At 70.0% G+C, this 109,955-nt stretch carries 115 protein-coding genes (2 of these 115 only partly in view); 63 read left to right on the top strand and 52 right to left on the bottom strand.

Annotation, left to right across the window (positions count from 1 at the left end):
- Together ACFWN2_RS24805 and ACFWN2_RS24800 are read left to right on the top strand one after the other, a co-directional pair.
- Positions 1-709, top strand: partial view of an SDR family NAD(P)-dependent oxidoreductase gene (locus tag ACFWN2_RS24805; protein WP_382431082.1) — the 3' portion only. Its footprint begins 68 nt before the window's first position; 709 of the gene's 777 nt are visible here — the last part of the coding sequence; its start codon lies beyond the left edge, outside the window; its stop codon occupies positions 707-709.
- Entirely contained in the window at positions 709-1,875 is a 1,167-nt protein-coding gene (locus tag ACFWN2_RS24800) for an NAD(P)/FAD-dependent oxidoreductase (RefSeq protein WP_382431080.1), read from the top strand. Before ACFWN2_RS24805 ends, ACFWN2_RS24800 begins: the two co-directional genes overlap by 1 nt.
- A gap of 50 nt (positions 1,876-1,925) precedes the next feature.
- Here ACFWN2_RS24800 and ACFWN2_RS24795 read toward each other — a convergent pair whose 3' ends face one another.
- Entirely contained in the window at positions 1,926-3,041 is a 1,116-nt protein-coding gene (locus ACFWN2_RS24795) for an epoxide hydrolase family protein (RefSeq protein WP_382431078.1), read from the bottom strand.
- Positions 3,042-3,159: 118 nt separating this feature from the next.
- Here ACFWN2_RS24795 and ACFWN2_RS24790 point away from each other — a divergent pair, with 118 nt between their 5' ends.
- Positions 3,160-4,371 (top strand): cytochrome P450, encoded by a 1,212-nt coding sequence (locus ACFWN2_RS24790; RefSeq protein ID WP_382431076.1) that lies wholly within the window; start codon positions 3,160-3,162, stop codon positions 4,369-4,371.
- Between the two features lie 65 nt (positions 4,372-4,436).
- Here ACFWN2_RS24790 and ACFWN2_RS24785 read toward each other — a convergent pair whose 3' ends face one another.
- On the bottom strand, positions 4,437-5,612 hold the full coding sequence (locus ACFWN2_RS24785) for an acyltransferase family protein (RefSeq protein WP_382431074.1): 1,176 nt from the start codon (positions 5,610-5,612) through the stop codon (positions 4,437-4,439).
- 171 nt (positions 5,613-5,783) lie between these two features.
- Here ACFWN2_RS24785 and ACFWN2_RS24780 point away from each other — a divergent pair, with 171 nt between their 5' ends.
- The 6 genes from ACFWN2_RS24780 to ACFWN2_RS24755 all read left to right on the top strand — a co-directional run bounded on the left by ACFWN2_RS24780 (position 5,784) and on the right by ACFWN2_RS24755 (position 12,608).
- On the top strand, positions 5,784-7,193 hold the full coding sequence (locus ACFWN2_RS24780) for an NDP-hexose 2,3-dehydratase family protein (RefSeq protein WP_382431072.1): 1,410 nt from the start codon (positions 5,784-5,786) through the stop codon (positions 7,191-7,193).
- Between the two features lie 110 nt (positions 7,194-7,303).
- Positions 7,304-8,491 carry a nucleotide disphospho-sugar-binding domain-containing protein gene (locus ACFWN2_RS24775; RefSeq protein ID WP_382431070.1) on the top strand — a complete coding sequence of 396 codons (1,188 nt, stop codon included), beginning with the start codon at positions 7,304-7,306 and terminating at the stop codon, positions 8,489-8,491.
- Positions 8,492-8,497: 6 nt separating this feature from the next.
- Entirely contained in the window at positions 8,498-10,090 is a 1,593-nt protein-coding gene (locus tag ACFWN2_RS24770; RefSeq protein ID WP_382431068.1) for an MFS transporter, read from the top strand.
- A gap of 99 nt (positions 10,091-10,189) precedes the next feature.
- Complete coding sequence (locus tag ACFWN2_RS24765; protein WP_382431066.1) at positions 10,190-10,639, top strand: ester cyclase; 450 nt, start codon at positions 10,190-10,192, stop codon at positions 10,637-10,639.
- A 9-nt stretch (positions 10,640-10,648) separates the two neighbouring features.
- Positions 10,649-11,422 (top strand): NAD-dependent epimerase/dehydratase family protein, encoded by a 774-nt coding sequence (locus tag ACFWN2_RS24760; protein ID WP_382431064.1) that lies wholly within the window; start codon positions 10,649-10,651, stop codon positions 11,420-11,422.
- Between the two features lie 13 nt (positions 11,423-11,435).
- The gene (locus ACFWN2_RS24755; protein ID WP_382431062.1) at positions 11,436-12,608 is read left to right on the top strand and encodes a nucleotide disphospho-sugar-binding domain-containing protein; all 1,173 of its coding nucleotides are present in this window, start codon (positions 11,436-11,438) and stop codon (positions 12,606-12,608) included.
- Positions 12,609-12,663: 55 nt separating this feature from the next.
- On the opposite strand, the gene ACFWN2_RS24750 is transcribed toward ACFWN2_RS24755, so the two are convergent.
- Positions 12,664-13,692 carry a zinc-binding dehydrogenase gene (locus ACFWN2_RS24750; protein WP_382431060.1) on the bottom strand — a complete coding sequence of 343 codons (1,029 nt, stop codon included), beginning with the start codon at positions 13,690-13,692 and terminating at the stop codon, positions 12,664-12,666.
- A 134-nt stretch (positions 13,693-13,826) separates the two neighbouring features.
- On the opposite strand from ACFWN2_RS24750, the gene ACFWN2_RS24745 reads away from it, so the two are divergent.
- Together ACFWN2_RS24745 and ACFWN2_RS24740 are read left to right on the top strand one after the other, a co-directional pair.
- A complete protein-coding gene (locus ACFWN2_RS24745; protein WP_382431058.1) occupies positions 13,827-15,191 on the top strand; it encodes a GMC family oxidoreductase in 1,365 nt (454 codons plus the stop codon).
- Positions 15,181-15,771: a malonic semialdehyde reductase gene (locus tag ACFWN2_RS24740; RefSeq protein ID WP_382431056.1), complete on the top strand. Its 591-nt coding sequence runs from the start codon at positions 15,181-15,183 to the stop codon at positions 15,769-15,771. The genes ACFWN2_RS24745 and ACFWN2_RS24740 overlap by 11 nt, the downstream gene beginning before the upstream one ends.
- 143 nt (positions 15,772-15,914) lie before the next feature.
- On the opposite strand, the gene ACFWN2_RS24735 is transcribed toward ACFWN2_RS24740, so the two are convergent.
- From ACFWN2_RS24735 to wrbA, 6 genes are all read right to left on the bottom strand, one after another.
- Positions 15,915-16,751: an SMP-30/gluconolactonase/LRE family protein gene (locus ACFWN2_RS24735; RefSeq protein ID WP_382431054.1), complete on the bottom strand. Its 837-nt coding sequence runs from the start codon at positions 16,749-16,751 to the stop codon at positions 15,915-15,917.
- A 31-nt stretch (positions 16,752-16,782) separates the two neighbouring features.
- Complete coding sequence (locus tag ACFWN2_RS24730) at positions 16,783-17,838, bottom strand: winged helix DNA-binding domain-containing protein (protein ID WP_382431052.1); 1,056 nt, start codon at positions 17,836-17,838, stop codon at positions 16,783-16,785.
- Entirely contained in the window at positions 17,835-18,908 is a 1,074-nt protein-coding gene (locus ACFWN2_RS24725) for a winged helix DNA-binding domain-containing protein (RefSeq protein ID WP_382431050.1), read from the bottom strand. Before ACFWN2_RS24725 ends, ACFWN2_RS24730 begins: the two co-directional genes overlap by 4 nt.
- 85 nt (positions 18,909-18,993) lie before the next feature.
- Positions 18,994-19,812, bottom strand: coding sequence for an SDR family NAD(P)-dependent oxidoreductase (locus ACFWN2_RS24720; RefSeq protein WP_382431048.1), 819 nt, complete (start codon positions 19,810-19,812; stop codon positions 18,994-18,996).
- A gap of 78 nt (positions 19,813-19,890) precedes the next feature.
- Entirely contained in the window at positions 19,891-20,913 is a 1,023-nt protein-coding gene (locus ACFWN2_RS24715) for a ketoacyl-ACP synthase III family protein (protein ID WP_382431046.1), read from the bottom strand.
- Positions 20,914-21,501 carry an NAD(P)H:quinone oxidoreductase gene (gene wrbA, locus ACFWN2_RS24710; RefSeq protein WP_382431044.1) on the bottom strand — a complete coding sequence of 196 codons (588 nt, stop codon included), beginning with the start codon at positions 21,499-21,501 and terminating at the stop codon, positions 20,914-20,916.
- 110 nt (positions 21,502-21,611) lie between these two features.
- Between wrbA and ACFWN2_RS24705 the strand changes: the two genes are divergently transcribed.
- Positions 21,612-22,217: a DNA-binding response regulator gene (locus ACFWN2_RS24705; protein ID WP_382431042.1), complete on the top strand. Its 606-nt coding sequence runs from the start codon at positions 21,612-21,614 to the stop codon at positions 22,215-22,217.
- The gene (locus ACFWN2_RS24700) at positions 22,217-22,516 is read left to right on the top strand and encodes a hypothetical protein (RefSeq protein WP_382431040.1); all 300 of its coding nucleotides are present in this window, start codon (positions 22,217-22,219) and stop codon (positions 22,514-22,516) included. Before ACFWN2_RS24705 ends, ACFWN2_RS24700 begins: the two co-directional genes overlap by 1 nt.
- 24 nt (positions 22,517-22,540) lie before the next feature.
- Here the strand turns inward: ACFWN2_RS24700 and ACFWN2_RS24695 are convergent, their stop codons facing one another.
- The 4 genes from ACFWN2_RS24695 to ACFWN2_RS24680 all read right to left on the bottom strand — a co-directional run bounded on the left by ACFWN2_RS24695 (position 22,541) and on the right by ACFWN2_RS24680 (position 28,019).
- Entirely contained in the window at positions 22,541-24,772 is a 2,232-nt protein-coding gene (locus ACFWN2_RS24695) for a sensor histidine kinase (RefSeq protein ID WP_382431038.1), read from the bottom strand.
- 129 nt (positions 24,773-24,901) lie between these two features.
- Positions 24,902-25,543, bottom strand: coding sequence for a hypothetical protein (locus tag ACFWN2_RS24690; RefSeq protein WP_382431036.1), 642 nt, complete (start codon positions 25,541-25,543; stop codon positions 24,902-24,904).
- A 29-nt stretch (positions 25,544-25,572) separates the two neighbouring features.
- Positions 25,573-27,834, bottom strand: a complete 2,262-nt coding sequence (locus tag ACFWN2_RS24685) for a TOMM precursor leader peptide-binding protein (protein ID WP_382431034.1) — start codon at positions 27,832-27,834, stop codon at positions 25,573-25,575.
- Positions 27,831-28,019: a hypothetical protein gene (locus tag ACFWN2_RS24680; RefSeq protein WP_382431032.1), complete on the bottom strand. Its 189-nt coding sequence runs from the start codon at positions 28,017-28,019 to the stop codon at positions 27,831-27,833. Before ACFWN2_RS24680 ends, ACFWN2_RS24685 begins: the two co-directional genes overlap by 4 nt.
- Before the next feature lie 209 nt (positions 28,020-28,228).
- Between ACFWN2_RS24680 and ACFWN2_RS24675 the strand changes: the two genes are divergently transcribed.
- The 8 genes from ACFWN2_RS24675 to ACFWN2_RS24640 all read left to right on the top strand — a co-directional run bounded on the left by ACFWN2_RS24675 (position 28,229) and on the right by ACFWN2_RS24640 (position 34,822).
- A complete protein-coding gene (locus ACFWN2_RS24675; RefSeq protein ID WP_382431030.1) occupies positions 28,229-29,038 on the top strand; it encodes a BTAD domain-containing putative transcriptional regulator in 810 nt (269 codons plus the stop codon).
- Positions 29,039-29,195: 157 nt separating this feature from the next.
- Entirely contained in the window at positions 29,196-29,447 is a 252-nt protein-coding gene (locus ACFWN2_RS24670; RefSeq protein WP_382431028.1) for an acyl carrier protein, read from the top strand.
- A gap of 34 nt (positions 29,448-29,481) precedes the next feature.
- A complete protein-coding gene (locus ACFWN2_RS24665; RefSeq protein WP_382431026.1) occupies positions 29,482-30,417 on the top strand; it encodes an aromatase/cyclase in 936 nt (311 codons plus the stop codon).
- Positions 30,418-30,462: 45 nt separating this feature from the next.
- The gene (locus ACFWN2_RS24660; protein WP_382431024.1) at positions 30,463-30,648 is read left to right on the top strand and encodes a hypothetical protein; all 186 of its coding nucleotides are present in this window, start codon (positions 30,463-30,465) and stop codon (positions 30,646-30,648) included.
- A gap of 2 nt (positions 30,649-30,650) precedes the next feature.
- Positions 30,651-31,364 carry a hypothetical protein gene (locus ACFWN2_RS24655; RefSeq protein ID WP_382431022.1) on the top strand — a complete coding sequence of 238 codons (714 nt, stop codon included), beginning with the start codon at positions 30,651-30,653 and terminating at the stop codon, positions 31,362-31,364.
- Positions 31,361-32,629 (top strand): beta-ketoacyl synthase, encoded by a 1,269-nt coding sequence (locus tag ACFWN2_RS24650; protein ID WP_089922472.1) that lies wholly within the window; start codon positions 31,361-31,363, stop codon positions 32,627-32,629. Before ACFWN2_RS24655 ends, ACFWN2_RS24650 begins: the two co-directional genes overlap by 4 nt.
- Positions 32,626-33,840, top strand: a complete 1,215-nt coding sequence (locus tag ACFWN2_RS24645; RefSeq protein WP_382431020.1) for a ketosynthase chain-length factor — start codon at positions 32,626-32,628, stop codon at positions 33,838-33,840. Before ACFWN2_RS24650 ends, ACFWN2_RS24645 begins: the two co-directional genes overlap by 4 nt.
- 64 nt (positions 33,841-33,904) lie before the next feature.
- On the top strand, positions 33,905-34,822 hold the full coding sequence (locus ACFWN2_RS24640) for an acyltransferase domain-containing protein (protein ID WP_382431018.1): 918 nt from the start codon (positions 33,905-33,907) through the stop codon (positions 34,820-34,822).
- A 204-nt stretch (positions 34,823-35,026) separates the two neighbouring features.
- Here the strand turns inward: ACFWN2_RS24640 and ACFWN2_RS24635 are convergent, their stop codons facing one another.
- Positions 35,027-35,803, bottom strand: a complete 777-nt coding sequence (locus ACFWN2_RS24635) for a cyclase family protein (protein ID WP_191303149.1) — start codon at positions 35,801-35,803, stop codon at positions 35,027-35,029.
- A gap of 95 nt (positions 35,804-35,898) precedes the next feature.
- Here ACFWN2_RS24635 and ACFWN2_RS24630 point away from each other — a divergent pair, with 95 nt between their 5' ends.
- From ACFWN2_RS24630 to ACFWN2_RS24620, 3 genes are read left to right on the top strand one after another with little or no spacing between them, the layout of a single operon-like run.
- Positions 35,899-36,201, top strand: a complete 303-nt coding sequence (locus ACFWN2_RS24630; RefSeq protein ID WP_382431016.1) for an antibiotic biosynthesis monooxygenase family protein — start codon at positions 35,899-35,901, stop codon at positions 36,199-36,201.
- Positions 36,198-37,196, top strand: a complete 999-nt coding sequence (locus ACFWN2_RS24625) for a CaiB/BaiF CoA transferase family protein (RefSeq protein ID WP_382431194.1) — start codon at positions 36,198-36,200, stop codon at positions 37,194-37,196. The genes ACFWN2_RS24630 and ACFWN2_RS24625 overlap by 4 nt, the downstream gene beginning before the upstream one ends.
- A gap of 11 nt (positions 37,197-37,207) precedes the next feature.
- Positions 37,208-38,137, top strand: a complete 930-nt coding sequence (locus ACFWN2_RS24620; RefSeq protein ID WP_382431014.1) for an LLM class F420-dependent oxidoreductase — start codon at positions 37,208-37,210, stop codon at positions 38,135-38,137.
- 25 nt (positions 38,138-38,162) lie between these two features.
- On the opposite strand, the gene ACFWN2_RS24615 is transcribed toward ACFWN2_RS24620, so the two are convergent.
- From ACFWN2_RS24615 to lpdA, 6 genes are all read right to left on the bottom strand, one after another.
- Positions 38,163-38,669 carry a hypothetical protein gene (locus ACFWN2_RS24615; RefSeq protein WP_382431012.1) on the bottom strand — a complete coding sequence of 169 codons (507 nt, stop codon included), beginning with the start codon at positions 38,667-38,669 and terminating at the stop codon, positions 38,163-38,165.
- A 42-nt stretch (positions 38,670-38,711) separates the two neighbouring features.
- Positions 38,712-39,440 carry a lipoyl(octanoyl) transferase LipB gene (gene lipB, locus ACFWN2_RS24610; protein WP_382431010.1) on the bottom strand — a complete coding sequence of 243 codons (729 nt, stop codon included), beginning with the start codon at positions 39,438-39,440 and terminating at the stop codon, positions 38,712-38,714.
- On the bottom strand, positions 39,397-39,975 hold the full coding sequence (locus ACFWN2_RS24605) for a phosphatase PAP2 family protein (RefSeq protein ID WP_382431008.1): 579 nt from the start codon (positions 39,973-39,975) through the stop codon (positions 39,397-39,399). The genes lipB and ACFWN2_RS24605 overlap by 44 nt, the downstream gene beginning before the upstream one ends.
- Positions 39,972-40,862, bottom strand: coding sequence for a TIGR01777 family oxidoreductase (locus tag ACFWN2_RS24600; RefSeq protein ID WP_382431006.1), 891 nt, complete (start codon positions 40,860-40,862; stop codon positions 39,972-39,974). The genes ACFWN2_RS24605 and ACFWN2_RS24600 overlap by 4 nt, the downstream gene beginning before the upstream one ends.
- 157 nt (positions 40,863-41,019) lie before the next feature.
- Positions 41,020-42,759: a 2-oxoglutarate dehydrogenase, E2 component, dihydrolipoamide succinyltransferase gene (gene sucB, locus ACFWN2_RS24595; protein ID WP_382431004.1), complete on the bottom strand. Its 1,740-nt coding sequence runs from the start codon at positions 42,757-42,759 to the stop codon at positions 41,020-41,022.
- A gap of 51 nt (positions 42,760-42,810) precedes the next feature.
- Positions 42,811-44,199, bottom strand: a complete 1,389-nt coding sequence (gene lpdA / locus ACFWN2_RS24590; RefSeq protein ID WP_382431002.1) for a dihydrolipoyl dehydrogenase — start codon at positions 44,197-44,199, stop codon at positions 42,811-42,813.
- Positions 44,200-44,381: 182 nt separating this feature from the next.
- Here lpdA and ACFWN2_RS24585 point away from each other — a divergent pair, with 182 nt between their 5' ends.
- Positions 44,382-44,708: an oxidoreductase gene (locus tag ACFWN2_RS24585; RefSeq protein WP_382431000.1), complete on the top strand. Its 327-nt coding sequence runs from the start codon at positions 44,382-44,384 to the stop codon at positions 44,706-44,708.
- Here ACFWN2_RS24585 and ACFWN2_RS24580 read toward each other — a convergent pair.
- Positions 44,705-45,673 (bottom strand): MerR family transcriptional regulator, encoded by a 969-nt coding sequence (locus ACFWN2_RS24580; protein WP_382430998.1) that lies wholly within the window; start codon positions 45,671-45,673, stop codon positions 44,705-44,707. The genes ACFWN2_RS24585 and ACFWN2_RS24580 overlap by 4 nt on opposite strands.
- A 45-nt stretch (positions 45,674-45,718) precedes the next feature.
- A complete protein-coding gene (locus tag ACFWN2_RS24575; RefSeq protein WP_382430996.1) occupies positions 45,719-46,180 on the bottom strand; it encodes an OsmC family protein in 462 nt (153 codons plus the stop codon).
- Between the two features lie 182 nt (positions 46,181-46,362).
- Here ACFWN2_RS24575 and ACFWN2_RS24570 point away from each other — a divergent pair, with 182 nt between their 5' ends.
- Positions 46,363-46,959, top strand: coding sequence for a nucleotidyltransferase family protein (locus tag ACFWN2_RS24570; protein ID WP_382430994.1), 597 nt, complete (start codon positions 46,363-46,365; stop codon positions 46,957-46,959).
- 53 nt (positions 46,960-47,012) lie between these two features.
- On the opposite strand, the gene ACFWN2_RS24565 is transcribed toward ACFWN2_RS24570, so the two are convergent.
- On the bottom strand, positions 47,013-48,485 hold the full coding sequence (locus tag ACFWN2_RS24565) for a leucyl aminopeptidase (RefSeq protein ID WP_382430992.1): 1,473 nt from the start codon (positions 48,483-48,485) through the stop codon (positions 47,013-47,015).
- A gap of 199 nt (positions 48,486-48,684) precedes the next feature.
- Between ACFWN2_RS24565 and ACFWN2_RS24560 the strand changes: the two genes are divergently transcribed.
- The gene (locus ACFWN2_RS24560; protein WP_382430990.1) at positions 48,685-49,932 is read left to right on the top strand and encodes an APC family permease; all 1,248 of its coding nucleotides are present in this window, start codon (positions 48,685-48,687) and stop codon (positions 49,930-49,932) included.
- Here ACFWN2_RS24560 and ACFWN2_RS24555 read toward each other — a convergent pair.
- Complete coding sequence (locus tag ACFWN2_RS24555; RefSeq protein WP_382430988.1) at positions 49,871-50,140, bottom strand: hypothetical protein; 270 nt, start codon at positions 50,138-50,140, stop codon at positions 49,871-49,873. The two genes, ACFWN2_RS24560 and ACFWN2_RS24555, sit on opposite strands and share 62 nt — an antisense overlap.
- Positions 50,141-50,232: 92 nt before the next feature.
- Here ACFWN2_RS24555 and ACFWN2_RS24550 point away from each other — a divergent pair, with 92 nt between their 5' ends.
- Positions 50,233-51,324, top strand: a complete 1,092-nt coding sequence (locus tag ACFWN2_RS24550) for a branched-chain amino acid aminotransferase (RefSeq protein WP_382430986.1) — start codon at positions 50,233-50,235, stop codon at positions 51,322-51,324.
- A gap of 11 nt (positions 51,325-51,335) precedes the next feature.
- Here ACFWN2_RS24550 and ACFWN2_RS24545 read toward each other — a convergent pair whose 3' ends face one another.
- The 3 genes from ACFWN2_RS24545 to cobU are packed head-to-tail and all read right to left on the bottom strand — an operon-like array spanning position 51,336 to position 53,808.
- On the bottom strand, positions 51,336-52,049 hold the full coding sequence (locus ACFWN2_RS24545) for an adenosylcobinamide-GDP ribazoletransferase (RefSeq protein WP_382430984.1): 714 nt from the start codon (positions 52,047-52,049) through the stop codon (positions 51,336-51,338).
- Complete coding sequence (gene cobT / locus ACFWN2_RS24540; RefSeq protein WP_382430982.1) at positions 52,046-53,242, bottom strand: nicotinate-nucleotide--dimethylbenzimidazole phosphoribosyltransferase; 1,197 nt, start codon at positions 53,240-53,242, stop codon at positions 52,046-52,048. Before cobT ends, ACFWN2_RS24545 begins: the two co-directional genes overlap by 4 nt.
- Before the next feature lie 26 nt (positions 53,243-53,268).
- Positions 53,269-53,808 (bottom strand): bifunctional adenosylcobinamide kinase/adenosylcobinamide-phosphate guanylyltransferase, encoded by a 540-nt coding sequence (cobU, locus tag ACFWN2_RS24535; RefSeq protein WP_382430980.1) that lies wholly within the window; start codon positions 53,806-53,808, stop codon positions 53,269-53,271.
- A 16-nt stretch (positions 53,809-53,824) separates the two neighbouring features.
- Here cobU and ACFWN2_RS24530 point away from each other — a divergent pair, with 16 nt between their 5' ends.
- On the top strand, positions 53,825-54,025 hold the full coding sequence (locus ACFWN2_RS24530) for a hypothetical protein (protein ID WP_382430978.1): 201 nt from the start codon (positions 53,825-53,827) through the stop codon (positions 54,023-54,025).
- A 1-nt stretch (position 54,026) separates the two neighbouring features.
- On the opposite strand, the gene ACFWN2_RS24525 is transcribed toward ACFWN2_RS24530, so the two are convergent.
- The 3 genes from ACFWN2_RS24525 to ACFWN2_RS24515 are packed head-to-tail and all read right to left on the bottom strand — an operon-like array spanning position 54,027 to position 56,310.
- A complete protein-coding gene (locus ACFWN2_RS24525) occupies positions 54,027-55,013 on the bottom strand; it encodes an aldo/keto reductase family protein (RefSeq protein ID WP_382430976.1) in 987 nt (328 codons plus the stop codon).
- Between the two features lie 31 nt (positions 55,014-55,044).
- Complete coding sequence (locus ACFWN2_RS24520; RefSeq protein ID WP_382430974.1) at positions 55,045-55,677, bottom strand: class I SAM-dependent methyltransferase; 633 nt, start codon at positions 55,675-55,677, stop codon at positions 55,045-55,047.
- A gap of 6 nt (positions 55,678-55,683) precedes the next feature.
- On the bottom strand, positions 55,684-56,310 hold the full coding sequence (locus ACFWN2_RS24515) for a DUF3043 domain-containing protein (RefSeq protein WP_382430972.1): 627 nt from the start codon (positions 56,308-56,310) through the stop codon (positions 55,684-55,686).
- 42 nt (positions 56,311-56,352) lie between these two features.
- Here ACFWN2_RS24515 and ACFWN2_RS24510 point away from each other — a divergent pair, with 42 nt between their 5' ends.
- Complete coding sequence (locus ACFWN2_RS24510) at positions 56,353-57,492, top strand: glycerate kinase (RefSeq protein ID WP_382430970.1); 1,140 nt, start codon at positions 56,353-56,355, stop codon at positions 57,490-57,492.
- 170 nt (positions 57,493-57,662) lie between these two features.
- A complete protein-coding gene (locus ACFWN2_RS24505; protein WP_089922497.1) occupies positions 57,663-58,034 on the top strand; it encodes an iron-sulfur cluster assembly accessory protein in 372 nt (123 codons plus the stop codon).
- A 218-nt stretch (positions 58,035-58,252) separates the two neighbouring features.
- On the opposite strand, the gene ACFWN2_RS24500 is transcribed toward ACFWN2_RS24505, so the two are convergent.
- Positions 58,253-58,426, bottom strand: coding sequence for a hypothetical protein (locus tag ACFWN2_RS24500; protein ID WP_382430968.1), 174 nt, complete (start codon positions 58,424-58,426; stop codon positions 58,253-58,255).
- Between the two features lie 157 nt (positions 58,427-58,583).
- Here ACFWN2_RS24500 and ACFWN2_RS24495 point away from each other — a divergent pair, with 157 nt between their 5' ends.
- Positions 58,584-59,516 (top strand): carbohydrate kinase family protein, encoded by a 933-nt coding sequence (locus ACFWN2_RS24495; RefSeq protein WP_382431192.1) that lies wholly within the window; start codon positions 58,584-58,586, stop codon positions 59,514-59,516.
- A 7-nt stretch (positions 59,517-59,523) separates the two neighbouring features.
- Positions 59,524-60,288, top strand: coding sequence for a class I SAM-dependent methyltransferase (locus ACFWN2_RS24490; protein ID WP_382430966.1), 765 nt, complete (start codon positions 59,524-59,526; stop codon positions 60,286-60,288).
- A 71-nt stretch (positions 60,289-60,359) separates the two neighbouring features.
- On the opposite strand, the gene asnB is transcribed toward ACFWN2_RS24490, so the two are convergent.
- Positions 60,360-62,288 carry an asparagine synthase (glutamine-hydrolyzing) gene (gene asnB / locus ACFWN2_RS24485; RefSeq protein ID WP_382430964.1) on the bottom strand — a complete coding sequence of 643 codons (1,929 nt, stop codon included), beginning with the start codon at positions 62,286-62,288 and terminating at the stop codon, positions 60,360-60,362.
- Between the two features lie 193 nt (positions 62,289-62,481).
- On the opposite strand from asnB, the gene coxB reads away from it, so the two are divergent.
- Both coxB and ACFWN2_RS24475 read left to right on the top strand, forming a co-directional pair.
- Positions 62,482-63,414 (top strand): cytochrome c oxidase subunit II, encoded by a 933-nt coding sequence (coxB, locus tag ACFWN2_RS24480; protein WP_382430962.1) that lies wholly within the window; start codon positions 62,482-62,484, stop codon positions 63,412-63,414.
- Positions 63,415-63,428: 14 nt separating this feature from the next.
- Positions 63,429-63,845, top strand: coding sequence for a cytochrome c oxidase subunit 4 (locus ACFWN2_RS24475; protein WP_382430960.1), 417 nt, complete (start codon positions 63,429-63,431; stop codon positions 63,843-63,845).
- A gap of 164 nt (positions 63,846-64,009) precedes the next feature.
- On the opposite strand, the gene ACFWN2_RS24470 is transcribed toward ACFWN2_RS24475, so the two are convergent.
- The 4 genes from ACFWN2_RS24470 to ACFWN2_RS24455 form a co-directional block, all read right to left on the bottom strand.
- Positions 64,010-64,690 (bottom strand): lysophospholipid acyltransferase family protein, encoded by a 681-nt coding sequence (locus ACFWN2_RS24470; RefSeq protein WP_382430958.1) that lies wholly within the window; start codon positions 64,688-64,690, stop codon positions 64,010-64,012.
- 296 nt (positions 64,691-64,986) lie between these two features.
- Entirely contained in the window at positions 64,987-66,027 is a 1,041-nt protein-coding gene (gene trpD / locus ACFWN2_RS24465) for an anthranilate phosphoribosyltransferase (protein ID WP_382430956.1), read from the bottom strand.
- A 7-nt stretch (positions 66,028-66,034) separates the two neighbouring features.
- Positions 66,035-66,445: a hypothetical protein gene (locus ACFWN2_RS24460; RefSeq protein WP_382430954.1), complete on the bottom strand. Its 411-nt coding sequence runs from the start codon at positions 66,443-66,445 to the stop codon at positions 66,035-66,037.
- Positions 66,446-66,510: 65 nt separating this feature from the next.
- The gene (locus tag ACFWN2_RS24455; protein ID WP_382430952.1) at positions 66,511-66,924 is read right to left on the bottom strand and encodes a hypothetical protein; all 414 of its coding nucleotides are present in this window, start codon (positions 66,922-66,924) and stop codon (positions 66,511-66,513) included.
- Between the two features lie 93 nt (positions 66,925-67,017).
- Here ACFWN2_RS24455 and ACFWN2_RS24450 point away from each other — a divergent pair, with 93 nt between their 5' ends.
- From ACFWN2_RS24450 to ACFWN2_RS24435, 4 genes are all read left to right on the top strand, one after another.
- Positions 67,018-67,626, top strand: coding sequence for a heme-copper oxidase subunit III (locus ACFWN2_RS24450; protein WP_382430951.1), 609 nt, complete (start codon positions 67,018-67,020; stop codon positions 67,624-67,626).
- Positions 67,627-67,687: 61 nt separating this feature from the next.
- Positions 67,688-68,500 carry a c-type cytochrome gene (locus ACFWN2_RS24445; RefSeq protein ID WP_382430949.1) on the top strand — a complete coding sequence of 271 codons (813 nt, stop codon included), beginning with the start codon at positions 67,688-67,690 and terminating at the stop codon, positions 68,498-68,500.
- A complete protein-coding gene (locus ACFWN2_RS24440) occupies positions 68,497-69,627 on the top strand; it encodes a ubiquinol-cytochrome c reductase iron-sulfur subunit (protein WP_382430947.1) in 1,131 nt (376 codons plus the stop codon). Before ACFWN2_RS24445 ends, ACFWN2_RS24440 begins: the two co-directional genes overlap by 4 nt.
- On the top strand, positions 69,624-71,288 hold the full coding sequence (locus tag ACFWN2_RS24435) for a cytochrome bc complex cytochrome b subunit (protein WP_382430945.1): 1,665 nt from the start codon (positions 69,624-69,626) through the stop codon (positions 71,286-71,288). Before ACFWN2_RS24440 ends, ACFWN2_RS24435 begins: the two co-directional genes overlap by 4 nt.
- A gap of 65 nt (positions 71,289-71,353) precedes the next feature.
- Here ACFWN2_RS24435 and ACFWN2_RS24430 read toward each other — a convergent pair whose 3' ends face one another.
- Positions 71,354-71,641 carry an Lrp/AsnC family transcriptional regulator gene (locus tag ACFWN2_RS24430; RefSeq protein WP_030465012.1) on the bottom strand — a complete coding sequence of 96 codons (288 nt, stop codon included), beginning with the start codon at positions 71,639-71,641 and terminating at the stop codon, positions 71,354-71,356.
- Positions 71,642-71,776: 135 nt separating this feature from the next.
- Between ACFWN2_RS24430 and ACFWN2_RS24425 the strand changes: the two genes are divergently transcribed.
- Positions 71,777-72,652 (top strand): hypothetical protein, encoded by an 876-nt coding sequence (locus ACFWN2_RS24425; RefSeq protein WP_382430943.1) that lies wholly within the window; start codon positions 71,777-71,779, stop codon positions 72,650-72,652.
- 4 nt (positions 72,653-72,656) lie between these two features.
- On the opposite strand, the gene ACFWN2_RS24420 is transcribed toward ACFWN2_RS24425, so the two are convergent.
- Entirely contained in the window at positions 72,657-74,357 is a 1,701-nt protein-coding gene (locus ACFWN2_RS24420; RefSeq protein WP_382430941.1) for a DEDD exonuclease domain-containing protein, read from the bottom strand.
- A 164-nt stretch (positions 74,358-74,521) separates the two neighbouring features.
- On the opposite strand from ACFWN2_RS24420, the gene ACFWN2_RS24415 reads away from it, so the two are divergent.
- The 4 genes from ACFWN2_RS24415 to ACFWN2_RS24400 all read left to right on the top strand — a co-directional run bounded on the left by ACFWN2_RS24415 (position 74,522) and on the right by ACFWN2_RS24400 (position 78,856).
- On the top strand, positions 74,522-75,895 hold the full coding sequence (locus ACFWN2_RS24415) for an NYN domain-containing protein (RefSeq protein WP_382430939.1): 1,374 nt from the start codon (positions 74,522-74,524) through the stop codon (positions 75,893-75,895).
- Between the two features lie 65 nt (positions 75,896-75,960).
- Positions 75,961-76,965, top strand: coding sequence for an NlpC/P60 family protein (locus ACFWN2_RS24410; RefSeq protein ID WP_382430937.1), 1,005 nt, complete (start codon positions 75,961-75,963; stop codon positions 76,963-76,965).
- Positions 76,966-76,975: 10 nt separating this feature from the next.
- Positions 76,976-77,743 (top strand): hypothetical protein, encoded by a 768-nt coding sequence (locus ACFWN2_RS24405; protein ID WP_382430935.1) that lies wholly within the window; start codon positions 76,976-76,978, stop codon positions 77,741-77,743.
- Between the two features lie 9 nt (positions 77,744-77,752).
- Positions 77,753-78,856, top strand: a complete 1,104-nt coding sequence (locus ACFWN2_RS24400; protein ID WP_382430933.1) for a glycosyltransferase family 4 protein — start codon at positions 77,753-77,755, stop codon at positions 78,854-78,856.
- A gap of 209 nt (positions 78,857-79,065) precedes the next feature.
- On the opposite strand, the gene ACFWN2_RS24395 is transcribed toward ACFWN2_RS24400, so the two are convergent.
- Both ACFWN2_RS24395 and ACFWN2_RS24390 read right to left on the bottom strand, forming a co-directional pair.
- The gene (locus tag ACFWN2_RS24395; RefSeq protein ID WP_382430931.1) at positions 79,066-81,921 is read right to left on the bottom strand and encodes a BTAD domain-containing putative transcriptional regulator; all 2,856 of its coding nucleotides are present in this window, start codon (positions 81,919-81,921) and stop codon (positions 79,066-79,068) included.
- Between the two features lie 250 nt (positions 81,922-82,171).
- A complete protein-coding gene (locus tag ACFWN2_RS24390; RefSeq protein ID WP_382430929.1) occupies positions 82,172-83,968 on the bottom strand; it encodes an AMP-dependent synthetase/ligase in 1,797 nt (598 codons plus the stop codon).
- Between the two features lie 98 nt (positions 83,969-84,066).
- Here ACFWN2_RS24390 and ACFWN2_RS24385 point away from each other — a divergent pair, with 98 nt between their 5' ends.
- Genes ACFWN2_RS24385 through ACFWN2_RS24360 form a run of 6 tightly spaced genes read left to right on the top strand, consistent with a single transcriptional unit; the run spans position 84,067 to position 88,327 of the window.
- On the top strand, positions 84,067-84,447 hold the full coding sequence (locus ACFWN2_RS24385) for a polyketide cyclase / dehydrase and lipid transport (RefSeq protein ID WP_382430927.1): 381 nt from the start codon (positions 84,067-84,069) through the stop codon (positions 84,445-84,447).
- Between the two features lie 58 nt (positions 84,448-84,505).
- Positions 84,506-85,294 carry a metallophosphoesterase gene (locus ACFWN2_RS24380; protein WP_382430925.1) on the top strand — a complete coding sequence of 263 codons (789 nt, stop codon included), beginning with the start codon at positions 84,506-84,508 and terminating at the stop codon, positions 85,292-85,294.
- A gap of 23 nt (positions 85,295-85,317) precedes the next feature.
- Positions 85,318-85,758: an SRPBCC family protein gene (locus ACFWN2_RS24375; protein WP_382430923.1), complete on the top strand. Its 441-nt coding sequence runs from the start codon at positions 85,318-85,320 to the stop codon at positions 85,756-85,758.
- The gene (locus tag ACFWN2_RS24370; protein ID WP_382430921.1) at positions 85,755-86,963 is read left to right on the top strand and encodes an ArsA family ATPase; all 1,209 of its coding nucleotides are present in this window, start codon (positions 85,755-85,757) and stop codon (positions 86,961-86,963) included. The genes ACFWN2_RS24375 and ACFWN2_RS24370 overlap by 4 nt, the downstream gene beginning before the upstream one ends.
- 24 nt (positions 86,964-86,987) lie before the next feature.
- Positions 86,988-87,341, top strand: a complete 354-nt coding sequence (locus ACFWN2_RS24365; protein WP_382430919.1) for a hypothetical protein — start codon at positions 86,988-86,990, stop codon at positions 87,339-87,341.
- Positions 87,341-88,327, top strand: coding sequence for an ROK family glucokinase (locus ACFWN2_RS24360; RefSeq protein WP_382430917.1), 987 nt, complete (start codon positions 87,341-87,343; stop codon positions 88,325-88,327). Before ACFWN2_RS24365 ends, ACFWN2_RS24360 begins: the two co-directional genes overlap by 1 nt.
- 1 nt (position 88,328) lies before the next feature.
- Here the strand turns inward: ACFWN2_RS24360 and ACFWN2_RS24355 are convergent, their stop codons facing one another.
- A complete protein-coding gene (locus tag ACFWN2_RS24355; protein ID WP_382430915.1) occupies positions 88,329-88,658 on the bottom strand; it encodes a DUF3140 domain-containing protein in 330 nt (109 codons plus the stop codon).
- Positions 88,659-88,708: 50 nt separating this feature from the next.
- On the opposite strand from ACFWN2_RS24355, the gene ACFWN2_RS24350 reads away from it, so the two are divergent.
- Complete coding sequence (locus ACFWN2_RS24350; RefSeq protein ID WP_382430913.1) at positions 88,709-88,924, top strand: DUF2945 domain-containing protein; 216 nt, start codon at positions 88,709-88,711, stop codon at positions 88,922-88,924.
- A 246-nt stretch (positions 88,925-89,170) separates the two neighbouring features.
- On the opposite strand, the gene ACFWN2_RS24345 is transcribed toward ACFWN2_RS24350, so the two are convergent.
- Positions 89,171-89,656, bottom strand: a complete 486-nt coding sequence (locus ACFWN2_RS24345) for a hypothetical protein (protein ID WP_382430911.1) — start codon at positions 89,654-89,656, stop codon at positions 89,171-89,173.
- A gap of 175 nt (positions 89,657-89,831) precedes the next feature.
- On the opposite strand from ACFWN2_RS24345, the gene ACFWN2_RS24340 reads away from it, so the two are divergent.
- The 5 genes from ACFWN2_RS24340 (at position 89,832) to ACFWN2_RS24320 (ending at position 94,612) form a co-directional block, all read left to right on the top strand.
- Positions 89,832-90,566, top strand: coding sequence for a lysophospholipid acyltransferase family protein (locus ACFWN2_RS24340; RefSeq protein WP_382431190.1), 735 nt, complete (start codon positions 89,832-89,834; stop codon positions 90,564-90,566).
- A gap of 21 nt (positions 90,567-90,587) precedes the next feature.
- Positions 90,588-91,100, top strand: a complete 513-nt coding sequence (locus ACFWN2_RS24335; RefSeq protein ID WP_382430909.1) for a polyadenylate-specific 3'-exoribonuclease AS — start codon at positions 90,588-90,590, stop codon at positions 91,098-91,100.
- 76 nt (positions 91,101-91,176) lie between these two features.
- Complete coding sequence (locus ACFWN2_RS24330) at positions 91,177-92,205, top strand: 6-phosphofructokinase (RefSeq protein WP_382431188.1); 1,029 nt, start codon at positions 91,177-91,179, stop codon at positions 92,203-92,205.
- Positions 92,206-92,456: 251 nt separating this feature from the next.
- A complete protein-coding gene (locus ACFWN2_RS24325; RefSeq protein ID WP_382430907.1) occupies positions 92,457-92,813 on the top strand; it encodes a putative quinol monooxygenase in 357 nt (118 codons plus the stop codon).
- Positions 92,814-92,815: 2 nt separating this feature from the next.
- Positions 92,816-94,612 (top strand): FAD-dependent monooxygenase, encoded by a 1,797-nt coding sequence (locus ACFWN2_RS24320; protein ID WP_382430905.1) that lies wholly within the window; start codon positions 92,816-92,818, stop codon positions 94,610-94,612.
- A gap of 31 nt (positions 94,613-94,643) precedes the next feature.
- On the opposite strand, the gene ACFWN2_RS24315 is transcribed toward ACFWN2_RS24320, so the two are convergent.
- The 4 genes from ACFWN2_RS24315 to ACFWN2_RS24300 form a co-directional block, all read right to left on the bottom strand.
- Positions 94,644-95,018, bottom strand: a complete 375-nt coding sequence (locus ACFWN2_RS24315) for a nuclear transport factor 2 family protein (protein WP_382430903.1) — start codon at positions 95,016-95,018, stop codon at positions 94,644-94,646.
- Positions 95,015-95,464 (bottom strand): cupin domain-containing protein, encoded by a 450-nt coding sequence (locus ACFWN2_RS24310; RefSeq protein ID WP_382430901.1) that lies wholly within the window; start codon positions 95,462-95,464, stop codon positions 95,015-95,017. The genes ACFWN2_RS24315 and ACFWN2_RS24310 overlap by 4 nt, the downstream gene beginning before the upstream one ends.
- Entirely contained in the window at positions 95,433-96,941 is a 1,509-nt protein-coding gene (locus ACFWN2_RS24305; RefSeq protein ID WP_382430899.1) for a flavin-containing monooxygenase, read from the bottom strand. Before ACFWN2_RS24305 ends, ACFWN2_RS24310 begins: the two co-directional genes overlap by 32 nt.
- A 77-nt stretch (positions 96,942-97,018) precedes the next feature.
- Positions 97,019-97,801, bottom strand: a complete 783-nt coding sequence (locus ACFWN2_RS24300; RefSeq protein ID WP_382430897.1) for an IclR family transcriptional regulator — start codon at positions 97,799-97,801, stop codon at positions 97,019-97,021.
- 39 nt (positions 97,802-97,840) lie between these two features.
- On the opposite strand from ACFWN2_RS24300, the gene ACFWN2_RS24295 reads away from it, so the two are divergent.
- Genes ACFWN2_RS24295 through ACFWN2_RS24280 form a run of 4 tightly spaced genes read left to right on the top strand, consistent with a single transcriptional unit; the run spans position 97,841 to position 100,981 of the window.
- Positions 97,841-98,611, top strand: coding sequence for an SDR family oxidoreductase (locus tag ACFWN2_RS24295; RefSeq protein WP_382430895.1), 771 nt, complete (start codon positions 97,841-97,843; stop codon positions 98,609-98,611).
- A gap of 14 nt (positions 98,612-98,625) precedes the next feature.
- Positions 98,626-99,171, top strand: coding sequence for a cupin domain-containing protein (locus ACFWN2_RS24290; RefSeq protein WP_382430893.1), 546 nt, complete (start codon positions 98,626-98,628; stop codon positions 99,169-99,171).
- A complete protein-coding gene (locus ACFWN2_RS24285; protein ID WP_382430891.1) occupies positions 99,168-100,052 on the top strand; it encodes an alpha/beta fold hydrolase in 885 nt (294 codons plus the stop codon). The genes ACFWN2_RS24290 and ACFWN2_RS24285 overlap by 4 nt, the downstream gene beginning before the upstream one ends.
- On the top strand, positions 100,052-100,981 hold the full coding sequence (locus tag ACFWN2_RS24280) for a 2,3-dihydroxyphenylpropionate 1,2-dioxygenase (protein WP_382430889.1): 930 nt from the start codon (positions 100,052-100,054) through the stop codon (positions 100,979-100,981). The genes ACFWN2_RS24285 and ACFWN2_RS24280 overlap by 1 nt, the downstream gene beginning before the upstream one ends.
- Before the next feature lie 6 nt (positions 100,982-100,987).
- Here the strand turns inward: ACFWN2_RS24280 and dmpG are convergent, their stop codons facing one another.
- From dmpG to ACFWN2_RS24265, 3 genes are read right to left on the bottom strand one after another with little or no spacing between them, the layout of a single operon-like run.
- The gene (gene dmpG / locus ACFWN2_RS24275) at positions 100,988-101,986 is read right to left on the bottom strand and encodes a 4-hydroxy-2-oxovalerate aldolase (protein WP_382430887.1); all 999 of its coding nucleotides are present in this window, start codon (positions 101,984-101,986) and stop codon (positions 100,988-100,990) included.
- Positions 101,983-102,900, bottom strand: coding sequence for an acetaldehyde dehydrogenase (acetylating) (locus tag ACFWN2_RS24270; protein WP_382430885.1), 918 nt, complete (start codon positions 102,898-102,900; stop codon positions 101,983-101,985). The genes dmpG and ACFWN2_RS24270 overlap by 4 nt, the downstream gene beginning before the upstream one ends.
- Positions 102,900-103,676 (bottom strand): 2-keto-4-pentenoate hydratase, encoded by a 777-nt coding sequence (locus tag ACFWN2_RS24265; RefSeq protein ID WP_382430883.1) that lies wholly within the window; start codon positions 103,674-103,676, stop codon positions 102,900-102,902. Before ACFWN2_RS24265 ends, ACFWN2_RS24270 begins: the two co-directional genes overlap by 1 nt.
- Before the next feature lie 79 nt (positions 103,677-103,755).
- On the opposite strand from ACFWN2_RS24265, the gene ACFWN2_RS24260 reads away from it, so the two are divergent.
- Complete coding sequence (locus tag ACFWN2_RS24260; RefSeq protein ID WP_382430881.1) at positions 103,756-104,520, top strand: IclR family transcriptional regulator; 765 nt, start codon at positions 103,756-103,758, stop codon at positions 104,518-104,520.
- Positions 104,521-104,572: 52 nt separating this feature from the next.
- Here ACFWN2_RS24260 and ACFWN2_RS24255 read toward each other — a convergent pair whose 3' ends face one another.
- Positions 104,573-105,580, bottom strand: coding sequence for a DUF2891 domain-containing protein (locus ACFWN2_RS24255; RefSeq protein ID WP_382430879.1), 1,008 nt, complete (start codon positions 105,578-105,580; stop codon positions 104,573-104,575).
- Between the two features lie 176 nt (positions 105,581-105,756).
- On the opposite strand from ACFWN2_RS24255, the gene ACFWN2_RS24250 reads away from it, so the two are divergent.
- Positions 105,757-107,145, top strand: coding sequence for a class II 3-deoxy-7-phosphoheptulonate synthase (locus tag ACFWN2_RS24250; protein ID WP_382430877.1), 1,389 nt, complete (start codon positions 105,757-105,759; stop codon positions 107,143-107,145).
- A gap of 70 nt (positions 107,146-107,215) precedes the next feature.
- On the opposite strand, the gene pknB is transcribed toward ACFWN2_RS24250, so the two are convergent.
- The gene (gene pknB, locus ACFWN2_RS24245) at positions 107,216-109,243 is read right to left on the bottom strand and encodes a Stk1 family PASTA domain-containing Ser/Thr kinase (RefSeq protein ID WP_382430875.1); all 2,028 of its coding nucleotides are present in this window, start codon (positions 109,241-109,243) and stop codon (positions 107,216-107,218) included.
- 77 nt (positions 109,244-109,320) lie between these two features.
- Between pknB and ACFWN2_RS24240 the strand changes: the two genes are divergently transcribed.
- Positions 109,321-109,686, top strand: coding sequence for an Rv2175c family DNA-binding protein (locus tag ACFWN2_RS24240; RefSeq protein ID WP_245786571.1), 366 nt, complete (start codon positions 109,321-109,323; stop codon positions 109,684-109,686).
- 137 nt (positions 109,687-109,823) lie between these two features.
- On the opposite strand, the gene ACFWN2_RS24235 is transcribed toward ACFWN2_RS24240, so the two are convergent.
- Positions 109,824-109,955, bottom strand: the 3' end of a protein-coding gene (locus tag ACFWN2_RS24235; RefSeq protein ID WP_382430873.1) for a phytoene/squalene synthase family protein. 804 nt of this gene lie beyond the right edge of the window; the window shows 132 of its 936 coding nt (coding positions 805-936); its start codon lies off the right edge, out of view; its stop codon occupies positions 109,824-109,826.

The raw sequence follows: 109,955 nt of genomic DNA, 5'->3' as shown, positions 1-109,955 counted from the left end.
CGGCGCGGCGGGCCACGCGGTGTTCGTCGTCGCCCGTGACGCGGAGAACGTCGCGTCCACGGTCAAGCAGTTGCGCGAGGACGGGTACGAGGCCGACGGCACGACCTGCGACGTGAAGTCCACTGAGGACATCCGCAGGGCCGTCGCCAAGGCCGTGGAGACGTTCGGCCGCATCGAGATCCTCGTCAACAACGCCGGTCGCGGCGGTGGCGGCGAGATCGCCACGCTGGACGAGAACATCTGGACCGAGGTCATCGACACCAACCTGAACAGCGTCTTCCGAGTCACCAAGGAAGTCCTGTCCACCGGCGAGATGAACCAGGGCGACTGGGGCCGCGTCATCAACATCGCGTCCACCGGCGGCAAGCAGGGCGTCATCTACGCCTCCCCGTACAGCGCGTCGAAGCACGGTGTCGTCGGCTTCACCAAGGCCGTCGGCCTGGAGCTCGCGAAGACCGGCATCACCGTCAACGCCGTCTGCCCCGGCTACGTCGAGACGCCGATGGCCGGCAAGGTGCGCCAGGGCTACGCCAACCACTGGGGCATCACCGAGGACGACGTCCTGGAGAAGTTCAACGCCAAGATCCCGCTCGGCCGCTACTCCACGCCCGAGGAGGTCGCCGGCCTGGTCACCTACCTGACCACGGAGACCGCGAACTCCATCACCGCGCAGGCGCTCAACGTCTGCGGTGGCCTGGGGAACTACTGATGACCGACGGTGCGATCGTCATCGTCGGTGCGGGCCAGGCGGGATGCCAGGCCGCGGTGTCCCTGCGGGAACGGGGACACCGCGGCGCCATCACGCTGATCGGCGACGAGGGCGTGCTGCCCTACCAGCGCCCTCCGCTCACGAAGGCCTACCTGCAGGGGGACATCGGGTTCGGCGACCTGGTGTTCCGCCCGGAGACCTACTACTCCGAGCACGACATCACGCTCGTGCTCGACGACCCGGTGGTCTCCGTGGACCGCGCGGCACGAAGCGTCACCTTGCACTCGGGCCGCGCGGTCGGCTACGAGAACCTCGTGCTCGCAACGGGTTCACGACCGCGGCCGATCCCCGGCGCGCACACGATCCGCACCGTCGCAGACGCCGACCTCGCCCGTCCCAAGGGACACGTGGTCGCGATCGGCGCCGGGTTCATCGGGCTCGAGTACGCCGCCGTGGCGAGCGAGGCCGGATGCGACGTCACGGTCATCGAGGCGCAACCCCGTGCGCTGGCAAGGGTTCTGTCCGAGGAGACGGCCGGGCACGTCGTGCAGGTGCATCGGCGGAGGGGCGTGAAGTTCCTCTTCAACGCCACCGTGTCCGAGGTGCGCGAAGGCGAGGTCGTGCTCGCGGACGGCACGGTGCTGCCCGCCGACGTCGTGGTCGCGGGCATCGGCGTGGTGCCGAACGTCGAACTGGCGCGGGAGGCCGGGCTGACCGTGGACGACGGGATCGTGGTCGACCCGTGGTTGCGCACCTCCGACCCGGCGGTGTTCGCGATCGGTGACTGCGCGCGGTTCCACCACGGGGCCGAGCAGGTCCGGCTGGAGTGCGTGCAGAACGCGGTGGACCAGGGCAGCACGGTCGCCGCGGTCATCACGGGATCCGCGGAGCCGCACGCCCAGGTGCCGTGGTTCTGGAGCGACCAGTACGCGATGAAGGTGCAGATCGCCGGCGTCACCGACGGCCACGACAAGGTCGTCGTCACCGGCGATGCGATGTCCGGCGCGTTCTCGGTGTTCTGCTTCAAGGGAGACAGGCTGCTCGGCGTCGAGTCGGTCAACAAGCCCGTCGACCACGTCCTCGCGCGGCGGCTGCTCGCGGCGAACTGCCCGATCCGGCCCGAGATGGTCGCGGTCCCCGGCTTCGACCTGCGCACCGCGGCCTGAGGAACGCGAAAGCCCCTTCCCGACGACCGGGAAGGGGCTTCTTCGTGCGTTCAGCGCACGTGCCGGAAGAAGGTGCGGAGCTCCTGGACGAGGACGTCCGGGCGTTCGATGCCGGGGAAGTGCCCGCCGACCTCGGCGTCGTTCCAGTAGCGCAGGTCGGTGAACCTGGCCTCGATCCACGCCTTCGGCATGCGCGCGTCCTTGGGGAAGATCGTCACGCCGGTCGGCACGGACACCTGGTGCATCGGGACCTTGTTGTGCGACTCCCAGTACAGCCGCGCGGCCGACGTCGCCGTGCCGGTGAACCAGTAGATCGACACCGCGTCGAGCAGCTTGTCGACGGGCACGACCTCCTCGAACGCGCGGTCGTGGTCGGTCCACGAGTAGTACTTCTCCGCGATCCACGCCAGCAGTGCCACGGGCGAGTCCTGCAGGCCGTAGCCGATCGTCTGCGGCTTGGACATCTGGATGGCCGAGTAACCGGCCTCGCGAGCCTGGAACTCCTTCAGGGCCGCCAGTCCGGCGTAGTCGCGCTGGGTCAGCTCCACCTGCGCCTCGGGCGGCCCGGCGAACACCATCGTCAGGTGGATGCCGATCAGCCTGGACGCGTCGACGTGGCCCAGCTCCGCGGTGACGAACGAACCCCAGTCGCCGCCGTGCGCGGCATAGCGCTCGTAGCCCAGGCCGGTCATCAACGACGACCAGGCGCGCGCGATCCTCTCGACGCCCCACCCGGTCTCGGCCGGCCTGTCGGAGAACCCGTAGCCCGGCAGCGAGGGCACGACGACGTGGAACGCGTCCGCGGGGTCGGCAGGGTTCGTCAGGGGCTCGATCACCTCCAGGAACTCCAGCACCGAACCGGGCCAGCCGTGCGTGAGCAGCAACGGCGTGGCGTCCTCGTGCGGCGAGCGGACGTGCAGGAAGTGGATGCCCAGCCCGTCGATCTCGGCGCGGAACTGGGGCAGCGCGTTGAGCTTCGCCTCGACGGCACGCCAGTCGTACTTGTGCTCCCAGTGCTCCGCGAGCGAGCGGACGAAGGACAGCGGCGCGCCCTGCGACCAGTCGGGCACCGTCTCCGCGTCGGGCCAGCGGGTCAGCGACAGACGGGTGCGCAGATCGTCCACAGAGGACTCAGGGACGGTGACCTCGAACTCGGTGACGTTCATGCGTGGGCACGTTACGGACGGCACCTCGAAGTGCCCTCGAAGCCGGTCCAGCGGACATCCAGGGCATCTCCACGCGCGGCTGGCACGGTCAAGCGCGGCTGACGAGAAGGGAACCGCCATGACCAACGCCGAGACAGAGCTGACGCCTTTCCCCTGGCACCGCAAGTGCCCGTACCAGCCCCCGGAGGAATACGCGCAGCTCCGGCCGGAAACCCCCATCGCGAAGGTCGGGCTCCGCACCGGTCGCGAGGCGTACGTCGTCACGAGCTACGAGCACGTGCGCAAGCTCCTCACCGAGCCCAACGCGAGCTCCGACCGCGGCCACGAGGGTTTCCCGTACTACATCGACATCCCGCCGCAGTTCCGCACCGAGGGCTCGTTCATCGGCTGGGACCCGCCCAAGCACACGGTCTACCGCCGGATGGCCGCGGTCTCCGGTGAGTTCACCAAGCAGCGCGTCCGCGCGATGCTGCCCCGCATCGAGCAGATCGTCGACGAGCGGATCGACGCCATGCTGGAGCAGGGCGGGCCGGTCGACCTCGTCACCGCGCTCGCGCTGCCGGTGCCGCTGACGATCGTCTGCGAGATCCTCGGCATCCCGCACCAGGACCACGACTACCTGCACGACCGCACCGACAAGCTGTTCGGTGGCAAGTCCTCCGCCGAGGTGCGGATGGCCGCCATCACCGAGCTGAACGGCTACCTGGCCGGCCTGCTCGAGAAGAAGCTCAAGGAGCCGGGCGAGGACCTGATCAGCCGCATCGTCGTCCGCTTCCACGAGGCCGGTCTCTACGACAGCCGCGAGCTCGTCAACCTGGTCCGCCTGCTGCTCAACGGCGGCCACGAGACCAGCGCCGCGATGATCGCGATCGGCGCCATGACCCTGCTGGAGCACCCCGACCAGCTGGAGAAGCTGAAGAACGACTGGAGTCTCGCGCCCAACGCGGTCGAGGAGCTGCTGCGCTACCTGACTCCTGGCGACCTCGCGTCCTCCCGGGTGGCACTGGCCGACATCGACGCCGGCCCCGTCACCATCAAGGAGGGCGAGGGCATGATCATCTGCGGTGGCGCCGCCAACCGCGACCCCGAGACCTTCCCCGAGCCCGACAAGTTCGACATCACCCGCCCGAACGCCCGCAACCACGTCGCGTTCGGCTACGGCGTGCACCACTGCATCGGCGCCGAGATCGCCCGTGTCGAGCTCACCGTCGTGCTCACCAAGCTGTTCCAGCGGATCCCGACCCTCAAGCTCGCCAAGCCGTGGAACGAGCTGCAGTACAAGGACGGCGCGGTCATGTACGGCGTCTACGAGATGCCCGTCACCTGGTAACACCAAGCGCCACAACGAGAAGGGCCCGCCGGTTGCTCCCGGCGGGCCCTTCTCGTGTGAGGCGACTAGCGAACCGCGGCAACAACGTCCTCCTGGGGAGAGGTCTGCAGCGGCTTCACGGGCGTGCGGCCGAAGCGTCGCATGAACGGGGTCTCCACCCACGCGAACAGCGCCCAGGAGAGCAGCAGGGACACCGCGAAGGCCGCCACCAGGAACGCCAGGGCGACCGGCGAGGACCACGCCTTGCCACCGAAGCCGCCGAACGCGTTGATCTCCGTGCCGAACGCCCAGTGCCCGTACGTCAGCACCAGCCGGTGCACGAGGTAGAACGCGAACGACACCTCACCCAGCCAGACCATGCTCGGCCGCGCGAAGAACGTCCTGCGCCCCTTGACGTCCGCGACGGCAGCCGCCGGGATCAGCAGCGCCAGCGGGATGACGGTGGCGCCGGTGAACGCCCACAGGAACGGCACGAACAGCGAGGCGACGTACCCGACGACCGCGAGCGCGACGCCCCACTTGACGCCCAGGCCGATCCACCGCCCGGTCATGACGATCCGCGCCAGGATCATGCCGAGCGCGAACTCGAACAGGCGCGAGACCGGGAAGTTGTAGACGAACCAGATCTGCGTGTAGGAAGCGGGACCCCACGGCCAGACCGGCGCCGACGGCAGTGCGAGCTTGGCGACCAGCGGCACCAGCAGCACCGCGAGGACCGCGCCGCCGGCGTACAGCCACAGCCGCGACGGGCGGATCTTGTTGACCAGCACCAGCAGGAACGGGAACGACAGGTAGAACAGGGCCTCGACGGACAACGACCACGCGACACCGTTGCCGGACAGCAGGACGTCGTAGTTCGGGACCCACGCCTGCAGCAGGAACAGGTTCGCCACGGCGGAGGCCGGGTCGACCGCCTGGCGGAACACGAGCAGCAGCACGATCGCCGCGACGAACGTGACGACGTGGTTGGGCAGGATCTTGGCGAACCGCCGTCGGAAGAAGTTCCCCTTCGTGTCACCGGGACGTGCCGAGTACGTCAGCACGAATCCACTGAGGATGAAGAAGAACGACACGCCGACGAACCCGGCGGTGCTCGTCCCGAGCATGTACAGGAAGCCGATCTCCGGGGTGGAGAACAGGAACTCCAGGCTGCCGTGGAAGACGAAGACCATTGCCGCGGCGACGAACCGCATGCCCGTCAGCGACGGGAGTCTCGACGAACTCGCTACTTGGCTCGACACGGTGGGGACCTTTCGGAAAGCGAATCGACGTTGGTCGCCCGATGGTGGGAACACCTCATGGCGAATGGCTCGCGACCTGCTCGAAGGCCTTTTCCTCCGCCACTTCCCGATCCGTACTCCAGCGGGCGCGGACACCGTTTCGGAGTCGAGGAGTCCCTCAGGGAGGTTGCCGTGCCACCGTCCACCACGGAGCTGCGCAGGCGGGAGGACATCGACCTCCCCACGAGGCTCGCGAAGTCCGCCGCCACCGAGCAGGGGGCGTTCCTGCAGACCGAGCACTTCGACCTGTGGCTCACGGAACGCTGGCTCGCCAACGCGTTCCGCGTCGAGCGCATCCCGTTCGCCGACCTCGACCTCTGGTACACCGACGAGGACACGGGGAACATCCGGCACCAGAGCGGGAAGTTCTTCACCGTCGAAGGCCTCAAGGTCGACACGCCCACGCGGTCGTGGAGCCAGCCGATCATCCGCCAGCCGGAGGTGGGGATGCTCGGCATCCTCGTCAAGGAGTTCAACGGCGTCCTGCACTGCCTGATGCAGGCGAAGATGGAGCCGGGCAACCCGAACCTGCTGCAGCTCTCGCCGACCGTGCAGGCCACGAAGTCGAACTACACCCGTGTGCACAAGGGCGCCAAGGTGAAGTACCTGGAGTACTTCGCCGAGGGCGCCCAGCGCGGCCGCGTCATCGTCGACGTGCTGCAGTCCGAGCACGGGTCGTGGTTCTACCGCAAGAGCAACCGCAACATCGTCGTCGAGGTGACCGAGGACGTCCCCGCGGACGACGACTTCGTCTGGCTCACGCTCGGCCAGGTGAACTCGTTGCTGCACAGGGACAACCTCGTCAACATGGACTCGCGCACGGTGCTCTCGTGCCTGCCGGCGCCCGGTTTCGGCGAGCCCGCCACCGAGTTCCAGTCCGCCCTGCTCGCCTCCCGCGACCCGCACGCCGGCGCGCTGTCGGCGACACCGGACGTGCTGAGCTGGTTCACCGGGCAGCGCGCAGACCACGACATCGACGTCTCGCGCGTGCCGCTGGGCCAGGTGCCCGGCTGGGTCCGCACCGACGACGAGATCAGCCGCGAGGACGGGAAGTTCTTCCGGTGCGTGGCCGTGCGGGCGATCGCGGGCAACCGCGAGGTGACCAGCTGGACGCAGCCGTTGTTCGAACAGCACGGCAGGGGAGTCGCGGCGTTCATCGTGAAGCAGTTCGCCGGCGTGCTGCACGTGCTGGTGCACGCGCGGCTGGAGGGCGGGTTCCTCGACACCGTGGAGCTGGGGCCGACGGTGCAGTGCGTGCCGGGCAACTACCACGACGCCGAACGGCCGCCGTTCCTCGACCACGTGCTGTCCGCGGAGAAGTCGAGAATCCATTACTCCACGGTGCATTCCGAGGAGGGCGGACGGTTCCTCGACACCGAAAGCGACTATCTGGTCGTCGAGGCGGACGATTCATTCCCGACGGATGTGCCACCGCAGTACGCGTGGGTCACCGTGGGGCAGCTGACCGATTTGCTGCGGCACGGCCGTTACGTGAACGTGCAGGCCAGGACGCTGGTGGCGGCGCTCAACGCGCTCGGCTAGTCGACCGGGCGGGAAATAATACCTGCGCCACCTGCGAAAAACACGATCGGGTTACGCGGCTCTAGCGCGAATCGAGTGCCACCCGATCCGGCTTGAATAGCGTGGTCACCATGAAGATCCTAGTGAGTAGCGGTCCGTCGTTCGGCCTCTACTTCCCTGTCGTCCCGCTGGCGTGGGCCTTGCGGGCGGCGGGTCACGAGGTGCTCGTCGCGAGCCCGGAGAGCATGGCCGCCACGGTCAACGGCTCCGGGCTCCCGCATGTGGCCACGTACGGCCCCATGCACATGCGCGAGGTCATGCTGCACGACAGGGCGGGCAACCAGCTGGCGCAGGCGAGCACCGAGGAGGGCCTGCTGGAGCAGGTCGGCCGCGGGTTCGGCCGGCTCGCCGCCCGCACGCTCGACGGCATGCTCGCCATCACCGAGGCATGGCGACCGGACGCGATCATCGGCGAGGCGCACGCGTTCTCCGCCGGTGTGGCCGCGAAGCTCCACGGCATCCCGTGGTTCGAGAACGGCATCGGCATCGGTTACCGCTCCGACATCGACGGCTGGACCGCCGTGGAGTTCGCACCCGAGCTGGAGAAGCTCGGGTTCGGCGCGCTGCCAGAGCCCGACGTGGTGCTCGACACGTGCCCCGCGATCATCCACCCCGCGGACGTCCGGAAGAACGTCGTTGCGGGACAACCGATGCGGTGCGTCCAGTACGACACGCCCGCCCCGGTGCCCTCGTGGGTCTTCGAGAAGCGCGACCGCCCACGAATCATGATCACGCTCGGCACGATCCTGCCGAACTCCCCCGCGGGCCCGGCGATCTTCAACGAGCTGGTCCGCACCCTGCCCTCGCTGGGTGTGGAGCTCGTGCTCGCGATGCCGGACGAGGCGGTCGCCAAGCTCGCGCCGCTGCCCGACGCCGTCGTCGCCGCCGGGTGGATGCCGCTCACCTCCGTGCTGCCCGCCTGTGATCTCACGGTGCACCACGCGGGTGGGGGTTCGACCATGTCCTCCCTGATCGCAGGACTTCCGCAGCTGCTGGCTCCGGGAGTCATGGCGGAGCAACGGGATTCGGCTGAACGTCTCTGCGAGTTCGGTGCCGCCAGGCAGCTGAAGTCGCAGCAGGTCGAACCGGCCGAGGTGCTGGAGGCCTGCCAGGCGTTGCTGGAGGACGTGTCCTACCGGGATCGCGCGAGCGAGTTGAAACAAGCGATAGAGGAAATGCCCTCGCCCGGCGCGGTAGTGCCGGTGATCGAGGAATTCGTCCGTCACCGCGCCGTTGGCGCAGCGGAAGAAACTGAGTGAGGAGCTATGACCCAGAACATCGACGCGGCGCCGGATTCAGGTGCGCAGAGTTGGCCCGGTGCCAACGCGAACCAGGGTGAGCCGTTCAAATGGCGCTGGCTGGCACTCGGTGTCATCCTGCTGGCCACCGCGATGGACATTCTCGACTCGTTGATCACGGTCATCGCCGCTCCGTCCATCGTGGCGGACATCGGCGGTGGCGCGACCTTCATCCAGTGGCTCGGTGCCGGCTACACGCTCGCCATGGCGTGCGGCCTGATCATCGGCGGCCGGCTGGGTGACATCTTCGGCAAGAAGCAGATGTTCATCGTCGGCGCCACCGGCTTCACGATCGCCTCGGCGCTGTGCAGCGTCGCGACGACTCCGGGCGTCCTGGTCGTCGCCCGCGTGCTGCAGGGCCTGTTCGGCGCGATGATGTTGCCGCAGGGCCTCGGTGTCATCACCGAGGTGTTCCCGCCCAAGGAGATGGCGAAGGCGTTCGGCGCCTACGGCCCGATCCTCGGCCTCGCGACGATCGGCGGCCCGATCCTCGGCGGCTGGCTGATCAACCTCGACCTGTTCGGCACCGGCTGGCGGGCGATCTTCCTGATCAACCTGCCGCTCGGCCTGCTGGCGATCTTCGGTGCCATCAAGACCTTCCCGAAGGCCAACAAGACGGCGAAGAAGCTCGACCTCGTCGGCGCGTTGCTCGCCTCCGGTGGTGCGGCGCTGCTCGTCGTCCCGGTCGTGCAGGGACGTGAGGAGGGCTGGCCCGCGTGGACCTTCGTGTCCATCGTGGCCGGTGTCATCACGTTCTTCGTGTTCGGCTGGTACGAGGGCCGGCGCGACAAGAAGGGCGGCGAGCCGCTCGTCGTGCCGTCGCTGTTCAAGAAGAAGGCGTTCAACGGCGGTCTGGTGGCGGGCCTGGCGCTGTTCTCTGCACTCACCGGCTTCTCGCTGGTGCTGAGCATCTACCTGCAGCTGGGCCTCGGCTTCACCGCACTCGGCGCGTCGCTCGCGGTGCTGCCGCAGGCGATCGGCTCGACGTTCGGCTTCGCCGCGTCCGGCGCGGGCCTGGCCGCGAAGCTCGGCCGCCGCCTGATCCACATCGGACTCGCGGGCATGATCATCGGCCTGGTCGCGTTCTACTTCACGATCAAGCTGGGCGGCCCCGACGTCGGTGGCTGGGCGATGTCCCCGTCGCTGTTCTTCGCGGGCATCGGCATGGGTCTCGCGATGGCGCCGTTCTTCGAGCTGATCCTCGCGGGTGTCGACCCGCAGGAGACCGGCTCGGCGTCCGGCACGCTGACCTCCGTGCAGCAGTTCGGTGGCGCCCTGGGTGTCGCGGTCCTCGGCACCGTGTTCTTCGCGGTGGTCGGCGGATCCGGTTACCTGCCGGCGATCGAGACCAGCATCTGGGTGGTCGTGGCACTGGAGCTCGCCGCGGCCGGGCTGATCTTCTTCCTGCCGAAGATGCCGAAGCCGGCCTGGGACCCGAGCGCCTGGGAGGGCGGCGACGGTGGCGGCGAGTGGAGTGCCGAAGCCGCCGCGCAGTGGGGTGGTGGCGACACCGCCGACAAGGCCGCCGCGGCCGACTGGAACGCGGACGCCAAGAAGTAAGCGCAACACCCGAGTTGTCCGGAAGGCTCGCCGATCTCGCGATCGGCGGGCCTTCCGCACGTAGTGGGCTCTTTTCAAGAAATCTTCGAGGGAGACTCAATGACCGCGGTGGCAGAACCCTCTCTGGACGTCGCGCTGGCCGCGACGTACCGGAAGTCGATCAGCGAGCACTACAAGGAACTCGCGCTCACACTCCAGGTCGCGTTGAACACCCAGGACCTCAGCCTGGTCGACGGCCTGATCCACGACGACTTCCTCGACGTCACGGGCCCTCCCGGGATGTTCCCGGACGGTCCCGAGGGCGTGCGGCAGCACATCCTGTGGCTCAACCGCCGCTTCAAGGACGCGAAGTGGGAGGTGCAGCAGGCCGTCGCCGAGGGCACCACGGTCGTGCTGCGCGTCCGCTTCACCGGCGTCGAGACCGAGGAAGGTCAGGCCGCACCCGTCGGCACGCGTTTCACCTACGCGCAGGCGCACTACTTCGAGGGCCGCGACGGCCTCCTGGTGCAGCACATCGGTGTCCGCAGCGAACAGGACATCTCCCAGTAAGGGACTTCCATGGACGTCATCGGACGTGGCTTCCTGGCCACGAACCTCGCACGAATCGCGGGAAAGCATCATGACGTCGTCGCGTTCGCGGCCGGATCTTCCTCGACCGTCGCCACGTCGTCGGACGAGTTCGGCCGCGAGACCGGCATCCTGCACGACGCGATCAGCAGGTGCCGCGCGGAAGGCAAGATGTTCGTCTACTTCTCCACCGCGTCCGCCGCGATGTACGGGTCCCCGGACTCGCCGGGCACGGAGGACGGGCCGGTGTACCCGGGCAACGCCTACGGCCGCCACAAGCTCGCGATGGAGGCGCTCATCCGCGCCTCCGGGGTGGCGCACCTGGTGCTGCGCCTGGGACATCTCGTCGGTCCGGAACAGCCGCCGCACCAGATGATGCCGACGTTGGTGGCACAGGTGCGTTCCGGCGAGATCGCGGTCTGGAAGGGCGCGCACCGCGACCTAATCGACGTGCTCGACGTCGTGCGGCTGCTCGACGCGTTGCTGACGATCAAGGTCAGCGACGAGGTCGTCAACGTTGCCAGCGGCGTACCCGTGCCGGTCGAGGACGTGGTGGCACACCTCGAAAACCGGCTGCGCGTCCCGTTGCGGAAGACCTACCGCGACGCGTTCGCCCGACACGACATCTCCCTGGCCAAGCTCACCCGTCTCGCGCCCGTGGTGCGCGAGCTGGGCTTCGGTCCCCACTACTACCGGCGCGTCGTCGACCGCTACCTCAGCGCGACGACCGGCGTGCCACTCGAAGTCCTACCGTCAGCCGGATGAAGGAGCAACGGCAATGCGAGTACTGATCAGCACGTGGCCGGCGAGCGGGCACCTGCAGCCGATCGTCCCACTGAGCTGGGCACTGCGCGGTGCCGGTCACGAGGTCGTCGTCACCACACCGCAGCACCTCGTGCCCTTCGTGAAGTCGACCGGCCTCGACGCCATCGCCCTGGGCGAGGAGCAGGACCAGAAGATGATGCTGCAGGGCATCATCCAGCAGGCCGGCGAGAACGCGTCCCCCGCGGAGGCCCTGCCGCGGCCGGACCGCCAGTTCTGGGGCAACATCGCCTACGGTCCCGCGGGTCGCACCGCGGAGATCCTCCCGCTGCAGCTGGAGAAGGCGAAGGCGTTCGCGCCCGACCTGATCGTGTCGGACCCGATGGACCTGTCCGGGCGGCTGCTCGGCGGCATCCTCGGCGTGCCGGTGGTGCGGCACCGCTGGGGCGTCGACCCGCTGACCGAGGCGTTCGAGGAGACCGCTCACATGGTCCTCGACCCGGTGGCGCAGCAGATGGGCCTGACCGGCCTTCCGGAACCGGAGCTGACCATCGACCCGTGCCCGCCGTCGTTCCAGCTGCCGGGCCTGGAGCAGGGCCGTCCCGTGCGGTACCTGCCGTCCAACGGTTTCGGCGCCGTGCCGTCGTGGGCGCTGGAGGAGCCGTCGAAGCCGCGCATCTGCGTGTCCTTCGGTTCCATGCCGAAGGAGCTCGGCATGCGCAAGGTGCTGGGCTGGGTCTACGAGGCCATCTCGCGCCTCGGTGACGTCGAGGTCGTCCTCGCCGTGCCGAACGGGATCGACGCCGAGGACCACTCGGTGATCGCGGACAAGGTGATCTCGTCCTCGCACCTGCCGCTGAACCTGTTCATGCGCACGTGCTCGGTGATCGTGCACCACGGCGGTTCCGGCACGGGCCTCACCGCGCTGAACGCCGCCACGCCGCAGCTGGTGCTGCCGCAGTTCGCCGACCACTTCCCGTGGGCCGAGCGGCTGGAGGCGACCGGTGCCGGCGCGTTCGTCGAGGGCGTGGAGAAGCAGCAGGACGTGTCGTTCATCCAGGACCGCCTGGAGGAGCTGATCCACAAGCCCGAGGCCAAGGAGGCGTCGCTGGCGCTGCAGGCCGAGATCCACAACGCGCCATCTCCCGCGTCGCTGGTGCCGGAGCTGGAGGCCCTCGCGGGCGTCTGACCCCGTGCACGGAAGAAGCCCCCGGCTCGCGAGCCGGGGGCTTCTCCTTCGTGTTCTAGTCGTTGAGCTGCAGGACGACCGTGCCCGCGTACTTCTTGTCCAGCAACCCGATGAACGCCTCCGCCGCGAACGGCACGCCGCCCTTGACGACAGTGTGGGCGAACGAGATCTTGCCCTCGTTCAGCCACGTGGAGAACTGCTGGTTCCACGCGGCCAGCTGCTCTTCGGTGTCGAAGGTGGCGAAACCCTTGAACGTCAGCTGCTTGGCGATCGCGCGCATCAGGGCCAGGCGCGGGTGGTCGCCGTCCGTTCCGCCGATCTGGCCGCTCAGCGCGCCGCACAGGGCGAACCGGGCACCGGGCTGGGCGTGCTCGACGGCGGCCTCGAACTGGTCGCCGCCGACGTTGTCGAAGCACACCGTGATGCCGTCGGGGGCGAGCGCGCGCAGCTGGTCCAGCACCGGGCCGTCGTGGTAGTCGAACGCCGCGTCGAAGCCGGCCTCGTTCAGCAGGAAGTCGACCTTCTCCTTGCTGCCGGTCGAACCGATGACGAGCTTGGCGCCGCGGGCCTTCGCGATCTGGCCGGCGAGCGTGCCGACCGCACCGGTGGCACCGGAGACGAACACGATGTCGCCCTCACCGGCGCCGGCCATCTCGACGATGCCGCGCCACGCCGTGGGGCCGTTGGCGAGGTAGTACTCGGCGCCGGGCAGCAGTGAGCGGTCGAGCTTCTTCACACCGAAGCCGGGGCTCACGACGGCCCACTCGCGCCAGCCCTCGTAGTGCAGGATGAACGTGCCCACCGGCAGGTCCTCGTTGTTGGACACCACGACCGTGCCGACGGTGGTGCACCACGGGGTCTTGCCGATCTCGTAGTTGGGGATCGGCAGCGCCGTCTCCTCGTTCATCAGGTCGCGGTACACCGAGCCGAGGAACATCCACTCGTTGCGCACGAGCACCTCGCCGTCGCCGGGGGTGGGCGTCGGCACCTCGACGAGCTCGAAGTTGTCCTGGGTCAGCCGGTCCGCCGGACGCGAAACCAGGCGCAGCTCCCGCGACGTCGTCGGAATCGCTTCGGCGCTCATACGGATCTCCTTATGCCTTGCACAGTGGGGTTTCCACCGTCCCTCCGCGCGGCTTCGCCTGCCTTGAGAGGTGCCTGAGCCACCTCAAGGCACGTGCGAGCGGCGTTGCAGGGAGCACTGGCTGACTAGGCGTCATGGCTGACTTCGACGTCATCGTGGTCGGCAGCGGCTCGGCGGGCGGCGTTCTGGCGGCACGGCTGTCGGAGGACCCCTCGCGGCGCGTGCTGCTGCTGGAAGCGGGACCTGACGACCCCGCCGCGGGCCCCACGCACAACTGGATGTACCGCTCGGAACCGCAGATCGGCGGTGAGCCGCTGAACCTGCCACGCGGCAAGATCGTCGGCGGCTGTTCGGCGGTCAACGCGTGCATCGCGTTGCGCGGCGCGCCTTCCGACTACGACGCGTGGCCGGGCGACTGGTCGTTCGACGTGGCGCGACCGTACTTCGAGGCCGTCGAGTCCGTCGTGCCGATCCGCCGGCCCGCCGAGGACATGACCTCGACGAACCGCGCGTTCATCGAGACCGCCGTTTCCCTCGGCATGGAACGGGTCGAGGACCACAACGCACCCGGCGCCGTCGGCGCCGGACCCGTGCCGTTGAACGAGGTCGGCGGTGTGCGGCAGAGCACGGCGGTCACGTACCTCGCGGCCGCCCGGTCCCGCGACAACCTGACGATCCGTCCGAACTCGCTGGTGTGCAAGGTGATCGTGCGGGACGGCAGGGCCGTCGGCGTGGTGCTGCTCGGCGGTGAGACGGCGACCGCGTCAACGATCGTGGTCGCCGCGGGCGCGTACGGCTCGCCCGCCGTGCTGATGCGGTCCGGGATCGGGCCCGCCACGGCGTTGTCGGCGCTCGGCATCGCGGTCGTCGCGGACCTGCCGGTGGGGCAGGGGTTGCAGGACCACCCGCTCGTCACGGTGAAGCTGATGGGCCGCGGTCCCGCGCTGTACCAGGCCGTGGCGACCACGGAGTCCGGACTGCAGTTCCTGCCCGGCGCCCCGTCGCCCGCCGAGACGACCGGCGCGAACCTGATCATCTCGGTGGCGCTGCTCAAGCCGACCTCGCGCGGCCGCGTGTGGCTGCGCTCGGCCGACCCGACCGACGCGCCGCACATCGACCTCGGCCTGCTGCGGTCCTACGAGGACAGAGCGCTCATCCGCGCGGGTGTGCGCGACCTGCTGCGCCTGATCGGCACCAAGCCGTTCGCGGAGGAGATCGACGGCCCGCCGCTCAACAGCCCGCCCGCCGACCTGACCGACGACCAGGCGCTGGACCGGTGGATCTTCGCGAACACCGGCACGTACCACCACGCGGTGGGCACGTGCGCGATGGGTTCCGTGGTGTCACCCGACGGCCAGGTGCTCGGCGTGGACGGCCTGTGGGTCGCCGACGCCTCCGTGATCCCGGAAGTGCCCGCCGCCAACACGAATCTGCCCACCATGATGCTCGCGGAGCGCATCTCCGCGGTACTGATCGAGGAGTCGCGCAATGTCGCTTGAGCTGGACGCCGCCGCCCAGGACCTGCTGTTCCGGGAAGCCCGCACCGCCAACACGTTCTCGTCCGACCCGGTCTCCGACGAGACGCTGCAGGCCGTCTACGACCTGGTCAAGTACGCGCCGACGTCGATGAACCAGCAGCCGCTGCGCATCGTGCTGATCCGCTCAGAGGACGCCCGCGAGCGCCTGGTCAAGACGATGTACGGCCCGAACGGCGCCAAGGTCGCGCAGGCACCGCTGGTCGCGATCCTCGCCGCGGACCTGGAGTTCCACGAGCTGATGCCGCGGGTGTTCCCGCACTTCCCCGAGGCCAAGGACATGTTCGCGGACCCGGCGATCCGCGAGGCCTCCGCCGTGCAGAACGGCACGTTGCAGGCCGCGTACTTCCTGCTCGGCATCCGGGCCGCCGGCCTGAACGCCGGGCCGATGATCGGGTTCGACGCGGAGGCCGTGAACCGGGAGTTCTTCCCCGGTGGCAAGCAGAAGGTGCTGCTGGTGATGAACATCGGCAAGCCCGGTGAGAACGCCTGGTGGCCGCGGTCGCCGCGGCTGGAGTACGACGAGGTCGTGTCCGCCGCCTGAGGTGTGGTGTGAGGAAGGCCCCGGCCAGCCGGCCGGGGCCTTCGTCGTGGGGGAGGTGGCTGAGGTCCGGGGCCAAGCCTGCGTCGTGATCGTTGAGCAGGCCTGCGGGCACCCTCGCCGGCAGGCCCTTCACCCCCATCTCGTCAGGGCCTGGGCCGGGGGATCGCCACCGACGTGTACGACGTCTCCGGCGTCGCCTCCGTCGTGAACCGCCCGTTGATCACGTACAGCAGGTCGTCGTGCAGCGCGAGCGAGCTCGGGATGTCGAACCGCGGGTCGCTCACCCGCCGCAGCACCTTGCCGACCGTGCCCTCGTGGTTGAGCCGCAGCAGCACGACCTCGTTGCGCACGCCCATCGCCACGTACAGCAGGTCGCCGTCGAGGACCATGCCGTCGCAGTCCATCAGGTCCTCACCACCGAGGTCGACGCTCGTGGCGCGGCCGGTGGTGGTGTCCACGTGGAACAGTCCGCCGGTGTTGGACTGGTTGACGAGCAACGCGGTGCCGTCCGGGGTCTGGCAGATGCCGTTGGCGTTGAAGCCTTCCGGGAGGTAGGTGATGTCGCCGCTGAGCTCCAGCCGCGAGACCTGCTCGGGCTCGGGGAGTTCTCCGTTGCCGCCCAGCGGAAGTTTCCACAGCACCGGCAGCACCGAGTCGGTCGCCCACGCGGCCGTCGGGGTGAGGGCGAAGTCGTTGACCAGGCCCGCGAGCGGGTAGGAGCCCAGGGTGGCGCCGGAGGCCGCGTGGATCACGTGGGCGTCGCCCGCGAAGCCGCCCGCGATGAACAGGCGGCCCCTGCGGTCGATCTTCACCCCGGCCGAGGCCGTGCCGGGGCCGGGGTGGATCGTCCTGCCCTCACCGGTGATCAGGTCTGCGCGGTAGATGGACCCGTCGGCCAGCGAACCGAAGTACGCGAACGGACCGGGCCCGATCGTCATCGACTCTGGCCGGAATCCGTCCGGCAGCGCGATCGTCGTCATACCCGCCAGAAGACCGCAGCGTGATCCAGGTTCACTCGAAGATCAAGGAGTGTTCCGAACCCGGAGCGACGAACTCCAGCAGCCGGCGGCCCTCCGCCTCCACCAGCGCGCTGTCCTGCTTGAGCAGCCGGTGGTACGGGGAGAGGAGCAGGGTCCCCTTCGTCACCTTCCAGGTACCGCTGACGAACCCGTCGACGGTGAAGCTGCCGCGGGTCGACGAACCGTTGAAGCCGGGGGAGGTGATCCGGGTGCGGTCGGCGTGCGAGAGCGCGACGTTGTCGAACTCCGGCAGGAACCGCGGCGGCGCCGGGGTGTCCTCGTCCGGCCGCGGCGAGTCCTCGTGGTCGAAGAGCGTCCTGCCGTTCTCGTCGCTGAACCGCCGCAGCGGCAACCGGTCGAACACCTCGGACAGCCTGGTCAGCCCGGACCACGTCTGCGCGTCCTGCACGGTCGCCGGCCCGAACGCCCTGAGGTAGCGGGACACCACCTCGGTGATCGACGGTTCTGGCAGGGACTCGGCACCGAGCCAGGTGTTCAGCGTGGCGTGGTCGCCGCGGCCCTGCGCGACGCCCCAGAGGCCCCGCGGCGGGATCTGGGCGAGCGGGACGAGCAGCTGCACCGCATAGGCCAGCGCGGTCGCCTGGTGGGCCGGCCAGCGCTCCTTCAGCAGCTTGCCGAGGTCCTCGCGGGTGCGCGGTTCCTCTTCGAGCAGCTCCCGGCCGCGGTGTGAGAGTTCGTCAGGGTCGATGCCCGCGATCTGCTTCCCGTTGTGACCGGTGAAGTTCACGCGGTCGAGCACGGGTTTCAGCAACGGCCGCAACAACAGCGCGTCGCGGGCGCTCACGAGGTGGATCGTGCCTCTCATCAGCACGATGCGGACAGCGGAACGGTCCTCCAGGGTGGCGGCGAGGGCAGCGGGCTGAAAACCGCTCACACGCGACCACAGGCCCACGTACGGCGACAGCGGCACCTGGGACTGCATGCCCACCAGGTGCTCCACGACCTCCAGCGGCGAGGATTCGGTGCGGTGCAACAGGAACTGCCGGGCCAGCAGCGCCCGGTTCAACTGCCGTGCGCTGAGCTTCACCCGACCACGAGCTCCCGCGTCGTCGCGTCCGGCGCGGCGAACCGCAGCAGCGCGTCGGCCTCCTGCTCGACCGCCTTCAGGTCCTTCTTGGACAACGACTTGAACAGCGTGAGCGTCAGGGTCGCCGTCTTCTTCTGCTCCTTGAGCTTCCAGATCCCGTGCACGAACCCGTCGACCAGCAGCGTGGCCGCGATGCCCGCGCCGACGCAGACCTTCTTGCGGATGTCGTCGTCCATCACGCGGGTGCGGTCGAAGTGCGACACCATCAGGTTGTCGTACTCGGGCAGGAACCGCACGGGCACCGGAGTGTCCCCGTCCGGCCGCGGCGCATCGCGCAGGTCGTAGAGCTCCTGGCCGGTGTCGGACCTGAGCACCTCCAGCTCGGAACCCATGTCCCCGAACACCTTGGCCATGAACGTCAGCCCGGTGAACGCCTGGAGGTCCTTGACGGTGGCCGGGCCGTACGCGGCGAGGTAGCGGCGCACCAGCTGCTTCGGGTCGGGGTCCTTCGTGAGCTTGCGGTCCAGGAACGGCTCCGCGAGCGTCGACGGCACCGACCCGCCCTTGCCCCACGGCGGCACGTGCACCAGCGGCACCAGGTACTGCACGGAGTACGCCAGCGCCAGGGGATCGCGGCCGGGGAACCTCTCGCTCATCGACTCGCGCAGCTGCACCTGGGTGAGCGCCTTGCCGCGCAACAGCTTCCGGCCGTGCTCGGCGATCTCGGCGAGGTCCAGGCCGTCGGTCTCGCGGCCGAAGAAGCCCTTCTGCGCGCGGTTGAGCACGGGCTGGAGCAACGGCCGCAACCACAGCAGGTCCGTCGTGGTCACGAGGTGCATGGTGTAGCGCATCAACGACGACCGCACGATCTGGCGGTCCAGGATGAGCTTCGAGAGCTCGTCGCGGTCGAAGCGCTCCAGCCGCGCCCACAGTCCGATGTAGGGCGGGAACGGCAGCTGCGCCTGCAGCCCGACGAGCTGCTCGGTGGCTTCGAGCACACCGATGTCGTGGCGCTGCAGCAGGAGTTGGCGCGCGAGGGTGGCTCGGTTGATCGCGCGGCGGTCCAGCACGGGAAGGCCTCTCTGTAAACGCGGAAACGCGGCCGTCACCGGAGGTTACCGGTGACGACCGCTTCAGGACGGTGAAGAGCGCAGGTCAGGCCGCATCGCCCTCGATGCGGGAGCGGAACCACGACATGAACAGGTGGTCCGTGCCCGCGGTGAGGTCCTGGCCGCCGTCGATCGTGATGATCTGGCCGGTGACCCAGGAGCTGGCCGGGCTCGCGAGCTGGACGATCCACGGCGTGATGTCCTCGACCGTGCCGGTGCGGCCCAGCGGCATGATGTCCGCCAGCGTGGCGAAGATGCCGTCGGTCTCCTCCTCGTTGAGACCGTTGGCCGCGTAGACCTCGGTGCGCACGCCGGCCGGTGCGACGGCGTTGACCCGGATGCCGAGCGGGGCGAGCTCGCGCGCCCACGTCAGCGTGAGGCTGTGCATGCCCGCCTTGCTGGCCGCGTACAGCGCCGCGCCGGGCTCGGGGTTGTGGCCCGCGACCGACGAGACGAACACGATGCTGCCGCCCGGCTTGGCGAGGAACCGGTAGAGCGCGCCGGTGAGGCGGACCGGGCCGAGCAGGTTGATGTTGAGCAGCTCGTTGCTGGCCTTCTCGTCGAAGTACTCGGCCAGGGTGTTGCGGAAGATGCCGGCGTTGTGCACGAGCACGTCCAGCTTGGCGCCGTTGGTCTCGACGGCGTCGGCGACGGCCTGCGCGCCCTCGGCCGTGGTGACGTCGGCGGCGACGGGGACGATGTTCGGGTGCAGCTCGGCGACCTCGTCCAGCCGTTCCTTGCGGCGGCCGGTGATGATCACACTCGCTGCGCCGAGCTTCGCGAACTCGACGGCCGCGTGCTTGCCGATGCCGGTGCCACCACCGGTGACGACGACTCGCTGGCCTTCAAACGGCTGGTCGGACATGGTCTGGGTTCCTTTCGAAAGCCATCGGGTGTCGCACTAATCCAGCCAAAAGGGTCTGGCATCTCACTTGAGCGGCGGTCAGGCCGCCCAGGACGGCTTGGAGTCGATCTCCAGCACCGCGCAGCCCCAGCTGTACCCGGCGCCCACGCCGAACAGCACGACGCGCTGGCCGGGACGGGCCTGACCGGTGTCGACCAGGTGCCCGAGCCCCGCGAACTGGTCACCGGCGCCGAGGTGCCCGACCGTGCGGCTCCACTCCCACGTCGTGCGCGAGGTGTCGATGTCGTAGGGACGCAAGTAGTTGACGTCCAGGCGGCGCCTGCCGAAGTGCGGCAGCACCACCCAGTCCGCGTCGCCGATCTTCATGTCCGCGTCCGCCAGCGCCTCCTCGACGGCCGCGGCCTGGCCCGCGTTGGCGCGGTTGATGCCGAACGAGAGCCCGTACTGCTTGGCGAACGAGTGCTTGGCGGCCTCGAAGTCCACCGGCATGCGGTGCGAGAACGGCGCCAGCCCCATCGGTTCGTCGCCGCGGTGCAACGGCTCCAGGTCGGAGTCAGCGTTGATGGCCAAGGAAAGCAGCCGCGCGTAACCCCCACGCCGGGACAGCACGACCGCGCTCGCGCCGTCGGCGTAGGGCGTGCCGGGGTCGGTGCGCCACCGGTCGATGCCGGGCAGGCAGAACCGGTCCGCCGTGGTCAGCAGCGCGTCACGGCCGGGACTGAGGTACCGCACGGCGAGGTCCAGCGCGGCCATGCCGCCGTTGGACATCTGCCGGATCTCCAGCGCCAGGCAGTTGTTGCGGACGGTCTCGCGCTGGATGTAGCTGCCGACCGGCCACAGGTCCTGGCCCTGGTGGTAGGTGGTGGCGTGCAGGATGAGCTCGACGTCGTCCCCGGTGCTGCCGGCCCGCGCCAGCGCCTGCTGGGCCGCCTTCACGCCCATCTCCGCCGCCGACTCGCCGGGGGAGAAGGCGACGCTGGTGACGTCCGTGCGCGCGACCAGCTTCGGTTCGCACTCACCGGAGTCGATGGCGTCCTGCACCTTCAACGTCGCGGGGAGACGGATCCCGTTGCCCCGCAGGTAGATGCCTTCGACGCGCACTCAGACCTCCTTCAGCGCACGGGCGACCCGCACGACCCGGTCGGCCTGCACGCGCGCGGACTGCAGCGCGACCTCGCCCACCGGCTTGGAATCCGAGCCGAGGACGTGCGACGTGCCGTACGGGTTCTCGTTGAGCCCCGGCGGCACGATGATCCCGCCGAAGTGGCAGACCATGTTGTGGATGGAGACGATCGTGGTCTCCATGCCGCCGTGCGTGCTGCCGCCGGACGTGAACGCGCTGTACACCTTGTTCGCCAGGCGCCCCTGGAACCACGCGGGCCCCAGCGTGTCGATGAACTGCTTGAGCTGCGCGGCCATGTTGCCGAACCGAGTGGGCGTCCCGAACAGGACCGCGTCGGCCCACAGGACGTCCTCGACCTGGGCGACCGGCACGTCCTCGGTCTCCCTGAGGTGCTGTGCCCACGGCGGCCGCGAGTCCACGGCGGCCTGCGGTGCGAGTTCGGCCGCCTTGACCAGCCTGACCTCGGCTCCCGCCTTCTCCGCCGTCTCGGCGATCTCGGTGGCGATGCGGTGGATCGTCCCGGTGGACGAGTAGTAGACGACGGAGACGTTGACGCTGCGTTCCATGGCGGGATCCCTTTCGCAGGCAGGTCCCCACCACCGTTGCCGGTGCGCCTCGACGCGGCGTCGAGCGCGGCCTGAACCCCGGGAGATATGGTTCTCGCCGGAGGGGCGCAATGATCAGGGTTCTGCTGGCCGAGGACATGCACATGGTGCGCGGTGCCCTCATCGCGCTGCTCAACCTCGAACCGGACATCGAAGTCGTGGCCGAGGTGAGCTCGGGGGACAAGATCCTTCCCATGGTGCGGCAACACAAACCGGACGTGGCGGTGATCGACATCGACCTGCCGATCCTCGACGGCCTGAGCGCGGCCGCGAAGATCCGCGAGTCGATGCCGACGGTCCGCACGCTGATGCTCACGTCGCTGGGCCGTCCCGGCACGCTGCGCAAGGCGCTGGCGGCCCGCGTGGACGGGTTCCTGCTGAAGGACGCCCCACCGGGCCAGCTGGCCGGCGCGATCCGCGACGTGGCGGCGGGCAAGCGCGTGGTCGACTCCCAGCTGGCGCTCGCCGCCTGGGACCGCGGGGAGTGCCCGCTGACCGACCGCGAGCTGGAGGTGCTGCGGCTGGCCGCGGCCGGGTCGGACGCGCCGGAGATCGCGGTGGCGCTGTCGCTGTCGACCGGGACCGTCCGCAACTACATGACGACCATCATCACCAAGCTGAACGGCCGCAACCGGGTCGACGCGATCCGGATCGCGGAAGAGGCCGGCTGGATCTAGTGACCGGCCGCCCCGAGATCGTCTGCCTCTGCGGCTCCGCCCGGTTCGTGGACGAGCTGCGCGCGGCGAACCGGGACCTGACCTTCGCCGGTGCCATCGTCGTCGCGCCGGGCGAGACGGGCGAGCCGGTCACCGACGAGCAGAAGGCCGCGCTGGACGTCCTGCACCTGCGCAAGATCGACCTGGCCGATCGGGTCGTGGTCGTCAACCCCGGCGGGTACGTCGGCGAGTCCACGACCAGGGAGATCGCCTACGCCCTGAGCACCGGCAAACCGGTCTCGTTCACCGACCCCGCCTGACCGCCGGACGCGTCGTAGCGCGCCTCAGACCAGCGGGATCTCGGCGTGCAGCCGGAACGTGCGGTCGGACGTCGGACCGGCGTCGAGGCTGCCCCCGAGTGCCCCGACCCGGATGGTCAGGTTGCCGATGCCGCTGCCGTCACGGGAGTTCCGGTCCATCGTGGGGATCCCGTCGTTGATGATGTCCATCGTCACCAGCCGCGGTGAGCTGGACAGCACGATCTCGCAGCGCTCCGCCTTGCTGTGCCGCAGCAGGTTCGTCACGCCCTCCCGCAGCACCGTCGCCAGCGTCACCCGCACGTCGACCGGCAGCCCGTCGCACGCGTCGATGCGCACGGTCACCTCGATGTCGGCCGCCGACAGCAGCGCCTGCGCCGACTGGGTCTCCTCGTCCAGCGACAGCTCGCGGTAGCTCAGCGCCACCGACCGCACGTCGGCGAGCGCCTGCCGGGAGATGTCCAGCACCTCGCTGAGCTCCTGGCGGGCCCGGTCGGGGTCGATCGTGAGCAGGCGGTGCGTGAGCTCGCTCTTCAACGTGATCGCGGACAGGCTGTACCCGAGCAGGTCGTGCAGGTCGCGGGCGAACCGCAGCCTCTCCTTCGTCACGGCGGCCGTCGCGAGCTCCTCGCGGGCCTCGTGCAGCTCGTTCACCATGGACCGCAGGCGGGCCAGCGCGTACAGCACCAGGCCGTGGTTCACGGTGGCCATCAGGCCGTACCCGACGGCCACGGGGTGCGAGCCGAGCACGCCGTAGATGACGCCCTGGCCGATGACGACCGCGAAGAACGCCACGGCGCCCGCCCGGCGGGGCAGCACGAGTGCCGCCGATCCGGCGAGGAAGCCGGGCACGGCGAGGTACGGGTCGCTGTACACCAGCTGGGGCGCGTACACGCACACGGCCATCGCGGCGAGGAGCGCGCCCGCGCGGGGCGTGAACCGGTCGTGGTGGTGGCTGCCCAGTCCCAGCACGAGGGCCAGCACGGCCGTGCCGACGATGCCGACCAGGGCCGCCGCGGCCCCGAACGCGCCGACCTGGTCGTACTCGTAGACGGCCACCAGCATCGACATCGCGACGTAGCCGACCACCACCGTGCCGAGCAGCAGTTGCGCGAACCGGGTGGCCATCGGCGGGCCTGCCGTGCGGGGCTCGCTCGCCGGTTCGTCCGGTGAGGGCTCGGCCGGCACCTCCGCGTGCAGCCGGTAGGTGCCGTCGTTCGCCCCGGCGAGCACGGAGCCGCCGATCGCGGTGGTGCGGGTGGCGAGGTTGGTGAGGCCGCTGCCCCGGTCGGTGCCTGCCTCGGCGGGCGCGCCGTCGTTGACGATGTCGATGGACACCAGCCCGCCGCTGCCGGTGATCGTGATGGAGCACCGGGTGGCGTGGCTGTGCCGCAGCAGGTTCGTGACGCCCTCGCGCAGCACGGTCGCGAGCACGGTGCGCGACCGCGGCGACAGGTCGGCGTGGTCCGCTTCGAGAGTGGTCTCGACGCCCGCGGCGGCCAGCACGGACCGGGCGGAGGTGATCTCGTCCGCCAGCGACAGCTCGCGGTAGCTCGACGCCACCGCACGAACGTCCGTCAAGGCCTCGCGGGCGATGCTGAGGATCTCGGTGAGCTCCTTCAACGCCTTGTCGGTGTGCTGACCGATCAGCTTGCGGGCGAGCTCGACCTTCAGCGTGATGGCGGACAGGCTGAAGCCGAGCAGGTCGTGCAGGTCGCGGGCGAACCGGAGCCGTTCCTGCGACACCGCGAGCTCGGCCAGCTCGGACCGGGCCGTCTCCAGCTGCTTCACCAGTGACGGCAACCGGGACAGGCCGTACACGACCAGACCGGCGACCATCGGCGAGACGGCGTAGTACGCGAGCTGTTCCGGCACCCGCACGCCGTACAGGGCCTGGATCACGACGTTGCTGAGCGGCACGGCCGTGAACGCGAACCACCGGACGCGTCCCGGCAGCACGAGCAACGCGCTGCCGGCGAGGAAGCCCGGCATGCCGGTCCACGCGTTCGGGAAGTACAGCATCGGCACGTAGACCAGCAACGCCAGCGCGCCCAGCGCCAGGTACGCCTTGCCCGACCGCAGATCGGACCCCGGCCGGCTGAACACCCGCAGCTGCAGGAAGCCGATCGTGAGCAGGCAGGCGAGCGAACCGGCGATCCGGACGGGGGTCGGACCCGCCTCCAGCACGTAGGAGAAGGCGTTGCCGAGGTAGTTGGCGAAGACGATGCTGATGACGACATAGGCCAAGCGACGGGACACCGATGAGCGTTCCTGTCGCAGTGTCACAGCAGCAGCTCCCACCCGAGGGTCCGGACGCGGCCATGATACGGGCGCTTCCTGGGAAATCCCGCTTTTCTCGATCCTCGTTCGGAGCAACATGGCGGCGGCTCAACGCCTCGCGACCACTGCGAGTTGCGCGCCCGCGAGGTAGGCCACGACGTCCGCCACGAGCGTCCTGCTGACGTGCAACGAATCCGAGATCTGCGCGATCGTGGTCTCGCCGTCCAGCAACGACTTCGCGATCTCGGTCGCGGGCGCGCTGTGCAGGATCACCTGGTACTGACGGCCCCCGCAGGTGAGCGCCTGGTCGCCGTTCAGCCGCTCGATCGAGGTGCCCGGCCGCATGGTGACGGTCTCGTCGTCCTCGATGTGCGGCAACGTGAACACGGCGTCACCGGTCACCGCCACGACCGACAGGATGGGGCCCGCGCCGTCGTCCATGCCGAGCGACGGCACGACACAACCACCCAGTTGGTCCAGCGTGTTCTTCAGCTTCCGCCAGATGAGACACGGTCCGCCGCCGGTCTTCCAGCGCACGAAGTTCTCGTGCAGCGCCGAGATGTTCTCCAGCGCGACGGGGCCGAGGCTCATGCGGTGCAACGCCTCCCGCACGATCGGACTGGTGTCCGCGAGCTGGATGGCACCCCACCGGCCGTGCACGGTGAGGTGTTCGGCACCCTCGTCGACGAACGCGTCCTCGAGCAACGACCACAGCGGGCGTCCCGTCGGGATGTGCGATTGCGTGGTCATCACGGCGCGCCTCCGCTCCGGCGGTCGGGTCACATGAACAACGGGATCGGGTTGAGCTCTTCGTAGCCGCGTGGCCGGTCCAGTCGTCCCAGTTGTACGGGTACCTCGTAGAGGCGCCCTTGAGCGAACCTCGACCAGAAGTGGCGCAGTCCCGGCACGACGACCCTGACGACGGGAAGCCCGATGTCCGGCCTGGTCTGGTCGAGCACGAGCACCTCCATCCCGCGGGCCTCCAGGCCGTCCTGGATCGCGCGGATGTCGTCGGCGAGGTCGCGCCGGTGCTGGTAGCCGTGGTGGAACACGTCGCGGGGCGGTTCGGCGGGGTCGGGGGCGAGCCAGGGCTGCTCGTCCAGGCGGACGTGCTCGAACCAGTTCCTCGTGTCGGTGTCCAGCGCTTCGAGCGCGACCGGTCCGCAGACCATCGGCATGCACTGGTTCAGCTCGGTGAGCGCCCTGCGCGCGGCGATCCGCGGGTCGAGGTGGGCTCCGCAGCCGAGCATGATGTCGTCGCGGGGACCGCCGAAGCGCCGCGACACCGCCACCATCACCGGCACGCCCAGGTCGGCGCTCACGTCGAGCAGCCACACCTCGCGGCCGAGGCCCGCGTGCACCTCGCGGCACTGGTCGATCCACGGGTCGTGGAACGAGTTGAGGTCCATGGCCGGCATCGGGGTGCGGTTGTACCACCAGATGGCGACCGCGTCCCGTTCGACGAGCTCCAGCAGGGCCTGCAGCACCGCGTCCTCCAGGCTGCTGCCCGCGGCGCAGCCGTTGGAGTTCGACGTGACGCTCGGCGGGCAGGGAGCGCCGAAGTAGGACATGCCGGTGGGCAGGAACTTGTGCCGTTGCTCGGTGAGCGACCAGTACGGGGTCCAGTCCATCACCTCGTCCTCGTCGAACGCGGTGGTGACGTGCTGGAACTTCGAGTGGCTCGCGTTCCACGCCTCCCTGCCCTCGAACTGGCGCGGGTGGTAGTGCTGGACGGTGTCGGGGTGGATCGCCAGCTCGCCGAGCGACCGGTAGGTGCCGCTGACCTGCGCCTCGTCGCCGCAGAACGCGCCGCTGCGCCGTTCCACGGCCTCGCACAGCGCGCCGACCTCGGCGTCAAGAGGCGTCACGCCTTTGCCGCCGGTCTCGACCCGCAACGACGAACGCAGGCCTTCGAGCCCGTCGCCCGCGGCCGCGATGTTCGAGCCGGACCAGAAGGAGTTGAAGAACGCGGGTCCCTTGTCGTTGCGGCGGATGTCCCGCACGATCCCGGTGACCGGGTTGACCAGGTGCCGGTAGGTGTCGAGCACCTCCTGCGGTGACGACGAGCGGTGACCGCCGCCGTCGAAGGAACGCTTGCCGCGGCTCGCGAGCACGACCGGCTCGAACGCCCTGCGCGCGACCGTCTCCGGGTCGCCGCAACCGGGGCACTGCGGGCGGGCCCGCACCTCGTACTGGGTGACCCGCATGGTCAGGCTGTCGTAGCTCCAGATGGACCGCTGGGTGTCCCCGCGCAGGCCGGCGAGCCACTTGGTCGCCTCGACCGAGGCGATCTCCAGCGCGGTCGCCCGCAGCGACGGCAGCCCGATGGCCGCGCGCGGAGCAGGGCCCCGTTGCCCGCACCGCGCCCGCACGTGCGCCTCCGCCGACCGGTTGGCGGACAGCCGGGTGGCGAGGCACCGCCAGCACGGGCCGTCGCCGGGGGTGAAGAACGGGCCCACGCTCACCTGCGCGCCGACCGGCTTGACCAGCAGCCACGGGGTGCCGGTGGCGCGGTGGGCGGCGTCGATGTCGCGCAGCTCCGGTGCCAGGTAGTCCGCACACGCCACGACCGTGAGGTCACCACTCCCCGAGGTGACCACGAGTCCGTTGCGGTTCAACGCTTCCACGAGCGAGTCGCGCTCGATGTCGCCGATCGCGACCACGGAGACGAGCGACGTCGTTGTCGCCGCCACCGCGTCCGCTGAGTCGAGGCCCGCCGCGTCCCAGTAGGCGAGCGAGGCCTCTATCCCGGCCGAACCTTCCTCCGTGCCCCTGCTGCCGATGAGGCCCGCGGCGGCGAGCCTGGCGAGGATCCGCTCCACCTGGCCGGGGGTCAGGTCCGCGGACGCGTCGCGCAGCAGGCCGGCGAGGTCACGGGTGCCGTCGAGCAGGGGTGCCAGCGCCTCGACGTGCGAGCCCTGGATCGCGGTGACCCCGGACTCGGCGAAGAGGTACACGGCCTCGCCCTGCACGATCTGCGGGTGGAGGTGTCGTTTGAACCCGATGCGGTGGTCACCCGGTTCGGCCAGGTCGTGTCTCATGCCGCGAGAACTTCGTCGTACTTCACGAAGGGGGTGCCGGGCATGGTGTTCGTCCAGCCGCTCCAGCCGTTTCCGCCGATGAGGACGTCGGAGGCGTCACGGTCGAACTCGTAGATCTTCATGTCGTCGAGGTCGTCAGTCGCGGAGACGGAAGCCAGGTGAGCCACGGTGGCGGTGGAGTACATGCTCAGCTCCGATGTTTGCGATCCAGTTGATGTGGGTAAGTCTGCGGACTTGGGCTAATGACCTGGTAGTTACCGCTTAACGCGCCTCGGTATGAAGTTTTCATACCCCCGCCGGGGAGAACTCACCCGAGATCGATGGCCGGTGCACTAACGGCGCCCCCACCTGCGGACCACACTGGTTCTCAAGTTCGAGCAGAAGGGGGACGGCGATGCAGATCAAGGTCCTGGGGCCGGTCGAGGCCAAGGTGAACGGCCGATCGGTGACGCCGTCGGCGGCCAAGCCGCGGCAGATCCTGGCGCTGCTCGCGCTGCACTCCGGGTCGGTGGTGTCCGTGCCGACCCTCATCGAGGAGCTGTGGGACGACCGCCCGCCGCGCAGCGCCCGCACCACGTTGCAGACCTACATCCTGCAGCTGCGCAGGCTCATCGGGGACGCGCTGGCCACGTCCGGCGAGAGCGGCGCCAAGGAGGTGCTGGTCACCCGGTACGGCGGCTACCTGCTCGACGTGCCGGAGGAGGCCGTCGACGTGCACGAGTTCGAACGGCTGGCGCGCTCCGGCCAGAACGCCTACGACGCGGAGGACTTCGCGTCCGCGTCCAGGCTGCTGCGCTCGGCGCTGGAGATGTGGCGCGGTCCCGCCGTCGTCGACGTCCGGCCGGGCATGCCGCTCAGCGTCGAGGTCGTGCGGCTGGAGGAGTCCCGGCTCGGCGTGATGGAGATGCGCATCGAGGCGGACATGCGGCTGGGCAAGCACAAGGCGCTGCTCAGCGAGCTGTCGGTGCTGACGGTGCAGAACCCGATGAACGAGAACCTGTGCGCGCAGTACATGATCTCGCTCTTCCGGGCGGGACGGCAGTGGCAGGCCCTGGACGCGTTCCGGGCGTTGCGCCGCACCCTCGTCGACGAGCTCGGCGTCGAGCCGTCCGCGCGGTTGCAGCAGCTGCAGCACGCGATCGTGACGTCCGACCCGCGGCTCGACCGCGCGGAAGCCCGTCAGCTGCAAGGACTTCTCGCCTGAGTCAGCGCTCAAGCGGCCCCCGCCACACTGTGGCGGGGGCCGTTTTTCGTTGTGCTGCAACGAAAAGTTCGAGGAACCCTCCACTGGACTACCAGTGCACCCTGGCAACCTCACTTGTGGGGCGAGTGGACACGCCCGGTGAGGAAAGGAAAAAGCCGTGAGCGCACTGACCATCGAGGGTCTCAAGGAGATTCTCAACGAGGCCGCCGGCGAGGACGACTCGTTCAAGGCCGGCCAGGACATTCTCGACACTCCGTTCCTCGAGCTGGGCTTCGACTCCCTGGCCCTGCTGGAGACGGTGGCGCTGATCAAGCGCAAGTACGGCGTCGCCGTCGGAGACGACGAGCTCGCGCACCTCGAGACCCCGCGCCAGCTGCTGACCAAGGTCAACGGGGACATCGCGGCCTGACCGCGGGCCGAGCCGAGAACGGAGACACGGGGACATGACGCACACCACCACGCACACGGTCATGATCGGTGCCCCCGCCAAGGTGGTGTACGACCTGATCGCGGACGTCACGCGCTGGCCGTACATCTTCGGGCCCACGGTGCACGCCGAGGTGTTCGAGACCGACGGGACGACCGAGCGGCTGCGGCTGCACGCCTTCGCCAACGGTGACGTGCGCACGTGGACGTCTCGCCGTGAGCTGGACTCGGCGAACCTGCACGTCAAGTTCGAGCAGGAGCGTTCGGCGGCGCCGGTGAAGTCGATGGGAGGGGAGTGGCGCATCGTCCCGATCGCCGACTCCGCGACTCGCGTCGACCTCCTGCACCACTTCACCGTCGCACAGCCGGAGGCCGTCGACCTCGTGCTGAGGGCGGTGAACAACAACAGCGACGCCGAGCTCGCGGCGCTCAAGCGCGCCGCCGAGTACGGCGACGACTACGACAAGCTGGTGCTGTCGTTCTCGGACAGCATCACGATCCACGCGACCCGCAAGGACGTGTACGAGTTCCTGTACCGGTCGGACCTGTGGCCGCAGCGGCTGCCGCACGTCGCCCGGCTCGACCTCACCGAGGCCGTGACCGGGGTGCAGTCCATGGAGATGGACACGCGCAGCCCGGACGGCTCGATCCACACGACGCACTCCGTGCGGGTGTGCACTCCGCACGACACGATCGTCTACAAGCAGACCAGGACGCCGCCGATCATGGCGGCGCACATCGGCCGGTGGACGTTGCGGGACATCGGCGACGGCATCGAGGCGGGCGTCGAGGCGACCTCGCACCACACCGTCGTCATCCGTCCCGAGGTCGTGCAGGAGGTGCTCGGTGCGGACGGCACGCTCGAGCGCGCACGTGAGCTGATCCGCCACGCGTTGGGCACGAACAGCCTCACGACCCTGCGGCACGCCAAGGAGTTCGCCGAGAACGGATGATCCGCCGGCCTCGGCCGGGGCGCAGACGAGGTGAGGTGGTGGGCGATGGGGTTGGCCGGAGTCGATCTGCTGACCGCCGCGGCCCGTGCCGCGAGCCGCAACGGGCTCTACGTGGTCTCCATGTACCTGGAGAAGGCCGCGCTCGAACACCAGCGCAAGGGGTGCCCGTCCGACCTGGTGCCCTGCGCGCAGGAGATCGAGGCCTCCCGCGTACTGCTGTCGGGGTTCTAGGGATGAAGCTCTACGACATCTCGCTGCGCCGCACCGGTAGGTCCATTTCGGACAGACTGGCCGCGGCGCGGCGCCTCGACGCGCTCGGTGTCGCGTTCGTCGACGGGGGAAGGCCCACCAGGGCGTTCTACCACCGGGCGGCGATCGAGCTCCGGCTGCGGACCGCCACCCTCGTCGCCTCCGGCGGTGCGGAGGACCTCACCGCACTGCTCGCCGCGGAAACGCCGGCGGTGGCGGTAGTTGTTCAGGGGCACGGCCTTTCGGTCCTCCGGGAAGCCGTGCGCCGACTCGTGCGCGCCGAACGGCGAGTGATCGTCGAGGCGCGGGACTTCTTCGACGGCTGGCTGGTCGACCCCGAACACGCTTTGGAGGTCGTGCTGACAGCCGCGGAGGCAGGGGCGGACACCGTGGTGCTGCACGACACGGCGGGCAAGCTGTGGCCGGACCAGATCGGGGAGATCACCGAGACGGTCGCGCAGACCGGTGTGCCCCTGGGGTTCGGATGTCACGACGACGGTGGATCGGCGGCGAAGCAGCTGTTCGCGGCCGATGCGGGGGCGAACCTCGTGCAGGGGTTCTACGCCGTCGTTCGAGGTGGCCTCGATCGGGCCGTTTCACCATCGGTTCATTCGGCAGAAACAGGTGTCGCTCCCGTGCCCTGTCCGAGATTGGAGCAGACCGTGTCCGCACAGAAGGCGATTGGAGGTGTCCGATGAGTCGTCGCGCCGTCATCACCGGGGTGGGCGTGGTCGCACCTGGTGGCATCGGAACGAAGGCGTATTGGAAACTGCTGTCCGAAGGACGTACGGCGACTCGGAACATCACGCACTTCGACGCGTCTCCGTACCGCTCCCGCATGGCGGGGGAAGCAGATTTCGATCCAGTGCGCGAAGGCCTGACACCGCAGGAGATCCGCCGGCTCGACCGGGCCGCGCAGTTCGCGGTCGTCGCGGGTCGTGAGGCGATGTCCGACTCGGGCATCGAGTTCGACCAGCTCGACCCCGGCCGCATCGGTGTCTCTCTGGGCACCGCCGTCGGCTGCACGACCTCGCTGGAGCGCGAGTTCATCGTCGGCTCCGACCGGGGCCGCTACTGGGAGGTCGACCAGTCCTACGCCGTCCCGCACCTCTACGACTACTTCACGCCGTCCTCGATGGCGACGGAGCTGGCGTGGACGGTCGGCGCGGAAGGCCCGGTCTCCGTGGTCTCCACGGGCTGCACCTCCGGCCTCGACTCGGTCGGTTACGCCGCCGAGCTGATCATGGAGGGCTCCGCGGACGTCGTCGTCACCGGCGGCACCGAGGCCCCGCTCTCCCCGATCACCGTGGTGTGCTTCGACGTGATCCGCGCGTCGAGCACCCGCAACGACGACCCCACCACGGCGTGCCGGCCGTTCGACAAGACCCGCGACGGCCTGGTGCTGGGCGAGGGTTGCGCGATCATCGTGCTGGAGGAGCTGGAGCACGCCCGTGCCCGCGGCGCCCACATCTACGGTGAGATCGGCGGCTTCGCCTCGCGGTGCAACGCCTACCACATGACGGGCCTGCACCCCGAGGGCATCGAGATGTCCGACGCCATCAACATCGCGCTGAAGCAGGCGCGGGCGGATGCCACGGACGTCGGCTACATCAACGCGCACGGGTCGGGCACCAAGCAGAACGACCTGCACGAGACGGCGGCGTTCAAGCGCTCGCTCGGTGCGCACGCGTACAAGACGCCGGTGTCGGGCTTCAAGTCCATGATCGGGCACTCGCTGGGCGCGATCGGTTCGCTGGAGATCGTCGGCTCGCTGCTGGCGTTCGAACAGGACCTCATCCCGCCGACGGCGAACCTGCACGAGCCGGACCCCGAGTGCGACCTCGACTACACGCCGCTGGTCGCGCGGGAGAAGAAGGTCAACACGGTGCTGACCGTGGGCAGTGGTTTCGGTGGATTCCAGAGCGCCATGGTGCTCAAGAAGGTGGAAGGGGCAGGCCGGTGACTCGGGCGGTGGTGACGGGAATCGGCATCGCGTCGCCGAACGGGCTGGGGCCGACCGCGTACTGGCGGGCGACCCTGCACGGGGAGGCGGCGATCAAGCCGATCACCCGGTTCGACAGCGCGAACTACTGGGCGAAGATCGCCGGTGAGGTGCCTGGCTTCGAGGCAGGGCGGCACCTGCAGGGCCGCCTGCTGCCGCAGACGGACCACATGACGCGGCTGACGCTGGTCGGCACGGACTGGGCGTTGCGTGGTGCGGGCGTGCAGCCCAACGACATCCCGGACACCGACATCGCGGTGATCACCGCGGCGACGGCGGGCGGGTACGAGTTCGGACAGCGCGAACTGCAGAAGCTGTGGCACCAGGGTCCGGAGTACGTCTCGGCGTACCAGTCGTTCGCGTGGTTCTACGCGGTCAACACGGGCCAGATCTCCATCCGGCACGGCACGCGCGGCCCCGGCGCGGTCGTCGTGTCGGAGCAGGCCGGTGGCATCGACTCCATCGGGCACGCGCGGCGCCAGCTGCGCAAGGGCGTCCAGCTCGCACTCACGGGCGGCATGGACTCGTCCCTGTGCCCGTGGGCGTGGGTCGCCCACCAGGCTTCGGGCAACCTGTCGCGCAACAACAACCCGAGGCGCGCCTACCTGCCGTTCGACCGCGACGCCTCCGGGTACGTCGCGGGTGAGGGCGGCGCGATCATGGTGCTGGAGACGCCGGAGTCGGCGGCCGAGCGTCCGGGGACGCGCATCTACGGCGAGATCGTCGGGTACGCCTCGACGTTCGACTCGCGGATGCCGTCGCGGGAGCCGGGCCTCAAGCGGGCGGCCGAACTGGCGCTGCGCGACGCCGGCATGGACGCCTCCGAGATCGACGTGGTGTTCGCCGACGCGGCGGGCATCCCCGAGCTCGACAAGGCGGAGGCCGAGGCGATCAAGGGCATCTTCGGGCCGTACGGCGTGCCGGTGACGGCCCCGAAGACCATGACCGGCAGGCTCTTCGCCGGTGGTGGGTCCCTGGACGTGGCGTCGGCGATCCTCTCCATCTACTGGAGCGCGATCCCGCCGACCGTCAACGTCGAGAACGTCGTGCCGGAGTACGAGCTCGACCTCGTGCTGAACGAGGCGCGGCACGGCAAGATCAAGGCCGCTCTGGTGCTCGGCCGCGGCAAGGGCGGCTTCAACTCCGCCATGGTGGTTCGCGAGTACAGGTGATGTCGTGCCTCAAGGGCCGTGAAGCTCGTCTTCACGGCCCTTGAGCCTTTTCTGGAGGCAACTTGTGGACGTAGCACTGATGTTTCCCGGGCAGGGGTCGCAGTACCCGCGGATGGCGGCCTCCCTGTACGGCACGGACGCGGTGTTCACCTCGGTGGTCGACGAGGTGTTCGAGCTGTTCGGCGAGGTGGGCTCGATCGCCTGTGACGACTGGCTTTCCGGTGCCGACGTCGACCACGTGTCGCGCGCGCAGCCGTTGCTGTTCGCGATCGACTACGCGCTGGGGCGCACGGTCCTGTCGTGGGGCGTGAAGCCCGTCGCGTTGATCGGGCACTCCGCCGGCGAGGTCGTCGCGGCGACCCTGGCGGGCGTGTTCTCGTTGGAGGAAGCGGTCTCACTGGTGCGCGACCGGGTGGTGTCGGCCGTGTCGATCCCGTCCGGCGGCATGCTGGCGGTGGCGGCCTCCGAGGCCGAGATGCTGCCGTACCTGCAAGGCGATGTGGCGATCGCGGCCGTGAACTCCGCCCGGCAGACCATGCTGGCCGGCTCGGACGCGCCGCTCGCCGAGGTGCGCGCCCGGCTGGAGGCGGACGAGTTCATCGTCGTGACCGTACCGGCCACCACGCCGTTCCACAGCCCGGCGATGCAGCCCGCCGTGGACGAGGCGCTGGCGGCGTGGAACGTGTCGCCGCGGGCGCCGGAGATGCCGGTGTACTCCGGGTACACGGGCACGTTGATGACCGAGCACGACGCCAGGTCCGCCCGGTTCTGGACGCGGCAGCTGACCGACGCCGTCTACTTCGGACCGGCGCTGAACGACCTGCTCGCGATGTACGACGTGCTGCTGGTCGAGGCCGGTCCCGGGCAGACGCTGACGTCGTTCGCGCGGCGCACGAAGGCGGTGCGGCACGGGGCTTCCCAGGTGCTGCCGCTGCTGGACGCCTCGGACTCCGTGGAGACCGCTCGCGCCCGTCTGGTCTAGGGACGTATAAAAGGGCCGCCCTCTGGTGTGAGGGCGGCCCTTTGGCGGTCATCCAGTGGTGTGACTCGCCACTAGTCGATGCCGCGGACGATGTGGTCTTCGGACTCCGGTGGGTAGAACTCGTTGTCATCCATACTTTCCAAGGTAAGTACGGTGATTCAGCTCTCACTTGAGAGCGGGTTCGAAACGAACGTTCGCGTGGTGTCAGTCGTCGAGGAGCGCGACGGCCCTGGTCCAGCCCGCGCCCGCGCCCTTGATCTTCACCGGGAACGCGACGACGGTGAACCCGAAGTCCGGCAACGCCTCCAGGTTCGCCAGGCGTTCGATCTGGCAGTACTCGCGGTCGCGGCCGGCGAAGTGCGCGGGCCACAGCACGCTCTCGTCCTTGGTCTGCAGGTAGCGCTTGACGATGTCCGGGAACGGCGCGTCGAGGCTGAACGCGTCGGTCGCGATCACCTTGACCCCGAGGTCCAGCAGGAAGTTCGTGGCGGGACCGTCGAGGCCGGTGTAGTCGGTGAAGTAGGTCTGGGTGCCCGCGTGCTCGGCGGCGCCGGTGTCGAGGATGACGATGTCCATCGGCTTCGGCGTGTAACCGATGCGGGCGAACTCCTTCTCCAGCACCTCGACGCCGATGACGCCGGTGCCGTGGCCGCGGACGTCGAGCTTCACGCCGGGGTTGTGGAACCACTCCAGCGGCATCTCGTCGATGTGGCGCGGGATCCCGTTGCCGTACGTGGTCTTCGAGCCGTAGTGCGACGGCGCGTCCACGTGCGTGCCGGTGTGGGAGGTCAGGCTGATCCGGTCCAGCGTCAGGAACTCGGAGTCCCGCAGCACGGAGACGTCGAACTCGATGCCGAGCCGCGCCTTGAGCTGCTCGGCCATGTGTTCCGCGCCCTGGGCGGCCGTGAGCACCTCGTGCGTCACCGGGTCCGCTTCGTACGCGGATGCGTCAATGTGGGAAGACAGATCGATGATGCGCATGAGCCGAGCTTGGCGGGCGTTCCTTGAGCACGTCTCAAGAGGCGGTGTGCAGAGTTTTTCCCAGTCGCACACCGTTTTCCGCGAGGAGCCACGTCATGATCACGTTCGTCAACCGCTTCACGCTCACCGGTGACCCCGAGGAGTTCGAGAAGGCCTTCGACGAGACGGCGGCCTTCCTGCGCGAGCAGCCGGGCCTGATCCAGTACACGCTGTCGCGCCAGCTCGACGACCCGGCGTCCTACGTCAACATCGCGTTGTGGGAGAGCGCCGACGCCCTGCGCGCGGCACTGGCCCACCCGGACTTCGGCAACCACGCCAAGGCGATGCGTGGCCTGGCCGAGTCGTCCGGCGCGATCTTCGGCCCGCGCCTGTCGTTCGTGGCCTCCAGCGAAGCCTGATGGGACCTCTGCACGGGCTGAAGGTCGTCGAGTTCGGCGGCATCGGTCCCGGTCCGCACGGCGCGATGCTGCTGGCGGACCTCGGCGCGGAGGTCACGCGCGTCGAGCGTCCGTCCGGCGGTCTGTCCGTGGTGCCGGACGCCTCCCGCGACTTCCTGTTGCGCGGCAGGCGTTCGGTGGCCGCGGACCTCAAGTCCGCCGAGGGCCGTGCCGCCGTGCTGTCGCTGATCTCGTCGGCCGACGTGGTGATCGAGGGCTTCCGCCCCGGCGTGCTGGAACGGCTCGGCCTCGGGCCGTCCGACTGCCTGGCGGTCAACCCCGGACTGGTCTACGCGCGGATGACGGGCTGGGGCCAGGACGGCCCGCTCGCGCAGCGCGCCGGCCACGACATCAACTACCTGTCGGTGACAGGGATGCTGCACGCGATCGGCAAGCCGCCGCTGAACCTCGTCGGCGACTTCGGCGGCGGCTCGCTGTACCTGGTGCTCGGGGTGCTGGCGGCGCTGTGGGAACGGCAGCGCACCGGCCGCGGCCAGGTCGTGGACGCGGCGATCGTCGACGGCGTGGCGTCGCTGGCGCAGATGATCTGGTCGATGAGGGCGCAGTCGGTGTGGGAGGACGCGCCGGACTCGAACCTGCTCGACGGCGGGTGCCCGTTCTACTCGATCTACGAGTGCGCGGACGGCCGGTCCGTCGCCGTGGGGTCGTTGGAGCCGCAGTTCTACGCGCTGCTGTTGTCCGGTCTGGGGCTCTCGGCCGTCGAACTCCCCGCGCAGATGGACCGCGACTCGTGGCCGTTGCTGCGCAAGACGTTCGCCGAGGTGTTCCTGACCCGGACGCGCGACGAGTGGTCCGAGGTCTTCGCCTCCTCGGACGCCTGCGTGACTCCGGTGCTCACGCTGCAGGAGGCCGCCTCGCACCCGCACCTGGTGGCGCGCGGGGTGTTCACGCAGGAAGGCGCGGCCGTTCCTGCACCGCGGTTTTCCAGCGACTAGATTTGGTCTTCGTGGAACTGCGCATCTTCACCGAGCCCCAGCAGGGGGCGAGCTACGACGACCTGCTCCGCGTGGCGCGGACGGCCGAGGACGCCGGCTACGGCGCCTTCTTCCGCTCCGACCACTACCTCAAGATGGGGTCCGTCGAAGGGCTGCCCGGCCCGACCGACCCGTGGATCACGTTCGCCGGCCTCGCCCGCGACACGTCGACGATCCGCCTCGGCACGCTGATGACCGCCGCGACGTTCCGCCACCCCGGACCGCTGGCCATCAGCGTCGCCCAGGTCGACCAGATGTCCGGTGGCCGCGTGGAGCTCGGCATCGGCGCCGGCTGGTACGAGGCGGAGCACAACGCCTACGGCATCCCGTTCCCGTCGCTGGGGGAGCGCTTCGAGCGCTACGAGGAACAGGTCGCGATCATCACCGGCCTGTGGGAGACCCCGCTCGGCGGCACGTTCTCGTTCGAGGGCAAGCACTACGCGCTGACCGACTCGCCCGCGCTGCCCAAGCCCGCGCAGGACCGCGTCCCGCTGCTGATCGGCGGCATGGGCGCCAAGCGCACCCCGGCGCTGGCCGCGTCCTACGCGACCGAGTTCAACCTGCCGTTCGTCGGCATCGACGCCGCCGTTGAGCAGTTCGCCCGCGTCGACGCCGCGTGCGAGGAGATCGGCCGCGACCCGGAGGAGCTCACCCGCTCCGTCGCGCTCGTCGCGTGCGTCGGCCGCACCGACGCCGACGTCGCCCGCCGCGCCGAGGCGATCGGCCGCGAGGTCGGTGAGCTCAAGGAGAACGGCCTGGCCGGCACCCCCGCCGAGGTCGTCGACCGCATCGGCGCGTGGCGTGACGCGACCGGTGTGCAGCGCGTATACCTGCAGGTCCTCGACCTGGCCGACCTCGACCACATCACCGAGGTCGCGTCGGACGTGGTGCCCCAGCTCTGATATATCGGATTCTGGATATCGGATATCAGGCGAGCGCTTTGCGCACTGCCGCCGGCATCGGCAGCACGTAGCCCGCGAAGCGCCGCCGATATCCGATATATCGCAGCTGAAGGGCGGGGTCGTCGAGGTAGCGCTTCTCCAGCCCGTCCTGGCCGAGCACGACCTTCAGACCGCGCCCGAGCATCGACGGCGAGTCGAGGTCGAAGCGGTCGCGCAGCACGTCGGCGGCGGAGTGGTCACCGAACTCCAGCGCGGCCCGCCGCACGGACTCGACCGGTACCACCAGGTACTGCTCGTCGGCGCGGACGCCGTCGCGGTGCGCGATGCCCAACGCGGCGAGAGCCTTCTGGTGCGCGCCGCCGTCGAGGCCGAGGTAGTAGCGCTCCCACTCGCCGACCTGGATCTCACCGGACCACGTCCGCACGGGAGCGGCGGCTGTCTCCGCCACTGCCACCGGCCCGTTCGAACTGATTCCACCTGCCAGTGCCGTGATTCCGGCAGCAGCGAACAACTGGCGTCGGGACAAGCTCACGACGCACCCTCCTCCGCGAGCCTGCGGCTCCCCGCCGCAGGGCTACGGAATGCTAGCGAAGGTGATACCCGCCGCGACGGGGCCAGTGCGGGTCAAAGTGCGGTCCGTCAGGGGGAGCTTTCCGTCGAGCGCCGCGAGCACGGAGTCACGGGCGAGCGGCAGGACCTCGGCGACGGTGACGTCGCGACCCAGCTCGTGCGAGAGAGAAGCGACGCCCGCGTCGGCGATGCCGCACGGGATGATGTCGCCGAACGCCTCAAGGCTCGCGTTGCAGTTGATCTCGAAGCCGTGCATGGTCACGCCGCGCTGCACGCGGATGCCGATGGCGGCGACCTTGCGCTCCGGACCCCGGTCGTCGGCGGGGATCCACACGCCGCTGCGGCCCTCGACCCGGCCGGTGTGCACGCCCAGCTTGTCGCACACGTCGATCAGGCCCTGCTCGACGCGACGCACGTAGTCGACGACGTCGATCGGGTCGGCGAGCTTGACGATCGGGTACCCGACCAGCTGGCCGGGACCGTGCCAGGTGATCTTGCCGCCGCGGTCGACGTCGATGACCGGGGTGCTGCCGCCGCGCGGGCGCTCCTCGTCGAGGGTGCGCTTGCCGCACGTGTAGACGGGCGGGTGTTCGAGCAGCAGGAGCGTGTCGGGGCCGACGCCGGTCGCGCGTGCCTCCGCGACTTCCTTCTGGAGGTCCCACGCCGCCATGTAGTCGATGAGCCCCAGCTCACGGATGACGACGGGGTCTGACGTGGTGCGACACGAGTTCACGACCCGACGTTACCAACCCCAGCAGCATCGCGGCCAAGAGCCCGACGCCCGTCACACCCAGCACGGCGCCGACGACGTCGGTGACCCAGTGCATCTCCAGCACGATCCTCGCGAACCCCGCCACCAGCACCGCGAGCACGGCCCACAGCACGCCGCGCTTCAGCAGCACGACCATCGTGAACCCGACCGACGCGACCGCGACCGTGTGCCCGCTCGGGTAGCTGGGCAGGTGGTACTCGATGGGCCGCACGCGGTCGAACAGGAACCGCGTCAGCAGGGTCGCGCAGCAGATCGTGTGCAGCGCCAGCGCCTTCCACAGCCGCGGGTCGCGCCGCTTCCAGGCGAGCACGAACAACACGGCCGCGAACGCCCAGCCGATCGTCGGCCCCAGCACCAGGCCGATCGCGAACGCCGCCGTCCGCAGCCACTCCGGCCGGGGAAGCACGTCGTGCACCCACACGTCGAGACCGGTCATCTCGGGGAGCCCCAGGAGGATCCACGAGATCACGAGCACCGCGGCGACCGCACGCGTCATGCGACCGCCGCGGTCAGTGCGGACGGCAGCGCCGGGTGCAGGAAGTGGAACCCGCGGCTCTCCAGCACCTTCGGCGTCAGGCCGGGGCCGGTGAGCAGCAGCTCCTGCGCCATCTCGCCGCCGAGCAACGTCTTCAGCGCGAACGCCGGCACCGTCCACGGCGTCGGCCTGCTCAGCGCGTTCCCGACCGCCTTGGTGAACTCGGCGTTCGTCACCGGCGTCGGGCCCGCGACGTTGACCGGCCCGCGGACGTCGTCGTGCTCTACGACGAACCGGTAGGCGGACACGACGTCGTCCAGCGACACCCACGGGAAGAACTGCTCACCGGTCCCGAGCTTGCCGCCCAGGAAGAACTGGAAGACCGGCTTCAACCGGCCGAACACACCACCCGACGGGGAGATGACGACAGCGGTGCGCATCAGCACGACGCGGACGCCGGCGTCCTGGGCCGCGGACGTCGCCGCCTCCCAGTCCTGGGTCAGCCGCGACATGAACGTGTGACCGCCCGGCGCGTCCTCGTCCGCGAGCGTCGAGCCGGTGTCGCCGTAGAAGTGGGCGCCCGACGAGCTCACCAGCGCGGGCACGCCGTGCTCGACGACCGCGGCGGACAGCACCTCGGCCGGCACGACGCGGCTGTCGTGCAGCACCTGCTTGCGGGCGTCGTCCCAGCGCTTGTCGCCGATGCCCGCGCCGCACAGGTTGACGACGGCGTCGACGCCGTCGAACGTGCCGTCGTCGATGCGCCCGGCGTACGGGTCCCAGCCGCGTTCGTCCGGCGCGGCGGCCTTGCGGCGCACCAGCCGCAGCACCTCGTGGCCGGCGGCGCGCATGGACGCCACCAGGCTCGTTCCGATCAGGCCCGACGATCCCGCGATGACGACTCGCATACCTAGATCGTTCCCCACGGTGACATCACCTGCACAGTCACTCCTGACATATCGGACCCAGGATGTGCCGAAGGCCACCCCGGCAAACCGGGGTGGCCTTCAGGTCACACTTCTGCGATATCCGATATATCGGATATCAGTACTGTTCAGCGTGCAGTCAGAGACCGAGGTCGGCCTCGAACGCGCCCTCCTCAAGACGGTTCTTGACCGTCGTGAGGAAGCGGCCCGCGTCGGCACCGTCGACCAGGCGGTGGTCGTAGGTGAGCGCGAGGTACATCATCGAGCGGATCGCGATGGTGTCGTTGCCGTCCTCGTCGGTCATGACGACCGCGCGCTTCTTGACGACGCCGACGCCCAGGATGCCGACCTGCGGCTGCTGGATGATCGGGGTGTCGAAGAGGGCGCCGTTGCTGCCGAGGTTGGTCAGCGAGAACGTGCCACCGGCGAGCTCGTCCGGCGTGAGCTTGTTCGAACGGGCGCGCGCCGCCAGGTCACCGATCTTGTGGGCGATGCCCGACAGGTTCAGGTCACCGGCGTTGTGGATCACGGCGTTGAGCAGGCCGCGCTCCGTGTCGATCGCCAGACCGAGGTGCTCGGCACCGTGGTAGGTGACCTCCTTGCGCTCCTCGTCGATCGACGCGTTGAGCACCGGGTGGGCCTTGAGGGCCTCGATGGCGGCCTTGGCGAAGAACGGCAGGAACGTGAGCTTCGCGCCCTCGCGAGCCTCGAACGCCTTCTTGGCCTGGTTGCGCAGCCGGGCGATCTTGGTCACGTCGACCTCGAACACCTGGGTGAGCTGCGCCGACTGCTGCAGCGACTCACGCGTGCGCTGCGCGACGATCTGACGCAGACGCGGGAGCTTCTGCACGGTGCCGCGCTTGCCCGAGTTGTCGGCCGCGGCCGGGGCGGCGGTGCGAGCGGCGGGAGCGGACGCGGCCGGAGCAGCGGCGGCCGGTGCCGGAGCCGGGGCCTTCTTGGCCTCGACGGCGGCGAGCACGTCCTGCTTGCGGATGCGGCCACCGACGCCGGTGCCCTTGAGCGAGCCCAGGTCGATGCCGTTCTCCGACGCGAGCTTGCGCACGAGCGGCGTGACGTACGGCGTGCCGTTCGCGTCGTCGCTGGACGAAGCGGCGGCGGGAGCGGGCGCGGCCTGAGGAGCCGGAGCCGCCTGCGGAGCCGGTGCCTGCTGCTTCGGCGCCTCTTCCTGCTTCGGAGCGGGGGCCGGGGCCTCCTGCTTCGGCTCGGGCTTCGACTCCGGCGCGGGCGCCGACTGCGGGCTGCCCGAACCGATGACGGCGAGCTTGCCACCGACCTCGACGGTCTCGTCCTCACCGGCGCTGATCTCGAGCAGCGTGCCCGCGACCGGCGACGGGATCTCGGTGTCGACCTTGTCGGTCGAGACCTCGAGCAGCGGCTCGTCGACCTCGACGCTGTCGCCGACCTGCTTCAGCCAGCGGGTGACGGTGCCCTCGGTGACGGACTCGCCGAGCGCGGGCATCGTGACGTCGGTGCCCTCGGCAGAGCCACCGGACTGCGCGGGGGCCGGGGCCTCCTGCGCCTCCTCGGAAGGCTGCTGGCCCGACGGCTGCGTCTGCTGCGGCTCGGGCTCGGGGGCGGACTCCTGCGCCGGGGCGGGCGCGGGCTCGGCCGGAGCGGCGTCGCCGTCACCGATGACCGCGAGCTCGCCGCCGACCTCGACGGTGTCGTCCTCCTGCGCGACGATCTTCTGCAGGACGCCGGCCGCCGGGGACGGGATCTCGGTGTCGACCTTGTCGGTGGAGACCTCGAGCAACGGCTCGTCCACCTCCACCCGGTCGCCTTCCTGCTTCAACCACCGGGTGACCGTGCCCTCGGTGACGCTCTCACCGAGTGCGGGCATCTGGACGGAGAAGGCCATTGTTCGCTGACTCCTCGTGCTCTCGTGTGGCTGACTTTGTGTGGGGAACGGTCAGCCGTGCACGTGCAGCGGCTTGCCGGCCAGGGCGAGGAACGCCTCGCCGAGGGCTTCAGTCTGGGTCGGGTGGGCGTGGATCAGCGGAGCCACGTCCTCGGGGAAAGCCTCCCAGCTGTAGATCAGCTGTGCTTCACCGATGAGTTCGCCGACGCGCTCGCCGACCAGGGTGATGCCGACGACCGGGCCGTCGGGGGCCTTGACGAGCTTGACGCCACCGGCGGTCTTGAGGATCTGGCTCTTGCCGTTGCCCGCGAGGTCGTAGACGAACGTCTCGGCCGAGCCGTACTTCTCCTTGGCCGCGGCCTCGGTGAGACCGACGGAGGCGACCTCGGGCTTGCAGTAGGTGACGCGCGGGATGCCCGCCTCGTCGATGACCTTCGGGTTCTGGCCCGCGATCTCCTCGGCCACGAAGATGCCCTGCTGGAAACCGCGGTGCGCGAGCTGCAGGCCGGGCACGATGTCGCCGACGGCGTACACGTTCGGCAGGTTCGTGCGCAGGCGCTCGTCGGTGACGACGAAGCCGCGCTCGATCTTGACGCCGGCCTCCTCGTAGCCGTGACCCGCGCTGTTCGGGCCGCGGCCGACCGCGACGAGCAGCAGGTCGGCGTCGAGGACGTCGCCGTTCTCCAGCGTGACGGACACGGTCGTGTCGGTCTGGGTGGCGCCGGTGAACTTCACGCCGGTCTTGAACTTGATGCCGCGCTTGCGGAACGCGCGCTCCAGCTGCTTGGACGCGTACTCGTCCTCGGCAGGGACCAGGCGGGGCAGGGCCTCGACGATGGTCACGTCGGCGCCGAACGAACGCCACACGCTCGCGAACTCCACACCGATGACGCCGCCGCCGAGGACGACGACCTTCTCGGGGATGAAGTCGAGGTTGAGCGCCTGGTCGCTGGTGACGACCCGGCCGCCGATGTCGAGACCCGGCAGGCTGCGGGCGTACGAACCGGTCGCGAGGACCACGTTCTTGCCGGTGTAGCGCTGGCCGTTCACCTCGACGGTGTTCGGGCCGACGAACGTGCCGGCGCCCTCGACGAAGGTGACCTTGTTGGCCTTCGCGAGACCCTGCAGGCCCTTGTAGAGCCGCGAGATCACGCCGTCCTTGTACGAGTTGACGCCGTTGATGTCGATGCCTTCGAGCGAGCTCTTCACACCGAACTGGTCGCCTTCGCGGGCGTTGTCCGCGACCTCGGCCGCGTGCAGCAGCGCCTTGGTCGGGATGCAGCCGCGGTGCAGGCACGTGCCACCCAGCTTGTCCTTCTCGACCAGGACGACGGACAGGCCCAGCTCGGCCGCGCGGAACGCGCAGGCGTAGCCACCTGAACCACCGCCGAGGATGACGAGATCGGCGTTGGTGGCCGACTCCAGTTCCGGCGAAGTCACTTCGGATCTCCTCGGGATTACTTACTACGCGCGGGTGCGCGCGAGGTACGCGGCCATCTTGTCACTAGTAGCCGAAGCGCGGTGATCCGGCATGGGGACACCGCCTCCGAATCCTGATCATTCACCTACTCATAACACCCTTTCCTGGCACCATGGAGGTGGCAAGCCACAGGAGGTGCCCGATGGGGCTGTTCGACCGTTTCCGCAGGAAGCCACGCCCAGGTGTGCTGCGTACCGCCTCCAACCAGGACACGAGTCACCTGGAGCAGTGGACCAAGAGCCGCCAGGGCGTCGAGGCCTATGTGGAACCGAAGACCACGGTGACCGAAACCACTGTGGTCCTGGTCGCTCACGACGGCGAGTGGACCCGCCGCAGGGTCGCGTCGCCGGACGCCGCGAAGTCGTTCGCACGCAAACTCGGCATGCCGATCTACGACGCCGGCATCGTCGGTTACCCCAAGCGCATGCGCGACTACACGGCGCGGCAGAAGAAACTGGGCAACGGCTAGACCGCCTGGATCGCCTCGGCGATCCAGGCCTCGCTCGCGCCGGTGCCGATCTCGTCCGCCACCGGGTTGATCGTCGCCATCAGCGACACGTACCGCTCCAGCACGCCCTCGAACTCCGCGACGGCCTTCTTCGCGTGGTGGTCCACGACCGGGTCGGGCTCACGCACCGACCGCTTCAACTCCGCGGGCGCGGACCCGGTCAGCCCGGCGAGCGAGGCGAGCAACCGCCCGCCGATCTCACGCCCGCGCGGCGATCCGGGCTCCACTCCGGACCGTTCCGCCTCCCACGCCTCGACCTCGACCAGCCGGTGCTCCTCGACGCGCGCCATCACCTCCGGCGACGTCACCCGTGCCGCCTCCGGTGCGGCGAAGGAGGTGTGGAAGAACCGCCGCACCTCAGCGCGGAAGTCCGCGTCCCGCACCAGGTCCGCGAGTTCGATCCACGCCTGCAACTGCTCGGTCTCCGGCTCCTCTGGCAGCACGGGCCGCAACCGGTGCAGGTGCTCGGTGAACGCGGGGTGCACCGCCAGCCCGTCCGTGATCTCGTGCCAGAAACCGTCGAGCAACAGCTCACGGTCCTCATCGGACAGTGAGACGAGCTCGTGCATCAACGCGGTCTGCCGTGCGGTGCTGCCCTGACTCACGACGGTCCGCAACACGGCGCGCCGGGCTTTCAGTTGCCGCAGCTGCTGTTCGACGATCACGAGATGCGCGCTCGCGAGGTCGTGCAACGACGTCTCGTCGGCCAGCACCCGCCGCACGTCCTCGACGCTCGCCCCGAGATCGCGCAAGGTCCGCACGAACTCCAGCCGCGCGATCGCCTCGACGTCGTAGAGCCGGTACCCGCCATCGGTGTGCCCGGTGGGCGGCACAACGCCCTCGTCCGCGTAGAACCTGATGGCGCTCACACTCATTCCGGTGCGGCGCGCGACATCCCCGATGGGGTACAGCTGATCGTCGTTCATGACGGCCACCATGCTGTCTCGACCAGCTTGAGACTCAAGCCCTTTTCACACCACGGTCGGTTCGTGCCGCACGGGGAAGTTGACGCTGGCCGCGATGAAACACATCGAGTGCGCCTTCTCGTGCAACGCCTGCGCGGTCTCCCTGGTGTCCGGATCGGCGACGGAGACGACCGGGTTCAGCAACACCTCGGTCATCCGCCCCGACCCGTCGGGGTGCTCGGTCATCGTGCCGGTCGCGTGGTCGCGGTAGCCGGTGACGACGACGCCGTTGACGGACGCGAGGTGCAGGAACCAGAGCATGTGGCACTGCGACAACGACACGACCAGCAACTCCTCGGGGTTGTACCGGCCGCGGTCACCCCGGAAGGACGGGTCGGACGACCCGAGGATCGGCTCCTTGCCCTCGATCCGGATCTCGTGCGCGCGCTCGTAGGCCGTGTACCCGGAAGTCCCGCTCCCGGTGTTCCCGGTCCAGACGACGTCGGCCTCGTAGCGATGCGTCCCCATGTGGAAATCCTCCTCTCCTCACGCGCCGGCGCCTAGCGGTGTTCGACCGGCGGTTCCGCGCGATTCCTCCGGGCGAGGTCTTTTCCGGCCGAACGAGACGCGGCCTTTCTTTCGTTTCTCGCGCGGGCTGGGAGAATCGGTGGTAGTTGCGGCGGTATTCGCGCACCCAGGGGAGAGCGGACATGCGACTGGGCAGGTTGCCCGTCGGTGAACAGGTCGAAGCGTTGCGAGCGGTTCTGACGCGCAACGAGGTGCTGACCGACGTCCTCGCCCGAGCCGCCGAACTGCGGCTGCCGGGCTGGTACCTGACGGCGGGATGCGTGGTCCAGACGGTGTGGAACGTCGTGACCGGCAGGCCCGCCGCGGACGGGATTCTTGACCACGACCTGTTTTACTTCGACGCGACCGACCTGTCCTGGGAAGCAGAGGACGCGGTCATCCGGACCGGCCGCGAGCGGTTCGCAGGCCTGCCCGCGACGGTCGAGATCCGCAACGAGGCCCGCGTCCACCTCTGGTACGAGCAGAAGTTCGGGGTGCCGTGCCCACCCCACGACTCGACCGAGTCGGCCATCGACTCGTTCGCCGCCACCACGTGCTGCGTCGGGGTGCGCGTGGCCCCTGACGGGACGTGGCGGGTCTACGCGCCGCACGGCCTGTCCGACGTGTTCGACCTCGTCGTCCGACCCAACCCCGTGCTCGCGCCGCGTGACGTCTACGAGGCCAAGACTTCCCGCTGGCGCCGGCAGTGGCCGTCGCTGACCGTCCTCCCGTGGCCCTGAAGAGCAGAACGGGCGGAGACCCCGAAGGATCTCCGCCCGTCCGTGAAGCGAACTCAGCCGTTGGCCGCGATGTCCGCCAGCACGGCCGCGATGGTCCGCACCGGAACACCGGTGCCGCCCTTCGAGGTGTAGCCGTACGGCCCACCCGAGTGGAACGCCGGACCGGCGATGTCGATGTGCGCCCACTGCACGCCCTCGGCCACGAACTCGCGCAGGAACAGACCCGCCGCGAGCATGCCGCCCCAGCGGTGGCCGGTGACGTTCGCGAGGTCCGCGAGGCGCGAGTCGAGGTCCGCGCGCAGCTCCTCGGGCAGCGGCATCGGCCACGCCGACTCGCCGACCGCGGTGCCGATGGCGGCCACGCGGTCGCGGAACTCGTCGGAGCCCATGACGCCCGAGGTGCGCTTGCCCAGCGCGACGACCTGCGCGCCGGTCAGGGTCGCGGTCTCGATCAGGTAGTCGGGGTTGTCCTCGCACGCGCGCACGATGGCGTCGGACAGGATCAGGCGACCCTCGGCGTCGGTGTTGAGCACCTCGACGGTCTTGCCGCCGTACATGGTCAGCACGTCGCCGGGGCGGTACGCGTCACCGGACGGCATGTTCTCCGCCATCGGGACCGACGCGATGATCTCCAGCGGGTACTTGAGCTTCGCGGCGAGCACCATCGTGGCGACGATCGCGGCGGCGCCCGACATGTCCGAGGTCATCTCGTCCATGCCCGCGGCCGGCTTGATCGAGATGCCGCCGGTGTCGAACGTGATGCCCTTGCCGACGAGCGCGACCTTCTTGACGGCCTTCGTGCCCTTGTACGAGATGCGCACGAGACGCGGCTGGCGGGTCGAGCCGACGCCGACGCCGAGGATGCCGCCGAAGCCCTGCTTCTTCAGGGCCTTCTCGTCGAGGATCTCGACGTCGAGACCGGCCGCGGTGGCGAGCTTCTCCGCGCGGGCCGCGAACGAGGCGGGGTACAGGTCGTTCGGCGGCGTGTTGATGAAGTCGCGCGCGATGGCGACGGACTCGGCGATCGCGACAGCGGCCTTCAGCGCGGCCTTGTTCTCCTTGGAACCGGCGGCGTGCAGGTCGACCTTCGCGACCGGGCCCTCACCCTTGTCGGACTTGTACTCGGTGAACGAGTACGCGCCGAGCAGCGTGCCCTCGGCCGCGGCACCGACGTGCAGCGCGGCGAGCGTGTTGATCGCGCGCTTCTTGCCGCCGAGCGCGCGGGCGGCGACACCGGACGCGCGGCGCACCTGCTCCTCGCCCGCGGTCTTGCCGAGGCCGACGGCGAGCACGAGCGGAGCGGCGATCTTGCCGAAGGTCGGCACCTTCACCAGCTCGTCGGCCTTGCCGGACGCGCGCAGGGTGGCGAGCACGTCGAGCAGCGCGCCGTCGAACGCGGCGGCGACCGCTTCGGCACCGGCGGCGAGCTCCAGACCGTCCGCACCCTGCAGGGTGCCCACGACGACTGCGTCCGCGGCGGTGGTGCTCAGGTCACCCTCGGTGAGGGCCAGCTTCGGGGCTGTCACGTGCTGCTCCAGGGTTGTGCGTGCGGGGGCTCAGGATCGTGACCCATGCTAAAGGTCGGATTGGTCCAGCCATGCCCAGCCCCGCCACGTTCGACGCAATCCGTGACGTTCACAGTTGCGCACAGTGGCGATTCGCCCGTTTCGCGCATCAACCGACCGGGTGGTTACGGCCGGATGCCCCATCTGAGAACGTGTACGCGTGACCCACACGCCTCGCGAGATCGTCACGACGGTCGCGCTCGGTCTTCCCGCGGTGCTCGGAGCGGGGGTCTTCGCCGGATTCGTCCCCGCCGCAGGTCTTGCGGGCTGGTGGGTGCTCCCGGCGCTGGCCATCTCCGCGTTCGCCGCCCTGTGCTCGGCCTTCTCCACCGCTGACCAGTCACGGGCTTACCCGGACGTCGGCGGCGGTTACGGATACGTGCGCGCGCAGCTCGGCGTGTGGCCCGCACGGATGACGGCGAGCGCACACCTGCTCGGCCGTGGCGCCATGGCCGCCGCGGTGGCGTTGATGTTCGGCGCGTACGTCGTGCCGGACCAGCCGATGATCGGCGCGCTCGCCCTCGTCGTCGCGACGGCGCTGCTCGGCGCGGCCGGGTTCCGCTTCACCGCGGGCATCAGCGTGCTGGTGTCGGTGGTCGTCCTCGTCGTGCTGGCACTGGTCGTCGCGGCGAGCTTCTCGATCGCGCCCGTGCCGTCGGCGGGGGAGGCCGGCACCGTCAACGAGCTCGTCGGCGTCGCGGGTCTGATGTTCGTGGCGTTCGCGGGCTTCGAACGGATCACCGCCCCGCACCGCGGTGAGCGGCCGCACCCGCCGTCCGTGCTGAAGATCGCGATCCCCGTCCTCATCGGACTGTCGTTCGCCGTCTACCTGGCCGTGGGCGCCGGTGTGCTCCGTCAGCTCGGCAGCGCGCGCCTCGCGTTGTCACCGGCGCCGCTGCGGGACGCGCTCGTCGCGGCCGACTCGGCGGTGCTGGTGCCGCTGGTGCAGATCGCCGCGGCGGTGGCCGGTGTGGCCGCGCTGCACTTCGTCCTCGCGTCCGCGCACCGCACGCTGACCGGCCTGGCCGAGGACGGCGACCTGCCGACCCGCCTGCGGCCCGGCGCGCTCTCGCTCGTCGTGGCCTTCGCCTCCGTGCTCGCGGTCGTGCTGATGCCGCTGGACCTGGCGCTGGGCGTGGCGGCCTGCGGGACGTTGTTCTACTACGCCTTCACGAACGCGTCGGCGCGCGTGCTGCTGCAGAACGACCGCACGTGGCCCATGCGCACGGCCTGCCTCGGACTCGGGCTCTCCGTGCTGCTCGCGATGAGCATGCCGGTGCCCGCGCTGCTCATCTCCCTCGCGGGGCTGGGCGTGGGCACGGGCCTCATCGGCCTGTCGGCGTCCGTCAGGTCGTCGATGAAAGGAAAACGAGAAGCGTCACCACAACACACACCGCAAGGCCGATGACACGGCCGTTGGTCGCCGGCTTGTCCTTGCTGATGCCGTAGTACGTCGCCAGGAAGAAGATCGCGAGGAAGACCGCGAGCACGACCCCGCCCACGCCGCCGATGACCCAGCCGTCCAGGAGGGTCATGCCGGTGCCCAGGACGAGCAGTGCTGCCTGTAAGACGGTGCGGACGTCGGCACCCGTTGATGATCGCTGCGGCTCGGTCATGTCCGGGGACTCTATAGAGTGTGACTTAGTAGGACGTCCGAGTTTTGGGAAGTGGATTTTCCGTATCCCGACCTGCGGGTTACCGTGCTCCCATGACGAGCGCGTTGCCTTTCACCCGGACCTCCCACCCGCACCCGGCGACCCCGGAACGCGTAGCGGAGGTACTTGCCAAGCCGGGCTTCGGGCAGCACTTCACCGACCACATGGTGACGATCCGCTGGAACCGCGAGAAGGGCTGGCACGACGCTGAAGTCGGCCCGTACTCCACCCTCGCACTGGACCCCGCGGCAATGGTGCTGCACTACGGCCAGGCGATCTTCGAAGGGCTCAAGGCCTACCGGCAGCCCGACGGTTCGATCGCGTCCTTCCGCCCCGCGGCGAACGCCGAGCGCTTCCGCGCGTCGGCCCGCCGCATGGCGATGCCCGAACTCCCCGACGAGCTCTTCCTGGAGTCCGTGCGGCAGATCCTCGCGGTCGACGACCGCTGGGTGCCGTCCGCCCCGGAGGAGTCCCTCTACCTGCGCCCCTTCATGATCTCCACGGAGAAGGGCCTCGGCGTGCGACCCGCGTCCGAGTACCTCTACGTGCTGATCGCCTCTCCCGCCGGCTCCTACTTCGCGGGCGGCGTCAAGCCGGTGAGCGTGTGGCTCTCGACCGAGTACGTCCGCGCGGCTCCCGGTGGCACCGGCGCCGCCAAGTTCGCCGGCAACTACGCCGCGTCCCTCGTGGCGCAGGCGCAGGCCGCCGAGAAGGGCTGCGACCAGGTCGTCTGGCTCGACGCGGTGGAACGCCGCTGGGTCGAGGAGATGGGTGGCATGAACCTGTTCTTCGTCTTCGGGGACAAGGTGGTCACGCCGGAGCTGACCGGCACGCTGCTGCCCGGAATCACCCGGAGCTCGTTGCTGGAGCTGGCCTCCGACCTCGGACTGACCGTGGAGCAGCGCCGCATCTCGACCGACGAGTGGGAGAAGGCCAACGCCTCCGGTGAGCTCACCGAGGTCTTCGCCTGTGGCACGGCGGCGGTCATCACGCCCGTCGGCCACGTCAAGCACGCCGGTGGCGAGTTCGACGTCGCCGACGGCGGCACCGGCTCGGTGACGAAGCAGCTGCGCGAGCGCCTGACCGGCCTCCAGCACGGCGCCGTCGCCGACACCCACGGCTGGATGACCACGCTCAAGTCCTGAGCCTGGACGTTTCAGGCGATCACCAGCACGGCCAGAAGCGCGATTTCGGCGGCAGCACCGAGCACATCACCGGTGATGCCGCCGAAACGCTTTCCGGTGTGCTTCACCAGCACCCACACGAGCGCGAACGCGACGACGACGGCGACGACCGCCCGCCACCCGAGCGGAATCGCCGCCGCGGCGAGCACCACCCACGTGCCGATGACCATCAACGGGTGCTGTGTGCCCGCAACGAGCGCACCCAGCCCCTCGGGCCGTGCGGCGGGCACACCGCGCAGGCAGCAGATCCCGAACGCCGCCCGGCTCGTCGCGAACGCGAGCAGCACGACACCCCAGTGGGCGTGGGGGAGCGCGGCGGCCTGCGCGCCGAGCACGACGATCAGCGAGACGACGCCGAACGGTCCGGCGCCGCCGTCCTTCATGACCTTCAGCGCGCGTTCCGGCGGCCCGTAACAACCGAGCCCGTCGGCGACGTCGGCGAGCCCGTCGAGGTGCATACCGCGTGTCGACAGCGCGACGACGCCGACGACCAGGAACCCCGCCACGAGCGCCGATATATTGGATATCGCGAGCAGGTGCAGCACGCCGACGACGAACGCGCCGATGACGACGCCGACGACGGGTGTCCAGGCGATGGCCCGGCCTGCCGCTCGCTTGTCGACCCCGTGTTCGATGCCGGCGACCCGCAGCGGCAGGACCGTCAGCCAGGAGAAGGCGAGCTTCACCCAGCCGTGTTTTCCGGGACCGTGTTTTCTGGGGTCGCGTCTTCGTCGGTCGCGTCTTCGCGGACCACGTTCTGCTCGCCCGCGTTCTTCAGGCCCGCATTTGTCTGGTCCGCATTTGTCTGGTCCGCGTTCTTCTCGGTCTGGGGCGCGTCCTCGCGGTTCGTGACGCCGGCGCTCTCGAACGTCGCCATCTCCGCGAGCACCTTCACCGCCGAGACCAGCAACGGCAGCGCCGCCACCGCGCCGGAGCCCTCACCGAGCCGCATCCCGAACTCCAGCAGCGGCTTCAGGTTGAGGTGCCCGAGCGCGATCGCGTGCGCGGGCTCGGCCGACTCGTGCCCGGCCACCCACCACGCCCGCGCACCCGGCGCCAGCTCCTCGGCGACGACCGCGGCCGCACCGACGACGACGCCGTCGAGCACGACCGGCGTCTTCCGCACGGCGGCCTGCGCCAGGAACCCGGCCATCGCGGCGATGTCGGCGCCACCGGCCGTCGCGAGCAACGACACCGGGTCGCTGATCTGCAGGCGGGCCCGGCGCAGCGCGTCCCGGATCGCCGCCGTCTTGCGCATCCACGCCTGGTCGTCGATGCCGGTGCCGCGCCCGACGACCGAGACGGGCTCCGAGCCGGTCAGCGACGCGATCAGCACGGCGGCGGGCGTCGTGTTGCCGATGCCCATGTCACCGGCGACGAGCACGTCGGCGCCCGCGTCGACCTCCTCGTCGGCGAGCCCGCGGCCCGCCGCGATCGCGAGCTCGCACTGCTCGCGGGTGAGTGCGTCCTCGCGGTCGATCGACCCGGACGAGCGCCGGACCTTGTGCTGGCTGACGGCGGCCGGGGTGTCGGCGTCGACGGCCATGTCGACCACGCGCACCGTGGCGCCCGCGACCTGCGCGAGCACGTTCACCGCGGCGCCGCCGGTCAGGAAGTTCGTGACCATCTGGCCGGTCACCTCGCTCGGGAACGCCGACACGCCCTGGGCGGTGATGCCGTGGTCGCCCGCGAACACGACGACGCGCGGCCGCACGAACGGCTTCGGCGGCACGACCCCCTGGCAGGCCGCGATCCAGTTGCCCAGCTCCTCGAGCCGTCCGAGCGAGCCGACCGGCTTGGTCAGCACCGCGTGCCGGGCCTCGGCCTCGCGCAGAACGGTCTCGTCCGGCGGTTCAACCGACGGGAACTCGGTGCTCACCTGGTCGCTCCTATCCCTGCTTGTGATCAACGCAGTGTCAACGGGATGCCCGCGACGAGGAGCGTGACCTCGTCGCACACCTCGGCGACGCGCGCGTTGAGCGCACCGAGGTGATCGCGGAAGAGCCTGCCAGAGCGCGTCGACGGGATGACGCCGAGGCCGACCTCCGCCGTCACGAGCACCAGGCGCGCCCGGCACGTGGCGACCGAACGCACGAGCTGGTCGAGGTGCGGCGTGATGGAGTCCGCGTGGTCGCCCTCCCACGCCTGCGCGTCGTCGAGCACGCCGACCAGCCACGTCGACAGGTCGTCCACCAGGATCGGCGGGTCCTCGTACTGCGTCGCGGTGAGCAGGGCGGGCAGGTCGGCCGGAGCCGAGGCCTCCACCGTGTGCCAGGTGGACGGACGGCGGGCGACGTGCTGGGCGATCCGCGCGTCCCAGTCGGGGTCGTCCGGATATCTGCGCGCCGTGGCGACGTAGGTCACGACCGGCTCGGTGAGCAGGCCTTCCGCGTGCGCTGACTTGCCGGAACGCGCTCCGCCGAGCACGAGCGTGCGAGGTGACAAGAGTTAGCCTTCGTCCGTGGAATATCGCTGGAGGTACCAGGATGCACACGGACGCGACGTCGCGGGCCCGGATGTGATGTTCACCGACCAGGGCGAGGCCGAGGACTGGTTCAGCGCCCAGTGGCGTGACCTGCTCGACGCCGGGGTCGAACAGGTCACGCTGCTGCGGTCGGAGTCCGAGGTGTACGGCCCGATGAGCCTGCACCCCGCCGGCTGACTCAGCCCTGGGCGGTGAGCCTCGGGTCGTCGGTGACGAGGCCCTCCAGCACGGTGTCGATCTTCTTGAGCAGTTCGGCGTCGAGCTTCACGCCGACCGCCTTGACGTTCTCCGTCACCTGCTCGGGACGCGACGCGCCGATGATCGCGGAGGCGACGTTCGGGTTCTGCAGCACCCACGCCACCGCGAGCTGGGCCAGCGTGAGCCCGGCCTCCTCGGCGATCGGCTTCAGGTTCTGCACGGCGGTGAGGACGTCGTCCCGCATCCACCGGGCGATCATCTTCGAGCCGCGCTCGTCGGTCGCCCGCGAGCCCTCCGGGAGGTCGGCGCCCGGCAGGTACTTGCCGGTCAGGACGCCCTGGGCGATCGGCGAGAAGACGATCTGCGAGATCCCCTCACGCTCGGAAGCAGGGATCACCTGCGGCTCGATCACGCGCCACAACATCGAGTACTGCGGCTGGTGGGAGACCAGCGGCACGTTCAGCTCACGGGCGAGTGCCGCGCCGCGGGAGATCTGCTCGGCCGTCCACTCCGACACACCGAGGTAGAGCACCTTGCCCTGCCGGACGAGGTCCGCGAAGGCCGTCATCGTCTCTTCCAGCGGGACCGTCTCGTCCCACCGGTGCGCCTGGTAGAGGTCGACGTAGTCGGTCTGCAGGCGCTTCAGGGACGCGTTCGCGGACTCGATGATGTGCTTGCGGCCGAGCCCGCGGTCGTTGGGGCCGCCCGGTCCGGTCGGCCAGTAGACCTTCGTGAAGATTTCGAGTGACTCGCGGCGCTCGCCCTTCAGCGCGCGTCCGAGCACCGATTCCGCCGCTGTGTTCGCGTACACGTCGGCGGTGTCGTAGCTGCTCACGCCCGCTTCGAGGGCGGCACGCACACACGCGGTGGCGGCGTCCTCCTCGATCTGCGAACCGTGGGTGAGCCAGTTGCCGTACGTGATCGCGCTGATGTTCAAGCCGCTACGGCCGAGACGTCGAAACTCCATGCCCGCAGCCTAAACCAGATCGTTCGTGCTGCTAATGAACTTCGGGTGAGTGCCACACCATGGAATATCGCCAGAACAGGCACCGCCGGATCCGCGCGCCAGGAACGATCTCGGCCGCCGCCGCGCGGATCTCGGCCAGCGTCGGCGCGTTCATCACGACCGGCATGTCGACGTCGTACGGCTTGCCCGCGGTGCCGGTGACGGCCTTCGCGAGACCGACGAGGGCGTTCGCGGGCAACGTCACCACCTCCGTCGCCCAGTCCGCGGGCGTCGTCGTGAGGTACAGCCCGACGACCACCAGCGTGCCGCCCGGCGCGGTCAACTCCGCGAGCCGGCCGAGACCTTCGCGCAGCGGGAGGTGGTGCAGGCTCGCCTCGGCGGTGACGACGTCGTAGCGCCCGAGGTCGTGGGTCAGCACGTCACCGCGGATCCACCGCACCCGGCTGTTCGTCGCGCTCGCGAGCTCGATCATGCGCTCGCTCGCGTCGATGGCCGTGACCTCGTCCGCCGGGATCGACCGCGCCAGCACGCCGTGGCCGCAGCCGACGTCCAGCGCCGAACGGACCCGTGACGGCAACTGCCGGAGCAGCCACCGGCGGTACCACGCGTTGTGGTCCCACCAGAGCTTCTCCGGCAGCTGGAGCTTGAACGGCTTCGCGCGCACTCTGGCTTACTTGATCCCTTCGCCCGCTTTCACGCGTGGCTTGGGCACGCGCAGCTTGCGGATCTGGCTCGCGCGGATGAACGAGTACCAGCCGATCGACAGACCCTTGATCGGCTCGGTCGGGAACTTCGCCCGCACCCGCTTGGTGACGAGGCGGCCGAGCACGACGCCCTCGATGACCATCGCGAGCAGCATGAACGTCGTCGCGAGCGTCGCGTACCGCTGCACGGCGAGCGACGGCGTCAGCAGCGCCACGAACACCAGGACCGCGAGCGGCATGAACAGACCCATGAGGTTGCGGCGCGAGTCGACGAGGTCGCGGATGTACGCCTTCACCGGACCGCGGTCGCGCGGCAGCAGGTACTTGTCCTCGCCCGCCATCATGCGCTGACGACGCTCGTTGGCCGCGGCACGGCGCTCTTCCTTGCTCACCTTGTTGCCGCGCATGCGCTTGAACGCCTCGCGCTGCGTGCGGGGAGGAGGGGGCACCGGACCGCTGCGCCGACCCTGCGCCTCACGCCGCTTCGGCGTGGGCCGGCCCTTACCCGCGGAACGGGCGGAATCGGCGACCTCGTCGGTCGCCTCGGTGGCCGGGGCTTCGGTGTCGGCGGCGTTTCGGCGCAAGAACCTCACACCATCAGGGTAGGGCAGCGGGTTTTCTGTACCTTTCGCGAGGTGCGCGTACTCATCGCTCCGGACTGCTTCGGCGGCACCCTGACCGCCCGCGAGGCCGCTGACGCCATCGCCACCGGCTGGCGCGAAGCCAAGCCCGACGACGTCGTCACCCAACGCCCGCTCGCCGACGGAGGCCCCGGCTTCGTCGACGTCCTGCACGCCGCGTTGAACGGCGATATCCGATATATCACCGTCACCGGCCCGCTGGGAGAACCGGTGGAGGCGCGCTGGCTCAGCGTGCACACGGCCAGTCTTGATGGGGACAGTCCTGATTCGGCCAGTCCCGTTGTGGACAGTCCCAATGCAGGCGGTCGACGCGTTGCATACATCGAGTCGGCGGAGGCGTGCGGCCTCCACCTCATCCCAGCGGAACTCCGCCCGCAGTCCTGCGAGACGGCGACGACGCGAGGCGTCGGCGAGCTCATCAGGGCAGCCGCGGTTGACAACGATGTCATCTACATCGGCCTCGGCGGCTCCGGCACGACCGACGGCGGCGCCGGCATGCTCGCGGCGCTGTCCGGCGCCAGCGCTCACGACGACGCCGTCGTCGACACCGACACCGACGACGGCGTCGTCGACCTGACCGGTACATCGCTGGTCGTCGCGTCCGATGTCGAGAACCCGCTGCTCGGCCCGCACGGCGCCGCCAGGACGTTCGGTCCGCAGAAGGGCGCGTCCCCGGAGGCCGTCGAACGCCTCGAAGCGAAGCTCGCCGCCATGGACGTCCTCAAACCCGTAGCCGATATATCGGGCGCCGGAGCGGCAGGCGGCCTGGGCGCCGCTCTCCTCTCCCTGGGCGCGACGGTGACGTCGGGCGCGGGCCTCGTCCGCGAACTCACCGGCCTCGACGCCGCCCTCGACGACGCCGACGTCGTCGTCACCGGCGAAGGCAGCTTCGACTGGCAGTCGCTGCGCGGCAAGCTCATCACCGCCGTCGCCTCGGGCGCCGCCGAACGCGGCATCCCGTGCGTCGCCGTCGCGGGCCAGGTCAGCGTCGGCCGGCGCGAGATGGGCGCCGCCGGCGTCCAGGAGGCCTACTCGGTGTCCGAGCACGTCGGCTCGGTGCAGAAGGCGATGGCGGAGGCCCGCGCGAGTCTCGTCGAGACGGCCCGGCACGTCGCGAACCAGTGGTCGCGCTGACCTGGCGAGGCGCGCACTGATATATCGGCTGCCCCGAGGGTGGTCTACGTGACAGTCGACACCTAGGTCGACATGAGGCGTCCTTGTGGGACCATGGGAGTAGGAACAAGGCGGGGAACGCCCGTGTTGTTGATGGGTGAACCGCCCGCAAAGGACCTCTTAGGAGAGCCATGACGACCGCTCAGGATGCCGCTTCGACCGCCTCCGAGGCGCCCAGCCACGGCGTGACGCTGACCGACGCGGCCGCCGTCAAGGCCAAGGCGCTGCTCGACCAGGAGGGCCGCGACGACATGCACCTGCGCATCGCCGTCCAGCCCGGTGGTTGCGCCGGCCTTCGCTACCAGCTGTTCTTCGACGAGCGTGCGCTCGACGGTGACGCGATGGTCGACTTCAACGGCATGAAGGTCGCCGTCGACCGCATGAGCGCCCCGTACGTCGAAGGTGCCGTCATCGACTTCGTGGACACGATCGAGAAGCAGGGCTTCACGATCGACAACCCGAACGCCGGCGGGTCGTGCGCCTGCGGCGACTCGTTCCACTAAGGCGAACAAAGCGAGAGGCCGCGTTCCCGCATCGACGGGAACGCGGCCTTTCCGCGTGTGCACTGGAAACCCTGCCAGGAAAGACCCGGACGGGGGACGAAGGGGCAGACCTGAACGTCAGTCGTTGAAGGTCGGAGCCCGGGGAACAGACGCTGAAGGCCGGACCACGAGGGGTCGGTCGCTGAAGGCCGGATCCTGAGGATCAGGTCGCCGGAGGGTCAGACGCCGTACTCGGCGAGGCCTTCGACCTGGTGGGCGCACCGCTCGTCGACCTGCCACGGCGCGGCGTCGCGCGGGGCGGGGAGGGGGTGCTCGGGGTGGATGAGAGCGAAGGGGAGCTGCGCGCAGTCCTCGATCAGTTCACTCATCGTGGTCGCCTCTGGGATCGTCACTTTCTGACCGTATGACGGCTGTCTGACCTGCGGTAGCCCTACCAAACAGTAGTCTTCACCGCGGTACTCGTCCGGGTGAGTAGTCACGTAGCGCAACAAGAAAAGAGGAGCCGACGTGCCCCTAGCCGTGTGCGGCAGCATCGCGACCGACCATCTGATGCACTTTCCGGGTCGATTCGCGGACCAGCTGGTCGCGGAGCGTCTCGACCGCGTGTCACTGAGCTTCCTGGTCGACGACCTCGTGGTCCGTCGCGGTGGCATCGGCGCGAACATCGCGTTCGGCCTCGGTGTGCTCGGGGTCAGGCCGGTGCTCGTCGGCGCCGTCGGCAAGGACTTCGACGACTACCGCTCGTGGCTGGAGCGGCACGGTGTCGACACGTCCGGCGTGTACGTGTCCGAGGTCGCGCACACCGCGCGGTTCGTCTGCACGACGGACGACGACATGTGCCAGATCGCCTCGTTCTACGCGGGCGCGATGGCCGAGTCGCGCAACATCGAGCTCGCGCCGATCGCCGGCCGCGTCGAGAACCTCGAACTCGTCGTCATCAGCCCGGACGACCCCGCCGCCATGCTCCGCCACGCCGAGGAGTGCCGTCAGCGCGGCTACAAGTTCGCCGTCGACCCGTCGCAGCAGCTCGCCCGCATGGACGGCGAGCAGGCGCGCGCGTTCATCGAGGGCGCCGAGTACCTCTTCAGCAACGACTACGAGTGGGAACTGCTGCTGCAGAAGACCGGCTGGACCGAGGCCGACGTCCTCGCCCGCGTCGGCAAGCGCGTCACCACGCTCGGCGCCAAGGGCGTCGAGATCGTCGACCGCGACGGCTTCTCGCTGCACGTCCCCGCCGTCCCCGAGGTCGCGAAGACCGACCCGACCGGCGTCGGCGACGGCTTCCGCGCGGGCTTCCTGGCGGGCATCACCGCGGGTCTGAGCATCGAACGTGCTGCTCAGCTGGGTTCGTTCATCGCCGTTGAGGTGCTGGAGACCGTGGGCACGCAGGAGTGGGTCATCGAGCGCGAGGCGGCTCTGGCCCGCATTCGTGGCGCGTTCGGTGCGGAAGCCGCTGAGGAGATCGCCCCCGTCCTGCCATGATCGGACAATGGGGACGTACCTGTTCGGCGACACCGGTGAGTCGCTCGACCCGAAGTTCGACGCGCTGAGCTCCCTGCTCGACGCGGGCACGTTCGCCCGCGTCGAGCAGCTGGGAGTGGCGGACGGCTGGCGCTGCCTTGAGGTCGGAGGTGGCGGGGGATCGGTGACGAACTGGCTGGCCGACGTCGTCGCGCCGTCCGGGCACGTGACCGTCACCGACATCGACGTCACACGGCTCGAGGAACGCGACAACGTCACCGTCCTGGAGCACGACGTAGTATCCAATATATTGCCGGGCAACGCGTTCGACCTGGTCCACGCCCGCCTGGTGCTCTTCTACCTCCCCGCCCGCGAGCTCGTTCTGCGCAAGCTCCGCGACTCGCTGCGTCCCGGCGGCTGGCTCGTGCTGGAGGAGTTCGACTGCCTCCCGCTCGACGTCCTCTCCGCCGCTCCCGACGACGCGAAGCTGATCATGCGGGTGAAGAACGCCCTGCTGACGTTGCTGGACCAGGCAGGCGCCGAACTGGCGTGGGGCGCGCGCATCGAGAGGGCGTTGCTCGACGCCGGGCTGAACGACGTCAGCGGCTCGCGCGACGTGCGGGAGTGGGAGGGCGGGTCCGCCGGGTGCCGGCTGCTCGCCACGACCGCGCGCCTGGTGCGCTCGAAGCTCCCGCTCACCGACGCCGAGTTCGACCGCTACCTGGAGCTGATGGCGTCCCCGGAGACCGTCGTCAGCTCGTACGCGATGTGCAGCGCCCAGGGGCGTCGGTGAACACAGGGTCGTCGGTAAGCCAGGGCCGCCGGTAGAAGCGAAAGGGCCCCTCCGGAGAGGGGCCCCACGACCTACAGCTTGACCGGGTAGTGCGGTTCCGGCACCACTGGGTGGATGCGGCTCTCGACGAAGATGCCGTGCCAGATCATGAACACCAGCAGTGCCCAGATGCGGCGGCTGTGGTCGAGCACGCCCGAGCGGTGCTCCTCGATCAGCCGCAGCACCGCGGTCTTGTCGATGTACTGGTCGGTCTGCGACGACCGCACGACGTCGACGGCCCAGTCGTGCATCTCGTCCTTGAGCCAGTGCCGGATCGGCACGGGGAAGCCGAGCTTGCGGCGGTTCAGCACGTGCGCCGGCACGATGTCGCGGATCGCCTTGCGCAGCGCGAACTTCGTCGTGTCCTTCGTGATCTTCAACTCACTCGGGATCTGCGACGCGATCTTGAAGACCTCGGGGTCGAGGAACGGGACGCGCAGCTCCAGCGAGTTCGCCATGGTCATCTTGTCGGCCTTGACCAGGATGTCCCCGCGCAGCCACGTGAACAGGTCGACGTGCTGCATGCGCGTCACCGGGTCCCAGGCCGCCGACTCGCGGTACGGCTGGGCCGTCGCGTCCATGTGGGACACCGCCGGGTCGTACGTCTTCAGCACCTGACGCAGGTGGTCGTCGAGGAAGATGCGCGCGTTGCCGTAGTAGCGCTCCTCCAGCGTCAAAGCGCCACGACGCAGCAGGTCCTTGCCGCGCACGCCGTGCGGGATCTTCGTGGAGACCTTGCCCATCGCCTTGCGCAGCGCGCCCGGCACCTTCTCGAAGCCCGCCAGCGACAACGGCTCGCGGTAGATCGTGTAGCCGCCGAACAGCTCGTCCGCGCCCTCGCCGGACAGCACGACCTTCACGTGCTGACGCGCCTCACGGGCGATGAACCACAACGGCACCAACGCCGGGTCGGCCACCGGGTCGTCGAGGTACCAGGTGATCAGCGGCAGCGAGTCCATCATCTCCTGTGCGCTGACCGTGCGGACCACGTGCTTCACGCCGATCAGCGCCGCGGACTCCGCCGCCACGTCGACCTCGGAGAACCCCTGGCGCTCGAACCCGGTGGTGAACGTGATCAGGTCCGGGTTGTGCTCCTTGGCCAGCGCCGCGACCACGGTGGAGTCGATGCCGCCGGACAGGAACGAGCCGACCGTCACGTCCGCGCGCATGTGCTTGGCGACCGAGTCGCGCAGCGCGGCCGTGATCTCGTCGTACAGCGCGTTCGCCTCGCCCTCGCTGCGCACCGTGCGGACCTTGAAGTTCGCCGGGAAGTACCGCTCGAACCTCGGCGACTCGCCGGGGGCCAGCGTGAACGAGTGTCCCGACTCGACGCGCTGGATGTCGTCGTGCAGCGAGGCGGGCTCCGGCACGTACTGCAGCGTGAGGTAGTGCTGCAGGCCCTTGACGTTCATCTTCGGCGCGATGCCGATCGAGGATGCGATCTCCAGCAGGATCTTCTTCTCGCTGGCGAACGCCACACCGCTCTGGCCCTGCGCCCAGTACAGCGGCTTGATGCCGAACGGGTCGCGGCCGCCGAACAGGACGTCGCGCTCGGAGTCCCAGATGATGAAGGCGAACATGCCGCGCAGCTTCGTGATCGCCGCGGGCCCGAAGTAGTGGTACGCGGCGACGATCGTCTCGGTGTCGCCGTCGGTGTGGAAGACCGCGCCGTGCTTCTCGGTGAGCTCGGCCCGCAGCTCCAGGTAGTTGTAGATCTCGCCGTTGAAGTTGATCGTGTACCGGCTCGGCGACTCCGCCGGACCCCAGGTCAGCGGCTGGTGGGAGTGCTCGATGTCGATGATGGCGAGCCGGTTGAAGCCGAAGACGACCTCGTCGACCCGACGGGTCCCGCTCTCGTCCGGCCCGCGGTGCCGCATGCAGCGCAGCGCCGCCTCCACCGCCGGACGTGCGTTCTCAGCCTCGTTCTCGCTGGGGCAAACAAGTCCTGCCAGGCCGCACAAGGCTCTCGCACCTCTCAAAAGACATGAAGGGGAAGACCACGGGGAAGTCCCCAGTATGCCGAAAGGCCTCCGTGTGACCGAAACTGCACCGCAGCGGCAGTGCCCCCAAGGGGTGAGCGTGGTTGCGCTGGGCTACGCTCCCGCTTGATCCGTTGGCATGGCCAGTAGTTGTGAACGAGGAGGCGGGCGAGCAGTGGGCCTGAAGGAGGGCACCAGGGCATCCCGGCTGGCGAAGACCGCCGGGCTGGTCGGCCTGGTCGGTATCGGGGCCACCGGTTGCTCCACGGACGAGGTGCTGCGCTTCGGATGGCCGCAGGCCGTCACGCCGCAGGCCGAGAAGATGCGCGAGCTCTGGACCTGGTCCGTGATCGCCGCGCTCGTCGTCGGCGTCATCGTGTGGGGCCTGATCCTGTGGTCCGTGGTGTTCCACCGCAAGAAGTCGGAGGAGCTGCCGCGTCAGACGGCGTACAACCTCCCGCTGGAGATCGTGCTCATCGTCGTGCCGACGGTGATCGTGGCGGTGTTGTTCTACTTCACCGCCATCACGCAGAACTACGTCACGGACAAGTCGGGCAAGCCCGACGTGAACGTCGACGTGATCGCGTTCCAGTGGAACTGGGAGTTCCAGTACCCGGACCACAAGACCGAAGAGGGCAACGTCGTCAGCACGGTCGGCACCTCGGGCGAGGTCCCGATCATGGTGCTGCCGGCCGGCAAGCGCATCCAGTTCACGCTGCGCTCGACCGACGTCATCCACTCGTTCTTCGTGCCGGAGTTCCACTTCAAGCGGGACGTCTTCCCGCACCCGGAGAAGAACAACCAGGACAACGTCTTCCAGATCGACCAGATCGACCGTCCCGGTGCGTTCGTCGGCCGTTGCGCCGAGCTCTGCGGCTCGTACCACGCGGTGATGAACTTCGAGGTCCGCGCTCTCGAACAGGCCGACTTCGACAGGTACATCGAGCTCCGCAAGGAGATCAACGAGAAGACGGGCAAGCCGTACACCACGGCCGAGGCCCTGTCTCAGGTGAACTGTGACGAGTGGTGCTCACCGCTGGCCACGACGACCACCCCGTTCAACACCGACCGGACGGCCCGTGAGGCCTCCGGCGCGGGCCAGAAGTAGGGACACGCCCCGCGATGAAGATCGAAGCTCGCGTATTCGACCTGGTGATGGCCTTCTCGTTCCTGATGGCCGTCGTCTACGGCTACTGGACGCACCTGGCGACCGGCCACGTCGAGCCCACCGGCACGGTGGCGCTCGCGCTGACCGGCGGCCTGGCCCTCATCACCGGCACCTACTTCCGGTTCGTCGCCCGCCGCATCGAGGTGCGGCCGGAGGACAACCCCGACGCCGAGGTGTCCGACGGCGCCGGTGAGCTGGGCTTCTTCAGCCCGGGCTCGTACTGGCCGGTCGGTCTCGCGGCCGCGGCGGCGACCACGGGTGTCGCGGTGGCGTTCTGGCACGTGTGGCTGCTGGTGATCGCCATCGTCATGGTGCTGGTCATGGTCGGCGGCCTGGTGTTCGAATACCACACCGGTCCGAACCACGACTGATATCCGATATACCGGATATCGCGAGGTTTCGTCGAGGCCCTCTCCATTCCGGAGGGGGCCTCGACGTTTTCGGCTGATATCCGGCATGTGATACATCGCATATCGCGCGAAATGGCCCTCCCCGCCGTGGCGGAGAGGGCCATTTCGCTGTTTCTGGAGGCGGGTTACGCCGCCGCGGCGACCGGGGTCTTCTGGTACGCGTCGACGTACTCCTGGCCGCTCAGGTCGAGGATGCGGTAGATGATCTCGTCGGTGACGCTGCGCAGCACCGGCAGCGACTCCTGCATGCCGTCGTAGCGGCTGAAGTCGAGCGGCTCGCCGAAGCGGACCGTCACCGGGACGATCTTCGGGAACCTGCTGCCGACGGGCTGCACCTTGTCCGTGCCGATGATGCCGACGGGGATGACCGGGGCACCGGACTCCAGCGCCATGCGGGCGACCCCCGTGCGGCCGCGGTGCAGCATGCCGTCGAGCGAGCGCGTGCCCTCCGGGTAGATGGCGAACGCGTCTCCGCGCGCGAGGATCTCGGCGGCCGTGTCGAGGGCGGCGCGGGCGTCACGGCCCTTGCCGCGGTGCACCGGCACGTGGCCCAGCGACGAGAAGAACCGGCGCGACAGCGAGCCCTTGAGGCCCTTGCCCGTGAAGTACTCGGCCTTCGCGAGGAACGACACCCGGCGCGGCACGACCATGGGGATCACGACGCTGTCGATGAAGCTGAGGTGGTTGGCCGCCAGGATGACGGGGCCGTCGGTGGGGATGTTCTCCAAGCCCTCCACCACCGGGCGGTAGACAAGGCGGGCAGTGCGCGCGACGACGTGCTTCATCACCGGGTAGAGGAGGGCCATGACTCCAGCATTCCAGGTGACGATTGCCACGGCGTTACCACGTGAGGCGCATCTCGGGCCCATCACTCGCTCGGACTACGCCCATGCGGCTTCCGTGCGAGCAGGGTCACGTGCCGACGACGACGTGTGACGAAACAGGCGTGGAACGGCCTCGGTTCGCGCCCGATCGGTGTCGGTGCGAACGGATCCGCACGCCGCTTTGTCAGCGATCGGGTGACTCGCGGCGAAGCGGTTCGTTGCGGTGGCGTTGCCGAATCCACCGCACCCGCGGGCGGGTCTCCCCGCCCGCGAGGGCTCTAGCCCTTGATGGCCTGTGAGAGCTCCACCCAGCGGCCCAGCAGGCTCGCCGCGGCACCCGAGTCGACGGCGTCGGCCGCACGGCTCAGCGAGGCCGTCAGGTCGGCGTGCAGGTCGTCGGAGAACCCGCCGTGCGCCGCGATGGCCCCGGCCGCGTTCACCAGCACCGCGTCGCGCACCGAACCGGTCTTGCCGGCGACGAGGTCGCGGACCACCTGGGCGTTGACCGACGGGTCGCCGCCCTTCAGGTCCTCCTCGCGCGCGGGCTTCACGCCGAGCACGACCGGGTCGATGGTCTCGGTGCGGACGACGCCGTCCTGGGCGAGCCAGGCGGACGTCGTCGTGGTCGTCGTGATCTCGTCGAGGCCGTCGTCGCCCCGCACGACCAGCGCGGTGTTGTTCCGCCGCGCGAACACGCCGGCGATCAGCGGTGCCGCGGCCGCCCGCGCGCAGCCGATCAGGCCGACGGTGGGTTGCGCGGGGTTCGTCAGCGGGCCGAGCAGGTTGAACGACGTCGGGATGCCGATCTCGCGCCGCACCGGGCCCGCGTGCCGGAAGCCGGGGTGGAACACCGGTGCGAAGCAGAAGCCGATGCCCAGCTCGCGCACGGTCCGCCGCACGCCCTCGGCCGGCAGGTCGATCGCGACGCCCAGCGCCTCCAGCACGTCGGCCGTGCCGCACTGCGACGACGCCGCGCGGTTGCCGTGCTTGACGACCGGCACGCCCGCGGCGGCCGTGATGATCGCGGCCATCGTCGAGATGTTGACCGAACCGGAGTGGTCACCGCCGGTGCCCACGATGTCGGTCGCCCGCACGTCCACCGTGAACCGGTTCGCGTGCTCCAGCATCATCGTCGCGAGGCCGTCGACCTCCTCCGGCGTCTCGCCCTTGGCGCGCAGCGCGACGATGAACGCCGCGATCTGCGCCGCCGTCGCCTCGCCCGACATCACCTGGTCCATTCCCCAGGCGGTGTCGTCGGCCGTCAGGTCGACGCCGTCGAGCAGGCGGTTGAGCAGCGAGGGCCAGGTGCGCTGGCTCATGGCGGGATCAGCCCCTGACGACGGGCACAGCCGAGCCCCGCAGCACCTCGGCCACGGTCTCGGCGGCGGCCAGCGGGTCCAGCGGGTGCACCAGCACCGCGTCCGCCTGCGACCAGGTCGCGAGCCACCTGTCGTCCTTGCGGCGAACCGCCACGACGACCGGCGGGCAGTTCGTGATCTCGTCCTTGAGCTGGCGGGACAGGCCCATGCCACCGGTCGGCTGCGCCTCGCCGTCGAGGATCAGCAGGTCGACGGTGCCGTTGTCCACCTCGTAGAGGACGTCCGCGATCGTGCCGACCTCGACGTAGTCGACGCGGGCCAGGTCGGGCGCCGGACGGCGGCCGACCGCCGTGATGATCGTCTCACGCACCTCGGGACGGTGGCTGAACACCAGGATCTTCGTGGTCTGCGTGCTCATCTCTGGGCCCTCCGCTGCGACTGCCGACTGCGGTCCTGAAGAAAGTGACCAAGGTCGCCACGATGCTATCGGGCGGGCTCGCGCGGCTTCTGCAGGGCGTCCCAGCCCAGGGCCTCACCGCCCAGCCGCTGCGCCAGCGACGCCATCCGCGACCGCTCCTGGGCGCAGTGCAGCGCGTCCAGCTTCTGCACCCGACTGATATGCGATATATCACCGGCCACGAGCACCCAGCCGTCGGGAGTGAGCAGCTCTCGCACGCGTTCTACCTGGTCAGCGGGGATGCGCACGTGGTGGCGGAGCACGGCGAGGTCGTCGGCGCGCCACTGCGGCGAACGGGCCAGAGCGGCCGAATCGGCCTCCGCGATGTCGAACGCCTCGACCACCACGACGAGTGCCGGGTCGTCGATCGACAACGACTGCTCCTCCTCCCGGCCCAGGAGCCGGGACAGCCCGTCCCGCATTCGGCCCAGCAAGCTCATTCGTTGATCTCCTCGCGATCACCCGCTGTGTGACCCGTCCGGCCCGTGATCCGCGCAGGACCCGATGGGCGGACGGAAATTCCGCAAGCAATAATGCTGCGCGTGACCACGGCAGCGCCTTCAATCGGCCAGCGCGTGCACTCGCTGAACCGCCCGAACATGGTCAGCGTCGGCACGATCGTCTGGCTGTCCAGTGAGCTCATGTTCTTCGCTGGCCTCTTCGCCATGTTCTTCACGGTGAAGGCCCAGAACGAGGGACCTTGGCCCCCGCCCCCCACCCACCTGAACGTCCCCTACGCGGCGGTCTTCACGATCATCCTGGTCGCGTCGTCCTTCACCTGTCAGTGGGGCGTGTTCGCGGCAGAGCGCGGGGACGTCTTCGGTCTGCGTCGCTGGTACATCGTGACGCTGATCATGGGTGCGATCTTCGTGGGTGGTCAGGCCGGTGAGTACGTCGAACTCGTCGAGCACGGCACCACGATCCCGTCCTCGGCCTACGGCACGGTCTTCTACCTGACGACGGGCTTCCACGGCCTGCACGTCATCGGTGGTCTGATCGCGTTCGTCTACCTGTTGATCCGGACGAAGCTCAGCAAGTTCACGCCGGCACAGGCCACCTCCGCGATCGTCGTGTCGTACTACTGGCACTTCGTCGACGTCGTGTGGATCGGCCTGTTCGCCATCATCTACATCGTGCCCTGACCCAGCCGGCACGCAGCCAAGCCACGAGCTCCCGAACTGACAGCAAGGGTTGCCGCACACCATGACCACCACGACGAAACGCCCCCGCGGCGCCCGCACCAAGCTGCGCCGCCGGGTCGCCGGACTGCTCGCACTGGGCTTCGGCCTGCTGAGCGCCGGCATGCTGTTCGCCGCCTTCGCGCCCCAGGCGCAGACCGCCCAGGCGCAGCAGCAGGACGCCCTGGTCCGCCAGGGCGAGCAGATCTACCTGAACACCTGCCTGAGCTGCCACGGCGCGGCACTCGAAGGTGTGAAGGACCGCGGACCTAGCCTCGTCGGCGTCGGCGACGCCGCGGTGTACTTCCAGACTTCCTCCGGCCGCATGCCCATGGCGCGGCAGGAGGCGCAGGCCATCCGAAAGCCGGCGAAGCTCACCCCCGAGCAGATCAACGCGCTGATGGCCTACATCACCGTGAACGGCGGCGAGGGTCCGAAGAAGCCCTCCGAGTCCGGTGAGGCCCTGCGCGGCGACAACCCCGCCCGCGGTGGCGAGCTCTTCCGCCTCAACTGCGCCAGCTGCCACAACTTCACGGGTCGTGGTGGCGCGCTGTCCTCCGGCAAGTTCGCACCGGCACTCGACGGTGTGACCGAGGAGCAGATCTACACGGCGATGCTGAGCGGTCCGCAGAACATGCCGAAGTTCGGCGAGCGCCAGCTCACGCCGGAAGAGAAGAAAGACATCATCGCGTACGTCAAGTCGGTCACCGACGGGAACAACAACTCCGGCGGCAACGCCCTGGGTGGGTTCGGACCTGTCTCCGAGGGCTTGATCGCGTTCATCGTGGGCATCGCCGCGCTCATCGGCGTGACCCTCTGGATCGGAGCCAAGGCATGAGCGGCGACAAGCCGATCGAGCTGCCCAGCGAGGCAGAGCTCGCGGAGATGAGCCGGGACGACCTCGTCAAGCTCGGCACGAAGATGGACGGCGTCGAGCTCGTCCACTACGAGGAGAAGTTCCCGGTTCCCGGCACCCGCGCGGAGCGTCGTGCTCAGCGCTCGGTCGCCGCGTGGTTCATGGTCTCCGCGTTGTCGGGACTGGCGTTCCTCGGCGTGTTCCTGTTCTGGCCGTGGGAGTACGAGTCCCCGTCGAACGAGTCCGGGCACTTCCTGCACAACCTGTACAACCCGCTGATCGGCCTGTTCCTGGGCCTGTCGGTGGTGGGCCTGGGCGTCGGCGCCCTGCTCTACACCAAGAAGTTCCTGCCCGACGAGCTCGCGGTGCAGCAGCGCCACGACGGCCCGTCGTCCGCCGTGGACCGCGCCACCCTGGTCGCGGAGCTCGCCGACGCGGGTGAGCGCAGCGGCATCGGCCGCCGCAACCTGATCAAGCGCACCGCGGGCCTCGGCGCCGGCGTGCTGGGTCTCGGCGTCGCGGCGGTTCCGCTGGGCGCGATGATGAAGAACCCGCACTCGGACAGCGAGACCAAGAACTCGCTCTGGCACACCGGCTGGAAGCCGGAGAAGCCGGGCGAGAAGGTCTACCTGCGCCGTCACACCGGCAACTTCCACGAGGTCTCCCTCGTGCGTCCCGAGGACGTCGAGCCCGGCGGCTTCGAGACGGTCTTCCCGTTCCGCGAGTCCGAGCGCGACGACGAGCACGCCCTGGTCGCGGCCCTCAAGCGCGCCGACGCCCCGGTCATGCTCATCCGCATGCGCCCGAACCAGGCGATCACCAAGCGCGCGGGCCAGGAGGACTTCAACTACGGTGACCTGTACGCGTACTCGAAGATCTGCACGCACCTGGGTTGCCCGACGTCGCTGTTCGAGCAGCAGACCGGTCTGCTGCTCTGCCCCTGCCACCAGTCGCAGTTCGACGTCTTCGAATACGCCAAGCCGCGGTTCGGCCCGGCGACCCGTCCTCTTCCGCAGCTTCCGATCACTGTGGACGAAGAGGGATACTTGGTAGCCCGCAGTGACTTCATCGAGGCTGTGGGACCGGCGTTCTGGGAGCGGAAGTCATGAGTGCCATCACGACCCCGACGAAGCCGGCCAACGCGGCCGCGCGCGTCGCAGGAGCGGCGGCCAACGCTGCCGACGAGCGGTTCCACCCGGCCTCCGGGCTCCGCAAGCAGATCAACAAGGTCTTCCCGACGCACTGGTCGTTCCTGCTCGGTGAGATCGCGCTCTACAGCTTCATCGTGCTGCTGCTGTCGGGTACGTACCTCGCGCTGTTCTTCGACCCGTCGATGACCGAGGTCACCTACAACGGCGCGTTCGAGAACCTGCGCGGCATCGAGATGTCGCGGGCGTTCGCGTCCACGCTCGACATCTCGTTCGAGACCCGCGGCGGTCTGTTCGTCCGCCAGGTGCACCACTGGGCGGCACTGCTGTTCATGGGCGCGATCGTCGTCCACATGTTCCGGATCTTCTTCACCGGCGCGTTCCGCAAGCCGCGTGAGATCAACTGGGTCATCGGCATCGTGCTGTTCATGCTCGGCGCGATCGAGGGCTTCCTCGGCTACTCGCTGCCGGACGACCTGCTCTCGGGCACCGGCCTCCGCGTCATGGCGGCGCTGCTGATCTCGTTCCCGGTCATCGGCACGTGGCTGAACTGGCTGATGTTCGGCGGGGAGTTCCCCGGCACGGACATCATCCCGCTGCTCTACACCGCGCACATCCTGATCATCCCGGCGATCATCCTGGGTCTGATCGCGGCGCACCTCGCGCTGGTCTGGTACCAGAAGCACACGCAGTTCCCGGGCGTGGGCCGCAAGGAGACCAACGTCGTCGGCGTCCGCATCATGCCGGTGTTCGCGGCCAAGGGCGGTGGCTTCTTCGCCATCGTCGTCGGTGTCATCGCGATCATGGGTGGCGTCTTCCAGATCAACCCGATCTGGAACATCGGCCCGTACAACCCCGCGCAGGTCTCCGCCGGCTCGCAGCCCGACTGGTACATGGGCTGGACCGACGGCCTGGTCCGCATCTGGCCCGCGTGGGAGTTCTACCTGGGCAACTACACGATCCCTGCGCCGTTCCTGCCGTTCATCCTCGGTCTGCCGCTGCTGACCGGCATCGCGGCGGCGTACCCGTGGATCGAGCGCAAGATGACCAAGGACTACGCGCACCACAACCTGCTGCAGCGCCCGCGTGACGTTCCGGTCCGCACCGCGCTCGGCTGGATGGCGATCACGTACTTCATGGTCCTGCTGCTCATGGGCGCGAACGACATCTTCGCCTTCCAGTTCGACATCTCGTTGAACCTGACGACGTGGATGGGCCGCATCGGCATGCTGGTCCTGCCTCCGATCGCGTACTTCGTCGCGTACCGGATCTGCATCGGCCTGCAGCGCGGCGACCGAGAGGTGCTCGAGCACGGCGTCGAGACGGGCATCATCAAGCGCCTGCCGCACGGCGAGTTCATCGAGATCCACCAGCCGCTCGGCCCGGTGGACGACCACGGCCACCCGATCCCGCTCGCCTACCAGGGCGCGTCGGTGCCGAAGAAGATGAACAAGCTCGGCTCGGCCGGTCACCCGGTCGCCGGCAGCACGTTGTCGCCGGACCCGGTCGAGGAGACCGTGGCCCTGAAGAACGCGCGCAAGCACATCCACGCTTCTGAGGGCACCAGCTCCCAGGACGAGGCGAGCGAGCTCGCGGGCAGGCCTTCCGACCCGAAGGCCTGATCTTCGACAGACACGCGAAAGGCCCCCGTGGACTTCCACGGGGGCCTTTCGGTAGTTAGAGGCTCTTACTGGGCGTCGTCCAGGCCGATGGAGAACGCGGCCTCGTCGTCGCGCTTGGAGTAGCTGCGGAACGCGATGTGCGTGTCGGTGTTCAGCACGCCGGCGACCTTGCTGATCTTGCCGGGCACCAGGGCGGCGAGGTCCTCGTGCTTGCTGACGCGCACCAGCGCGATCAGGTCGACGTCACCGGCGCAGGAGTACACCTCGGTGACTCCGTCGATGTCGGCGATCTCCTGCGCGGCCTCGGGAATGCGTTCGGCGGCGGCCTGGATCAGCACGATGGCGGTGACCACGGCGTCCTCCTCGGTGTCTGGGCTCCGGTGTCTTAAGCACCCGTAGTCTGCCCTACCGCCTGATCACGGGCGTGAGGACGTATAACGACCGCGAACCGCGTACGGGAGCCTGCCCCGTCCGGCTACCGTGCGCGCATGACCACCCCGGCGAGGTACCACGACGGCGCCGTCCACGCTCCGGGCGGAGTCACCTTCCCGGTCGCCGCAGAGCCGGGGGAGGAGGCGGTCGCACCGGACCTCACGAGCGCGGTCTGCACGACGGACAACGAGCTGGTGTGCGTGGACAGGGCCGGCGCGGTGCGGTGGCGGCACGCTTTCGGCGAGTTCCGCGAGAAGACCTACAACGTCCGCGCTGGATGTGCTTTCTCGCTCGACGGGAAGGCCGTGTGGTTCTTCCGGCCGGACTCGATGGGGGAGTGGAACGACGGCGACGACACCTGGCACGTGCTGGACGCGGCCACGGGGTCGGTGCTCGCCAGCGCCGACCTGGGCACCTCCGGTCACGGCGGGGTGCAGCACGTCCACCCCAACGGCACCGACGTGCTGATCGACGTGGGCGAGGGGCAGGACGGGTCGTTCCTGTTCCGGGGGAGCTTCGACGGCATCGGGCTGGAGGTGGTCCCGTACCCGTGGGACGACCGAGTGCTGGTGGCGTTCTCGCCCGGCGGCCACCACTTCATGACCGTCCACCAGGAACAGGACGACGTCGCGTTCCACGCCTACCCGGACGGTGAGGTCGTCCTCCGGGTGCCCGTGACGGACCTCGGCTACGACGGGGACGTCTACCTGGAGTGGGCGGGCGGCTACCTCGACGCCGGCACCGCCTTCGTGGTCGTCGGCGGTTCGGACGGCGACGAGCCGTGGTCGCGCCACCACCTCCTCGACGTGCGGACCGGTGCCCGGCTGGGCACCTTCGACGCGCACACCGACAACCCGTACGGCGTGATCGCGGCCCGTGACGGCGCGTGGCTGACGTTCGACGACGGCGTGTTCCGCCGGCACGTCCGCTGAAAGGTCAGTTCCAGTGGTCGTGCACGGGACGGGCGCTCGCGGCCTGTTCCGCCCACGGGAGCCAGGCCGCCGCGGCACCGGCGGGTGACGACCACGGCTCGTCCGCGTAGACGAGGCGGGTGCCCGGCTGGTCGAGCCAGCGCAGGACGACGCCCGCCTCCTCCGGGGGCGCGCCTCGCAACGGGCCGGGTGTCGGCACGACCGTCTCGGCCGAGGCGACGAGGGCGTCGACCACCGGCATCGGGCGGGTGCCCCTGCGGGCGACCCCTGCCGAGGCGAGGCGGCCGTAGCGCACGACCGAGAACTCCCAGCCGCCTTCGCGGTCGGGTCTCGCGGCCACCAGCTGGGGGAGTGCGGCGAGCGCTGCCAGGCGTTGGGCCCGGTCCAGGGACCTGACCAGGCCTGCCAGACGGTCGCGGCGGCGGGCGGCCTCCTCGAACCGCTCGGCCGACGCCAGGCCGCCGAGCTGGGTGATGAGCGTGCGCAGCGGGTCGGCGCTGCGGCCGACGACCAGGTCGCGCACCGCCACGACGGCGGGGGAGTACTCGTCGACCGACTGCTTGCCGGCGCAGGGGGCGCGGCAGCGGTCGAGTTCGGCCAGCGCGCACGGGGAGGCGCGCTGGTTCGTCGCCGGGATCTTGATGGTGCAGGAGCGCAGGGGCACGGCGTCCAGCAGGGCGTCGGCGACCGACTCGGCCGCCTTGCGGGTACGGAACGGGCCCAGCGCGCCGTCACGCGGGACCTTGACCAGCGAGATCCGGGGGAACGGCTCGTCGGTCAGGGTCAGCCACCAGGCGTGGTGGGGGTTCTTGGAACGCCGGTTGTAGGCGGGGCGGTGGGCGCGTAAGAGCCGCAGCTCGCGCACCTCCGCCTCCAGCGGGTGGGCGCATTCCACCGCGTCGACGCGGACGGCGAGAGCGACCATCTCGCGGAGTCTGCGGCGGCCCTCGCTGGCCGTGAAGTACTGGCGGACCCGGCGGCGCAGGTCGGACGCCGTGCCGACGTAGAGCACCTCCTCCTTCGGGCCGCGGAAGAGGTACACGCCCGGTGTGCTGGGCAGGTGGGCGGCCAGGGAGCGCTTGCGGCGTTGTTCCGGTGTCACCTCCGGCAGGTACGCGAGCAGCTCCTCCAGCGAGTGCACGCCCACGTTGCCGACGCGCTCCAGCAGCGCGTGCAGCACCTCGACCGTCGTGCGGGCGTCGGCCAGGGCGCGGTGCGTCGGCTTGGTCTCCGTGCCGAAGAGGTCCGAGAGCGCCGACAGACGGCACGACGGCGCCTCGTCGCGGCTCAGCACCCGCCGCGCGAGCTTCACCGTGCACACCACCGACGGCTTCGGCCAGCGGTAGCCGTGGCGTTCGCAGGCGGCCTTCATGAAGCCGACGTCGAAGCCCGAGTTGTGCGCCACCAGCACGGACCCGGCCGCGAACTCGAGGAACGCTGGCAGCACCGTCTTCATCGTCGGCGCCCCCGTGACCATCAGCTGCGTGATGCCGGTCAGCTGGGCCACCATCGGCGGGATCCCGCGCTCCGGGTCGACGAGCGTGGCGAACTCACCGAGGACCTGGCCGCCGCGCACCTTCACCGCGCCGATCTCGGTGACGGCGTCCTCCTCGTTGCTGCCGCCCGTGGTCTCCAGGTCGAAGACGACGAACGTCGTGTCGCGCAGGGGCGTCCCGAGCTCGTCGAAGGACAGTTGTCCGGTCACGCGGCTGACGTTAGCGACGGGGTCTGACAATTTTCGGTGATGACCACCGCGGCGGCTCTGACCTGCGGTTGCTCCATTGGAGTGGTGTTCAGGTGATCTTTTCCAGATCGTTGTTGCCGGGGCGGACACGTCCGTGCGCCGCCCGCCCACGAGGGCTCTAGCCTGTGGGGGTGTCCGAACCGGTGCCCGAGCCTGAGATCGACCAGCCTGCCGAAGAGGCAGGTGAGTCCGCAGAGGAATCCGCAAGCGAATCCACTGTGGACTGGTCGGCCCTGCCGGAACCGTTGCGGATGAGGCTCGCGGAGCTCGGTGCGGACGCGCTGGGGGAGATGGCGAAGGTCGACGTGCCGCAGCACCTGCGGCCGGTGGCGAAGTTCGCCCCGACCAAACGCGCCCGGCTGGGCGGTTCGCAGGTCGTGGTGGGGCTGCGGGACTCTGCGAACTTCCGCACCGCCGTGGTCGAGTGGTTGCGCAAGAACAGGCCGTCCACCCTTGAGGTGACCTCGCCGGACCCGGTGACGGCGGCCGCCGCGGCGGTGCTGACCGGTGACGACGTCGCGCCGCACTACGTGGAACTGGTGTCGCGGCGGGTCGGCGACGCGACGCTGCGGGCCGAACGGGACGCGGCCGTCGTGCGCGCCGAACGGCTCGAAGGCGAGCTGGAACGGCTGCGCGCCGAACGGTCCCAGCTCGACGGTGCCACCGAACGCGTCCGCGCGGACGCCGAGGTCGAGCTCGAACGCCTGCGCAAGCGGTTGCGCGAACAGGGCGTGAAGCTGCGCGAGGCCAAGGACGCCGCCGCGGCCGCGGGCGCCGAGGTCGACAAGATCGAGGAACGCACCGCGGACGAGGTCAAGCGCCTGTCCGCCGAGCGCGACCGGGAACGCGAACGCGCCGAGACCGAGCGCGGCAAGGCGCAGCGGGCGATCGCCGACGCCGAGGTGGCGCGGCAGTCCGCGCGCGAGGCCCGGCAGGCCGACGAGGTGCGCCTGGCGTTGCTCGTGGACACCCTCGACGGCGCCGTGACGGGACTGCGCCGCGAGCTGGCCCTGGGCGGCAGCGGGCCGCGTCCGGCCGACCTCGTGCGGGGCGCCAGCGCGTCGCAGGGGGCCGTGGGCCGCGTGGAGGACCCGGCGGCGCTGGACCGCCTGCTGGCGTTGCCCGCGGTGCACCTGGTGGTGGACGGCTACAACGTCACGAAGACCGGCTATCCGGAGCTGTCGCTGTCGGACCAGCGCGATCGGCTCGTGCACCAGCTCGCGGTGCTGGCCGCGCGCACGGGTGCCGAGGTGACGTTGGTGTTCGACGGCGCCGGTGTGGTGGCCGTGCCCGCGGCCGCCCCTCGTGGTGTGCGCGTGCTCTTCAGCGACCCCGGTGTTCTGGCGGATGACGTGATCCGTGCGCTGGTCACCGCGGAGCCCGAGGGCAGGCCCGTGGTGGTGGTGACGTCCGATCGCGCGGTCGCCGACTCGGTGCGCCGCCGTGGCGCGCACCCGGTGCCGTCGGCCGTGTTGCTGGCCCGTCTCGGGCGCGTTTGATCACCCGGTAGCCTGACGCCGTCGATCTTGACGGTCTGGTTCTGGCGAAGGGGATCGGCGACCTCATGTCGCGCAACTTCACCCGTGGTTTTCTGGTTCTCCTGCTGTTGTTGTCGGCTGCTCCGGCTGTCTCCTTAGCGGCCCAACCGGCTGATCCGGCGCGCGCGTACGCGGATCTGACAGCGCAGGCGACGAAGCTCAACGAGGAGGTCCTGCGCGCGCAGGAGGACCTCGACCAGCGCAGGGCCGAACTCGGCCGTGCGAACGCGACAGTGGCGGCGGCGCAACAGGTCGAACGGCAGGCCAAGCGCGACAAGGACGACTTCCAGGGGCAGGTCGACCTCATCGCCCAGGCGTCGTTCGAGGGCGCCCGGTTCAACCAGCTGTCGGCGCTGCTCGTGGCGGACTCGCAGCAGGACTTCCTCAACCGCCTCGAAATGATGCGGGTGCTGGCCTCCGACAAGGCGGAGTCGCTCGCGCGGCTGTCCGGCGCTGTGGAGAAGGCCCGCCAGGCGCACCAGGTGGCCGAGAACGCCCGTGCCCGTGCCGCGGAGACCACCGCGGCGGCCGAGAAGCTGAAGAGCGACCTGGACGGCCGCAACCAGGCGTTGCAGGCGCAGATCACCGAGGTCAGGACGGCGCTGACGCGGCTGCCCGCCCCCGTCGTGAACCAGTTGCGGGATCCGGGGGACCGCTCGCCGATCAGCGCGCCGGCCGGGGTGGCGGGGACCGCGCTGACCTTCGCGCTGGCGCAGCGCGGCGACGAGTACCGGTACGGCGGCACGGGCTTCGACCAGTGGGACTGCGCCGGGCTGACCATGAAGGCGTACGCGGCGGCCGGGATCGCGATCCCGCGCACGTCCGGCGGACAGGCCGGAGTCGGCCGCGCTGTCCCGCGCGACGACGTCCGCGCGGGCGATCTGATCGTCTACTACTCGAGCCGGTCGCACGTCGCCATGGCCGTCGACAACGCGCGGGCCGTGCACGCCTCGACGGAGGGGCAGCCGGTGAAGATCGCGCCCATCGACGCCATCGGGGCCATCGCGGTGATCCGGCGCATCGAGGGCTAGCGTTGCGCCGGTGAGGCACCTCCGGACGTTGCTGGCGATCACCGTCGCCATGACGTTCCTGCTGGGCGTCAGCGTCGCGCTGCGGCCGGTCGAGGTGCCGCCGACCGCGGCCGTCCAGTGCGACGAGTCGGTGCTGACGACGTCGTCGGGCAAGGTGACCAGCAGTTCCTGCGACGGTGAGCTGGCGTCGCGGGTGTCGGGCTTGCTCGACTCGTCCGTCGGCGACGTCGCCGATATATTGGATATCAGCTGGGTGCGGCGCGTCGACGTCGTCGTCCCCGCGTCGGACACCGAGCTCGTGTCGCTCGTGGGACCCGCGTTCGCGGACATGGCCGGCGTCGCCATCAGGGACGGCTCCGGGCAGCGCGTCGTCATCAACCGCGTGCGTGCCGCGGCGTTGTCCGACCTGGAGCTGGGCGTGCTGCTGCGGCACGAGATCACGCACGTCGCGACGCGCGACCAGACGTCGGACGCGGCCCCGCTGTGGCTGGTGGAGGGGTTCGCCGACTGGGTGGCGTTCCACGGCACGGGGCTGTCGCTGCGGCAGGCCGCGCCGTTGCTCACGCCGGACGTGTCGGCGTTGCCGTCCGACTTCGGCGGCGCGGGCCGCGACCTGGCGTACCAGCAGGCGTACTCGATCATGGTCTACCTGGAGTCGCGGCTCGGGGAACGCGGTGTCGTGGACTTCTTCCTGCGGAACGCGTCGTCGTCCGCGGTGGGTCCGGGCGCCGTCGACGTGGCGGGCTGGCGCGAGTTCCTGAGAACGAGCATCGGATAGCGTTGGTTCGTGCGCCGAACCTTGCTGGTGACCAACGACTTCCCGCCCCGCCCCGGTGGCATCCAGTCCTACCTGCACTCCTTGGCGACACGGCTGCCCCAGGACTCGCTCGTCGTCTACGCGCCGAAGTGGAAGGGCTCGGACGAGTTCGACGCCGAGCAGCCGTTCCCGGTGGTGCGGCACCCCACGTCGCTGATGCTGCCGACGCCGGACGTGCTGTCCCGCGCCCGCGACATCGCCCGCGCCGAGTCGTGCGAGGCCGCGTGGTTCGGCGCGGCGGCACCGCTCGCGTTGCTGGCGCCGTCGCTCGGACTGAGCCGCGCGGTGGCGAGCACGCACGGGCACGAGGTCGGCTGGTCGATGTTGCCGGTCGCACGGCAGGCTTTGCGGGCGATCGGGTCCGGTGTGGACGTCGTGACCTACGTCAGCCGCTACACCCGCTCGCGGTTCTCGGCGGCCTTCGGCCCCATGGCGGCACTTGAACACCTCCCGTCCGGTGTGGACACGGAGCAGTACCGACCGGACCCGGCCGCCCGCGCCGAGATGCGCCGCCGCTACGGGCTGGGCGACCGGCCGGTGATCGTGTGCGTGTCCCGGCTCGTGCCGCGCAAGGGCCAGGACGTCCTGATCCGCGCCCTGCCGCTGATCCAGCGGTCGGTGCCGGACGCGGCCCTGCTGATCGTCGGCGGAGGGCCGTACCGGGGAACTCTGGAGAAGCTGGCCGCGGGCTCGCGCGACATCGTGCTGACCGGTTCCGTGCCGTGGGAGGAACTGCCCGCGCACTACAACGCCGGCGACGTCTTCGCGATGCCGTGCCGTACGCGCGGCCGCGGCCTCGACGTCGAAGGGCTCGGCATCGTCTACCTGGAGGCGTCGGCGACCGGTCTGCCCGTCGTGGCGGGACGGTCCGGCGGCGCTCCCGAGACCGTGCGGGACGGCATCACCGGCAACGTCGTCGACGGCCGCGACGTCGAGAACGTCGCCGAGCGCGTCGCGTCACTGCTCGCCGATCCCGAGACGGCCGCGAAGATGGGGCGCGTCGGGCGGGAGTGGGTCAGCGACCACTGGCGCTGGGACCAGCTCGCGCACCGCCTCGAAGGCCTCATCGGCTGACCGATATCCGATATATCGGAGGGCGGGAGACCGTTCCGACGGCAACGACGGCGACGACGGCGACGACGGCGACGACAACGACGGCGAAAATGACGGCGACGGCGACGGCGACGGCGACGACGACGTCGTCGTTGCGACGCGCCTGACGACTTCGTCGGCGACGGGTCCGCGCGGCAGCGATATATCAGTGGTCCGCAGGAAGGCGGGCGTCAGGCGAGTTCGCGGGCCCGGTTCTCCAGGGCGCGCAGGCCCAGCTCGGCGCCGCGACGCGCGGCCTGGTCGGCGGCCGACCGGGCGTCGGCGTCGCGGTCCAGGTCGCGCAGCACCACGGCCAGGTCGATCAGCGCGCGGACCTCACCCGAGGCGTAGCCGATCCGCCTGGCCGTCACCAGCGCCTGCTCGAACAGCCCGGCGGCGGAGTCGAGGTCGGACAGGGCGCGGCGGGTCTCGCCGAGCGTGAGGCGGACCGACGTCGCCACCTGCTGGTCGCCGCCGTCCGCCACCAGCGACAGGGCGCGCGACGCCAGGGACAGGGCCTCCGCGGTGTTGCCGGAGGCGAGTTCCAGTGCGGCGAGGTTCTCCAGCGCCTCGGCCTCGCCGGCGGGGACGTTGCCGATCTCCAGGGCTCGTTCGAGGTGGGCGCGGGACTCGTCCAGGCGTCCCTGCAGGCGCAGCGCCATGCCGAGGTACGTGTGGCTGTCTGCGTTCGGCGCCAGGGCCAGGGCCTGCGAGAAGTGTTCGACGGCGCCGTCGAGCTCGCCCAGTTCCACGGCGAGCTGGCCCAGGTTGTAGAGGCCGGTGCTGACGCTGTCCGCGGCGGACGGGGCCAGCATCTCCAGGCAGCGGAGCAGGGTGTCCCGCGCGGCGACCAGGTCGCCGGAGCGGCGGTGCACCAGGCTCAGGTTGTTCAGCACGCCCGCCTCGGCGTCCTTGTCGCCCAGCGCCCGGTACAGCTCGACGGCGTAGTCGTGGTGCTCGACGGAGCGCACGTACTCGCCCAGCCGCAGGTAGAGGGTGCCGAGGTTCGCATGCATCGCGGCCTCGGCCGGGCGGTGCGCGGACGCCTGCGCCGCCTGCAGGGCCTGATGGGCCGTCGCGAGCCATTCGCCCACGTGCTGGCCGATCCAGAGGTAGCCGCGCAGCGCGTCGGCCAGCTGCCAGGCCATCGCGGACGGGCCGTGCTCGGCCGCGTGCCGGATGGCGGCGATGAGGTTCGGGCGTTCCGCGTCGAGCCACGCCAGGGCCTCGGCCGCGTTCGAGATCCGCGGCGCCGGGCCCGTGGACGACGACGGGAGCCGCACGATGCCGGGGTAGAGCAGTTCGGCGCAGCGTTCGACGCCGCGCAGGTAGTGGTTGAGCAGGGCGGTCCACGCCACCTGCTGCTCGGACGGGCTGTCCGACTCCTCGCGCAACGCGGCGGCGTAGCGGACCAGCTCGTCGTGGAACCGGTAGCGGCCGGGCACCGGGGACACCACCAGCCGCGCGATCGCCAGCACCGTCAGCAGCGCCTCGGCGTCGACGTCGGCCAGTGCGGACGCAGCCTCGGCGGTGAAGTCCGGGCCCGGCACCACCGAGAGCAGCCGGAACAGCCGCTGCGGCGCGGGAGGCAGCGCGGCGTAGGCGAGCTCTATCGGCGAGCCCGAGATCGTCACGTCGTCGCGTCCAGCCAGGTACGCGGCCGCGACCCGCAACGCCAGCGGCAGGTGCCCGCACCGCGCCGCCAGCTCCGCGTGGTCACCCGGTCCGAGCAGCCCCGACAGCAACGACGCCGACTCCGCCGCCGAGAACACGTCCACCGGCACGGTCCGCGCGCCGTTCAGCGCGATCAGCCCGCGCAGGTCGTCCCGCGACGTCACGATCACCCGGCACGACGCCGTCCCCGGCAGCAGCGGCCGCACCTGGTCGGGCGCGGAGGCGTTGTCGAGCACCAGCAGCATCCGCCGGCCCGACAGCAGCGACCGCAGCATCGTGCTCTGCTCGTCGGCGTCCGGCGGGATCTCCTCCGGCGGCACGCCCAGCGTCCGCAGGAACCGCGACAGCACGTCCACGCCGTCCGCGGGCGCGCCCAGGGCGTAGCCGCGCAGGTCGACGTAGAGCTGACCGTCCGGGAACCGGTCGCGCAGCAGGTGCGCCACGTGCACCGCCAGCGTCGTCTTGCCCACCCCCGGCTGCCCCGCCAGCGTCACGATCGGCACCGAGCCCGTGACCAGCCCGGAGATCCGTTCCACGTGCGCGGAACGACCGGTGAAGTCCGCGATGTCGTCCGGCAGCCGCATCGGTGACGCCGGCTCCCGCGCGACCACGGCCGCCACTACTGGCGCCGCGAGCTCCGGCGCCCCCACCAGGATCGACTGGTGCAACGCCCGCAGCTCGGCGGACGGGTCGATGCCCAGCTGCTCGTCCAGGGTCCGGTCGAGCTGCCGGAACGCCTCCAGCGCCTCCGCCTGCCTGCTGCTGCGGTACAGCGCGAGCATCAGCTGCGCCCAGAACCGCTCCCGCAACGGGTGGTCCCGCGTCAGCCCGAACAGCTCCGGCACCAGGTCGGCGTGGTTGCCCAGCGCGAGCTCCACGTCGATCCGCTGCTCGTGGACCGTCATCAGCAGCTCGGTCAGCCGGGGCGCGTGCTCGGAGTACAGCGTCTCGGACGGCACGTCCGACAGCACCGGCCCGCGCCACAGCTCCAACGCCTCGGCGAACGCCTTCCGCGCCGTCACCAGGTCCGTGGACGCACGGCCGCGAGCCGCCGCGTCAGCGAACCGGTGCGCGTCCACCGCCAGCGGGTCCACGCGCATCCGGTAGCCGTCGGCCGCGGTCTGGATCAGCGAGGGATCACCGAGGGCCGCCCGCAGCCGCATGACGTACGTCTGCAACGTGCCCCGCGTGCGTGCGGGAGGCGCGTCACCCCACACGTGCTCGACGAGTTCCGTCACGGGCACGACGCGGTTCGGCCGCAGCAGCAGCGCTGCCAGCAACGCTCTGTGCTTGCCCGCTCGCAGTACGACAGCGGAGCCGCCCAGGCGCACCTCCATCGGGCCGAGCAGCCGGAACTGCGGACCCGAAGCCATCGCCTTCCCCTCGCGCGAGCCGAATTCTCCCCGTTCGCCTCACAGCCTATTAGCGCGCTGTCGCCGAGTGACATCGGCGCGTCAGCGATACGTCAGCGCCATCAGGCAATGTTCTTCACGTCCCGGTCGGGGGGCCGGGGCAACAAACTTCTCGGGTTCCGCGGAGGTCTCCGCGGATCACGATCGCTGGGGGTCGAAAGGCCCAGGAGCTTCGCAGAGCTCCTGGGCCTTTCGCGCTTTCCACCAGCTGTTACTTCGCGTAGATCGCGTCGATGTCCGCCGAGTAGGTCGTCGCCACGACGGAACGCTTCAGCTTCAGCGACGGCGTCATCTCGCCGCCCGCCTCGGTGAAGTCGACCGGGAGAACCCGGAACTTGCGGATCGCCTCGGCCTTCGACACCGACTTGTTCGCCTCGTCCACGACGGTCTGGATCTCGGCGAGCAGGTCCGCGTCCTCGATCAGGTCGGGGACCTCGGCGGACGCCGGCTTGCCGTGCGACTCCTTCCACGACGGGAAGAACTCCGGGTCGATCGTGATCAGTGCGCCGATGAACGGCTGCTTGTCGCCGACGACCATGCACTGCGAGATCAGCGGGTGCGCCCGGATGCGGTCCTCGAGCTGCGCGGGGGAGACGTTCTTGCCACCGGCGGTGACGATGATCTCCTTCTTGCGGCCCGTGATCTTCAGGTAGCCGTCGCCGTCCAGCTCACCGATGTCACCGGTGTGGAACCAGCCGTCCTCCAAGGCCTCCTTGGTGGCGGCCTCGTTGTTCCAGTAGCCGGTGAAGACGATGTCGCCCTTGATGAGGATCTCGCCGTCGTCGGCGATCTTCACCGACGTGCCGGGCACCGGCAGGCCGACCGTGCCGACCTTCTCCTGGCCGCGGAACGTCACGCACGCCGCCGCCGACGTCTCGGTCAGGCCGTAGCCCTCGTAGACCGGGACGCCCGCGCCGCGGAAGAAGTGCGACAGCCGGTCGCCCAGCGGCGCGCCGCCGGAGACCGCCGCCATCGCCCGGCCACCGAGGGCCGCCCGCAGCTTCGAGAACACGAGCTTGTCGAACACCGCGTGCTTGAGCCGCAGCCCGATGCCGGGACCGCCGTTGTCCAGCGCCTGGCTGTACGCGACGGACGTGGCCTCGGCGGCGTCGAAGATCTTGCCCTTGCCGCCGGCGTGCGCCTTCTGCTTCGCGCCGTTGTAGACCTTCTCGAACACGCGCGGCACCGCGACGACGAACGTCGGGCGGAACTGGCCGAGGTCCTCGACGAGGTTCTTCACGTCGGCGGTGTGGCCCAGCGTCACCCGCGAGTACACGCAGGCGAGGTACAGGGCGCGCGCCAGGATGTGGGCGAGCGGCAGGAACAGCAGCAGCGAGTTGCCGGCCGTGAGGATCTCCGGGAACCGCGACAGCGCCGACCGCACCTCGGACAGCAGGTTGCGGTGCGTCAGCGTGCAGCCCTTGGGACGGCCGGTGGTGCCGGACGTGTAGACCAGCGTCGCGGTGTGGTCCGCCTGGACCTGTCCGCGGCGCTCGTGCACCTGCTCGTCGGTGATCTCGGCGCCGAGCGCGGTCAGCTCGTCGACCGCGGCGGCCGAGCCGTCGATCTGCCACACGTGGCGCAGCTCGGGCAGCGTGCCGACGACGTCGTCGACCATCGCGCGGTGCGACGACGCCTCGACGAACACCGCCTTCGCGCCGGAGTCGGACAGGATCCACTCGATCTGGTCCGCCGACGACGTCTCGTAGATCGGCACCACGACGCCGCCCGCCGCCCAGATGGCGAAGTCGAGCAACGACCACTCGTAGCGCGTCTTGGACACCAGGCCGACCCGGTCGCCGAGCTCCAGACCTGCAGCTACCAGGCCCTTCGCGACGGCCATCACCTGCGCGGCGAAATCACGCGCGGTGATGTCGACCCAGGTGCCGTCGACCTGCCTGCGGAAGCTGACGGCGTTGCCGAAGCGCTCCGCGTTGGCCCACACCATGTCGGTGAGGTTCTCCTCGGGAGCCACAGCGGCGGTGGCGGGGACGCTGAACTCGCGCACGTCAACCTCCGTACGGTGATTTGTTACTGGTGGGGAAACTTAGCGTGTGATTCCGGCGATACAAAGGTCGGTACGCCCTTCCGTTACCTTTTGTCCTCATGGCCAGCGTGGACGTCGTCGACGAGACCTTCCTCGCGGTACCACCCAGCGTGGTCGCCGCAGCCTTCGCCGCACCCTCGTCGTGGCGGGAGTTCTGGCCCGATCTGGAACTGGACGTCTACGCGAACCGCGGTGACGAGGGCCTGCGCTGGACCGTCGGCGGCGCGCTCGTCGGGACGATGGAGGTCTGGCTCCAGCCCGTCCTCGACGGCACCGTGCTGCACTACTTCCTCCGCGCCGATCCGCCCTCCGGGTCTCTCTCACCGCGCAACGCCCGCCGTGAGGTGCAACGACGCCAGCTCGACGCGAAGTCGGTCTCGCTGGGGCTCAAGCTGAGCCTGGAGGACGGTCGCCCGGCCGGCTGCCCGCCGGCAGGGTGATCTTGCTCGACTTCCGTCTCGCGGAACACCTCCATGCGGCGTCAACTAAGTTGGAACCGTGCGGGTTCACGTGGTTTCGGATGTCCACGGCAACGCGGAGGCGCTGGCGCGCGCCGGTGACGGGGCCGACGCCCTCGTGGTGCTCGGCGACCTGATCGACTTCGTCGACTACCACGACCACTCCAAGGGGATCCTCGGCCGCGTCTTCGGACCGGAGAAGGTCGGGATCTTCGCCGAACTGCGGCGTGGCACCAAGCGCGCGGACACCGCGAGCTACATCCGGTCGCTGTGGGACGGTCTCGCCGACGCGCGGTCCGTCGTCGAAGAAGCCGTGCTGGAGCAGTACCACGCGTTGTTCAGCGCCATGTCCGCGCCGACGTACGCGACACCGGGCAATGTGGACAGTCCGCAGCTGTGGCCGCGGTTCGCGGGTGACGGCGTGCACGTCCTCGACGGCGAGGCGGCGGAGATCGGCGGGCTGAGGTTCGGCTTCGCGGGCGGCGGCCTGGCGGTGCCGGGAGTGGTCCGGAACCCGAACGCGCCGTGGTTCCCGTACGTGCGCACGGAGGCGGACATGGCGGCCGCGCTGGACCGGATGGGGCAGGTCGACGTGCTGTGCACGCACATCCCGCCGTTGATCCCGGACCTGACCTACGACGTCGTCGCGCGCCGTCCCGAGTGGGGATCGCGGGCCGCCCTGGAGAAGATCCACCGCGAACGTCCGCGCTGGTCGGTGTTCGGGCACGTGCACCAGCCGTTGGCCAGGCGCGTGCGCGTCGGCCACACCGAGTGCATCAACGTCGGACACTTCCAGCGCAGCGGCAAGCCTCACGTCCTGAACTGGTAGCCACGCGAGTAACCTCCACGTCTATGGCCGACGAGTCCACTCAGTCCATCGTCATCGACGCTCCGCCAGAGAAGATCATGGCGATCATCGCGGACTTCCCGTCGTACCCGGACTGGGCGAACGGGATGAAAGAGGTCGAGGTCCTCGACACCGCGCCTGACGGTCGTGCCCAGCAGGTGCGCTTCGCGATCGACCAGGGTCCCGTGAAGGACGAGTACACCCTGGCCTACGACTGGGCCGCCGACGGCCTCTCGGTCAAGTGGGAGCTCGTCAAGGGCACCATGCAGAAGGCGCAGAAGGGCAGCTACGTGCTCGCGCCCTCCGGCACCGGTACCAAGGTCACCTACACGCTGTCGGTGCAGCTGGTGATCCCGATGATCGGGCTGTTCCGCCGCAAGGCCGAGAAGCTGATCCTCGACACCGCGCTCAAGGAGCTCAAGAAGCGCGCGGAGAAGGCGGCTTGAGCCGGGTCCTGCTCTTCACCGGCAAGGGCGGGGTCGGCAAGACGACGCTGTCGGCCGCCACGGCCGCCTCGCTGGCCGCGCACGGCCGCAAGGCGCTCGTGGTCTCGACCGATCCCGCGCACTCGCTGGGCGACGCGCTCGACGTGCGTCTCGGCGCCGAACCGTCCGAAGTGGACGGATCAGGCGGCCTGTTCGCGTGCCAGATCGACCCCCGCGGCCTCGTCGACGAGGCGTGGGGCGAGCTGCGCGGCCACCTGCGGACCGTGCTCGCGGGCGCCGGCGTCGACGAGCTCGACGCCGAGGAGCTGACCGTGCTGCCCGGCGTCGAGGAGCTCCTCGCGCTGGCCGAGGTGCGGCGGCTCGCCGCGTCCGGGCCGTGGGAGGTCGTGGTCGTCGACTGCGGGCCGACCGCCGAGACGTTGCGGCTGCTGTCGCTGCCCGAGGCGTTCGCTGGCTACCTCGAACGGCTCTTCCCGACCCACCGGCGGGTGGTGCGCGGCCTGCTCGCGGGCGTCGCGGGCACCGGGACCGTCGAGAAGTGGGACGCGACGGCCGACGCGCTGAGCCGTCTCGCCGAACGGCTGGACGCGCTGCGCTCGATGCTCGCCGACGCGTCGTCGTGCTCGGTGCGGCTGGTGCTGACGCCCGAACGCGTCGTCGCCGCCGAGACCCGCCGCACGCTGACCGCGCTGGCGCTCCAGGGGATCCGGGTCGACAGCGTGATCGCGAACCGGGTGGTGCCCTCACCGGGGGCCGCGCGCGGTGCCGCCGCCACCTGGCTGCGCACCCGCCGCCAGGAACAGGACGCGGTGCTGGCCGAGCTGACCGGCATCGGCGAGATCCGCACGGTCGACCACCGCGCGTCGGAGCCCGTGGGCGTGGCGGCGCTGCTGGAGGTCGCCGAGCAGCTCTACGGCGACTCGGACCCGTTGCCGGGTGCCGCCGTGGCGGAGTCGATGCTGGAGGTGTCGGGCAGCGGACGCGGCCTCGACGCCCGGTACTCGCTGCGGATCGCGTTGCCGCTGGCCGACGACACGGAGCTGGACCTCGCGCGCGTGGGCGACGACCTCGCGCTGACGGTCGACGGCCGGCGCCGGCTCGTGGCGCTGCCGTCGTTGCTGAGGCGCTGCATCGTGACCGGCGCGGAAATGGACTCGGGTGGCGTGACGGTGGGGTTCCGTCCGGACCCCTCGCTGTGGCGTTGATTTCGGCGCGCTAGGAGCCAGTAGATGACCCAGGACAACACCGGCAAGCTCGCCGAGGAGCTGCGGCTGCTCATCGACACCGCCGCCGAGCGCATGCAGCCGTGGCTGCAGCGCGTCGCCGAGGCGGGCGACGGCGCGCACACGCCCGAGACGTGCGGCTGGTGCCCGTTGTGCAACGGCGTGGCGCTGCTGCGCGGCGACCGCTCGGAGCTGGCCGCGAAGGCGGCCGAACACGCGGCGGGCCTGGTAGCGGTGCTGCGCGCGGCCCTGCGCGAACCCGGTGCCCCGCCCGCGCCCGCGGAGGAGTCCGCCGGGGAGCCCGCGCCGGACGCCGGTCAGCGCGTGCAGCACATCAAGGTCGTCAGGAAGTCCGACTAGTGCTCACCGTCGGAGTCGACATCGGCGGGACCAGCGTGCGCGCCGGTGTCGTGGACCCGCGCGGCTCGGTCCTGGACACCTCGCGCGCCCCCACCCCCGCCGGTGAACGCGCGCTGGAGGACGCCATCGTCGCCGCCGTCGACGAGGTGAAGAACCGGCACACCGTGACCGCCGTCGGCCTCGCGGTGGCGGGCTTCATCGCCTCGGACCGGCGCACGGTCCGGTTCGCGCCGCACCTGGCGTGGCGGCAGGTGAACGTCGCCGAGCGCATGAGCGAACGCCTCGGCATGCCGGTGGTGCTGGAGCACGACGCGAACGCCGCCGCCCTCGCCGAACACCGCTTCGGCGCGGCCAGGGGTGCGAAGACCGCCGTCCTGGTCGCCATCGGCACGGGCATCGGTGCCGCGCTGCTGCTCAACGGCGAGGTCTTCCGCGGCGCGCACGGCGTCGCCCCCGAACTGGGCCACCTGCGCGTCGTCCCGGACGGCCGCCCCTGCCCGTGCGGCAAGAACGGCTGCTGGGAGCGCTACTGCAGCGGCACGGCCCTGAGTGCCACGGCCGTCGAACTGCTGGCCAAGCACCCCGGCGTCTCGACCGTCCTGGCACGTGAGGCCGCCGGTGACTCCCGCGCGGTGACCGGCCGCCGGGTGGCGGGCGCGGCGCGCGACGGCGACCCGCTGGCCAAGCGCGCGATGGCCGACCTGGCCCGGTGGCTCGGCGAGGGCCTGGCGCTGGTCGCGGACGTGTACGACCCCGAGGTGATCGTCATCGGGGGAGGGGTGTCGACGTCGGCGCCGCTGTTCCTCGACGACGCCCGCGAGCGCTACGCCTCGGTCGTCACGGGGGCGGGCCACCGGCCGCTGGCCCGGATCCGCACCGCGCAGCTCGGCGACGACGCCGGCATCGTGGGCGCGGCGACGCTGGCCCGTGAGATGGCGGCCCAGCTGGCGACGCGAGGCTCCAGGAACCACTCACGCCGCTCCTGAACTACTTCTCGAGGGGGTCGTGGCCCCAGTTCATCAGCGAGTAGCGCCAGCGGCTGTCCTCGACGTCGCCGTCGGGGCGTTGGGCGAGGTGGCGGTGGACGTAGCCGGCGACCTTGCGCATGTGCTTGAGGTCGTCGGCGGTCAGGTCGTCGCGCTTCTTGCGCAGCAACGTCACGATCCGCCGGCCTGACGCGTGCCCGGTCGACTCGCCGGACTCCTTGTCACCGACCTCCTTCGACTCGTCGGTGCCCAGCCACTTCTCCAGCGTTCCGGCCGTCATGTTGACCGCGTCGCCGAAATCCTCGCGGGTCTTCTCCTGGTCGTCGCTCACGTTGGTCCTCCCGCTCGGGTTGGTTCGTCCGAGTGGGGTACCCCGGGTTCATGACGAAGCACCCCTACAAGCCCGGCGACGAGGTCGAGTGGTCCAGTCACGGCTCGACGACGCACGGCGAGGTCAAGGAGGAGATCACCACGGAGAAGGAGGCTGCGGGGCGCAAGGTGAAGGCGTCGAAGGACGAGCCCCAGTACCGCGTGGAGAGCGCGAAGAGCGGCAGGGACGCGGTCCACAAGCCGGAAGCGCTGAGGAAGAAGAAGTGAACGTTCGCGGTGGACGCTGTCGGGGGTCTGTTCGCCCACCGCGAACATCCGGGTCTAGCGGCCCAGCAGGCGCAGGATGCGCGGGCGACGGCGCTTGGCGACGTCCTTCTTGCCGAGGGTCGCCATGGCGCGGGCCATCATCAGGTGCTGCATCTGGTCCATGTGCGACACGGTAAGCACGACCGAATCGTTATCTGAAGGTTTGAGTGGCCGTTATCACGTCGTTACCCGGCGAGCCGTGACGTGTCACACCTGGGCGCCGTCGTCCCATCCCGAGTCGGGCGGAGGGGTGTTGCGCATGCGCAGGATGAGCCAGCCGACGCCCGCGCAGAGCGCCACCAGCGACAGCGGCGTGCCCACGCTGGAGTGCAGTCCGAAGATCCCGGGCGCGACCAGCAGGAGGATGCCGAGCACGAACAGGCCGAGCGCACCGAACGTCGACGCGCGCAGCACGGGCAGTGGCGGCGGCTCCGGCGGGACGTAGTGGTCCTCGTCGGCCGGGTCGCGCGGTTCGGGCTCTTCTTCCACGTCAGGAGGGATGTCGTCGGCCACGTCGTCGCGTGCCTTCACGCCGCCCGGCGTGGTGTCCTCCGGGCCGACCTCGTCGAGGTCGAGCCAGTCCTTGCCGACCCCGTCCCGCTCGAGACCCGCGACGATCTCGGCAAAGAGCTCGTCGACGTTCTCGGGGCCGTCGGTCGAGTCGCGCCGGGCGTTCATCCAGAGCCTCTCCATGTGCCGCAACCCTCTGACCCCTCATCGTTGCACGGGCCGGATGTGTTGCGGGTTACGGCAGTCGGCTCAGCGTCCGCGTGACGCCTTAAGCCGGGATTCGTTGTGTGAGGTGCCGTCGGCTCCGTAGGCTGGTCGGCGGGATCAAGGTTCGGTGTCTAGGGAGGCGCTTCCCGCTGTGCTGTACTGGATCATGAAGCACGTCCTCCTGGGACCGATTCTCCGGCTGTTCTTCCAGCCGAAGATCATCGAGGGCGCCGAGAACATCCCCAAGGAGGGCGGAGCGATCCTGGCGAGCAACCACCTCGCCGTGTCCGACTCCTTCTTCCTGCCGCTGATGCTGTCGCGGCGCGTCACCTTCCCCGCCAAGATCGAGTACTTCACCGGCACGGGCCTCAAGGGCAAGCTGCAGAAGTGGTTCTTCTCCGGCGTCGGCCAGGTGCCGATCGACCGGTCCAGCGCCTCGGCCGCGCAGGGCGCGCTCGACACCGGTGTGCGCATCGTGCGCGAGGGCAAGCTGCTCGGCATCTACCCCGAGGGCACGCGCTCGCCCGACGCCCGCCTCTACAAGGGCAAGGTCGGTGTCGCGTGGATCGCGCTGGAGTCCGGCGCGCCGGTCATCCCCGTGGCGATGTTCGGCACGGACAAGGCGAACCCCATCGGCTCCCGCATGTGGAAGCCGACCCCGATCCGCATCAAGATCGGCAAGCCGCTCGACTTCTCCCGCTACGAGGGCCTGTCCGGCGACCGGTTCGTGCTGCGCTCGATCACCGACGAGATCATGTACTCGTTGATGGAGCTCACCGGCCAGGAGTACGTCGACGTCTACGCGGCGAAGGCCAAGGAGCAGACCGCCGACGTGCCGGAACAGGGCAAGAAGAGCGACCGGGTGCCCGAGACGAAGGCGAGCTGACCGCACCCCTAGGGTGTCGCGGTGCGGTTTTTCTACGACTGTGAGTTCATCGAGGACGGGCTGACGATCGACCTGGTGTCGATCGGTGTGGTCGACGAGGAAGGCCGCGAGTTCTACGCCGTGTCCACCGAGTTCGACCCCGATCGCGCGGGTCCGTGGGTCCGGCAGAACGTCCTCAACCAGCTGCCCTCGCCCGCGGACAAGGCGTGGCGCAGCCGCGACCGGATCCGCGAGGACCTGCTCGACTTCCTCGGCGCCCGCAACGCCGCGCGCGACGAGGTCGAGCTGTGGGCGTGGTTCGCCGCCTACGACCACGTGGCGCTGGCGCAGCTGTGGGGCGCCATGCCGGCTCTGCCGCGCGCCCTGCCGCGGTTCACGCGAGACCTGCGGCAACGCTGGGACGACGTCGGCCGGCCCAAGCTGCCCGCCCCTCCGGCGGACGCGCACGACGCCCTCGCGGACGCCCGGCACAACCTCGCCAGGTGGAAGGTGATCGAGGAACAGCGCAGGAAAATCGGCTTTCCCGTCCGGTGAGTGAGACCCCACGTTGCTGCACCGATACAGCTCGTGAAAGTCTGCGTGACACAGAACACGAGAGATGGGGAAGCAGATGCGCATCGGTGTGCTCACTGGCGGTGGTGACTGCCCCGGTCTGAACGCCGTGATCCGGGCCGTGGTCCGCAAGGGCATCAAGGCACACGGCTGGGAGATCGTCGGGTTCCGCAACGGGTGGCAGGGCCCGATCGAGAACCTCACCAAGGAGATCGGCCTCGCGGACGTCGAGGAGATCCTCACCCGCGGTGGCACCATCCTGGGCTCGTCGCGCACGAACCCCTACAAGGTCGAGGGCGGTGTCGACCGCATCCGCGAGACCATCGCGGCGAACAACATCGACGCCATCATCGCGATCGGCGGCGAGGACACCCTCGGTGTCGCGAAGCGCCTGACGGACGACGGCATCGGCGTCGTCGGTGTGCCGAAGACGATCGACAACGACCTCGGCGCCACGGACTACACGTTCGGCTTCGACACGGCCGTGCACATCGCGACCGAGGCCATCGACCGCCTGCGCACCACGGCGGAGTCGCACCACCGCGCGCTCGTCGTCGAGGTCATGGGCCGCCACGCGGGCTGGATCGCGCTGCACTCGGGTCTCGCGGGTGGCGCGAACGTCATCCTCGTCCCGGAGCGCCCGTTCAGCGTCGAGAAGGTCGTCGAGTGGGTCGAGCGCCGCTTCGAGAGCGAGTTCGCCCCGATCATCGTCGTCGCCGAGGGCGCGATCCCCGAGGGCGGCGCCGAGGTGCTGCACTCCGGTGAGCGCGACGCCTTCGGCCACGTCCGCCTCGGTGGCGTCGGCCAGTGGCTCGCGGAGGAGATCGCGGACCGCACCGGCAAGGAGTCCCGCGCGGCCGTCCTCGGCCACATCCAGCGCGGTGGCACGCCGACCGCCTACGACCGCGTGCTCGCGACCCGCTTCGGCCTGCACGCCGTCGACGCCGTCGCGGCCGGCGACTTCGGCACGATGGTCGCGCTGCGCGGCACCGACATCGTCCGCGTGAAGCTGTCGGAGGCGACGGCCGAGCTCAAGACGGTTCCGACCGAGCGCTACGAAGAGGCCGAGGTCTTCTTCGGCGCGTGATTTCTGGGCGTGATCGCTGGGCCTGATCGCTGGGCCTGGTGTTCGCGGGCCTGGTCTTCGGGCCTGATATATCGGATATTGCTTTGCCCGGATGCCGGGTGTCGACGCGCTGTCGACACCCGGCATCCGCGTTGTATACCGCTCGTGCGCCGACGGTCCGCAGTCCCGCTCGCTGGGACTCCGGCTGTGACCGGGCTCTCGCTGACTGCGAAGGTGAATTCACCAACCGTTGAGCAGTCAAGGGAGACCTCATGAGCGACGTGCGAGTCGTCCTGCCAGAGCCGGACGCCGACGAGACCGGTCCGTACGCGCACCTGGGCTTCGCGCAGGCCAGGCCGGGCCACGAGGACGAGGTCGAGGCGTTGATCCTGGGCCTCGTGGAGCCGTTGCGCGCGGAGGAGGGCTCGATCGAGTTCCACGTCCACCGCGACCGCGCGGACCGCTCGCAGTTCGTGATCTACGAGATGTTCCGGTCGAAGCAGGACCTGGAGAAGCACCTCGCCGAGCCGTACGTGCAGGAGTTCGTCCGCGCGATCCAGCCTCTGGTCGCGGGACCGCTGGTACAGCGGTTCCTGCGCATGTCGAGCGCACTGCCGGCGGGGAGGTAGCCGTGGGTCTGCTGATCTTCGCCGTCGTCACGGTGCTCTTCCTGCTCACCCGCCGGATGTGGGGCAGGCTCACCGGCAACCCGCTGCCCCAGGTCACCGCCCGCCCCGGCAGCGGGTTCCTCGCGGGCCTCGGCAAGTCGAGGAACCGTCCGAAACCGACGGTCGCGCCACCGAAGTCCACCGGACCGAGGCTGGCCCGCTACGACTGCGACGTCCTCGTCGTCGGCGCGGGCCCCAGCGGCCTGATGACCGCGGCGCTGCTGGTCCGCCAGGGCGTCAGGGTGTGCGTGGTCGACGCGAACTCCGGGCCCGCCACGGAGTCGAGGGCGTTCGCCGTCCAGGCCCGCACGATCGAACTGTTCCGGAGCATCGGACTCGCGGACGAGCTGCTCGAACGCGGGGTCGTCACCACCGGCATCCGCTTCCACATCCGGGGCAGGCACGTCGGCGGCCTCGACTTCGACCGCGCGAAGGCCGCGACGACGCCGTACCAGTTCATCCTCATGGCGCCGCAGTCCGAAGTGGAGGAGGTGCTGCTCCGCGACCTCGCGCGGCACGGCGTCACGGTCCGGCGCGACACGAGGCTCACCCAGCTGCACCAGACCGAGGACGCCGTCACCGCACTGGCCGGGGAGCGCACGATCACCGCACAGTACGTCGTGGGAGCGGACGGCGCGCACAGCACCGTGCGGCAGCAGCTCGGGCTCAGCTTCGACGGCGACAAGTACGGCCAGCGCTACCTCCTCGCCGACTGCAAGGTCGAGTGGCCGCTCGACCACGCGCACTTCCGGGTGTTCATGAACCGCGAACGCATCGGCCTGTTCCTGCCCCTGCACGGCGCCGAGACGTCCCGCGTGATGGTCACCGACTTCGGCGAGCCGGGAGCGGACTTCGACCTGGAGAACCTGCAGGAGGAGCTGCGCAAGGCGATGCGGCTGCCCGTCACCCTCAGCGCCCCGATCTGGACCAGCCGCTACCAGGTCCACCTGCGCGGCGTCGACGACTACCGGCGCGGCAGGGGGTTCCTCGTCGGCGACGCGGCCCACATCCACTCCCCGGCGGGCGGCCAGGGCATGAACACCGGCCTGCACGACGCCGCCAACCTCGCCTGGAAGCTCGCGACGGCGATCAACGAGGACGTCGACCTGCTCGACACCTACTCCGCCGAACGGCACCCGGCGGGCGTGCGGCTGCTGAAGTTCACCGACCGCCTCTACCGGGTCGCGGCGGGCCTGCGCGGCTGGCGGGCGTGGCTGCGCGACACCGCGGGGCCGTTCCTGATCGGACGGATGTCGGCGGCGCCGATCCCGCACCGCAAGTCGTTCCACCGGCTCTCGCAGATCAGCCTCGGCTACCGGCCCAGCGAGATCAACGTCAACGAGCTGTTGCACTCGCTGAAGGGCCCGCTCGCGGGCCAGCGCGTCCCCGACGCCAGGATCAACGACCGCGAGCAGGTGTTCGACCTGCTGCAGGACTACCGGCTGCACGTGGTCGCGTTGTCCCGCAAGCACCTCACCGCCGACGAGATCACCGAGCACACCGCGTCGCTCGCCGGGCTCGACGCCGTGAGCCACCTCGTCGCCCGCGTCGAGGCCAGGCAGGACACCCGCGTGCACCGCGCCGACTCCGCGCAGGTCTTCGAGCACTACGGCCTCACCGAACCGGATTCGCAGGCCCTGTACGTGATCCGCCCGGACGGCCACGTCGCGTGGCGCTGCGACGAGCTGGACTTCGAGGCCTGCCAACGGTTCCTGGGGACGTTGCGACGCCCGGCCGTACAACAGGTCCGCGCCGCGTGAGAAAAGGGGCCCGGCGAACCGGGCCCCTTCTTCACGCCATCGCCGGCGCTATGTCCATGTGCACGCGGTAGTCCACGATCTCCCCACCGGACAGCCAGATCACCGTCACGCAGGGAAGTGCGAGCTGCTTCCCGTCCGGCGCCTCGGTCTCGATGGTGAACCTGCAGAAAAGCTGGTCCCCGACCTCGGCGACCTGGTCGACCACGTGCCGCACCCACGGCAACGCGCCCGCCGCACCGGCCGTTGCAGCCACGACAGCGGCACGGCCGATGAGCGGCTCGTTGTTGCCGAACACGTAGGTCGCGTCCTCGGCGAACCAGGCACCGAACGCCTCGGCGTCACCGGAGTCCACCGCGGCGCACATCTGCCGCACCATCTCGGTGCGGTCGACCTCGGCGCGGCTCACGGCTTCTTCTGCAGCGAGAGGCCGTGCTGCACCATGATCTCCGCGACCAGCTTCATGTCGCGCGGCCCCGGCGGCAGCTCGGACAACGCCTGGTAGTAGTTCTCCAGCCCCGGCGGCGACACGACCGCGACGACGCGCGTCTCCTCGTCGAACGGGTTGTGGAACATGTGCGGCACCCCGCGCGGCATCAGCAGCGAGTCCCCCGGCCCGAGAACGTGCTCCTCGCCGTCCAGCTCGACGACGACCCGGCCGTGCACGCACGTGAACAGCTCGTCCTCACGGCTGTGGATGTGGGTGGGCGGCCCGCCGAGGTTCGGCGGCACGACGTACTCGAACAGCGAGTAGGCGCCCTTGGTGTCCGCCCCGGTCAGCCGTGTGTAGATGCCCAGGCCGATCGCGCCGACGTTCGTGCCCTCACCGCTGCGGTAGACGTGATGCTTCTTCACGGGGGTTTCCATGGTCTCCAACCTCATTTCGACTGATCCGGGCGAGCAGCTGGGGCGTGACCTTCCGGTACGCCGAGGGCGCGACCGGGTTGAGCCAGTGCGACGCGCGGGTGAGCTTGCTGATCTGCAGGCCGAGGTCGGCGAGCACCTCGTCGGCGTTCTTCAGCGAGAACGGGATGATCTTCGTGCCGCGGCAGTGGTGGGTGTTCGTGGCCTCGTCCATGAACGCGAGCTGCGCCGTCACATCGGCCTGGCGCGTGGCGTCGTCCGGCAGCGAGAGCGCTCCCGCGAGATCGGCCGCGATCCACAACGCCGCCATCTCCGCGTTGAGCGGGCTGAAGAACGACGAGTTGTAGCCGTTGAAGTAGAGGCCTGGCACGCCGATCGGCTGGATCTGCCGGTACAGCGCGAAGTTCCCGCGCTCGTCGAACAGCCGCTCCTGGACGGCGTCGGGCAGGAACGGCACCCCCTGCGTGAACCCGGTGGCGCACACGACGAGGTCGGCGGGCAGGACCGTGCCGTCGGACAGCTCCGCGCCACCGGCCTTGAGCCGGGCGATGGTCCTGTCGCGGTGCACGCGGATCTCGCCGGAGTCGACGCCCTCGAAGAACCCCTCGGTGGCGAGGCCGATCGCGCCCTTGACGATGTCCTCCATCTGCCCGGACGGCACCAGGTCGTGCTTCGCGAGCCCGAACTGCTTGACCGACACCGAGCCGAGCGAGTTGAGCATCGAGCGCCGCATCCCGTTCGCGGGGCCGTGCAGGAACTTCTCGAACCCGCGCAGGAACCGGTAGCGGAACAGCGCCTCGCCCATGCGGGTCAGCAGCAGCATCTTGAAGTTCACGGTGCCGGCGATCTTGCGCGGCACCTTCCACAGCAGCTGCCGCGCGATGATGTCGGTGCTCGCGGCGACCTGGCTGATCGGCACCGTCACGTCGCACGCCGACTTGCCGTACCCGACGACGAGCGCGTGCTTGTCGCGCGCCTCCTCGACGTCGAGGAACTCGGTGCCCGCGAGCACCTTCCCGCCGGCCGCCTCGAACTCGTCGCGGCCGGGGAACGCAGGAACGGAGGGTTCGCAGAACACGCCGTTGGCCACGACCACGCGGTCGTAGCGGTACGTCGTGCCCGTGTGCGTGGTCAGCTCCCACGCGTCGTCGACGGGCACCACGGACGTCACCGTCGTCTCCAGGCGCAGACACGCGTCGACACCGAAGTGCCACGTGTACGCCTCCAGGTACGCCTGCACCTGCGCGCCGGTCGGCCACTCGGGCAGGTCCTTCGGCATCGGGAAGTCCGAGAACGAGTACTGGGCCTTCGGGCTCTGCGTGGTGAGGCCCGGGTAGCGCCTCGTGCGGCTCCACACGCCGCCGACGTCCGGTGTCCTGTCGTACACCTCGACCTCATGGCCTGCCTGCAGCAGCACCTTGGCGGTGGTGAGGCCGGCGACTCCGGCGCCGATGATCGCGACACGCATCCTTGGCCTCCTCGGTGAGGTTGTGACGGACCACACTGTGGAGCGCGTGTTCGGTCGCGACCAACCGGGAGTCCCGGCTAGTGGGACTCCCAGCGCCGGGTCGAGTAGGCGCGCGTCGCCGCCGACGCGGCCATCCGCACGGCGGGCCCGATCCGTTCCGGGCGCACGGCCGCGCTCGGGCCCGTCACCGACAACGCCGCGGCGACCGCGCCACCCGCGCTGAAGATCGGGGCCGCGATGCAGCTGATGCCGACGATGCCCTCCTCACGGTCGTAGGCCCAGCCCCGGTCGGGGATGGCGGCGAGCTCACGGCGCAACGTGGTCGGGCTGGTGATCGTGCGGGGCGTGCGGCGTTCGAGGCCCGCGGCGATGACCGCGTCCACAGTGGACGTGTCGGAGTAGGCGAGCATCGCGCGGCCCAGACCCGAGCAGTGCGCAGGGATCACGCCGCCGACCTGGTCGAGCATCGGCATCGGGCGGTGCCCGGTGATCTTGTCCACGACCAGGACGCGGGTGCCGTCGAGGACGCCCAGCTGGACCGTGACGCGGGCGGCGGCGTAGAGGTCCTGGAGGAACGGCAGCACGGCCTCGCGCAGCTCGTGCCGCACGGGCACGAGGCTGGAGAGCTTGAACAGGCCGGTGCTGATCCGGTAGCGGTCGTGCGGTTTGTCGAGCCAGCCGAGCTCGATCATGCGCGCCGCCGTGCGGTGCACCGTCGAACGCGGAAGCCCGGACCTGCGCACCAGTTCGGCGAGGCCCAGCTCGCGGTGCGCGACGTCGAACGCGTCCAGGATCGCCGCCGCGCGTTCGAGTGAACCGCTCGGCTCGGTGGACTGCGAGTCCCGGTCACTGGGACTCATCCTTGGTCAACCATTCGCACACGGCGACTGTAGGAGCTCATGGACGCAAACACCACGCGGGTCGCGCTCGTCGGGGGCGGCGCCGGGGGAATCGGTGCGGCGACGGCCGCGGCGCTCGTCGGGAGCGGGCACAGGGTCGTGCTCGCCGGACGGACCGAAGCCACGCTCAAGGAGACGGCCGCGGGGCTCGGCGCGGACCACGTGGTCTGCGACCTGGCCGATCCGGGTGAGGCCGCCGCGGTCGTGGACGAGGTCGTCGACCGGTTCGGGTCGCTCGACGTGCTGGTGGTGAACGCGGGCGGTCCGTCGCCAGGAGGGATCCTCCAGGTCACGGACGCCCAGTGGCACCGCGACCTCGACCTGTTGCTGCTGGGTCCGCTCGCGCTGCTGCGGGAGGCGCTGCCGCCGATGGCCGCGCGCGGGTTCGGGCGGGTCGTGGCGATCACGTCGACGGCCGTGCGGCAGCCGCAGCCCGGCCTCGCGTCGTCCACGGTGCTGCGCGCGGCCGTGACGTCGGCGATGAAGCTCGCGTCGCGGCAGTTCGCGGCGGACGGCGTCACGGTCAACTGCGTCGCCCCCGGCGCGACCCTGACGCCCCGGCGGCAGGAGGTGCTGCGCCGCAGGGCGGAGGCGGCGGGCGTCGACTACGACACCGCCGCGGCCGCCGACCTCGCGGACATCCCGGCCCTGCGGTCCGCGGATCCGGGAGAGATCGCCGCCGCCGTGGCGTTCCTGGCCTCACCGCAGGCCTCGTACGTCAACGGCACCGTGCTGACCGTCGACGGCGGCCGCACCGAGTTTCCAGTTTGAGAGGGACGATCACGTTGGCCACCTCAGGACCCGACTTCGCCATGACCGACTTCCTCGGGGCGCTCACGCACGCCGTGCGGCCGGACGGCGCGCGGCCGCTGGTCGTGCACGACGACGAGCTGGAGACGATCCCGCCGGGCGCCGTCCCGAACCCGACGACGCTGCGGATCGCGGGGAAGCTGCCGACGTCGACGTTCGAGCTGTTCCGGCAGGTGATCCCGCCGGGCGAGAGCTCGGACATGCAGCGGCACTACCACGAGACCGTGCACTTCGTGATCTCCGGCGAGGGCCACAGCGAGATCCAGGACGGGGAACCGGAGAAGTACGAGACGGTGTCGTGGACGACCGGCTCGTTCGTCTACACCCCGCCGTGGACGTGGCACCGCCACTACAACGACTCCATCGAGCACCCCGTCGAGTTCCTCACGATCGAGAACTCCCGGCTGCTGGCCCTCTTCGGGCTCGCCCGCAGGCAGAGCGCCGGCCTCGCGACCTTCGACGAGGCCCGCGCCCGTTTCGACACGACATCTGGGCTCGATTCTTCTGGGGAGGACCAGTGATTCCCGAACACGTCAGCATCTGGGGCGAACTGTCGCATGTGGACCACACCGTGCGGCACGTCGACGTCCCGGTGCGCGGCCACACCGTGCGGACCAGGATCCTGCAGGCCGGTTCCGGCCCGGAACTCGTGCTGCTGCACGGCACCGGCGGCCACCTGGAGGCCTACTCGCGCGACATCGCGGGGCTGGCGGAGGACTTCCACGTCACCGCCTACGACATGATCGGCCACGGCTGGTCCGACCTGCCCGACCTGCCGTACACGACCGACGTGCTGTCCGAGCACCTGGTCGGGCTGCTGGACGTCCTGGGCGTCGAGCGCGCCCACCTGTCCGGTGAGTCGCTGGGCGGCTGGGTGGCCGCGTGGGTGGCCGCGCACTACCCCGAGCGCGTCGACCGGCTGGTGCTGAACACCCCCGGCAACATCGCGAACAAGCCCGAGGTCATGCAACGCATGCGGGACAGCACGATGGCCGCGGTGCTCGACCCGAGCGAGGAGACCGTGCGGCGGCGGGTCGAGTTCCTGTTCCACCACAAGGAGATGGTCACCGACGAGCTGGTGAACCTGCGCCGCCAGGTGTACTCGCGGCCGGGGTTCGTGCAGGCGATCACCAACACGCTCGTGCTGCAGGACCCGGTGGTGCGCAAGGACTTCGCGTGGGACCCGGCGTGGGTGGGGAAGGTCGCGGCGCCGACGTTGTTGCTGTGGACCAGCCACGACCCGACGGGCGGGCTGGACGAGGCCGACCTGCTGCTCGGGTGGCTGCCGGACGCGCGGCTGCACGTCATCGACGACGCCGGGCACTGGCCCCAGTGGGAGAAGGTCTCCGAGTTCCTCGACACGCACCGCGCGTGGTTGCTGCACGGAAAGGACCCGTCCTGATGGCCGAGATCGTCGGATTCGCCGGGATGTCGCACAGCCCGTTCGCGACCCTGCTGCCGCCGGACGGTGCCGGGCCGGGCTCGGTGTTCCTGCGGGACGCGGACCGGGTGCGGCTGGCCGTGGAGAAGCTCGAACCGGACGCGATCGTCGTCATCGGGCCGGACCACTTCCACGCCAACTTCTACGACGTGATGCCGCCGTTCGTGCTCGGCGTCGAGGAGGCGGTGGGGTTCGGCGACTTCGGCAGCAGCTCCGGGCCGTTGCCGGTGGAGCGGACGCTGGCGTGGGCGGCCCAGGGCGGCCTGGCCGACGCCGGGTTCGACGTGTCGCTGTCGTACTCGCTGACCGTCGACCACGGCATCGTGCAGAGCTACGAGATGATCACCGGCGGCACGACGCTTCCCTTGGTGCCGCTGGTGGTCAACACGGCCGCGCCGCCGTTGCCGTCGCTGGACCGCTGCGTGGAGATGGGACGTGCGCTGGGTGCCGCGCTGCGGTCCTCGGCGTTCCCCGGCCGGGTCCTGGTCGTGGCGAGCGGCGGGCTGTCGCACTGGTTGCCGTCCAACGACCCGCGCGATCCCTCGGTGGTGGGGGAGCGGCGCGAGTCGTTGATCAGGGGCAGGGCCTACGTCCACGAGTTCGCCGCCGCGCGCGAGCCTCGGGTGAAGGCCATGGGCGGCAACCCGGACGCCCGCGTCAACGCGGTGTGGGACGAGTGGTTCCTCGACCGGCTGGTGGCGGGCGAGGCCGGGGAGATCGCCTCCCTCGGGCACGAGGCGCTGGAGGACAACGCCGGCAGCGGCGGGCACGAGATCCGCTGCTGGCTGATCGGGCAGGTCGCCGTCGGCCTGCCCCTGGTGTGGACGAGCTACGAGCCCGTGCCCGAGTGGATCACGGGCATGGGCATCGGAACCACGTTCCCCGTGTGAGGCCCTCTAACGCGTGAGGTCCAGGGCGATGTCGGTGAGCATGTCCTCCTGACCGCCCACCAGGCGCCGGCGTCCCGCTTCCAGGAGGAGGGTGCGGACGTCGGCGCCGGTGCGTTGCGCGGCCGTGTCGGCGTGGCGCAGGAACGAGCCGTAGACGCCCGCGTAGCCCAGGGTCAGGCTCTCGCGGTCGACCCGGACCGGGCGGTCCATGAGCGGGCGGACCAGGTCGTCGGCGGCGTCCTGGAGCGCGAACAGGTCGGCGTTGTGCTGCCACTCCTGGAGGTTCGCGACGGCGACGAACGGCTCGATCGGGCAGTTGCCCGCTCCCGCGCCGAGTCCGGCCAGGGAGGCGTCGACGCGGGTCGCGCCCTCCTCGACGGCGGTGATGGAGTTCGCCACCGCCAGTGAGAGGTTCTCATGAGCGTGAATGCCTATTTCGGTTCGCTCGTCGAGAACGTCCCGGTAGGCGCGGATCCGGTCGCGGACGTCGTGGGGGAGCAGGCGACCGCCGGAGTCCGTCACGTAGACGCAGTTCGCGCCGTAGGACTCCATCAGCTTCGCCTGACGTGCGAGCTCCTGCGGCTCGGCGAGGTGGCTCATCATCAGGAACCCGGACACGTCCATGCCGAGGTCGCGCGCGCCGGCGATGTGCTGCGCCGAGATGTCGGCCTCGGTGCAGTGCGTGGCGATGCGCACCGACTTCACACCGAGGTCGTGAGCGCGCTTGAGGTCGTGGAGCGTGCCGATGCCCGGCAGCAGCAGCGTCGTGAGCTTCGCCCCCGTCAACGCACCGGCGGCTGCCTCGATCCACTCCCAGTCGGTGTGGCTGCCGGGGCCGTAGACGAGCGAGCCGCCGCTCAGGCCGTCGCCGTGCGACACCTCGACGGCGTCGACGCCGGCCTGGTCCAGCGCCTTCGCGATCTCGGCGACCTTCTTGGGGTCGATGCGGTGCCGCAGGGCGTGCATGCCGTCCCTGAGCGTCACGTCCTGGATGTAGAGCTTCACGCGCGCACCACCGCCTTCGCCATGGTCTCGGCGACCCGGACGGCCGCGCTGGTCATGATGTCCAGATTGCCCGCGTAGGCAGGCAGGTAGTCGGCCGCGCCCTCGACCTCCAGCAGCACCGTGACCTGGTGCGTCACCGGTTCCTCGGTGAGGGTGGCCGGCTGGTCGACCGGGTCGATCTGCACGGTCTGCTTGAGCCGGTAGCCGGGGACGTAGGCGCAGACCTGGCCGACCATCCGCTCGACGGACTCGCGGATCTCCTGGTGCGTCGCGGGATCCGGCGCGTTGACGAGCGCGAGGACCGTGTCGCGCATGGTGATGGGCGGGTCGGCAGGGTTGAGCACGATGACGGCCTTGCCCCGCTTCGCGCCGCCCACGTCCGCGATGGCCTGCGCGGTCGTCTCGGTGAACTCGTCGATGTTCGCCCTGGTGCCGGGACCCGCGCTGCGCGACGAGATCGACGCGACGATCTCCGCGTACGGCACGGGGGTGACGGCGTTGATCGCGGCGACGATCGGGATCGTGGCCTGACCGCCGCAGGTGACCATGTTGACGTTCGGGGCGTCGAGGTGCTCGTCGAGGTTGACCGTCGGCACCACCATCGGCCCGATCGCCGCCGGCGTGAGGTCGATGACCTTCTTGCCGTGCGCCGCGAGGACCTCCGCGTGCTTGGCGTGCGCGCCCGCGGAGGTCGCGTCGAAGACGATCTCGATCTCGTCGAACCCGGGCAGGGCGACGAGGCCCTCGATGCCGTCCGAGGTGGTCGCGACCCCGAGCCCGCGGGCCTTCGCGAGGCCGTCCGACTCGGGGTCGATGCCGACCAGCGCCGCCACCTCCAGCACCGAGGAGCGCTTGAGCACCTTGATGACGAGGTCGGTGCCGATGTTGCCCGACCCGATGATCGCGACCTTCATCACGCCTCCTTCGCGAACGTGGCCCGGACCGTGCCCAGACCGGTGATGGTCGCCTCGACCTCGTCGCCCGCGCTCACCGGCACCATGGGACCGAGCGCGCCGCTGAGCACGACGTCACCCGCCCTGAGCGGGTCGCCCAGGCGCACGGCGGTCTCGGCGAGCCAGGCGAGGGCGGTCAGCGGGTCGCCCATGCAGTCGGCGCCGGTGCCGGTCGAGCGCTCCTCGCCGTTGACGGACAGCACCCCGGTCACCTCGCGCGGCGTGACCTCGGACAGCTCCTTGCGCTCGGTGCCGAGCACGTAGAGCGCGGAGGAGGCGTTGTCCGCGACGGTGTCGGCGAAGGTGATGTTCCAGCCCTCGATCCGGCTGTCCACGATCTCCAGCGACGCCTGGGCGTACGCGACCGCCGCCGCGACCTTCCGCTCGTCGAACGGGCCCTCGGTGAGGTCCTCCGCCAGCACGAACGCCACCTCGGCCTCGACCTTCGGCTGCAGCAGGCGTTCGGTCGGCAGCACGTCGCCGTCCTTGAACGCCATGTCGTCGAGCAGCACTCCGAAGTCCGGCTGGTCCACGCCGAGCTGCCTGCGCACCGCGGGCGCGGTGAGACCGATCTTGCGGCCGACCGGTTTCGCGCCTTCCGCGACGCGCGCGGCGATGTTGTGCTGCTGGACCGCGTACGCCTCGGTGTCGCCGATGACGTCCCGCACGGGCGCGCACGTGATCTTGTCCCGCGCCGCCGTGGCCAGGCGCTCTGCTGCGACTCGAACTTCGTTCATGCCCACATCGTGACGGTGTTCCCGGTTCCCAGGGGACCTTCGAGTTCCGCTGAGCGGAACCCGGTGGCACGATCGGGTCATGACCGACGTGCCGAACACCCTGCTGGGCAAGGTGATGTCGGTGCTGCACGCCTACGGTCCCGACGACGACGAGCTGGGCTTCGCGGAACTGGGCAGGCGCACCGGCCTGCCCAAGGCCACGCTGCACCGCCTGCTGGGCGAGCTGGCCGAGGTGCGGCTCCTGGACCGCGGCCGGCGCGGGTACCGCCTGGGCAGCCACCTGTTCCAGCTGGGCATCCGCGCGTCGGTGGAACGCCGCCTGGTCGAGGTCTCCACCCCGTTCCTCGAAGACCTCTACGAGCGCACCCACGAGACCGTCCACCTCGGACTCCTCGAAGGTCACGAGGTCGTCTACGCCGTCAAGATCGGCGGCCACCGCCAGGCGTCCTCCCCGTCCCGCCTCGGCGGCCGCATGCCGCTGCACGCCACCGCGATCGGCAAGGCCCTGCTGGCCCACGCGCCGACGACGCTGAGGAGCGACGTGCTGGGTTCTCCGCTGGCCCGCCTGACCCCGCGCACCGCCGTCACGCCCGGCATGCTCCGGCTCCAGCTGACGAAGGTCCGGCAGACCGGCATCGCCTACGAGTTCGAGGAGTCCCGGGTCGGCCTGGCCTGCGTGGCGTCACCGGTGCTGGGGCACGACGGCACCGCGGTGGCGGCGGTCAGCGTCGCCGGGCCGACCACGCGGTTCGACCCCCGCGCGCACGCCGCGTCCGTGCACGCGGCGGCGACGGGCATCGCGCTCACCCTGGTCCGCCGCGCGAGCCTGACGACCGGCCACTGATATCCGATATATCAGTGGCGCGTCGTTCCGGCCGCAAACGCTTCGCGGCCGGTCAGAAGGCCTTCACGTCGAGGTACGCGCCGAACGTCCCGAGCCAGTGGTCGGCCATGTACCCGTGCCCGCCGAACACGTAGGTCCACCCGGCCTCGCGGTGCGCCGCCGACGCCGTCCGCGCCAGCGACGCGTACCGGTGCCCGTCCGGAAGCGCCTCCGCGATCGCCTCCCAGTTCCAGGCGCGCGACAGCGCGAGCCCGGCCAGGTGCGAGCCGTAGGGGTCGCTGGGGTCGTCGACCGGGAACGGCTCGCGCAGCACGCGCCACCGTTCGGACTCGAGGTCCGGCAGGTAGGCGTCGAGCCAGTCGGCGAACTCGGCGGGCTCCAGGGCGCGGCGCATCAGGTCGGCCGTCGTCAGCGCGGGCGACAGGAAGTCGGCGGCGTCCGGTTCGAAGCCGCCGTAGCCGGCCTCGCCGCGGTGCCACCGCAGTGCCGCCTCGGCGCACGCGGAGGCCAGTTCGGTGTCGCCGGTCGCCTGCGCCGCGTCGAACACGAGGCTGGTGGCGAACGCGGTGTTGCTGTGCGTGCCGGTGCGGATCGGCAGGCGCGCGACCGAGACCCACTCCAGCCACCGGTCGCGCAGCACGTCCGCGATGGGCGCCACCGACCACGGCAGGTCGGAGGTGCGCAGCTCGGCGTCGAGCAGCAGCAGCCACGCCCACCCGTACGGGCGCTCCCAGTAGCGTCCGACGGGGGAGGCGAAGAACTCCGCCTCGACGGCGCAGTTGTCGGGCGTGACGAGCTTGTCCAGGGCGTTGCGGGCCGTGTCCGCTCCCGTGAGGGAGGGGCGCAGCCGCAGCAGGCGAACGGCGAGCCACGTCTGGTGCACGCACGAGTGCCAGTCGAACGACCCGGCGAACACCGGGTGCAGCACCCGCTGCGGCAGGAGCCGGTGGTCTCCGTCGATCACGTGCGTCCAGTGGACCGGGTGGTCGCGCTGGATGTTGTCGATCGCGATGCCCAGCAGCCGGGTCGCGGTGCCGTCATCCAATCGGGTGGCGTCCATGGCCCACATCATGCAGTGCGCCCTCTCATCACGGCAGAGGGTGATAGTTGACAAGTAACAGACTTCACTCGCCCAGGGGTAACGCTCGCTAGGCCGGATGACGCCTGGTCCGCACCCCTGGAACCGCTGACAGGCCCGGCCCGGTCTCTCAGTGTGGGACAACTAGGATGAGCAGCGTGAACTGGACCGTGGACGTGCCCATCGACACGCTTCCCGAGCTTCCGCCGCTGCCTCCCGAGATGCGCAAGCGCCTGGACGACGCCCTGTCGCGCCCGGCTGCCCAGCAGCCCGAATGGCCCGACGCCGAACAGGTGCGTCGCGTGCGGACCGTGCTCGAGAGCGTGCCGCCGATCACCGTGCCCGCCGAGATCGACCGGCTGCACACGCAACTGGCGCAGGTCGCGAACGGTGAGGCATTTCTCCTGCAGGGCGGTGACTGCGCGGAGACGTTCGCTGACAACACCGAGCCGCACATCCGCGCGAACATCCGGACCCTGCTGCAGATGGCCGTGGTGCTGACCTACGGCGCCAGCCTTCCCGTGGTGAAGGTCGGCCGCATCGCCGGCCAGTACGCCAAGCCGCGCTCGTCGGGCATCGACGCCCTCGGCCTGCCGTCCTACCGCGGCGACATCATCAACTCCCTGGTCGCGACGCCGGAAGCCCGTGTCGCCGACCCCGGTCGCATGATCCGCGCCTACGCGAACGCCGGCGCGGCCATGAACCTGCTGCGCGCCCTCACCGGCGCGGGTCTCGCCGATCTGCACCGCGTGCACGACTGGAACCGCGACTTCGTGCGCACCTCGCCCGCCGGTGAGCGCTACGAGGCACTGGCCGGCGAGATCGACCGCGGCCTCAAGTTCATGTCCGCGTGCGGCGTGAACGACCAGTCGCTGCACGGCACGGAGATCTTCGCCTCGCACGAGGCGCTGCTCCTCGACTACGAGCGCGCGCTGCTCCGCCTCGACACGACGGGCGACGAGCCCCGGCTCTACGACCTGTCGTCGCACTTCGTGTGGATTGGTGAGCGCACCCGCCAGCTCGACGGCGCGCACATCGCGTTCGCCGAGATGCTGTCGAACCCGATCGGTCTCAAGATCGGCCCGACGACGACGCCGGAGATGGCCGTCGAGTACGTCGAGCGCCTCGACCCGCACAACCGTCCCGGCCGCCTGACGCTCATCTCGCGCATGGGCAACCAGAAGGTGCGCGACGTGCTGCCCGCCATCATCGAGAAGGTCGAGGCCAGCGGCCACAAGGTCATCTGGCAGTGCGACCCGATGCACGGCAACACGCACGAGTCGTCGACCGGCTACAAGACCCGGCACTTCGACCGCATCGTCGACGAGGTCCAGGGCTTCTTCGAGGTGCACCGCCGCCTCGGCACGCACCCCGGTGGCATCCACATCGAGCTCACGGGCGAGGACGTCACCGAGTGCCTCGGCGGCGCCCAGGAGATCTCGGACGACGACCTGGCGGGCCGCTACGAGACGGCGTGCGACCCGCGCCTGAACACGCAGCAGTCGCTGGAGCTCGCGTTCCTCGTCGCCGAGATGCTGCGCTCGTAAGTTTCCTGAAGACCGGCTGAAGAACGAACGGCCCCGCGTCGAGAACGCGGGGCCCTTCGCTTTGCCCTGGTCAGAGGCCGACGATCGTGATCTCGGTACCTCGCCTCACCCGCTGGCGCGGCGGGATCGACTGGTTCACGACGGTCGCGTTGCCGCTCTTGTTGAACTCGACCTTCACCTTCAGGCCGGCCCGTTCGAGCTCCTCCTTCGCCTCGCGCACCTTCTTGCGGGAGACGTCGGGCACCTCGACCTCGCTGTTGTTCTGGTAGAAGACCGTGACCTTCTTGTTCTGGGTCGGGTCCAGCACCGTGCCGGCAGGCGGGTCCGTCCGCACCACGCGCGAGTTGCCGTTCTCCGGGGCCTCGTCGCCTCCCGCGTCGACCGGCTCCAGACCGGCGCGCTGCAGTTCGGCGTCCGCCTCGTTCTTCGTCTTGCCGGCCACGTTCGGCACCGGCAGCCGCGGCGGCGGCCCCTTGCTCATGATGAGGGTGACGGGCGAGTCGATGTTGAGCGCCGTACCGGGACGCGGGTCGATGCCCACGACCTTGCCGATGGGCACCGTGTCGTGGAACGCGTCCTTCGAGGCGTCCTTGGTCACCTTCAGGCCCGCGGCCGTGATCTCCTTGGTCGCCACGGCCTCCTCGGTGCCGGCGGTGATGAACGGCACCACCGGCTTGCCCCGGGACACGACGAGCTTGATCTGCTGGTTCTTGAGCAGCTCCGAGCCGGGAGCGGTGTCGGCGCTGATGACCGTGCCGTTGGGGACGTCGTTGGACGGCACCTTCTCGACCAGGCCGGTGAGGTTCGCCTGGGAGAGCAGCACCTGGGCGTTCTGCTCGGACTGGCCCACCACCGCGGGCATCTCCGTGTAGCGGTTGGCGCCCACGTACCAGGCGAACACGCCGACGAGGACCGCCACCACACCGACCACGGAACCCCAGATGGTGAAGAGCTTCTTGCGCCGCCTGCGCTCCTCCTCGAGCTTCTCGGCCTCGGTCTTCCGCTTCTGCGCGGGACGGCGGCGCGGCCGCTCCGGCCGCTGCATCGTGCGCGTCGCCGAGGCGGGGATGCCGGGAGGAGGCGTGGGCGGGCCGGTGTTGACCGTCGTCATCGCCGCCGAGTTGAGAGGCGGCTTCGGCACGACGGGCCTGGTCAGCTCGGCGGCCGACGGGGGAGTGGCGCCGACGGCGACGGGAACCGGTCGCATGATGACCGTCCTGTCGTTCTCGGGCGCCGAACCGGGAACGGGCACCGGCTGCGGCGTGAGGCCCACCTCCGAGCCCACGCGCTCCAGTTCGGCCAGGAACGCGTCGGCGTTCGCGGGCCGCAGCACCGGGTCGCGTCTCGTCGCCTTGCGCACCAGCGTGTCGAGCGCCAGCGGGATGTCCGGCACCGACGGGACGTCCGAGTTCACGTGCTGGTAGGCCACCGAGATGGGCGTCTCGCCGCGGTAGGGCGCCTGACCCGCCAGCATCTCGTAGAGCACGATGCCGGCCGAGTAGACGTCACTGCGCGCGTCCGCCGTGCCCGACTCCACCTGTTCGGGTGACAGATAGGCGACGGTGCCCAGGATCTCGCTGTCGCTCGTGACGCCGTTCCCGCCGATCGCGCGGGCCAGCCCGAAGTCCGCCACCTTCACCTGGCCACCAGGCCCGATCAGCACGTTCTCCGGCTTCACGTCCCTGTGCACGAGCCCGGCGCGGTGAGCGGCGCCCAACGCCGACAGCACCGGGCCGAGAACGCTCAACGCGACGGCGGGAGCGAGCTTGCCGCGCTGGTTGAGCAGGTCACGGAGGTTGCCACCGTCGATCAGCTCCATCACCAGGTACACCTGGTCACCGTCGACGCCTTGGTCGTGCACGGACACCACGGCCGGGTGATGCAACTGGGCCGCCGCCCGCGCCTCGCGCTCGAAGCGCGCCACGAACGCGGGGTCGGCGGTCAGGTGAGGATCCATCACCTTGATGGCGACATCGCGATCGAGGCGGGTGTCACGACCTCGATAGACGGTGGACATGCCGCCACGCGCGAGCACGGCGTCCACCCGGTAGCGCTGCTCCAGCAGTCCACCCATCACGTTCGAAACCGACCTCTCCACAGTGCGAGATGGTAAAGCTCAGCATGACCCGGTTGGCGGAAGGGCGTTCCCAGTTCGGTTATGGCATCGTGACCCCTGTGAGTGCGATTCCTGCCGCTGCGGATGTACTGGCTGCCGACCTGGAGGTTCTTCCTCTCCCCGAGGTAGCCGACCGAATGGGACTTCCGGTCACCCGGGTCCACCAGATGCTGCGCGACGGGCAACTGCTCGCCGAGCGGCGGAACGGCGTTCTCGTCGTTCCCGAGGCGTTCCTCGCCGCCGGAACCGTGGTGAAGGGTCTTCCCGGCACCATCACGGTGCTGCGCGACCAGAACTTCTCCACGGAGGAGATTCTGCGCTGGCTCTTCACGGAGGACGAAAGCCTCCCTGGCACTCCGATCGAAGCATTGCGCGGAGACCGTGGGCGTGAGGTAAAGCGACGCGCACAGGCCATGGGTTTCTGAGACCTCGACAGCAGCGGTTCCGGGCGTCTCCGCAGGTGAGAGGCGTCCGGAACCTGCGAGCCCGGAACCTGCGAGCGCGGAAACCTCCCGGCCGGAACCCGTCCGGCGGGAACCCCTCCGCGTCCCTAAGGCGGGGCTCACCCCGACATCCCTGAAGACGTCCCGCGGGACCTCCGCGAGGGCGTCCGGTGGGCCGTCGCCCGTGTCGTCACGCGTGCCAGGAGCGCCCGGCCGGCGCCGGGCACCGCGACGGCGAGCCGCCGTGCGTT

Origin of the sequence: Lentzea sp. NPDC058436, from assembly GCF_042721515.1 — a bacterium.
In the GTDB taxonomy this organism is placed as follows: Bacteria; Actinomycetota; Actinomycetes; order Mycobacteriales; family Pseudonocardiaceae; genus Lentzea.
The sequence above is the reverse complement of the archived record's forward strand: the minus strand, read 5'-3'. Positions and strand labels throughout refer to the sequence as shown.

Excerpts from the sequence above, each read along its gene's own strand:
- ACFWN2_RS24735 (WP_382431054.1), bottom strand. The coding sequence starts at position 16,751 with ATGACGACGATCGCGCTGCCGGACGGATTCCGGCCAGAGTCGATGACG.
- ACFWN2_RS24345 (WP_382430911.1), bottom strand. The coding sequence starts at position 89,656 with ATGGAGAGGCTCTGGATGAACGCCCGGCGCGACTCGACCGACGGCCCC.
- ACFWN2_RS24680 (WP_382431032.1), bottom strand. The coding sequence starts at position 28,019 with ATGTACTCCACCGCCACCGTGGCTCACCTGGCTTCCGTCTCCGCGACT.
- ACFWN2_RS24505 (WP_089922497.1), top strand. The coding sequence starts at position 57,663 with ATGACGACCGCTCAGGATGCCGCTTCGACCGCCTCCGAGGCGCCCAGC.
- ACFWN2_RS24385 (WP_382430927.1), top strand. The coding sequence starts at position 84,067 with ATGGCCAGCGTGGACGTCGTCGACGAGACCTTCCTCGCGGTACCACCC.
- ACFWN2_RS24325 (WP_382430907.1), top strand. The coding sequence starts at position 92,457 with ATGAGCGACGTGCGAGTCGTCCTGCCAGAGCCGGACGCCGACGAGACC.
- ACFWN2_RS24265 (WP_382430883.1), bottom strand. The coding sequence starts at position 103,676 with ATGAACGAAGTTCGAGTCGCAGCAGAGCGCCTGGCCACGGCGGCGCGG.
- ACFWN2_RS24470 (WP_382430958.1), bottom strand. The coding sequence starts at position 64,690 with ATGGCCCTCCTCTACCCGGTGATGAAGCACGTCGTCGCGCGCACTGCC.
- ACFWN2_RS24685 (WP_382431034.1), bottom strand. The coding sequence starts at position 27,834 with ATGAGACACGACCTGGCCGAACCGGGTGACCACCGCATCGGGTTCAAA.
- ACFWN2_RS24630 (WP_382431016.1), top strand. The coding sequence starts at position 35,899 with ATGATCACGTTCGTCAACCGCTTCACGCTCACCGGTGACCCCGAGGAG.
- ACFWN2_RS24270 (WP_382430885.1), bottom strand. The coding sequence starts at position 102,900 with ATGAAGGTCGCGATCATCGGGTCGGGCAACATCGGCACCGACCTCGTC.
- ACFWN2_RS24570 (WP_382430994.1), top strand. The coding sequence starts at position 46,363 with ATGCGACTGGGCAGGTTGCCCGTCGGTGAACAGGTCGAAGCGTTGCGA.
- ACFWN2_RS24675 (WP_382431030.1), top strand. The coding sequence starts at position 28,229 with ATGCAGATCAAGGTCCTGGGGCCGGTCGAGGCCAAGGTGAACGGCCGA.
- ACFWN2_RS24260 (WP_382430881.1), top strand. The coding sequence starts at position 103,756 with ATGACCGACGTGCCGAACACCCTGCTGGGCAAGGTGATGTCGGTGCTG.
- ACFWN2_RS24580 (WP_382430998.1), bottom strand. The coding sequence starts at position 45,673 with ATGAACGACGATCAGCTGTACCCCATCGGGGATGTCGCGCGCCGCACC.
- ACFWN2_RS24665 (WP_382431026.1), top strand. The coding sequence starts at position 29,482 with ATGACGCACACCACCACGCACACGGTCATGATCGGTGCCCCCGCCAAG.
- ACFWN2_RS24425 (WP_382430943.1), top strand. The coding sequence starts at position 71,777 with ATGACCACCCCGGCGAGGTACCACGACGGCGCCGTCCACGCTCCGGGC.
- ACFWN2_RS24490 (WP_382430966.1), top strand. The coding sequence starts at position 59,524 with ATGGGGACGTACCTGTTCGGCGACACCGGTGAGTCGCTCGACCCGAAG.
- ACFWN2_RS24395 (WP_382430931.1), bottom strand. The coding sequence starts at position 81,921 with ATGGCTTCGGGTCCGCAGTTCCGGCTGCTCGGCCCGATGGAGGTGCGC.
- ACFWN2_RS24410 (WP_382430937.1), top strand. The coding sequence starts at position 75,961 with ATGTCGCGCAACTTCACCCGTGGTTTTCTGGTTCTCCTGCTGTTGTTG.
- ACFWN2_RS24770 (WP_382431068.1), top strand. The coding sequence starts at position 8,498 with ATGACCCAGAACATCGACGCGGCGCCGGATTCAGGTGCGCAGAGTTGG.
- ACFWN2_RS24350 (WP_382430913.1), top strand. The coding sequence starts at position 88,709 with ATGACGAAGCACCCCTACAAGCCCGGCGACGAGGTCGAGTGGTCCAGT.
- ACFWN2_RS24460 (WP_382430954.1), bottom strand. The coding sequence starts at position 66,445 with ATGAGCACGCAGACCACGAAGATCCTGGTGTTCAGCCACCGTCCCGAG.
- ACFWN2_RS24585 (WP_382431000.1), top strand. The coding sequence starts at position 44,382 with ATGGGGCTGTTCGACCGTTTCCGCAGGAAGCCACGCCCAGGTGTGCTG.
- ACFWN2_RS24775 (WP_382431070.1), top strand. The coding sequence starts at position 7,304 with ATGAAGATCCTAGTGAGTAGCGGTCCGTCGTTCGGCCTCTACTTCCCT.
- wrbA (WP_382431044.1), bottom strand. The coding sequence starts at position 21,501 with ATGGAACGCAGCGTCAACGTCTCCGTCGTCTACTACTCGTCCACCGGG.
- ACFWN2_RS24755 (WP_382431062.1), top strand. The coding sequence starts at position 11,436 with ATGCGAGTACTGATCAGCACGTGGCCGGCGAGCGGGCACCTGCAGCCG.
- ACFWN2_RS24650 (WP_089922472.1), top strand. The coding sequence starts at position 31,361 with ATGAGTCGTCGCGCCGTCATCACCGGGGTGGGCGTGGTCGCACCTGGT.
- ACFWN2_RS24800 (WP_382431080.1), top strand. The coding sequence starts at position 709 with ATGACCGACGGTGCGATCGTCATCGTCGGTGCGGGCCAGGCGGGATGC.
- ACFWN2_RS24750 (WP_382431060.1), bottom strand. The coding sequence starts at position 13,692 with ATGAGCGCCGAAGCGATTCCGACGACGTCGCGGGAGCTGCGCCTGGTT.
- ACFWN2_RS24440 (WP_382430947.1), top strand. The coding sequence starts at position 68,497 with ATGAGCGGCGACAAGCCGATCGAGCTGCCCAGCGAGGCAGAGCTCGCG.
- ACFWN2_RS24435 (WP_382430945.1), top strand. The coding sequence starts at position 69,624 with ATGAGTGCCATCACGACCCCGACGAAGCCGGCCAACGCGGCCGCGCGC.
- ACFWN2_RS24300 (WP_382430897.1), bottom strand. The coding sequence starts at position 97,801 with ATGAGTCCCAGTGACCGGGACTCGCAGTCCACCGAGCCGAGCGGTTCA.
- ACFWN2_RS24655 (WP_382431022.1), top strand. The coding sequence starts at position 30,651 with ATGAAGCTCTACGACATCTCGCTGCGCCGCACCGGTAGGTCCATTTCG.
- ACFWN2_RS24305 (WP_382430899.1), bottom strand. The coding sequence starts at position 96,941 with ATGCGTGTCGCGATCATCGGCGCCGGAGTCGCCGGCCTCACCACCGCC.
- ACFWN2_RS24745 (WP_382431058.1), top strand. The coding sequence starts at position 13,827 with ATGGCTGACTTCGACGTCATCGTGGTCGGCAGCGGCTCGGCGGGCGGC.
- ACFWN2_RS24575 (WP_382430996.1), bottom strand. The coding sequence starts at position 46,180 with ATGGGGACGCATCGCTACGAGGCCGACGTCGTCTGGACCGGGAACACC.
- ACFWN2_RS24475 (WP_382430960.1), top strand. The coding sequence starts at position 63,429 with ATGAAGATCGAAGCTCGCGTATTCGACCTGGTGATGGCCTTCTCGTTC.
- ACFWN2_RS24255 (WP_382430879.1), bottom strand. The coding sequence starts at position 105,580 with ATGGACGCCACCCGATTGGATGACGGCACCGCGACCCGGCTGCTGGGC.
- ACFWN2_RS24445 (WP_382430949.1), top strand. The coding sequence starts at position 67,688 with ATGACCACCACGACGAAACGCCCCCGCGGCGCCCGCACCAAGCTGCGC.
- ACFWN2_RS24740 (WP_382431056.1), top strand. The coding sequence starts at position 15,181 with ATGTCGCTTGAGCTGGACGCCGCCGCCCAGGACCTGCTGTTCCGGGAA.
- ACFWN2_RS24375 (WP_382430923.1), top strand. The coding sequence starts at position 85,318 with ATGGCCGACGAGTCCACTCAGTCCATCGTCATCGACGCTCCGCCAGAG.
- ACFWN2_RS24450 (WP_382430951.1), top strand. The coding sequence starts at position 67,018 with ATGCTGCGCGTGACCACGGCAGCGCCTTCAATCGGCCAGCGCGTGCAC.
- ACFWN2_RS24330 (WP_382431188.1), top strand. The coding sequence starts at position 91,177 with ATGCGCATCGGTGTGCTCACTGGCGGTGGTGACTGCCCCGGTCTGAAC.
- ACFWN2_RS24705 (WP_382431042.1), top strand. The coding sequence starts at position 21,612 with ATGATCAGGGTTCTGCTGGCCGAGGACATGCACATGGTGCGCGGTGCC.
- ACFWN2_RS24600 (WP_382431006.1), bottom strand. The coding sequence starts at position 40,862 with ATGCGAGTCGTCATCGCGGGATCGTCGGGCCTGATCGGAACGAGCCTG.
- ACFWN2_RS24690 (WP_382431036.1), bottom strand. The coding sequence starts at position 25,543 with ATGACCACGCAATCGCACATCCCGACGGGACGCCCGCTGTGGTCGTTG.
- ACFWN2_RS24495 (WP_382431192.1), top strand. The coding sequence starts at position 58,584 with ATGCACTTTCCGGGTCGATTCGCGGACCAGCTGGTCGCGGAGCGTCTC.
- sucB (WP_382431004.1), bottom strand. The coding sequence starts at position 42,759 with ATGGCCTTCTCCGTCCAGATGCCCGCACTCGGTGAGAGCGTCACCGAG.
- ACFWN2_RS24635 (WP_191303149.1), bottom strand. The coding sequence starts at position 35,803 with ATGCGCATCATCGATCTGTCTTCCCACATTGACGCATCCGCGTACGAA.
- ACFWN2_RS24660 (WP_382431024.1), top strand. The coding sequence starts at position 30,463 with ATGGGGTTGGCCGGAGTCGATCTGCTGACCGCCGCGGCCCGTGCCGCG.
- ACFWN2_RS24295 (WP_382430895.1), top strand. The coding sequence starts at position 97,841 with ATGGACGCAAACACCACGCGGGTCGCGCTCGTCGGGGGCGGCGCCGGG.
- ACFWN2_RS24555 (WP_382430988.1), bottom strand. The coding sequence starts at position 50,140 with ATGACCGAGCCGCAGCGATCATCAACGGGTGCCGACGTCCGCACCGTC.
- ACFWN2_RS24280 (WP_382430889.1), top strand. The coding sequence starts at position 100,052 with ATGGCCGAGATCGTCGGATTCGCCGGGATGTCGCACAGCCCGTTCGCG.
- ACFWN2_RS24720 (WP_382431048.1), bottom strand. The coding sequence starts at position 19,812 with ATGTCCGACCAGCCGTTTGAAGGCCAGCGAGTCGTCGTCACCGGTGGT.
- ACFWN2_RS24455 (WP_382430952.1), bottom strand. The coding sequence starts at position 66,924 with ATGAGCTTGCTGGGCCGAATGCGGGACGGGCTGTCCCGGCTCCTGGGC.
- ACFWN2_RS24795 (WP_382431078.1), bottom strand. The coding sequence starts at position 3,041 with ATGAACGTCACCGAGTTCGAGGTCACCGTCCCTGAGTCCTCTGTGGAC.
- ACFWN2_RS24550 (WP_382430986.1), top strand. The coding sequence starts at position 50,233 with ATGACGAGCGCGTTGCCTTTCACCCGGACCTCCCACCCGCACCCGGCG.
- ACFWN2_RS24760 (WP_382431064.1), top strand. The coding sequence starts at position 10,649 with ATGGACGTCATCGGACGTGGCTTCCTGGCCACGAACCTCGCACGAATC.
- ACFWN2_RS24765 (WP_382431066.1), top strand. The coding sequence starts at position 10,190 with ATGACCGCGGTGGCAGAACCCTCTCTGGACGTCGCGCTGGCCGCGACG.
- ACFWN2_RS24605 (WP_382431008.1), bottom strand. The coding sequence starts at position 39,975 with ATGACGCGTGCGGTCGCCGCGGTGCTCGTGATCTCGTGGATCCTCCTG.
- ACFWN2_RS24790 (WP_382431076.1), top strand. The coding sequence starts at position 3,160 with ATGACCAACGCCGAGACAGAGCTGACGCCTTTCCCCTGGCACCGCAAG.
- ACFWN2_RS24365 (WP_382430919.1), top strand. The coding sequence starts at position 86,988 with ATGACCCAGGACAACACCGGCAAGCTCGCCGAGGAGCTGCGGCTGCTC.
- ACFWN2_RS24525 (WP_382430976.1), bottom strand. The coding sequence starts at position 55,013 with ATGGAGTTTCGACGTCTCGGCCGTAGCGGCTTGAACATCAGCGCGATC.
- trpD (WP_382430956.1), bottom strand. The coding sequence starts at position 66,027 with ATGAGCCAGCGCACCTGGCCCTCGCTGCTCAACCGCCTGCTCGACGGC.